The 115,343-nt window shown below is 39.2% G+C and carries 104 protein-coding genes and 1 pseudogene (1 of these 105 running past the window's edge); 35 read left to right on the top strand and 70 right to left on the bottom strand.

Translation table 11 applies throughout. The features are described from left to right. Window positions 1-1,277, top strand: partial view of a choice-of-anchor I family protein gene (locus tag AB6T38_RS06160; RefSeq protein WP_372546467.1) — the 3' portion only. Its footprint begins 601 nt before the window's first position; the window shows 1,277 of its 1,878 coding nt (coding positions 602-1,878); the start codon falls outside the window, past its left edge; it ends in the stop codon at window positions 1,275-1,277. Window positions 1,278-1,371: 94 nt separating this feature from the next. Here AB6T38_RS06160 and fdx read toward each other — a convergent pair whose 3' ends face one another. The 10 genes from fdx to serB form a co-directional block, all read right to left on the bottom strand. After that, entirely contained in the window at window positions 1,372-1,710 is a 339-nt protein-coding gene (gene fdx, locus AB6T38_RS06165; RefSeq protein ID WP_348490844.1) for an ISC system 2Fe-2S type ferredoxin, read from the bottom strand. A gap of 9 nt (window positions 1,711-1,719) precedes the next feature. Next, entirely contained in the window at window positions 1,720-3,585 is a 1,866-nt protein-coding gene (gene hscA / locus AB6T38_RS06170) for a Fe-S protein assembly chaperone HscA (protein WP_372546468.1), read from the bottom strand. 46 nt (window positions 3,586-3,631) lie between these two features. Continuing rightward, entirely contained in the window at window positions 3,632-4,159 is a 528-nt protein-coding gene (gene hscB / locus AB6T38_RS06175) for a co-chaperone HscB (RefSeq protein ID WP_372546469.1), read from the bottom strand. A 53-nt stretch (window positions 4,160-4,212) separates the two neighbouring features. Beyond that, window positions 4,213-4,536 carry an iron-sulfur cluster assembly protein IscA gene (gene iscA, locus AB6T38_RS06180; RefSeq protein WP_348490839.1) on the bottom strand — a complete coding sequence of 108 codons (324 nt, stop codon included), beginning with the start codon at window positions 4,534-4,536 and terminating at the stop codon, window positions 4,213-4,215. Between the two features lie 24 nt (window positions 4,537-4,560). After that, the gene (gene iscU / locus AB6T38_RS06185) at window positions 4,561-4,947 is read right to left on the bottom strand and encodes a Fe-S cluster assembly scaffold IscU (protein ID WP_216048147.1); all 387 of its coding nucleotides are present in this window, start codon (window positions 4,945-4,947) and stop codon (window positions 4,561-4,563) included. A gap of 60 nt (window positions 4,948-5,007) precedes the next feature. Continuing rightward, entirely contained in the window at window positions 5,008-6,231 is a 1,224-nt protein-coding gene (locus AB6T38_RS06190; RefSeq protein WP_348490837.1) for an IscS subfamily cysteine desulfurase, read from the bottom strand. A 12-nt stretch (window positions 6,232-6,243) separates the two neighbouring features. After that, window positions 6,244-6,732: a Fe-S cluster assembly transcriptional regulator IscR gene (gene iscR / locus AB6T38_RS06195; RefSeq protein ID WP_372546470.1), complete on the bottom strand. Its 489-nt coding sequence runs from the start codon at window positions 6,730-6,732 to the stop codon at window positions 6,244-6,246. Window positions 6,733-6,838: 106 nt separating this feature from the next. After that, the gene (gene cysE / locus AB6T38_RS06200) at window positions 6,839-7,648 is read right to left on the bottom strand and encodes a serine O-acetyltransferase (protein ID WP_372546471.1); all 810 of its coding nucleotides are present in this window, start codon (window positions 7,646-7,648) and stop codon (window positions 6,839-6,841) included. 19 nt (window positions 7,649-7,667) lie between these two features. Continuing rightward, the gene (trmJ, locus tag AB6T38_RS06205; protein ID WP_372546472.1) at window positions 7,668-8,432 is read right to left on the bottom strand and encodes a tRNA (cytosine(32)/uridine(32)-2'-O)-methyltransferase TrmJ; all 765 of its coding nucleotides are present in this window, start codon (window positions 8,430-8,432) and stop codon (window positions 7,668-7,670) included. A gap of 99 nt (window positions 8,433-8,531) precedes the next feature. Continuing rightward, the gene (serB, locus tag AB6T38_RS06210) at window positions 8,532-9,536 is read right to left on the bottom strand and encodes a phosphoserine phosphatase SerB (protein WP_372546473.1); all 1,005 of its coding nucleotides are present in this window, start codon (window positions 9,534-9,536) and stop codon (window positions 8,532-8,534) included. 173 nt (window positions 9,537-9,709) lie between these two features. On the opposite strand from serB, the gene AB6T38_RS06215 reads away from it, so the two are divergent. Beyond that, complete coding sequence (locus AB6T38_RS06215; RefSeq protein ID WP_372546474.1) at window positions 9,710-10,324, top strand: AhpA/YtjB family protein; 615 nt, start codon at window positions 9,710-9,712, stop codon at window positions 10,322-10,324. Between the two features lie 41 nt (window positions 10,325-10,365). Here AB6T38_RS06215 and AB6T38_RS06220 read toward each other — a convergent pair whose 3' ends face one another. The 10 genes from AB6T38_RS06220 to rpoE all read right to left on the bottom strand — a co-directional run bounded on the left by AB6T38_RS06220 (window position 10,366) and on the right by rpoE (window position 19,142). Further along, a complete protein-coding gene (locus AB6T38_RS06220; RefSeq protein ID WP_372546475.1) occupies window positions 10,366-11,136 on the bottom strand; it encodes a TatD family hydrolase in 771 nt (256 codons plus the stop codon). Between the two features lie 16 nt (window positions 11,137-11,152). Continuing rightward, window positions 11,153-11,818, bottom strand: coding sequence for a pyridoxamine 5'-phosphate oxidase (gene pdxH / locus AB6T38_RS06225; RefSeq protein WP_372546476.1), 666 nt, complete (start codon window positions 11,816-11,818; stop codon window positions 11,153-11,155). 47 nt (window positions 11,819-11,865) lie between these two features. Further along, window positions 11,866-12,747, bottom strand: a complete 882-nt coding sequence (gene era / locus AB6T38_RS06230; protein ID WP_372546627.1) for a GTPase Era — start codon at window positions 12,745-12,747, stop codon at window positions 11,866-11,868. 23 nt (window positions 12,748-12,770) lie between these two features. Beyond that, window positions 12,771-13,448 carry a ribonuclease III gene (gene rnc, locus AB6T38_RS06235; RefSeq protein ID WP_348490822.1) on the bottom strand — a complete coding sequence of 226 codons (678 nt, stop codon included), beginning with the start codon at window positions 13,446-13,448 and terminating at the stop codon, window positions 12,771-12,773. Beyond that, entirely contained in the window at window positions 13,449-14,345 is an 897-nt protein-coding gene (lepB, locus tag AB6T38_RS06240) for a signal peptidase I (RefSeq protein ID WP_372546477.1), read from the bottom strand. It lies immediately after the preceding gene. Next, window positions 14,346-16,142, bottom strand: coding sequence for a translation elongation factor 4 (lepA, locus tag AB6T38_RS06245; RefSeq protein WP_372546478.1), 1,797 nt, complete (start codon window positions 16,140-16,142; stop codon window positions 14,346-14,348). A gap of 284 nt (window positions 16,143-16,426) precedes the next feature. Further along, window positions 16,427-16,903: a SoxR reducing system RseC family protein gene (locus tag AB6T38_RS06250; protein ID WP_372546479.1), complete on the bottom strand. Its 477-nt coding sequence runs from the start codon at window positions 16,901-16,903 to the stop codon at window positions 16,427-16,429. A gap of 1 nt (window position 16,904) precedes the next feature. Then, a complete protein-coding gene (locus AB6T38_RS06255; protein ID WP_372546480.1) occupies window positions 16,905-17,825 on the bottom strand; it encodes a MucB/RseB C-terminal domain-containing protein in 921 nt (306 codons plus the stop codon). 58 nt (window positions 17,826-17,883) lie between these two features. Continuing rightward, window positions 17,884-18,507, bottom strand: coding sequence for an RseA family anti-sigma factor (locus AB6T38_RS06260; RefSeq protein WP_348490813.1), 624 nt, complete (start codon window positions 18,505-18,507; stop codon window positions 17,884-17,886). Window positions 18,508-18,563: 56 nt separating this feature from the next. Beyond that, window positions 18,564-19,142 carry an RNA polymerase sigma factor RpoE gene (gene rpoE / locus AB6T38_RS06265; protein WP_372546481.1) on the bottom strand — a complete coding sequence of 193 codons (579 nt, stop codon included), beginning with the start codon at window positions 19,140-19,142 and terminating at the stop codon, window positions 18,564-18,566. Between the two features lie 183 nt (window positions 19,143-19,325). Between rpoE and nadB the strand changes: the two genes are divergently transcribed. Continuing rightward, window positions 19,326-20,948: an L-aspartate oxidase gene (nadB, locus tag AB6T38_RS06270; protein WP_372546482.1), complete on the top strand. Its 1,623-nt coding sequence runs from the start codon at window positions 19,326-19,328 to the stop codon at window positions 20,946-20,948. 71 nt (window positions 20,949-21,019) lie between these two features. Here nadB and AB6T38_RS06275 read toward each other — a convergent pair whose 3' ends face one another. From AB6T38_RS06275 to AB6T38_RS06285, 3 genes are all read right to left on the bottom strand, one after another. Then, window positions 21,020-21,859, bottom strand: a complete 840-nt coding sequence (locus tag AB6T38_RS06275; RefSeq protein WP_372546483.1) for a MaoC family dehydratase — start codon at window positions 21,857-21,859, stop codon at window positions 21,020-21,022. 86 nt (window positions 21,860-21,945) lie between these two features. Next, window positions 21,946-22,389: a protein YgfX gene (locus tag AB6T38_RS06280; protein ID WP_372546484.1), complete on the bottom strand. Its 444-nt coding sequence runs from the start codon at window positions 22,387-22,389 to the stop codon at window positions 21,946-21,948. Continuing rightward, on the bottom strand, window positions 22,376-22,627 hold the full coding sequence (locus AB6T38_RS06285; RefSeq protein WP_348490805.1) for a succinate dehydrogenase assembly factor 2: 252 nt from the start codon (window positions 22,625-22,627) through the stop codon (window positions 22,376-22,378). The genes AB6T38_RS06280 and AB6T38_RS06285 overlap by 14 nt, the downstream gene beginning before the upstream one ends. A 194-nt stretch (window positions 22,628-22,821) precedes the next feature. Between AB6T38_RS06285 and ygfZ the strand changes: the two genes are divergently transcribed. The 4 genes from ygfZ (at window position 22,822) to AB6T38_RS06305 (ending at window position 27,025) form a co-directional block, all read left to right on the top strand. Then, on the top strand, window positions 22,822-23,769 hold the full coding sequence (gene ygfZ / locus AB6T38_RS06290) for a tRNA-modifying protein YgfZ (RefSeq protein WP_372546485.1): 948 nt from the start codon (window positions 22,822-22,824) through the stop codon (window positions 23,767-23,769). Window positions 23,770-23,813: 44 nt separating this feature from the next. Continuing rightward, on the top strand, window positions 23,814-24,299 hold the full coding sequence (locus tag AB6T38_RS06295) for a peptidylprolyl isomerase (RefSeq protein ID WP_348490802.1): 486 nt from the start codon (window positions 23,814-23,816) through the stop codon (window positions 24,297-24,299). Between the two features lie 225 nt (window positions 24,300-24,524). Beyond that, window positions 24,525-25,592, top strand: coding sequence for a hypothetical protein (locus AB6T38_RS06300; RefSeq protein WP_372546486.1), 1,068 nt, complete (start codon window positions 24,525-24,527; stop codon window positions 25,590-25,592). Between the two features lie 95 nt (window positions 25,593-25,687). Beyond that, window positions 25,688-27,025 carry an MBOAT family protein gene (locus tag AB6T38_RS06305; RefSeq protein ID WP_372546487.1) on the top strand — a complete coding sequence of 446 codons (1,338 nt, stop codon included), beginning with the start codon at window positions 25,688-25,690 and terminating at the stop codon, window positions 27,023-27,025. A 33-nt stretch (window positions 27,026-27,058) separates the two neighbouring features. On the opposite strand, the gene AB6T38_RS06310 is transcribed toward AB6T38_RS06305, so the two are convergent. Then, the gene (locus tag AB6T38_RS06310) at window positions 27,059-27,397 is read right to left on the bottom strand and encodes a P-II family nitrogen regulator (RefSeq protein WP_372546488.1); all 339 of its coding nucleotides are present in this window, start codon (window positions 27,395-27,397) and stop codon (window positions 27,059-27,061) included. A gap of 229 nt (window positions 27,398-27,626) precedes the next feature. Then, window positions 27,627-28,457, bottom strand: a complete 831-nt coding sequence (nadE, locus tag AB6T38_RS06315; protein WP_348490799.1) for an ammonia-dependent NAD(+) synthetase — start codon at window positions 28,455-28,457, stop codon at window positions 27,627-27,629. Between the two features lie 227 nt (window positions 28,458-28,684). Here nadE and AB6T38_RS06320 point away from each other — a divergent pair, with 227 nt between their 5' ends. Then, window positions 28,685-29,260, top strand: coding sequence for a GspH/FimT family pseudopilin (locus AB6T38_RS06320; RefSeq protein WP_372546489.1), 576 nt, complete (start codon window positions 28,685-28,687; stop codon window positions 29,258-29,260). A 35-nt stretch (window positions 29,261-29,295) separates the two neighbouring features. Here AB6T38_RS06320 and AB6T38_RS06325 read toward each other — a convergent pair whose 3' ends face one another. Together AB6T38_RS06325 and AB6T38_RS06330 are read right to left on the bottom strand one after the other, a co-directional pair. Beyond that, a complete protein-coding gene (locus tag AB6T38_RS06325) occupies window positions 29,296-29,553 on the bottom strand; it encodes a DUF3081 domain-containing protein (RefSeq protein WP_372546490.1) in 258 nt (85 codons plus the stop codon). 88 nt (window positions 29,554-29,641) lie between these two features. Beyond that, complete coding sequence (locus tag AB6T38_RS06330; protein WP_372546491.1) at window positions 29,642-30,259, bottom strand: hypothetical protein; 618 nt, start codon at window positions 30,257-30,259, stop codon at window positions 29,642-29,644. Window positions 30,260-30,666: 407 nt separating this feature from the next. On the opposite strand from AB6T38_RS06330, the gene AB6T38_RS06335 reads away from it, so the two are divergent. The 3 genes from AB6T38_RS06335 to fghA are packed head-to-tail and all read left to right on the top strand — an operon-like array spanning window position 30,667 to window position 33,050. Then, window positions 30,667-31,038 (top strand): hypothetical protein, encoded by a 372-nt coding sequence (locus AB6T38_RS06335; RefSeq protein WP_372546492.1) that lies wholly within the window; start codon window positions 30,667-30,669, stop codon window positions 31,036-31,038. A gap of 39 nt (window positions 31,039-31,077) precedes the next feature. Next, window positions 31,078-32,196 (top strand): S-(hydroxymethyl)glutathione dehydrogenase/class III alcohol dehydrogenase, encoded by a 1,119-nt coding sequence (locus AB6T38_RS06340; RefSeq protein WP_372546493.1) that lies wholly within the window; start codon window positions 31,078-31,080, stop codon window positions 32,194-32,196. Next, complete coding sequence (gene fghA / locus AB6T38_RS06345) at window positions 32,196-33,050, top strand: S-formylglutathione hydrolase (protein ID WP_372546494.1); 855 nt, start codon at window positions 32,196-32,198, stop codon at window positions 33,048-33,050. Before AB6T38_RS06340 ends, fghA begins: the two co-directional genes overlap by 1 nt. 85 nt (window positions 33,051-33,135) lie before the next feature. On the opposite strand, the gene AB6T38_RS06350 is transcribed toward fghA, so the two are convergent. The 3 genes from AB6T38_RS06350 to AB6T38_RS06360 all read right to left on the bottom strand — a co-directional run bounded on the left by AB6T38_RS06350 (window position 33,136) and on the right by AB6T38_RS06360 (window position 36,986). Next, entirely contained in the window at window positions 33,136-35,253 is a 2,118-nt protein-coding gene (locus AB6T38_RS06350) for a PQQ-dependent sugar dehydrogenase (protein WP_372546495.1), read from the bottom strand. Between the two features lie 90 nt (window positions 35,254-35,343). Further along, entirely contained in the window at window positions 35,344-36,198 is an 855-nt protein-coding gene (locus AB6T38_RS06355) for a hydrolase 1, exosortase A system-associated (protein WP_372546496.1), read from the bottom strand. Then, window positions 36,195-36,986, bottom strand: coding sequence for a hypothetical protein (locus AB6T38_RS06360; protein ID WP_372546497.1), 792 nt, complete (start codon window positions 36,984-36,986; stop codon window positions 36,195-36,197). The genes AB6T38_RS06355 and AB6T38_RS06360 overlap by 4 nt, the downstream gene beginning before the upstream one ends. A gap of 251 nt (window positions 36,987-37,237) precedes the next feature. Here AB6T38_RS06360 and AB6T38_RS06365 point away from each other — a divergent pair, with 251 nt between their 5' ends. From AB6T38_RS06365 to AB6T38_RS06375, 3 genes are all read left to right on the top strand, one after another. After that, window positions 37,238-38,383, top strand: a complete 1,146-nt coding sequence (locus AB6T38_RS06365) for a DegT/DnrJ/EryC1/StrS family aminotransferase (RefSeq protein WP_372546498.1) — start codon at window positions 37,238-37,240, stop codon at window positions 38,381-38,383. Between the two features lie 9 nt (window positions 38,384-38,392). Beyond that, window positions 38,393-39,412, top strand: a complete 1,020-nt coding sequence (locus tag AB6T38_RS06370; protein ID WP_372546499.1) for a GNAT family N-acetyltransferase — start codon at window positions 38,393-38,395, stop codon at window positions 39,410-39,412. A 72-nt stretch (window positions 39,413-39,484) separates the two neighbouring features. Beyond that, window positions 39,485-40,165, top strand: a complete 681-nt coding sequence (locus tag AB6T38_RS06375; protein ID WP_372546500.1) for a tetratricopeptide repeat protein — start codon at window positions 39,485-39,487, stop codon at window positions 40,163-40,165. Window positions 40,166-40,234: 69 nt separating this feature from the next. Here the strand turns inward: AB6T38_RS06375 and AB6T38_RS06380 are convergent, their stop codons facing one another. Next, the gene (locus AB6T38_RS06380) at window positions 40,235-41,155 is read right to left on the bottom strand and encodes a polysaccharide deacetylase family protein (protein WP_372546501.1); all 921 of its coding nucleotides are present in this window, start codon (window positions 41,153-41,155) and stop codon (window positions 40,235-40,237) included. Window positions 41,156-41,299: 144 nt separating this feature from the next. Between AB6T38_RS06380 and AB6T38_RS06385 the strand changes: the two genes are divergently transcribed. Then, the gene (locus AB6T38_RS06385; protein WP_372546502.1) at window positions 41,300-42,577 is read left to right on the top strand and encodes a 3-deoxy-D-manno-octulosonic acid transferase; all 1,278 of its coding nucleotides are present in this window, start codon (window positions 41,300-41,302) and stop codon (window positions 42,575-42,577) included. Between the two features lie 6 nt (window positions 42,578-42,583). Further along, the gene (locus AB6T38_RS06390; protein ID WP_372546503.1) at window positions 42,584-43,645 is read left to right on the top strand and encodes a glycosyltransferase family 4 protein; all 1,062 of its coding nucleotides are present in this window, start codon (window positions 42,584-42,586) and stop codon (window positions 43,643-43,645) included. 13 nt (window positions 43,646-43,658) lie between these two features. On the opposite strand, the gene AB6T38_RS06395 is transcribed toward AB6T38_RS06390, so the two are convergent. From AB6T38_RS06395 to AB6T38_RS06410, 4 genes are read right to left on the bottom strand one after another with little or no spacing between them, the layout of a single operon-like run. Next, entirely contained in the window at window positions 43,659-44,723 is a 1,065-nt protein-coding gene (locus AB6T38_RS06395; RefSeq protein ID WP_372546504.1) for a glycosyltransferase, read from the bottom strand. A gap of 50 nt (window positions 44,724-44,773) precedes the next feature. Further along, window positions 44,774-45,805 carry a glycosyltransferase gene (locus AB6T38_RS06400; protein ID WP_372546505.1) on the bottom strand — a complete coding sequence of 344 codons (1,032 nt, stop codon included), beginning with the start codon at window positions 45,803-45,805 and terminating at the stop codon, window positions 44,774-44,776. 23 nt (window positions 45,806-45,828) lie between these two features. Further along, window positions 45,829-46,674 carry a polysaccharide pyruvyl transferase family protein gene (locus AB6T38_RS06405; protein WP_372546506.1) on the bottom strand — a complete coding sequence of 282 codons (846 nt, stop codon included), beginning with the start codon at window positions 46,672-46,674 and terminating at the stop codon, window positions 45,829-45,831. Between the two features lie 2 nt (window positions 46,675-46,676). After that, complete coding sequence (locus tag AB6T38_RS06410) at window positions 46,677-48,140, bottom strand: oligosaccharide flippase family protein (protein ID WP_372546507.1); 1,464 nt, start codon at window positions 48,138-48,140, stop codon at window positions 46,677-46,679. A 251-nt stretch (window positions 48,141-48,391) separates the two neighbouring features. Here AB6T38_RS06410 and AB6T38_RS06415 point away from each other — a divergent pair, with 251 nt between their 5' ends. After that, on the top strand, window positions 48,392-49,336 hold the full coding sequence (locus AB6T38_RS06415) for a glycosyltransferase family 2 protein (protein ID WP_372546508.1): 945 nt from the start codon (window positions 48,392-48,394) through the stop codon (window positions 49,334-49,336). 3 nt (window positions 49,337-49,339) lie between these two features. On the opposite strand, the gene AB6T38_RS06420 is transcribed toward AB6T38_RS06415, so the two are convergent. From AB6T38_RS06420 to AB6T38_RS06485, 14 genes are all read right to left on the bottom strand, one after another. Beyond that, window positions 49,340-51,079 (bottom strand): asparagine synthetase B, encoded by a 1,740-nt coding sequence (locus AB6T38_RS06420; protein ID WP_372546509.1) that lies wholly within the window; start codon window positions 51,077-51,079, stop codon window positions 49,340-49,342. 19 nt (window positions 51,080-51,098) lie between these two features. Further along, window positions 51,099-52,577, bottom strand: coding sequence for an oligosaccharide flippase family protein (locus tag AB6T38_RS06425; protein WP_372546510.1), 1,479 nt, complete (start codon window positions 52,575-52,577; stop codon window positions 51,099-51,101). Then, window positions 52,570-53,571, bottom strand: coding sequence for a hypothetical protein (locus AB6T38_RS06430; RefSeq protein WP_372546511.1), 1,002 nt, complete (start codon window positions 53,569-53,571; stop codon window positions 52,570-52,572). The genes AB6T38_RS06425 and AB6T38_RS06430 overlap by 8 nt, the downstream gene beginning before the upstream one ends. Window positions 53,572-53,619: 48 nt before the next feature. Further along, window positions 53,620-54,960, bottom strand: coding sequence for a putative O-glycosylation ligase, exosortase A system-associated (locus tag AB6T38_RS06435; RefSeq protein WP_372546512.1), 1,341 nt, complete (start codon window positions 54,958-54,960; stop codon window positions 53,620-53,622). Window positions 54,961-55,039: 79 nt separating this feature from the next. Continuing rightward, window positions 55,040-56,398 (bottom strand): phenylacetate--CoA ligase family protein, encoded by a 1,359-nt coding sequence (locus AB6T38_RS06440; RefSeq protein WP_372546513.1) that lies wholly within the window; start codon window positions 56,396-56,398, stop codon window positions 55,040-55,042. 3 nt (window positions 56,399-56,401) lie between these two features. After that, window positions 56,402-57,610 carry a glycosyltransferase gene (locus AB6T38_RS06445; protein WP_372546514.1) on the bottom strand — a complete coding sequence of 403 codons (1,209 nt, stop codon included), beginning with the start codon at window positions 57,608-57,610 and terminating at the stop codon, window positions 56,402-56,404. 2 nt (window positions 57,611-57,612) lie between these two features. Further along, window positions 57,613-58,809, bottom strand: a complete 1,197-nt coding sequence (locus AB6T38_RS06450; protein WP_372546628.1) for a TIGR04063 family PEP-CTERM/XrtA system glycosyltransferase — start codon at window positions 58,807-58,809, stop codon at window positions 57,613-57,615. A 12-nt stretch (window positions 58,810-58,821) separates the two neighbouring features. Beyond that, a complete protein-coding gene (locus AB6T38_RS06455; protein WP_372546515.1) occupies window positions 58,822-60,720 on the bottom strand; it encodes an XrtA/PEP-CTERM system amidotransferase in 1,899 nt (632 codons plus the stop codon). Window positions 60,721-60,730: 10 nt separating this feature from the next. Next, window positions 60,731-61,873 (bottom strand): TIGR03088 family PEP-CTERM/XrtA system glycosyltransferase, encoded by a 1,143-nt coding sequence (locus AB6T38_RS06460; protein WP_372546516.1) that lies wholly within the window; start codon window positions 61,871-61,873, stop codon window positions 60,731-60,733. Window positions 61,874-61,938: 65 nt separating this feature from the next. After that, complete coding sequence (gene xrtA / locus AB6T38_RS06465) at window positions 61,939-63,393, bottom strand: exosortase A (protein WP_372546517.1); 1,455 nt, start codon at window positions 63,391-63,393, stop codon at window positions 61,939-61,941. 2 nt (window positions 63,394-63,395) lie between these two features. After that, window positions 63,396-64,583 (bottom strand): TIGR03087 family PEP-CTERM/XrtA system glycosyltransferase, encoded by a 1,188-nt coding sequence (locus AB6T38_RS06470; RefSeq protein WP_372546518.1) that lies wholly within the window; start codon window positions 64,581-64,583, stop codon window positions 63,396-63,398. 6 nt (window positions 64,584-64,589) lie between these two features. Beyond that, complete coding sequence (locus AB6T38_RS06475) at window positions 64,590-65,636, bottom strand: FemAB family XrtA/PEP-CTERM system-associated protein (RefSeq protein ID WP_372546519.1); 1,047 nt, start codon at window positions 65,634-65,636, stop codon at window positions 64,590-64,592. Continuing rightward, complete coding sequence (locus tag AB6T38_RS06480; RefSeq protein ID WP_372546629.1) at window positions 65,637-66,449, bottom strand: XrtA system polysaccharide deacetylase; 813 nt, start codon at window positions 66,447-66,449, stop codon at window positions 65,637-65,639. 28 nt (window positions 66,450-66,477) lie between these two features. Beyond that, a complete protein-coding gene (locus AB6T38_RS06485) occupies window positions 66,478-67,887 on the bottom strand; it encodes a TIGR03013 family XrtA/PEP-CTERM system glycosyltransferase (protein WP_372546520.1) in 1,410 nt (469 codons plus the stop codon). Between the two features lie 158 nt (window positions 67,888-68,045). Between AB6T38_RS06485 and AB6T38_RS06490 the strand changes: the two genes are divergently transcribed. The 4 genes from AB6T38_RS06490 to AB6T38_RS06505 are packed head-to-tail and all read left to right on the top strand — an operon-like array spanning window position 68,046 to window position 72,986. Further along, complete coding sequence (locus AB6T38_RS06490; protein WP_372546521.1) at window positions 68,046-68,681, top strand: XrtA/PEP-CTERM system exopolysaccharide export protein; 636 nt, start codon at window positions 68,046-68,048, stop codon at window positions 68,679-68,681. 52 nt (window positions 68,682-68,733) lie between these two features. Beyond that, window positions 68,734-70,338, top strand: coding sequence for an XrtA system polysaccharide chain length determinant (locus AB6T38_RS06495; protein WP_372546522.1), 1,605 nt, complete (start codon window positions 68,734-68,736; stop codon window positions 70,336-70,338). Next, window positions 70,335-71,345 carry an XrtA-associated tyrosine autokinase gene (locus AB6T38_RS06500; RefSeq protein ID WP_372546523.1) on the top strand — a complete coding sequence of 337 codons (1,011 nt, stop codon included), beginning with the start codon at window positions 70,335-70,337 and terminating at the stop codon, window positions 71,343-71,345. Before AB6T38_RS06495 ends, AB6T38_RS06500 begins: the two co-directional genes overlap by 4 nt. Before the next feature lie 24 nt (window positions 71,346-71,369). Beyond that, the gene (locus AB6T38_RS06505) at window positions 71,370-72,986 is read left to right on the top strand and encodes a hypothetical protein (protein ID WP_372546524.1); all 1,617 of its coding nucleotides are present in this window, start codon (window positions 71,370-71,372) and stop codon (window positions 72,984-72,986) included. 328 nt (window positions 72,987-73,314) lie between these two features. Here the strand turns inward: AB6T38_RS06505 and AB6T38_RS06510 are convergent, their stop codons facing one another. After that, window positions 73,315-74,406, bottom strand: a complete 1,092-nt coding sequence (locus AB6T38_RS06510; RefSeq protein ID WP_372546525.1) for an XrtA/PEP-CTERM system-associated ATPase — start codon at window positions 74,404-74,406, stop codon at window positions 73,315-73,317. A 201-nt stretch (window positions 74,407-74,607) separates the two neighbouring features. Here AB6T38_RS06510 and AB6T38_RS06515 point away from each other — a divergent pair, with 201 nt between their 5' ends. After that, entirely contained in the window at window positions 74,608-75,450 is an 843-nt protein-coding gene (locus AB6T38_RS06515) for a mechanosensitive ion channel domain-containing protein (RefSeq protein WP_348490735.1), read from the top strand. 56 nt (window positions 75,451-75,506) lie between these two features. On the opposite strand, the gene hldE is transcribed toward AB6T38_RS06515, so the two are convergent. Beyond that, on the bottom strand, window positions 75,507-76,934 hold the full coding sequence (gene hldE / locus AB6T38_RS06520; RefSeq protein ID WP_372546527.1) for a bifunctional D-glycero-beta-D-manno-heptose-7-phosphate kinase/D-glycero-beta-D-manno-heptose 1-phosphate adenylyltransferase HldE: 1,428 nt from the start codon (window positions 76,932-76,934) through the stop codon (window positions 75,507-75,509). A 65-nt stretch (window positions 76,935-76,999) separates the two neighbouring features. Next, a complete protein-coding gene (locus AB6T38_RS06525) occupies window positions 77,000-77,650 on the bottom strand; it encodes a hemolysin III family protein (RefSeq protein ID WP_372546528.1) in 651 nt (216 codons plus the stop codon). A gap of 85 nt (window positions 77,651-77,735) precedes the next feature. On the opposite strand from AB6T38_RS06525, the gene AB6T38_RS06530 reads away from it, so the two are divergent. Then, window positions 77,736-78,080 carry a GIY-YIG nuclease family protein gene (locus AB6T38_RS06530; protein ID WP_372546529.1) on the top strand — a complete coding sequence of 115 codons (345 nt, stop codon included), beginning with the start codon at window positions 77,736-77,738 and terminating at the stop codon, window positions 78,078-78,080. 33 nt (window positions 78,081-78,113) lie between these two features. Here AB6T38_RS06530 and AB6T38_RS06535 read toward each other — a convergent pair whose 3' ends face one another. Then, window positions 78,114-79,016, bottom strand: coding sequence for a DUF350 domain-containing protein (locus AB6T38_RS06535; RefSeq protein ID WP_372546530.1), 903 nt, complete (start codon window positions 79,014-79,016; stop codon window positions 78,114-78,116). 177 nt (window positions 79,017-79,193) lie between these two features. Between AB6T38_RS06535 and glnE the strand changes: the two genes are divergently transcribed. After that, a complete protein-coding gene (gene glnE, locus AB6T38_RS06540; protein ID WP_372546531.1) occupies window positions 79,194-82,070 on the top strand; it encodes a bifunctional [glutamate--ammonia ligase]-adenylyl-L-tyrosine phosphorylase/[glutamate--ammonia-ligase] adenylyltransferase in 2,877 nt (958 codons plus the stop codon). A gap of 52 nt (window positions 82,071-82,122) precedes the next feature. On the opposite strand, the gene AB6T38_RS06545 is transcribed toward glnE, so the two are convergent. The 3 genes and pseudogenes from AB6T38_RS06545 to AB6T38_RS06555 form a co-directional block, all read right to left on the bottom strand. Continuing rightward, window positions 82,123-82,734, bottom strand: a complete 612-nt coding sequence (locus AB6T38_RS06545; protein ID WP_372546532.1) for a toxin co-regulated pilus biosynthesis Q family protein — start codon at window positions 82,732-82,734, stop codon at window positions 82,123-82,125. Between the two features lie 29 nt (window positions 82,735-82,763). After that, a complete protein-coding gene (gene lpxL / locus AB6T38_RS06550) occupies window positions 82,764-83,696 on the bottom strand; it encodes an LpxL/LpxP family Kdo(2)-lipid IV(A) lauroyl/palmitoleoyl acyltransferase (RefSeq protein ID WP_372546533.1) in 933 nt (310 codons plus the stop codon). Between the two features lie 338 nt (window positions 83,697-84,034). Beyond that, a pseudogene (locus tag AB6T38_RS06555) lies at window positions 84,035-84,151 on the bottom strand (hypothetical protein); the annotation flags it as partial. 320 nt (window positions 84,152-84,471) lie between these two features. On the opposite strand from AB6T38_RS06555, the gene AB6T38_RS06560 reads away from it, so the two are divergent. Further along, window positions 84,472-88,041, top strand: coding sequence for a response regulator (locus AB6T38_RS06560; protein WP_372546534.1), 3,570 nt, complete (start codon window positions 84,472-84,474; stop codon window positions 88,039-88,041). 767 nt (window positions 88,042-88,808) lie between these two features. On the opposite strand, the gene AB6T38_RS06565 is transcribed toward AB6T38_RS06560, so the two are convergent. Further along, window positions 88,809-89,453 carry a GNAT family N-acetyltransferase gene (locus AB6T38_RS06565; RefSeq protein WP_372546535.1) on the bottom strand — a complete coding sequence of 215 codons (645 nt, stop codon included), beginning with the start codon at window positions 89,451-89,453 and terminating at the stop codon, window positions 88,809-88,811. 278 nt (window positions 89,454-89,731) lie between these two features. Here AB6T38_RS06565 and AB6T38_RS06570 point away from each other — a divergent pair, with 278 nt between their 5' ends. Then, window positions 89,732-89,962 (top strand): DUF2789 family protein, encoded by a 231-nt coding sequence (locus tag AB6T38_RS06570; RefSeq protein WP_348489343.1) that lies wholly within the window; start codon window positions 89,732-89,734, stop codon window positions 89,960-89,962. 49 nt (window positions 89,963-90,011) lie between these two features. Here AB6T38_RS06570 and AB6T38_RS06575 read toward each other — a convergent pair whose 3' ends face one another. Beyond that, a complete protein-coding gene (locus AB6T38_RS06575) occupies window positions 90,012-90,374 on the bottom strand; it encodes a DUF3192 domain-containing protein (RefSeq protein WP_372546536.1) in 363 nt (120 codons plus the stop codon). A 161-nt stretch (window positions 90,375-90,535) separates the two neighbouring features. Between AB6T38_RS06575 and AB6T38_RS06580 the strand changes: the two genes are divergently transcribed. Continuing rightward, window positions 90,536-90,829, top strand: a complete 294-nt coding sequence (locus AB6T38_RS06580) for a hypothetical protein (protein ID WP_372546537.1) — start codon at window positions 90,536-90,538, stop codon at window positions 90,827-90,829. 23 nt (window positions 90,830-90,852) lie between these two features. Here AB6T38_RS06580 and AB6T38_RS06585 read toward each other — a convergent pair whose 3' ends face one another. Both AB6T38_RS06585 and syd read right to left on the bottom strand, forming a co-directional pair. After that, the gene (locus AB6T38_RS06585; protein WP_372546538.1) at window positions 90,853-91,056 is read right to left on the bottom strand and encodes a hypothetical protein; all 204 of its coding nucleotides are present in this window, start codon (window positions 91,054-91,056) and stop codon (window positions 90,853-90,855) included. Window positions 91,057-91,190: 134 nt separating this feature from the next. After that, a complete protein-coding gene (gene syd, locus AB6T38_RS06590) occupies window positions 91,191-91,733 on the bottom strand; it encodes a SecY-interacting protein (protein ID WP_372546539.1) in 543 nt (180 codons plus the stop codon). A 166-nt stretch (window positions 91,734-91,899) separates the two neighbouring features. Here syd and queF point away from each other — a divergent pair, with 166 nt between their 5' ends. The 7 genes from queF (at window position 91,900) to AB6T38_RS06625 (ending at window position 98,301) form a co-directional block, all read left to right on the top strand. Next, window positions 91,900-92,751 carry an NADPH-dependent 7-cyano-7-deazaguanine reductase QueF gene (queF, locus tag AB6T38_RS06595; RefSeq protein ID WP_372546540.1) on the top strand — a complete coding sequence of 284 codons (852 nt, stop codon included), beginning with the start codon at window positions 91,900-91,902 and terminating at the stop codon, window positions 92,749-92,751. A 20-nt stretch (window positions 92,752-92,771) separates the two neighbouring features. Beyond that, on the top strand, window positions 92,772-94,127 hold the full coding sequence (gene ppnN / locus AB6T38_RS06600; RefSeq protein ID WP_372546541.1) for a nucleotide 5'-monophosphate nucleosidase PpnN: 1,356 nt from the start codon (window positions 92,772-92,774) through the stop codon (window positions 94,125-94,127). Between the two features lie 88 nt (window positions 94,128-94,215). Further along, window positions 94,216-94,590, top strand: coding sequence for a DUF3192 domain-containing protein (locus tag AB6T38_RS06605; RefSeq protein ID WP_372546542.1), 375 nt, complete (start codon window positions 94,216-94,218; stop codon window positions 94,588-94,590). 34 nt (window positions 94,591-94,624) lie between these two features. Next, the gene (locus tag AB6T38_RS06610; protein WP_372546543.1) at window positions 94,625-96,337 is read left to right on the top strand and encodes a hypothetical protein; all 1,713 of its coding nucleotides are present in this window, start codon (window positions 94,625-94,627) and stop codon (window positions 96,335-96,337) included. A gap of 144 nt (window positions 96,338-96,481) precedes the next feature. After that, window positions 96,482-97,489, top strand: coding sequence for an isocitrate dehydrogenase (locus tag AB6T38_RS06615; RefSeq protein ID WP_348489335.1), 1,008 nt, complete (start codon window positions 96,482-96,484; stop codon window positions 97,487-97,489). 132 nt (window positions 97,490-97,621) lie between these two features. Further along, entirely contained in the window at window positions 97,622-97,741 is a 120-nt protein-coding gene (locus tag AB6T38_RS06620; protein WP_348489334.1) for a PEP-CTERM sorting domain-containing protein, read from the top strand. A 236-nt stretch (window positions 97,742-97,977) separates the two neighbouring features. Continuing rightward, a complete protein-coding gene (locus AB6T38_RS06625) occupies window positions 97,978-98,301 on the top strand; it encodes a ComEA family DNA-binding protein (RefSeq protein WP_372546544.1) in 324 nt (107 codons plus the stop codon). 48 nt (window positions 98,302-98,349) lie between these two features. On the opposite strand, the gene galU is transcribed toward AB6T38_RS06625, so the two are convergent. From galU to AB6T38_RS06670, 9 genes are all read right to left on the bottom strand, one after another. Continuing rightward, window positions 98,350-99,243 carry a UTP--glucose-1-phosphate uridylyltransferase GalU gene (galU, locus tag AB6T38_RS06630; RefSeq protein ID WP_348489332.1) on the bottom strand — a complete coding sequence of 298 codons (894 nt, stop codon included), beginning with the start codon at window positions 99,241-99,243 and terminating at the stop codon, window positions 98,350-98,352. A 1-nt stretch (window position 99,244) separates the two neighbouring features. Beyond that, window positions 99,245-100,585, bottom strand: coding sequence for a UDP-glucose/GDP-mannose dehydrogenase family protein (locus AB6T38_RS06635; RefSeq protein ID WP_372546545.1), 1,341 nt, complete (start codon window positions 100,583-100,585; stop codon window positions 99,245-99,247). A 169-nt stretch (window positions 100,586-100,754) separates the two neighbouring features. After that, window positions 100,755-101,621 (bottom strand): glycosyltransferase family 2 protein, encoded by an 867-nt coding sequence (locus AB6T38_RS06640; RefSeq protein WP_372546546.1) that lies wholly within the window; start codon window positions 101,619-101,621, stop codon window positions 100,755-100,757. Next, complete coding sequence (locus AB6T38_RS06645) at window positions 101,618-102,448, bottom strand: glycosyltransferase (RefSeq protein ID WP_372546547.1); 831 nt, start codon at window positions 102,446-102,448, stop codon at window positions 101,618-101,620. The genes AB6T38_RS06640 and AB6T38_RS06645 overlap by 4 nt, the downstream gene beginning before the upstream one ends. Window positions 102,449-102,698: 250 nt before the next feature. Then, window positions 102,699-103,391, bottom strand: a complete 693-nt coding sequence (locus tag AB6T38_RS06650; protein ID WP_372546548.1) for a hypothetical protein — start codon at window positions 103,389-103,391, stop codon at window positions 102,699-102,701. 117 nt (window positions 103,392-103,508) lie between these two features. Beyond that, window positions 103,509-104,642 (bottom strand): glycosyltransferase family 2 protein, encoded by a 1,134-nt coding sequence (locus AB6T38_RS06655; RefSeq protein WP_372546549.1) that lies wholly within the window; start codon window positions 104,640-104,642, stop codon window positions 103,509-103,511. A 4-nt stretch (window positions 104,643-104,646) separates the two neighbouring features. Further along, a complete protein-coding gene (locus AB6T38_RS06660; protein ID WP_372546550.1) occupies window positions 104,647-106,350 on the bottom strand; it encodes a glycosyltransferase in 1,704 nt (567 codons plus the stop codon). Between the two features lie 116 nt (window positions 106,351-106,466). Next, window positions 106,467-109,265: a glycosyltransferase gene (locus AB6T38_RS06665; protein ID WP_372546551.1), complete on the bottom strand. Its 2,799-nt coding sequence runs from the start codon at window positions 109,263-109,265 to the stop codon at window positions 106,467-106,469. A gap of 208 nt (window positions 109,266-109,473) precedes the next feature. After that, window positions 109,474-110,190 (bottom strand): polysaccharide lyase, encoded by a 717-nt coding sequence (locus AB6T38_RS06670; RefSeq protein WP_372546553.1) that lies wholly within the window; start codon window positions 110,188-110,190, stop codon window positions 109,474-109,476. A gap of 529 nt (window positions 110,191-110,719) precedes the next feature. Here AB6T38_RS06670 and AB6T38_RS06675 point away from each other — a divergent pair. Beyond that, window positions 110,720-113,413, top strand: coding sequence for a glycosyltransferase (locus AB6T38_RS06675; RefSeq protein ID WP_372546554.1), 2,694 nt, complete (start codon window positions 110,720-110,722; stop codon window positions 113,411-113,413). 596 nt (window positions 113,414-114,009) lie between these two features. Here AB6T38_RS06675 and AB6T38_RS06680 read toward each other — a convergent pair. Next, the gene (locus AB6T38_RS06680) at window positions 114,010-115,182 is read right to left on the bottom strand and encodes a glycosyltransferase (protein WP_372546555.1); all 1,173 of its coding nucleotides are present in this window, start codon (window positions 115,180-115,182) and stop codon (window positions 114,010-114,012) included. Between the last annotated feature and the right edge of the window lie 161 nt (window positions 115,183-115,343).

A 115,343-nucleotide genomic window follows, 5' to 3' on the forward strand; every position in this document is an offset into this window, starting at 1 on the left:
ACATGGTGACATTCAGTGAAGACGGCAGTCTAGTCCTCGTTGCCAACGAAGGAGAGCCAGACACGGATTATGCAGTAGATCCTGAAGGCAGTATCTCAGTGGTTAATATTACAGATGGAGTACCTGCAGATGTGGCTGGCGTCATCAATTTATCCACAGATATGGTGTTTTCAAATGATACCTTAGATGAAGAAGACTTCGATACCGATGCAAAACGCAGGGCCCTACTTAGTGCTGAGGGCATCAAGTTCTCAAGCCCAGAAGGCACGACCGTGGCTCAAGATTTAGAGCCCGAGTACATAACCATAAGCGACGATGGCAAAACAGCTTATGTTTCCTTACAAGAAGCGAATGGAATTGGCATTATCGATATAGATGATATGACCATCGAAGTCAAAGCATTAGGGTATAAAGATTGGAGCCAATATGAATTAGACTTCACTAACAAAGATGAAATGCCAAGTTTCAGCAGCGTAGCGGGTTTATATGGCATGTACCAACCCGATACCATCGCCAGTTACCAATGGAATGGTGCGACTTTTATTTTATCGGCAAATGAAGGTGACTCACGGGATTGGGACGAATACTCTGAAGAAGTGCGTGTAGAAGATATCGTTGATCCTGATGAGATGAATATGTTGCTATCCGATGAGCTACAAGCAATCTATGACGCCAGTGGTGCAGATGATGGTTTAGGTCGTCTAAAAGTCACCACAGTATTGGGTGATGCAAACCAAGATGGTGTGTACGAAGCTCTTTATGCTTATGGTGGTCGTTCGTTTTCCATTTGGGACCAAAATGTCAATCAAGTCTTCGACTCAGGTGATGACTTTGAAAAAATCTCAGCGGCTATTTTAGGTGATGATTTTAATAGCGCCCATACGGAAAACAAAGGAGATAATCGCTCCGATGATAAAGGTGGTGAGCCTGAAGCTATAGCTGTAGGCGAAATAAATGGACGTACTTATGCGTTTATTGGTTTAGAGCGCTCCGGTGACTTATTCACCTACGATGTTACTAACCCATTCAACGTGGCGTTTGTTGCCCATTACAATAACCGTGATTTTGACACTGATTTTGAATTAGACGACGATTTGGATAATCCATGTGATACAGCCGAAGGCATGGACTGTTCTGAGGTAGCCGAATCTGGCGACCTTGGGCCAGAGAGCATCAAGTTTGTGTCCGCCGAACAAAGTCCAAATGGCAACGCCTTACTTATTATTGGCAATGAAGTCAGTGGAACAGTAACGGTTTACCAAGTCACTGAAATATAAAGCCCCTAAAAATAATGGCTGTCGTTGGCAGCCTTTAAAACGAAAAAACCCGGAATTGAATTCCGGGTTTTTGCTGTAAATCTAGCGAGTGAAATTAATGCCCTTCACTCACCTGATTAACTGTGTATTTAGGTATTTCTACAACCAAATCTTCATCTTGGATAACAGCCTGACAGCCTAAACGAGATTCAGGTTCAAGACCCCAAGCTTTATCTAACATATCTTCTTCTAGATCATCAGCTTCACCCAATGAATCTAATCCTTCTCGGATAAGCACATGGCAAGTGGTGCATGCACAAACTTTTTCACAAGCATGTTCGATTCCAATGCCATTTTTTAGGGCAACATCTAATACTGAGGTTCCTTTGTCGCCTTCTAAAACGGCGCCATCTGGACACAATTCTGCGTGGGGTAGAAATATAATTTGTGGCATTACTGCTCCTTAAATATCGTTAACTGAATGACCAGTCAGTGCTTGATTAATTGACTTGTCCATTCGTCTAGCGGCAAATGCTTGACTAATGCTGTCGACTTTTTCTATGGCCTGTTTAATGGCTTCAATATCTTCGCCTTGGGCCAGTTTGAGCATATTAGACAATGCACTATTAATTGCTGCGTTTTCTTCTTCACTTAGCAGCTCGTCACCGTCTTTTTGCAGTGCGCTATTCAGAGTTTCAGCAACCCTAGTCGCTTCCACTTGCTGCTCTTTCAGCATTCTAGCTTGCATGTCTTGTTTGGCATATTGCATTGAATCTTTGAGCATTTCTGCTACTTCTTCGTCTTTGAGACCGTATGAGGGTTTAACTTGAATCTCCGCTTTAACACCGGTGGACTTTTCCATGGCAGTTACATTTAGTAAACCATCGGCATCTACCTGGAAAGTTACCCGAATGTGCGCTGCACCAGCAGTCATTGGCGGAATGCCTGTTAGGTTAAATTTAGCCAAGGAGCGGCAATCTTTAACTAGCTCTCGCTCTCCTTGTAGTACATGTACCATCATCGCCGTTTGACCGTCTTTGAAGGTAGTAAATTCCTGCGCTTTGGCAACGGGTATAGTGGTATTCCTAGCAACGATTTTTTCCGTCAATCCACCCATAGTTTCTATCCCCAAGGAAAGGGGTAAAACATCTAATAACAACATTTCGCTATCAGGTTTGTTGCCAGCTAAAATATCTGCCTGAATAGCAGCACCTATGGCAACAACTTTGTCTGGATCGATGGAGGTTAAAGGCGTTTTACCAAAAAACTCACCCACTTTATGTCGAACCATAGGCACACGAGTTGAGCCTCCGACCATCACAACTTGCAGTACTTCATCGATGTCGATTTCTGCATCTTTGACTGCTCGCTTACAAGCACGCAATGACTTTTTAATCAATGGTTCAATTAATGCCTCGAACGTCATACAACTTATGACAACTTGATGGGACTCCCCATTATCATCACTAAATTCAATATCGACAGCAGAGTCGTTGCTAAGGGCTTCTTTCGCTTGTTTCGCATCATCAAGTAACCGACGTCTTAATCCTTTGGATATATCCTTAGGCAAGTTTGCTTGCTGACAAATATGTTCGAACAACAGTTGGTCAAAATCGTCACCACCTAATGCCGTGTCACCACCAGTGGCTAAAACCTCAAAGACACCTTTTGATAAACGCAAAATAGAAATGTCAAAGGTACCGCCACCTAAATCATAGATGGCAATCACACCTTCTTGCCCGGAATCTAAACCATAGGCGATTGCGGCAGCGGTAGGTTCATTTAATAATCGTAATACGTGTAAGCCAGCCAATTGTGCAGCGTCTTTTGTGCCTTGCCTTTGGGCATCATCAAAATAAGCGGGCACGGTTACCACTGCCCCTGTTAGCTCATCACCTAAGGAGTCTTCGGCACGGGCTTTTAAATTGGCTAATATTTGCGCTGAAACTTGGATAGGATTGACTGTCGCGCCAGTTACTTGGATAGATACCTGATCATTATTAGGGACAAATTCATAGGGTAAATTTGCATACTGACTTTGAATATCTTGTAAGCTTCTTCCCATCAAACGCTTGATGGATATTATTGTGTTGGCTGGGTCTAAGTTTGCTGAAAGCTTGGCTTGCTCACCGACAACAATTCCATCGTTAGTATACTGAACAACCGAAGGTAAAATGTGTTGTCCTAATTGATCTGGTAATGTTTCGGCAGAACCACTACGTACAGTAGCAACTAAAGAATTGGTGGTCCCCAGATCAATTCCAACGGCTAGTTTACGTTGATGTGGTGCAGCCGCCTGACCCGGCTCAGCAATTTGCAATAATGCCATAATTGATTCTAACTCGCTTTTTAATGTTTAGTGAATCGCAGTCGCGCTAATCGTCAAACAACGCATCTTCTTTCAGTTCAATTTCTTTATGTAACTTATTCAAAAACTTTAGTTTTCTGACTTCAGCTGCGGCTAGATTATTCGCGTCGTCTGTTTGTTGCTCGAGTAATTCTTGTAACGCCTTAAAATGCTGCTTGGTATGTATCGCAACGTCTTCATCCAAAGCTTCTAAAACTTGCTCGGGGTCGCCGGCGGTTTCGATTTCGGATAATTGTTCACGCCATTCCATTTGTTGCATTAAAAATGCTGAATCTTGCATTGTTTGGGTTTCATGTTGCAGCGAAATCCCTCGAAGTTCCAACATATGTTCAGCGCGAGATAGAGGATTTTTGAGAATTTGATAGCCGTCATTGACCTGTGCATTCTTTTGCACGGCCATGAGTTTTTCTTGACCACCCGCATTGGAAAATCTATCTGGGTGGGTCACTTTAGCCAACGATTGATAAACGTTGGCTAATTTAACGGTATCAATATGATATGTTTCTGGAAGACCAAAAAGCGTAAAGAAATTCATAGCTTTATTTTCTTTCTATCAATTGATTGGTACAAAAGTTGAGAATAAACGCTCTAAACATTAAAGCTTTCGCCGCAACCACATTCACCGTTCGCATTCGGGTTATTGAATAAAAATCCTTCATTAAGCCCTTCTTTCGCGAAGTCTAGTTCTGTACCGTCAAGATAAACCAAGCTTTTTCCATCAATGATAATTTTAACACCATTGTCTTCAAATACTTCATCATCAGCATTTAGTTCGTCGACAAACTCCAAAACATAAGCGAGGCCGGAACAACCTGTCGTTTTTACACCAAGGCGCAAACCAACTCCTTTTCCACGGCTTTCTAAGAATGTTCTAGCTCGCTTTGCAGCGGCGTCTGACACTTTAATTCCCAAAACTGGCTCCTATCACTTCGTGTATTAAGCTTTAGAATGCTTAGACTTGTAATCTTCCACAGCGGCTTTAATTGCATCTTCCGCTAAAATAGAACAGTGGATTTTTACCGGCGGTAAAGCAAGCTCTTCAGCGATGTCTGTATTCTTAATGGTTACAGCTTCATCTAAGGTCTTACCTTTAACCCATTCTGTTACCAATGAGCTTGATGCGATAGCAGAACCACAACCGTAAGTTTTAAATTTGGCGTCTTCGATTAAACCGTTTTCACCTACTTTAAGTTGCAATTTCATCACATCACCACAAGCAGGCGCGCCCACCATTCCAGTGGCAATAGTTGGGTCGTTTTTATCAAATCCACCAACGTTGCGTGGATTTTCGTAATGATCGATTACTTTTTCACTGTAAGCCATGTTACTTACCTCTTAAATTACGATTTCTCGCGTTAATTCCAATTTAAACGGTTTCACCAACTAGTGGTGAACCCATTCAACTTTAGTCAGATCCACACCGTCTTTAAACATATCCCAAAGCGGTGACATTTCACGTAGTTTATCAATGGCGTTTTGCACTACACTAACAACGTGATCAATTTCTTCTTCAGTGGTAAATCTACCAATGCTGAATCGAATAGAGCTGTGAGCTAACTCATCGTTCAGTCCCAATGCTCGAAGCACATAAGACGGCTCTAAACTTGCTGATGTACAAGCTGAACCTGAAGACACGGCCATATCTTTAAGAGCCATAATCAATGACTCACCTTCAACATAGGCAAAACTCACATTTAAGTTACCTGTAATACGCTGTTCAAGGTCACCGTTTAAATACACTTCTTCGATGTCTTTTAAACCATTCCATAAACGGTCACGAAGTTTCAAAATACGCGCATTTTCTTCAACCATTTCTTCTTTAGCAATTCGGAAAGCTTCACCCATACCCACGATTTGATGAGTCGCCAACGTACCTGAACGCATACCACGTTCGTGTCCACCGCCATGCATTTGGGCTTCAATTCTTACCCGTGGTTTACGACGAACATACAAAGCGCCTATGCCTTTTGGACCATATATCTTGTGAGCGGAAAACGACATTAAATCGACTTTCAATGCCTGTAAATCAATTTCAATTTTACCTGCACTTTGGGCCGCATCAACATGAAACAAGGTTTTGTTTTCTCTACAAATTTCACCAATTTGTTGAATATCCTGAATCACCCCGATTTCATTATTCACGTGCATAACACTGACCAATACAGTATCAGGACGTAAATTTGCTTTAAATTCTTCTAAATCCAACAAACCATTTGGTTTTGGATCCATATAGGTTACTTCAAACCCTTCACGCTCTAACTGACGACAGGTATCTAACACTGCTTTATGTTCAGTTTTAAGGGTAATAATGTGCTTACCTTTTTTACTGTAAAAGTGAGCTGCACCTTTGATAGCTAGGTTATTTGACTCTGTAGCACCCGAAGTGAATACAATTTCGCGCGGATCAGCATTCACCAATTCAGCAATTTGGTTTCTAGCCAGATCGATGGCTTCTTCAGCAATCCATCCATATTTATGGGACCGAGAGGCCGGGTTACCGAAATTCCCTTCAAGGGTTAAACATTCCATCATTTTCTGGGCTACACGAGGGTCAACCGGAGTGGTTGCCGAATAATCCAAGTAGATAGGTAAATTAATATTGCTCATTTTTGGCTCCACTTATGGTTGCAAGCTAATTTCAATTTCATTTGCAACAACAGTATTAAGTTGTTTAGTTCTGTCTTGTCTTCCTGCAACCGTTTTTACGTCTTGTTTATCCATAAGTTCACCTAACGTAATATTGTTCAGGAATTGACTGATTCGCTCACTCAAATCATGCCACAGGCTATGAGTAAGGCATCGCTCTCCGCCTTGGCAATCTGAATTTCCTTGGCATCGTGTTGCATCCACTGATTCGTCTACAGCACGAATAACTTCACCTACTGCGATATCTTCAGGTACACGACCTAATTTGTAGCCACCACCTGGTCCACGAACACTTTGTACAAGATTTTCTTTTCTTAGGCGCGAAAACAATTGCTCTAAATATGACAATGAAATTTCCTGACGCTCCGAAATATCGGCTAACGAGACCGGCCCTCTACGAGAATGTAATGCAACATCTAACATAGCAGTTACGGCATATCGGCCTTTGGAAGTTAGTTTCATAGAAAATACCAGTTAACAAGATACTGTGAATTTTCACATACCCGACTAATTTAGTCAAGTATTAGACCTAGTAATTTAGTCAGGTATTACTTAGAAAAAGTAATGTTTAGATGGATGGATCAAATGCATCCTTTTCTTTTTGAAAATCATCAACAAGATCAGAGTCTTGAAAGTTATCTAAATTAATAGAAGGTAAAGAATCTCCACACACAGTGCCGCCCATTTTATTAATTTCTTTACACATTTCTTCTACTTTGGTATCAATCAAATGCACATGTTCTAACATAACTCCAATGGCATTCGCCACGGGATCTGGGTTATCTGGGGCGACCGCGTACGCATCAAATCCATATTTACGCGCGATTTTATCACGGTGCTGATGTTTATCCTGATCTTTTTGCTGTTTTTGCACGACTATTCTGCCAGGAATACCGATTACTGTGGCATTTTCAGGTACATCTTTAACCACCACTGAGTTAGAGCCAACTTTTGCGCCTTTGTGCATAGTAATAGGTCCAAGCACTTTAGCGCCCGCTCCCACCACGACATTATCTTCTAAGGTAGGATGACGTTTTCCCCCGTTCCAGCTTGTTCCGCCTAAAGTAACACTATGATATAGGGTGACATCATTACCAATCTCTGCCGTCTCACCAATGACCACTCCCATACCGTGATCAATAAAAAAGCGACGTCCTAGTGTGGCTCCTGGATGTATTTCTATGCCCGTCAACCAGCGTGAAAATGTTGAAATGCTGCGAGCAAGCCACAACCAGTTAGATTTCCATAATTTATGAGCGAGACGATGTAACCAGATTGCGTGCAAACCGGGATAGTTAGTCAGTACTTCAAAGGTTGTTCGTGCTGCTGGATCGCGATGAAATACACTTTGAATATCTTCTTTTATTCGCTCAAACATAGTTTTACTTAGAGATTTCCTAATCTTTGGCTTTAATCGATTTATCCACTGAAGCTAAAATACCCCTTAAAATATTCAGTTCTTGGGTTTCGGGACGGGCTCGATTAAACAAACGTCTTAATTTGGTCATCACCATACCGGGATGTTGGGGAATGATGAAATTCGTTTTTGAAAGGGTTTGTTCCAAATGACTATAAAAACGCTCTAGATCATCAGCCAAAGGGTATTCATTTGGTTCACTTTTGATACGTGACTGATTTAAAAAAGCCATTCTAATTTCGTAACACAGTGTTTGCACTGCCGCGGCTAAGTTGAGAGAGCTATATTCTGGATTGGCAGGAATACATACATGGAAGTGACATTGCTGCAACTCCTCATTACTTAAGCCATTATTTTCACGTCCAAAAACCAAAGCTACTGGATATTTCTGCACTTCGCCAATGAGCTTTTCACCGCATTCTCTTGGCTCAAGCATTGGCCAAGGTAAGGTTCTTGAACGGGCACTTGTACCCACAACTAAGCCACAATCTTGCACCGCTTCTTCTAAGGTCGAAACTATTTTTGCATTGGCTAATACATCACCCGCCCCTGCTGCAAGGGCGCTCGCTTTGCCATCAGGCTTATCAATAGGATCAACTAAAACTAATTGGCTTAACCCCATAGTTTTCATAGCTCTTGCGGTAGAACCGATATTGCCAGTATGAGATGTATTCACCAACACAATACGCACATTCGCTAGTAGCGAAGTGTCAAGGTTAGCGGCGGTATTTTCAGAGTTAGGCATAATTATTTTCTTTTGTTGGTCACGATGTATTAAACGGATCAAAGTAAGTTCTAAACGTCTGTTAATTTAATGGATTAACAGACCACTTTATTTTCAAGGCTAACTCTTCAACAAGGCTAACAGCCCATCAGCAGCACAAAATCTAAGAGCTGCATCAGCTTGCTGACGAACAACGGGTTTAGCATGATAAGCCACACCCAACGCAGCCTGCTCCATCATTACCAAATCATTAGCACCATCACCTAAAGCAATGGTTTGTGAAGCATCAATTTGATAACGCTGTGCCAATAAGTTCAAGGTATCAGCTTTACTTTGAGCACCAATAATTTCCCCTACTACCTTGCCCGTTAACTTACCGTCAACGATTTCGAGTTGATTGGAAATGGCATAATCTAAATTCAAACGTTCGGCCAAATAATCAGCAAAGAAGGTGAAGCCTCCTGACGCTATAGCGAGCTTCCAATTAGCTTTTTTAAGTTTAGCCAACAAACGGCTGATCCCTGGGTTAATTGGAACTCCATCGCGTACCTGTTTGAGAATAGATTCATTGGCTCCCTCTAAACAAGCTACACGGCTATTCAAGCTTTGCGCAAAATCAAGCTTACCTTGCATGGCTAATTCAGTCACTTCTGTTACTTGCTTGCCTACACCTGCCAACTTTGCAATTTCATCAATGCACTCAATACCGATGACAGTGCTATCCATATCCATCAATAACAAGCCTGGCTTAGCTAGCGTGGGGCGTTGTTTCAAGAAACTAATATCCACTTGAAACTTCACAGCAGCGGATTCAATAACAGCCGCTAAGTCAGCAGAACTGGTAACTTCCACTTCTGCTTCAAAAACGCAACCGCTATTGCCTTCGTAGCCTGGTTTAAATACCAATATATTAATTACATCCGCTAATACAGTTTGTACTTGATACAATTTTTCCAAATTCAAACTTTCTGAAAAAAGGATCAGTTGTTGTGTACAGGTCTCGCTGCTCTCAGCTAATTCAATTTGCTGATCGTCAGGTAAGGTGAAACTCACATTTTTATGATGAAGATTGGTCAAATATTTGGCCGATAGCCATTCTTCTTTTGATAATTTGGTCGAAAGCACAATTAACCCACCGGATTATTAATTAGGACAGGGATTTTACCGATTTCAATAGGTGACGCAATAAGATATCCCTATGACTTAGAACAATTAACCAACTGAGTTTAATTTAATAAATAAAACAACAACTAATATTGGCAAACGTGGCAAATTGTCTTATTGTCTAGGCCATGGATATGACAAAATTCGGATTGGCTGATTCAGCTCAAAAAGTCCCCAGTAATTACTCAATTTTCAAACGAGTAGCAAATCTCACATTATTAGTGGTAGCGGCAGCTATTTGTGTGAACATCTGGTTATTAAATACCGAACAGTCGCAAAATTGGCATAACAATCAATCGTCACAACTGGGTCGCAGTTTGGCCAAATTCACAGCCGATATTATTGCTCCCCATTTACAAAAACGACAAGATGAACAAATTCTTCAGTATATCAACTTATTAACTCAAGACCAGCATGTCGCAGGGGTTTCAATTTATGATCGTTCAGGTAAAGTGGTTGAAAGCAATGAACAAAATGCTTCTGTACTAGCAAGTTATTTAATTGAAGATGAATTTCCTTTAGTGTTTGTCGAAGAAGTTTTTTTGGAAGATAAATTATTGGGTTATGTGAGATTGTTGCTAGATAAACAACAAGTAATGCTCTACCACTTAGAATATCAGAATCAAATTTATAAACAGCTTCTAATGCTGATGTTGGTAGCGGGTTTGGTGGGGCTATTACTCACTCGAGCTTACTATAAATTGCGCTTTCGGCATTATGAAAAAGTAAGTAAATCCAGTAGAATCTAAGGGAATCAAAAACTCACAAAACTAGGCCCTAGTGTTTTTGTCTAGTCATTCAAAGCAAAGAGCTCGCAACTGTTAGCGCTAGTCTGTTCAATCACCTCTTCAACGCCAACATCCTTAATAACGGCAATATGCTGCGCTATTTCAGGTAAATACTCAGGGCTATTCCGTTGTCCTTGCTTGCCACAAATAGGCATGTCCGGCGCATCAGTTTCCAATACAATTGCACTCAGTGGTAGCTGTTTTAGGACATCTCTGGTCTTGCGAGCTCTAGAGTAGGTAATAACACCACCAAACCCCAGTTTAAAGCCCAAATCTAAATAACTTTTAGCTTGCTGATAACTGCCAGAAAAAGCGTGGATCACCCCTGATTGCTGAAACTTTTGCTGCTTCAAGGTACGAATAATTTCATTGTGTGAACGGCGGTGATGGATAATAACAGGTAGTTTGTAATGCTTGGCTATAGTGAGTTGCTGAGTAAAGAAGTCTTGTTGTTTGTTTTCGCTGTGCTGGTCAGTATCATGAAAGTCGAGACCAATCTCCCCAACCGCTCTGACCATTGAATGCTGCTCAATTAAAGTAATTAGATTATCTATATGGGCGTGTTCACTTTGGTTAATAAAATATGGATGTATGCCTAATCCATACTCTAACATTGATGATCTTTCGCACAGCTCGATTAGGGACTGCCAGCGACTAGATTGAGTCCCTGGGATGATAATTTTTTTAATACCCAGTTGTGAACAACGATTTAGCACCTCATTTCTATCTATATCAAAGGCATCAAAATCTAAATGACAGTGGCTATCAATCATTACAGCCAGTCTTCCATTAAGGCATTAAACGTTGTATTTGCCAGTTCTGACTATTCGAGTCTGCTGTTTGCTGTGTATCCCCTAAGGTATAAACAAAGCGATTGTGCAGACGATGCTCTCCTCCCTGCCAAAACTCGATTTCATGGGGAACAACACGGTAGCCACCCCAAAACTTAGGAAGAGGGATTTCCCCTGCAGAGAATTTCTTTTTCACTTCATCAAATTTACTCATTAACATTTGACGAGTAGAGATGGGTTGGCTTTGTTTCGATGCCCATGCCGCTAACTGACTTTCCTTCGGCCGAGAAAGAAAGTACTTGGCCACTTCGGCGGTACTAAGAGGCTGAGCAGTACCACACACTTTGACTTGTCGCTCCATAAAATACCATGGAAAATGCAGGGATACTTTAGGGTTATGGGCCAACTCTGTTGCTTTTCGACTACCTAAGTTTGTATAGAATACAAACCCTCTGTCATCCACATCTTTGAGCAACACAATACGTTGAGACGGCTGACCATCAGGAGAAACTGTGGCCACAGTCATGGCCGTTGGATCTGGTGAGTCCGAATCAATAACCTGTTTGAGCCAATGGTTAAATTGGTTAATTGGGTTTGAATCGAGATCCTCTTGACGTAGCTCACCCAGGTTGTAATTTCTTCGAAGACCATGGATATTTGCCATCTCACTCACCTTTGTTAATTCACTCACGCTTCTAATGATAAGCGGGCTTAATAATTGTTATCTCCGTAACCCAAGCTTCTAAGGGCACGCTCGTCATCTGCCCAGCCTGACTTAACTTTAACCCAAAGCTCCAAAAACACTTTGTTTTCGAACAAACTTTCTAGATCTTTTCTTGCCTCTGCGCCAATAGTTTTTAGCCGTTGCCCACCCTTACCTATCACCATGCGCTTTTGCGTCTCACGCTCAACTAAAATCAAGCCATTGATTCGATAGACACCATTTTCAGCAAGCAAAAATTGTTCTATTTCTACGGTCACAGAATAAGGTAATTCGTCACCGGTAAAGCGCATGAGCTTTTCACGTACAATTTCAGCTGCCATAAACCGACTTGATCTATCGGTTATGTAATCCTCAGGAAAATAAAACTCACTTTCTGGCAAGGTGTAATGGACCATTTCCCGAAGCTCTTCGACATTGCGCCCTAACTTAGCGGAAACCGGCATGATTTTTTCAAAATCATGTTGCTCCTGAAGCCATTGCATATGTGTCATCAATTGGGTTTTATCTTTTACATTGTCACTTTTGTTGATTAACAACCAACAGGGCAATCCGGATTGCTTAATCTTATTAAGCACCATTTGATCATCATCGGTCCACTTTGTGCCTTCAACTAAGAACAAGACCAGTCCGACTTCTGCTAGAGAACTTGATGCAGCACGGTTCATTAGTTTATTGATTGCACGCTTTTCTTCCACGTGTAGTCCCGGCGTATCAACAAAAATAGCTTGGTGATGACCTTCTGTATCGATTCCCATGATTCGGTGACGTGTGGTCTGGGGCTTTCTAGACGTGATACTCACTTTTTGCCCTAACAGCTTATTCAGTAGCGTCGATTTTCCAACATTAGGACGCCCCACGATGGCGACCATGCCACAAAATGTTTTTGCCTCTATCACGTTAACTTCTCCAATACCTGTTTGGCCGCTTCTTGCTCTGCTTTTCGACGTGAACTACCTCGACCCGACACTTTTTCAGATAAGCCCTCAACCGAACAGTTAACCACAAATATTTGGTCGTGATCTTTACCAAGCACTTCTACTACTTCGTATTCTGGCAAAGGCAACTTGCGGCCTTGGAGAAATTCCTGCAATTGAGTTTTATTGTCTTTGGGGTGAGCTGTGGGATCTAAATCATTAAATCGCGATGCGAACCAATTCAAAATCAACTGCTTACAGCAATCTAAACCTGATTCTAAATAAATTGCACCAATGATCGCTTCAACGGCATCAGCAAGTATTGAGCTGCGTCGATAACCGCCACTTTTTAGCTCTCCTGAGCCAAGCAATAGAATGTCCCCTAGCTCAAACTCTCTACCGACTTCAGCTAAGGTTTCCCCTTTTACTAAGGTCGCTCGCATTCTAGTGAGTTTACCTTCGGGTTGCATTGGAAAACGTTTGAACAATTCTTCCGCAACCACCAGCCCTAAAACAGCATCACCTAAATATTCCAAGCGTTCATTGTGAACATTTTTATAACTGCGATGAGTCAAAGCCAAAGTAAGATTATCTGCATCTAAAAATTGGTAACCAATGCGTTTATATAATTTTTTGTAGGATGGGTTTAGCGCCATTTATTCAATGCCACCCACACGCTCAAATCGCACACCCGTAGGTATCCACGTTGGCAATATATCTTCAGGAGCACGTTCAAATTCAAAACTAATCCAAATAGCAACCGCTTTACCGACTAAATGATCGTCTGAAACAAATCCCCAAAAGCGGCCATCTTCACTATTGTCACGGTTATCTCCCATAACAAAATAATGTCCTTGTGGCACAACCCATTCGCCAATTTTGGTACCTGGTTGCTCATGGTAACGACTAATATCATCTAACCTTCTTGGGAAAATAAGGATCTCATGATTCACATCACCCAATTTTTCACTAAATTTATTAATCTGATAACCTTGATAGTTATACTGTCCCAAAAAGTCTCGTTGTACTTTGTACTCTGGCAAACAATCTTGCCCTGAAGGACATGCAGGTTTGATGTACAAATCTTTAGACGAATAACTAATTGTATCGCCTGGTAACCCAACGACTCGTTTAATATAATCTAACTTGGTATTTTCTGGATATTTAAAAACAACGACATCGCCACGTTCTGGCTCACCCGTTTCAAAAAACTTAGTACGAGTGACAGGATCTTTTAAACCATAAGAAAACTTTTCTACCAGAATAAAATCGCCCACTAATAAAGTTGGCATCATTGAACCAGATGGGATCTGAAAAGGTTCATATAAAAAAGACCGCAAAACCAACACAAATGCAATTACCGGAAAAATTTGCTGTGCAGTATCCACTAAATAAGGAATAGGTAGCTCGGTACCTTCAGGTAAAGCGTTGCCGCCGTTAGCAGCAATGACTTTTTGCCGACGTTTTGGCGCGAACACCTTGGCATCTATTAACCAAATCAAGCCTGATGCAACTGTTATAAAAACTAGAAATAATGAAAAGTAATTGGCCATTTATTTTCCTACCTTGAGTACGGCTAAAAATGCATCCTGCGGTAACTCAACATTACCCACTTGTTTCATACGTTTTTTACCTTCTTTTTGCTTCTGTAGCAGTTTTTTCTTGCGACTCACGTCACCACCATAACATTTTGCAATTACGTTTTTACGAAGCTGCTTTATGGTACTTCTGGCTATAACATGATTTCCAATAGCGGCCTGAATCGCAATATCGAACATTTGTCTGGGGATTAATTCCCGCAATTTTTCAACTAAGTCCCGACCACGCCCCTGAGCGTTATCCTTATGGGTAATAACCGCAAGGGCATCTACTCGCTCTCCATTAATTAAGATATCTAAACGCACCATGTCAGCAGCATTAAACTTAATAAAGTTATAATCCAGAGACGCAAAACCGCGGCTAGTTGATTTCAAACGGTCGAAAAAGTCCATTACCACTTCAGCCATTGGTAATTCATAAACCACTGCAACCTGCTTACCGTGGTAGGTCATATTAGTTTGTACACCACGTTTTTCGATACATAGTGTTATTACATTACCTAAATAATCTTGTGGTACCAAGATATGAGCTTCGACAATAGGCTCACGAATTTCAGCAATGTCATTTATTGGAGGTAATTTAGACGGGTTGTCTACTTTGAGTAATTCACCTTTAGTGGTTTCTACTTCATACACTACGGTTGGCGCAGTAGTGATCAAATCTAAGTCGTATTCTCTTTCCAGACGCTCTTGAATGATTTCCATGTGCAACATACCCAAGAATCCAATTCGGAATCCAAAGCCAAGTGCAGAAGAACTTTCAGGCTCATAAAACAACGATGCATCGTTTAGGGTAAGTTTCGCTAACGCATCGCGGAAATCTTCATATTCATCAGAGCTGACGGGAAATAAGCCTGCATACACTTGCGGTTTAATTTTTTGAAAACCAGGAAGAGCAGCTTCAGCCGGCGCTTTTGCTAACGTAATAGTATCGCCAACCGGCGCCCCTTGAATATCTTTAATACCGGCAATGACATAACCCACTTCACCAGTTTTAAGCTCGCCGGTTTTGGTTTGTTTAGGTGTAAAGATCCCCACATTATCAGCTTGGTGTACTGCACCATTTGACATGATTTGTATTTTATCTTTGGCGTTGAGAGTTCCTTCCATCACTCGTACTAAAGAAACCACACCTTGGTAGTTGTCAAACCAAGAGTCGACAATAAGTGCTTTTAATGGTGCGTCAGGATCGCCTTCTGGAGGTGGAACTTGACGAACAATCACTTCTAAAACATCTTCAATTCCAATTCCGGTTTTAGCAGAACAACGTACCGCATCAATTGCATCGATACCGACTATATCTTCAATTTCTTCGGCAACACGGTCGGGTTCGGCTTGTGGAAGATCAATTTTATTCAAAACTGGAACCACTTCCATATCTAAATCAATGGCGGTATAACAGTTTGCTAAGGTTTGTGCTTCAACACCTTGTCCTGCATCAACGACTAACAATGCCCCTTCACATGCAGCTAAGGAGCGTGACACTTCATAGGTAAAGTCAACATGCCCTGGTGTATCAATGAAATTCAACTGATAAGTTTCACCATCTATGGCAGTGTAGTTTAGGGTGACACTTTGGGCTTTAATCGTAATCCCGCGCTCACGCTCAATGTCCATCGAGTCTAATACTTGCTCAGACATCTCACGTTGGGTCAAACCGCCACAATGTTGAATAAGTCGATCTGAAAGAGTCGATTTACCATGATCAATATGGGCTATTATGGAAAAGTTACGAATGTGCTTATGTTGCATAGTTTAAGACTGTTACCTACAGCTAGTGCCCTTGCTATCAAAAGTGATGAAGCAGGAACGAATAAAAAATAATTTGGCGGGGATTTTACAGTGTTCTGGAGCACATTGCGATAATGTTCTGACGAATACTAGGACAATTGATTTAATACTTGGTAATAAAACGATATTTAGGGATAGATACTCACTTATCGTGGTGCACGTTTAGTAGTGACAGGGGTCACAGGCATGATTGCAAAAACATCCCCCGATCGGCAAGTTGGATAGCATCCTGATATTTGAACAGATTATTTGGCGTTAACGACTAAAGCATCATCTTGGGCAGGTAAAATAGCCAATAACTTAGGTTGGAATCGATTCTTATTCGGTTGATTCGCGTACTTTTTAAGAAATTTGAACGTGATAAATGTGCTAAAAAAAGCAGCTCCAACAATCCAGAGTTCATGTTGTAAATCAATTAAAGGTAACAAATATTGTGCACTTAACGCGGTAACAATCATCACCAACAGTGGCAATAAATAGATCATTGCAGAAGCCGTCAACAGCTGATTTTCTGCAACCCCAAGCTTAACTTTTTGACCAACTTTGGCGCTGTGATGACAGCGTAAAATCAATTGCTCTTTTTTCGGGGTAAACGCTTTAGCAACCACGCCGGTGCCGCAGTTATCTTGCGCCTGACAACCACCGCATGTAGATTTAATTTCGGTTTCAACCCAAATATGATCTTTATCCACTGCGGTAATAACCCCAATCTCTTCAATCACGTTATTGCACCTTAATTACTGAAGCGGCGATAGAGTTTGCAGTGTTAGCGGGAATTTTTCCAATTACCGTGACCAGAACTGGCCCTTGCTTTCTTGAAAAATAAATATCAGAACCAAAGCGAGCGACTATATCGCTTTCTGCTGCAGACGCAGTGGCTTGTTGCATATACACAGAAATATCAACTAGGCCATCACTTAACATGAAATATTCTAGTGGGCCTGCATTGTCTGGAAGTTGACGGACACTATGTTTTATCTGTTTCATACCCACAGGGACATAATCAACTTGCCATAACTTATCTACTTCCTCAGTTGCTTCAAACTGAATAACAGCTGGCATTGTTGCCGCTTCTAATTTAGCAAAATAAGGGTCTGGTTGTTCCGTTACGTTTAATTCAGTAACTTGAATCTGTTCTACTTTTTGACCGTTCAATTCCATTACGTTAATTTTTAACGGCAAGCCAGTTTCCTGATCTAACCAAAGGTTATATCCGTAACGGCTTTTATCTTTACTTATCATCCGAATTTGTTGAGCAACTTTACCAGAGATCCGGCTCTTTCCGATGATTACAAAGTCGTAGGAACTCAGAAGTGATTTAGGATCTGTTAGCAATACATTCGGCATAGGTCCAATAATGTAACCTGAAGCTAAACTATAGGGTGCACGGTGAGACTCAAAATAACTGACTTTATCCCCGACCCTCACAACTTCGCGTCCTGGACCATTTAGTTGATCGAGTTGCTCCATTTCAATGCCATGTTCATTCACGCCATGACGCCAAAGGTAAGGCTGAGGATCCGATCCGGGTTTGGATAAAACAAATGAAACAGTATAATTGAGATGAGTTTTAGCGTTGGCCATTTTGTCTAGCCACATTAACACGTTTGGATCTTGGATTAATCCAACCTGCGCACTAGCCAATTTGACACAACTAAAAAAGAGTATTGCAGCCCAAAGATAATTGAGCTGCAGAAAGTATTTATTCAGGAAGTTTCTCACGTTCTTGGTTTACTTCTGGTTGATTAGCTTCAGATTTAACTTCATCTACCAAAGCACTTTCGTCTTCAAGATAACGTTGGCTATCTTTTAGCAAGACTTGCTCCATATGGTCGTTAATAAACGCGTTGATACGACGTTGATGATCACGAACACTTACCGCTGGTGTCACCTGTGTTTGCTCTAGGCTAACTGGCGATAATCCACCTTGGATACCAGGGTATGAAGCTGGAGCGGGGTTGAACACCTGCTGCTCATCTTGATTCAATTGTTGAACACCAACAACTACTGCAACGGCAACAGAGGCGGCTATCGCTAATTGACCACCAGAGCGAACTAAAGGTACCACATTACTGATAACCGGTAGATCACGCCAAGTACGCTTAGGAGCTAATATAGCAGGTTCAGACTCCAATGCAGCCGCAATAGATGCGCTTACATCAAAATCCGCGCTTATTGGCATTTCTTTACGCATAGATTGGCGAATAATGTGATAACGCTGCCACTTAGCGGCCATTTCATCATCATTGAGGATATCAGAGACAAAGTTATCGTCCTGACTCTCACCGTCAACAAATGCGGACAAATTTTCATGCTTATGCGTCATAAAAGGTTCCTGAATTAACGCTTCATTCTTCAACATTTTTTCACAAATGTCATTTTTTATCTTTCTAAGAGCGGGTTTAAGACTCTATCTATCGCCTCTCTCGCTCTAAAAATTCTTGAACGCACTGTCCCAACAGGGCAGTCCATCACATTCGCTATATCTTCATAGCTCAACCCTTCCAATTCACGTAATGTAATAGCCATGCGTAAATCTTCGGGCAATTTATCAAGTGCATCAAATAACACTTTTTCAAGTTCTTCTGACATCAGACTACGTTCAGGGGAGTTTTGTTCCTTTAACGCGTCACTTCCGTCATAATAATCCGCTTCTTCTGCATCCACATCACTGGCAGGAGGCTTTCTCCCCTGCGAAACTAAATAATTTTTTGCACTATTAACCGCAATTCTGTATAGCCAAGTGTAAAAGGCACTGTCACCGCGAAAATTAGGTAAAGCCTTATAAGCTTTAATAAAAGCTTCTTGGGTCACATCAGCTACATCACCTGAATTTTTCACATAACGTGACACCAAATGCGCCACTTTGTGTTGATACTTAGTTACCAACAAACCAAACGCGTTTTTATCTCCGCGTTGTACTTTTTCAACAATTTGTTGATCCGTTATCTGCTCGCTCATTCGAGCCATCACTCCTAATACAAATACTACCACGGCTCTCGCAAGCACAAATATAGACTGTACGTATTGCGAAAAGTTCGATTTAAATTAAATTATTACAAACTTTCTATTAAAAGGCTTATTTTCACAAGCTGCCAATTCTGATAGGGTCTGCAAATTCATTCCAATTGGCTATTATACTATATGAGCTCTACTGTTGAACATCGTTGTGACGTTTTGATTATTGGAAGTGGCGCAGCAGGTCTTTCATTAGCATTGAAGTTAGCTGAAAAATATAACGTTATCGTGCTAAGTAAAAGTGCGCTATCAGAGGGATCCACTCGATATGCTCAGGGTGGGATCGCTGCGGTTTTTGATGAACAAGACTCTATTGAGTCACATGTTAAAGATACCCTTGAAGCCGGCGCAGGCCTGTGCGAAGAGCAAGCCGTTCGCTTTACGGCTAACCAAGCAAAATCCTGTATGGAGTGGCTTATCAATTATGGCGTCCCCTTTGATCAAGAAAAAGATGAACAAGGTAATTCCCGCTACCACCTAACCAGAGAAGGCGGACACAGTCACCGCAGAATTTTACATGCAGCCGATGCCACAGGCTTCGCAGTTCAAACCTCTTTACAAGAAGCGGTGATGCAACATCCTAATATTCACCTATTTGAACGATATAATGCCATTGATTTAGTGCGTCACGAAGATGCTCCAAATCAATGTTTAGGTGCCTATGTTTGGAACCGCAAAAAAGAACAGGTGGAACTTATTCGCAGTCGATTTACTGCTTTGGCTACTGGCGGAGCAAGCAAAGTTTATCAGTACACCTCAAATCCGGATGTTTCCAGTGGAGATGGAATAGCAATGGCGTGGCGCGCAGGTTGTTCAGTAGCGAATATGGAGTTTAATCAATTTCACCCAACCTGCCTGTTTCATCCAGAAGCCAAAAACTTCCTAATCACCGAAGCATTGCGAGGAGAAGGTGCATTTTTATGCCATGCTGATGGCAGTAAATTTATGCATAAATTTGACCCTAGAGGTGATTTAGCGCCGCGAGATATTGTTGCCCGCGCAATCGATTTTGAAATGAAGCGTCTTGGAAAAGACTGTATGTATTTGGACATTAGTCATAAATCAGCCGATTTCATTGTTAAACATTTTCCAAATATTTATCGTAAATGTCGCTCCCTTGGCATTGATATTACACGCCACCCTATTCCCGTAGTGCCTGCTGCCCACTATAGTTGTGGTGGAGTAAAAACCGATTTTAATGCTAAAACAGATTTAGATAACTTGTATGCCATAGGTGAAGTAGCGTACACAGGGTTGCATGGTGCTAACCGCATGGCCAGTAATTCATTGTTGGAGTGTGTTGTGTTTGCCCATGCAGCAGCTAATGATATTTTAGCCAAATCTGACAGACCGACTTTTAACCAATCAATTCCCCCTTGGGATGAAAGCCAAGTGGGTGATTCAGATGAAGAAGTCGTGATACAGCATAACTGGCATGAGCTACGCCTATTTATGTGGGATTATGTTGGCATAGTGCGCACTAATAAACGGTTAGAAAGAGCGTTGCGCAGGATAGAGTTATTGCAACAGGAAATCCACGAGTACTATGCTAACTTTCGGGTTTGCAATAACATATTGGAATTAAGGAACTTAGTTACAGTGGCTGAACTCATCGTACGTTGTGCAATGAAACGTAAAGAAAGTCGTGGTTTACATTATAATCTTGATTATCCAGATACCCTTGATAAAGCTGAAGTCACAGTGCTTAGTGGTCGCAGCAGTTTACCATCTCAACGGCTTGACTCGTAAACACCCGAGGTTATTTTTGAGAGGGGGAGATTTCCATCTCCCCCTACTTTAAACTTCTATGCGAAGTAATACTAAAACATTATCTGTCCCTCGCAGTGACAAATTTGTTTATCTTCGCTGGTAAGCACAAATTGTGATTTAGACGCCGTGTTAGACGCCTTCGACAAAATTACATCCGATGGCAAAAATAAAGGCTTCAAAAAGTTAACCTTCACAAAAAACGTATCAGAAATTTGCTGTTGGAACTCAGACACAATTCTTGCCTTACTCCACATTCCGTGTGCAATAGCAGATTTAAAACCGAATAATTTGGCACTAATTTGACTCAAGTGTATGGGATTAAAATCACCTGATACTTTACCGTAACGACGACCTATACCAATATCACAATGCCATTGGCTCATAAAATCTAGGTTAGTATCTAATTGATAGGGTGTAGATTGGGACTTGCCAACAAAACACGACTTATTAACAGCTAATAGCTCACTTACAGACTGCCATATCACTTGCTGATGCTGATAAAAAGTAGACTCAATTTTAAAACTTATACCTTTTACATGTCGCTTGAAACTAACAAGCTTACTTTCAAGTTCTAATTCACTGGAACGATCTAACGGCATTAACACTTCGATTTGATTACTTAAATGCACAATGCCTAACAATGCAAACGGAAACTGCTCATTGAGCATTAATTGCATATGTTGTTTGAAAGCATATAAATGTAAAAAGCATGGATGGATGTCTTCGTGCTGGGTCTCGTACCATTGAACTACATTGTGGTATGCCTTGATTTTAGCCCCATCGACTCTATTAATTTTTTGTCGAATATTCTGGTCCAACCTAGGCAGCAATGCTGAATCAAACACTAAAGGGTGATTTCTTTTTAGACCTGCTTTTAAAAAATCCAGCATAAATACCTTAATCCTTACCGACCAAAACCGGGCCAATAATAGCTTAACGGCCATTATCCAAAAGGGAGTACAAATATACGAGCCCGTTAACAATCCATTGGCTGCTGGCATCGCAATATAATTCGACAAAGACGCCTGAAATCTTGTTCAGAAACTTGATCTTTTGCCAACCACAATAAGCGCGGTTGGTTATCAAACACGGTTTTTTCGAAGAACAGACAGATAAAAGCACCACAAATTTTACTTTGATGGCTGAGTTTACAATATCCGTGATGAGCACCTTGCAACCAATTGACTTCCCCTGTGGGGGTTAAGCTCATTACACTTGGAGAACACTTTTGCTTCCGTTTGAATATCCAGCCAAGACCGAATATCAAGGTGAGAAGACTGCAACCACTTTGTAATAGCAATTGGGCTGGAATAACGGACTCTTTCCACAGCCAAAAGGTCATTATTAAAAAGCTAATCCAACTGATTTGTAAGCAAACCATTAGACGGCTTTTTGCAATGCTGATCCTATACTTTGACACGGCTCAAAATATACTCGACCATTTGCGCAAGCTCGGGATCTTCGCATTCTTGATGCCCCATAAACCAAGCAAACAGGTCGGGATCATCACTGGTTAGTAAACGTTCAAAGACCAATTGTTGAGATTCATCCAAATCCTCAAACGCTTCATCAACAAACGGCATAAAAAGGACGTCAAGTTCAAGCATGCCTCGTCGACACGCCCACTTCAATCTAGACAATCTTTTTTTATCAAACATCCTGGCTCCAGGTAAAAATATTAAACATTGTGGGATAGCTATTTTAGTCAACGTATTATTGAATAATTAGCCGAAGCTAATTGTATTCTGATTATGCTAAAAAATCTCAGACAAATTCACGAGACACTTGCATCTGAGTCCTAAAACCCCATTATAGTGGTCATGATAGATAGATTAACAAGGTATTAGCGAATATGCAGTCTAGTTTTTCAACACCAGAGAGTTTTTATGGTGAATTAACTAACCTAGGGATTATTTCCGTTGAAGGGGAAGAAGCAGTCAGTTATCTGCAAGGAAAAGTCACCAACGACATGGATTCATTAGGCGAAGAAAGGATACAACTTGGTTGCCATTGTGATTTTAAAGGCAAAACCTGGAATATTTTTCACGCCATCAAAACTCCTGAGGGAGTAGATTTACTGTGTCATCGCGAAAGTATCCCTGCATCATTGGCTGAGCTAAAAAAATATGGCGTGTTTTCTAAAGTCGAATTCAACGACACAACAGCTAACTGGCAGTATTTTGCGTTAAGTGGCGCAGAGTCAGAACAGTCATTAAAAGGTATCTTCGAACAACTTCCAACTGAACATTTGCAGGTTAACTCAAATGAAGATGGTAAAGTTATTCGCTTCGATGCGCCTTTTACACGTTATCTAGTGTTAGCTAAACCCGCTCTAGCGCAGCAATTGAATCAACAACTAACAACATCAAAAATGGCAGAAGCGTATTGGGAAGCTGCGGATATATTAAGTGGTTTAGCAAACATTCAAGGGGCCACCTCAGAGCAATTTGTCCCGCAAATGATGAATTTGCAAGCACTTCAGGCCATCAGCTTTGATAAAGGTTGTTACATGGGGCAAGAAGTTGTCGCCCGCACTAAATATCTAGGTAAAAACAAAAGAGCCGCCTTCATTCTAACATCAGACAATAGCTCTTCCTTACTTGCAGGTGATATTTTAGAGGCTAAAATTGGAGATAACTGGCGACGAAGTGGTACTGTATTGCGTAGCGCCTCGTTAGAAACTGGCACCTGCGTATTAGCGATACTGCCAAATGATACAACAGCAGAGCAAATATTTAGATCCAAAGAGAACCCAGAGCAACTATTTACGGTAGCGCCTTTACCCTACAGCCTTGATTAATTTATCCGGTGTGATTAACCAAACAATATAGAGAATAACGTTTTATGCTAATTTCAGAAAATGCCATTGTGACAATGCACTTTACCGTAAAAACCCAAGATGGAACACAAATTGATTCGTCCCGAGACGGTGAGCCAATGATCTACATGCAAGGTAGCCAATACCTTATTAAAGGCTTAGAAGATGCCTTAGAAGGTCGCCAAAAAGGCGATAAGTTTGCTCTCGATGTGCCGCCTGAACTGGCTTATGGTGAACGTCATGATGAACTTGTACAAATGGTACCAAAAACCATGTTTGAAGGAATGGAAGTTGAAGTTGGTATGACGTTTAGAGCGACAACGGACAATGGTGAGCAATCCGTCATGGTAATTGATGAAACTGATGATGAGGTTGTGATCGATGGCAATCACCCTCTTTCTGGTGTGCCACTGAATTTTGACGTTGAAATTCTAGAAGTAAGAGAAGCAACGGATGATGAAATAGCCCATGGCCATCCGCATGCCGAAGGCGGTTGTGGTCATCATCATTGATATTTTATCTAAAATGATTGAATGAAAAGGCGACCGAATTAGTCGGTAACCTTTTTGGTTTTAACAGGGGAATAAGTTTATGGTTGGTTTAAGCTGGACATATTAATCTGAAAACATTTTGAAAAACCGTTGTCTATTTTATCTTCATCTATAAACTAATAGTATGTAGTAAACGTTGATAATATTGAAATTATCTGCAAGTTCTTAACTCAGCGGAATAACATTTTGCAGAATCCAGTAACGAAAACATTCAAAACAATAGCTATAACGATTATTTTATTTATTGTTTTAGAGATAGCGTTGCAAGTTCGCTCACATATTCGTTTCGGTAAAAGTGTCTTCAACGCAATATCAGAAACAACTACCTTTGTCGTAGATCCTAAAACGGGATTATTACTTTTGCGCCCTAATGCAATCATTGAAGGTTCTCAGGCAACTATTCAATCCAATAGTTTAGGATTAAGAGATGACGAAATAGGAGAAAAAGAAGATGATGAGTTTAGAATAGCTATACTTGGTGCTTCGTCAGTAATGGGGACTTACACCAAAAAAAACAGTGATACGATTTCAGCTAAATTAAACAACACATTATCAAGCCATTTTCCTGAGAAAAATTTCAAGGTGATTAATGCAGGTATTGCAGGCTTAGTAGTTTATGAACAAATAAAATTATTAGATGAAATTATTCAGCCTTTGAACATTGATTTGTTGGTTTGGTATCCTGGGTTCAACGATATGACGGGGTACTGCCTTCAGCAAACTGAAGCTAAAGCAAGTCAAAAGGTTAATTTTGATTTACCGAAAATACAATTACCTAGCTGGTTACTTTCCATAGACTTGCTAATTAAAAATACAATAGGATTACGCACAACTGAGATTCAAAATACTGAGCAACTTGATCCTTCAACATTAGATACGTCTCGATATTCAAAAAAAATAAATCAATTATTAGACACAGCAGAGAAATTAAACGTTCCTACTTTAGTCGTTACTAACGCTAGAGCTTTCAGAACGGATATGCCCGAAAAAGAGCAATATCGACTTTCAGAAACGTCTCGATATTATAACAACTGTTTCGATTTAAAAGGAATCAACCAACTTTTCGACGATCACAATTTAATTATAAAAAGCGTAGCTGAATCCCGAGGATACCCTGTATTGGAGTTAAATGAATATATTCCCGGTGGAGATACTTATTTTGGAGATGCAACCCATTTTACAGTTAAAGGTAGCCAAAAAGTTGCTGAAATTTTTGAGCAAAAATTAATCACCAGTGGTTTAATTCCACAATGAGGGTTTGACAATTGAGCTTTCAATCTTTCCATTTCATTGTTTTTTTTCTAGTCACTCTTTTAATTGTTAGAGTACTTCTAGTTAAAAATAAAGACTTGAAAAAAACCTATTTACTTGCAGCTAGCTATTATTTTTACATGTGTTGGGATTGGCGATTTTCTGCATTAATTTTACTAATTACCCTAATTAACTATGTTGTTGGTCCTCAAATTCAGAAGGCTAAATCTCAAGCCCAAAAAAAGTTTTGGCTGACGTTGTCATTGGCATCTAGTCTGGGTATTTTAGCTTACTTTAAATATCTAAACTTCTTTATCGAAAGTGCCAACGAACTACTACAAGAGTTTGGATTTACAAGCGAACTACCTATCTTAAATATTGTTCTTCCCATTGGAATATCTTTCTATACTTTCCAAAGTATCAGTTACTCTTTGGATATATACCGGGAACGGGTTGAACCAGTCTCAAGCTTGAGAGACTTTGCATTGTTTGTATCCTTCTTCCCACAACTGGTTGCTGGGCCTATTGTTCGCTCATCTTACTTTCTTCCACAGTTAGATAATAATTATGAAAACACCGCCACATCTATTGAAGATGGGTTTGCATTAATCATTCGCGGCTTTATTAAAAAAATCATCATCGCTGATACCCTAGCTTTACATATAGTTGATCCTGCTTTTGCAGATCCTCAAGCATATTCGCCGTTATTTTTGCTGCTTGCTATCTATGCTTATAGCTATCAAATTTACATGGATTTTTCAGGATACACAGATATTGCTAGGGGAGTGGCTAAAACACTTGGCTATGAACTACAGATCAATTTTAATCGCCCCTATAAAGCGGTATCGATTTCAAATTTTTGGCAGAGATGGCATATTTCCATGTCTTCATTTTTTAGAGATTATCTGTATTTTGGCTTAGGCGGTTCCAAATCTGGCAATGTATATCGAAACCTCTTTATAACCTTCCTCATGATAGGTGTTTGGCACGGCGCAGGTTGGAACTTTGTCATTTATGGTTTTATACACGCTTCGTTTGTCTGTTTAGAAAGATGGCGACGAGAAAATCGCAGAAGACAGGGAATAGATGAGCAGTCTTTCAAAGGAAGTCGCCTTTTACTACAAATTTTTTGGATTTTTAACCTAGTTGCATTTTCACGCTTATTCTTTAGAGGTGGATCTTTAGAAGGAGCTGTTACATACGCACAATCTATGCTTCAATTTGATAATCAAAATACCCCTGTGAGTTTGGTTGGGTTGGGAATACTGGCTATTGCTATTACTGCACACTATTTACCTGACTCATGGACTTTCAGTTGGAAGAAAACCTACTCTTCTCTACCTTCTATCGTGCAATCAATACTGATTACAATTATCACCTTTTTGCTAATAGCATTTTCCTCAGGCGATGCACCTTTCGTATATTTTCAATTCTAATTTTAGTCTCCAAATTAAACATTAGTTTTGAGACTAAACGGCTTCTTCGTTTTCTTCACCTGTACGGATACGAATCGCTCGGTCGATAGTAGAAACAAAAATTTTGCCATCGCCAATTTTACCCGTTCGGGCGTTCTCCATTATCACTTCAATCACCCGATCAACCACGTCATCGGCAACGATAACTTCTATTTTATGTTTTGGCAGAAAACCGATGTGATATTCTGCGCCGCGATATAACTCTGAATGTCCTTTTTGTCGCCCAAAGCCTTTGACTTCGGTGACAGTCATACCCGAAACCCCTATGCTTGAAAGCGCTGATCGCACATCTTCCATTTTGAAAGGTTTAATAATTGCTTCGACTTTTTTCATCAAATATCCTTAGGGACTAGATTACTTCATGGCTATTTCAGAGCATTTACGTTGTTACTTTTAGTCGCAGTAACAAGCTTACATTCTAGCTGCCACCCATATTCACATTTAATTTACAACAGGTTAATAAAATATACCATCTGCAATTACCCTATCCGGACAAAGATCCCTAAGTTTTTTAAAACGTCGTACGCATTGTTTTTTTACTTCATTAACTAGCAAATCATCCTTAATCATAAAGCGTCGGTATAGGTACCCTTTTGTGTTGAGTCTTGGTGAATATTTCGATGAGTTTTAGCTCTACATCTTGTGAAACCTCTTTACCTTCCAGAAAGTCATCTATCTGGTCATAGGTCATGCCTAAAGCTTGTTCATCTGCCTTTTGAGGTGACAATGTTTCTAAATCAGCGGTTGGTGCTTTATAAACAATTTTATCAGGCGCACCAAGGTGAGCGGCGATTTGTCTAACTTGACGTTTGTTTAAACCAAATAAAGGAACTAGGTCACATGCACCATCACCGTATTTGGTGTAAAACCCCGTAATGTTTTCAGCAGAATGGTCGGTGCCAAGCACTAACCCATCCATCATTCCGGCAATCTCATACTGCACAACCATCCGTGAGCGTGCTTTTACATTCCCTTTTACAAAATCTTGTTTGTGGGCATCATCGGGCAGTAATCCAGCTGCGGCTAATGAACCACATGTTTGATCGTGAATTGCATCTGCGCCTGGTTGAATATTTACACTAACCGCATGACTTGGCTGTATAAAATCGATACTGATTTGCGCGTCTTCTTCGTCGGCCTGAACACTGTATGGCAAACGCACAGCAACAAACTGATATCCACCGTTAGACTGTTTATTCAAGCCATCAACAGCCAACTGGGCTAATCGACCTAAAGTGCAAGAATCAATCCCCCCACTGATCCCCAACACTAACGTTTTCATTCCAGAAAGCGTAAGTTGGTTCTGAATAAATGCGACTCGTCTTTCTACTTCTTTTTGCGGATTAATTTCTGGAAGTACGTGCATTTCTTCTAAAATGGCTTTTTTGTGCATCTCAGTTCTCGTTTTTTGGGTTGTTAAGCTGGGTACAACGTTCAGTAACGAACGGTTAAACTTATCTTGGCAATCGTTTTTGAAATAAACGTTATGCCTTTAAATTAAATATTTTCAAATACTTTGATGTGTAATTGTATACCTAAAAGTAGTTTAAATACGTTATTGTAACGTCTCATCAGGTTATTTTCAGTTCAGTAAATAAGCTAATAACATTTGGAGTATCTTTGAAAAGCGTAAACATCTCTTTGATGTCCAATACTTTACAAAAAGGCGTTACACTTGTCGAATTAATGATTGGCATTGCCTTAGTTGGCATAGTGTTAACTATAGCCGTTCCTTCTGCTCAAGGGATCATTATCAAAAACCGTATTGTATCAGAAGTGAATGAAATCAGCGGGGTAATTCAATTTGCTAGGGCTAACGCAGTGGGTGAACAACTTACCACAATCGTTTGCCCTACTTCTGATTTTTCGACCTGTACGACCAATTGGAGTCAAGTAAAAATGGTGTTTGGCGATGAAGATGGTAATGGCTCTAGGGGGGATGATGAAGATATTTTGGTGGCCACCTCACTTACTTCCAATAATAATTATGTTACCGGCCCGACCCAAGCCATTCAATTTAACCCCAATGGCTCGGCTAATGCACTATCTACAATACTCATTTGTCATGATGATAAAGAGGCTACTTACGCACGGCAACTGGTGGTTACCCCACAGGGTAGAGTTAAAATAAGTCAAGACTCAGACAAAAACGGCGTTCATGAAAGTATCACTGGTAGCGCGCTAAGTTGTAGCTAAGCTTTAACTGCGCTGAATGTTTATTTCGGCGCTAATCACTCTATTTCGCTTATCGCTTTTAATTTTTTTTCAAACTGCTCTAGGTGTTCCACTTTTTCATAATCAAAATGGTATTGATTGTGGAAACCAAAACGTAAACTAACCAATGCATCCTCTAAAAAGACCGTATAACCATCATGATCTGTATAGGCTTTAACCCCCTGAAAAAGATACCCACCTTTTACTGCCTCGCCTTTATCACGGATTTTTTCAAACACATTTAAAATAAAACGACTGTCTAATTCATTTTTCATGTAAACCTCCGAATTCTGCAAATAGGTTTATAAACATACCCATAGTGCTAGCTGGAAACTGCACCTAAACGCTTTAACGTACCTTAACTTAATTAAAATTGTAACGTAAGCCGATATAAACCCCATTATGTTCGAAACCGTGCTCGCCACGAATATGCTCAACTTCCGTGCGTAATAATAAGTTAACCCCAAGATAAAAATCGAAGCCTATACCAATTTGCCCAGCAGCTATACCTTCATCATACTCACACAAGGTGAAACTTTCTCCACTATTTAAACTAAATGGGGTTGCCGCGCCAAATTCGCACCCCTCCCCTGAAGATAGATTTTGACCTTCAATATCCACGTTCAAAATCCCTAATCGATAATAGAGTTCACCATAATTGTTAGTCGCTTTTCCAAGTACAGAAATACCCAACGCTTCAGCATTGAGCCCAAACTCAGTCAAATTAAGGCCATCAATGGTGGTCGGTATTTGCTCAACTTGAGACTGGTCTGAAAGCTGATGGTATCCAAATTCTGCATACCATTGTTCAGCAAACTGGTAGCCCACGGCTAATTTGTAACTGATTGTACTGGCGCTAGTGGATTCTAGGTCGGTTTTGCCGTATCCCAAGGTCGTAACGCCATACATATTGTCTGTTGCAACAGCATGACCGCTTAGAATTAAAGAAGAGATAATAAAAAGACAACGAGAGATATTCACACATAATCCTTCAAATTGAGCTAAAAACACAGTGAGACTGTATACATTAATTTAGCTTGAATAGTAAAAATTCAAGCTAATTTGAAATCTTATGTTACCCCAATTTATTAAGGATGTGCTTATTTTTTCAGGCAAAATCGACTCAATCTAAGTTTTAATCTATCCAACAAATAAAGTAAAATTAGCAGTCACATGCTGTATATTCTAGATAAGTAAATATTTTTCTGCATTACGAAAGAGGCGATGTAAAGAGCTAACTTCCATCTCCTTATTAGATAAGACTATAGAATGTAGTTGATTTACCAAAGGGCAAATCGACACGTTCGTTATGAAAAATGTGAAATAAGATATTGATTGGCGGGTTTACACTTTTGAAATTAGTTTTTTCGACACTGAGATGCATAATATTGATTGCTATTGCCTGCGTAACAGGCTGCGTTGCCAATGACGATTCGCAACTTCAAATTCGTCACGTTTTCGACAAACAAATGACACCTGATAGTACTGGCTTCGAGTTTGTGTTGATTTGGTATTTACCACCTTCGGAGCTGGTTCGTCGCCAACAGAACCGTTTGATTGCAAATACCGGAGTTACATCGAAAACGACTCAAGTTTCGCGATTCTCTATAAACAATGAGACTCGACTTAAATTAGAAGAAATTGCAATTCAACGATTAGAAACTGAGCTTGAATCTAATAAAATGTGCCCGCATGGATATACAATTGAACAAATTAAATGGCTTGAACGTTCCATTGGATTTATTGGAGAATGCCAATAATGCAAAATAAAGCCACTAGCCCAAATAAAGGATATAAATATGCAAACCATTAAGACACGCGCCGCCGTAGCTTGGGAAGCAGGCAAACCGCTTAGCATCGAAGAAGTTGATTTAATGCCCCCGCAAAAAGGGGAAGTGCTAGTGAAAATAGTTGCCACAGGTGTTTGTCACACTGACGCATACACATTGTCAGGAGATGATCCTGAAGGTCTTTTTCCAGCGATTTTAGGTCATGAAGGTGCAGGAATTGTTGAAGCTGTGGGTGAAGGTGTGACCTTAGTAGAAGTAGGCGATCATGTTATTCCTTTGTATACCGCTGAATGTGGCAAATGCAAATATTGCCTTTCTGGTAAAACCAATTTATGTCAGGCTATACGGGCAACCCAAGGCCAAGGCTTAATGCCTGATGGCAGTACACGTTTTTCTAAAGACGGTAAGCCAATTTATCATTATATGGGCACTTCCACTTTTGCTGAACACACAGTGGTCCCCGAAATTGCGCTGGCTAAAATCCCTAAAGAAGCACCTTTGGAAAAAGTGTGTTTATTAGGGTGTGGAGTCACTACAGGTATGGGAGCGGTTACAAATGCAGCCAAAGTGCAAGAAGGCGACACCGTTGCAGTGTTCGGATTAGGCGGGATTGGCCTGTCGGTTCTAATTGGCGCCAGAATGGCCAAAGCCGGTCGCATTATTGCCATTGATATTAATGAAGATAAATTTGAAATAGCCAAACAACTTGGCGCAACAGACGTGATTAATCCAAAAGATTACGATAAGCCTATTCAAGAGGTCATCGTAGACATGACTGACGGTGGTGTTGAATATTCATTTGAATGTATCGGTAACGTCAATGTTATGCGCTCCGCATTAGAGTGTTGCCACAAAGGTTGGGGAGAGTCGGTGATAATTGGTGTAGCGGGTGCTGGCCAAGAAATCTCCACACGTCCTTTTCAACTTGTTACTGGCAGAGTTTGGCGTGGCACCGCCTTTGGTGGTGTGAAAGGTCGCAGCCAATTACCAGATTATGTGCAAAGGTACTTGGATGGTGAATTCGAACTCGACACCTTCATTACCCATACTATGGGCTTGGAAGATATTAATCAGGCCTTCGACCTAATGCATGAAGGTAAATCCATCAGATCGGTAGTACATTACTAATGTCTATCTTGGAACTTACCTCTTCAGTTAAAAGCTTTGGTGGTCAGCAACAGCGCTTCAAACACCAATCAAAGGTGCTTAATTGTGAAATGAACGTCAGTGTTTTTGTCCCACCACAAGTTGAGCAAAACAAACCGCTTCCAGTGGTATATTGGTTAAGCGGGCTGACTTGTACGGATGAAAACTTCGTCACCAAAGCCGGCGCGGCAAGAGTTGCAGCTGAACTAGGTCTCATTATTGTATGCCCTGATACTAGCCCCAGAGGAGACAATGTTGCTGATGACGACGGTTACGATTTAGGTCAAGGAGCTGGGTTTTATGTCAATGCAACTCAGCCACCCTGGAATACCCATTATCATATGTATGATTACATTGTTGATGAGTTGCCCGACCTAATAAACCAATCGTTTAATTGCATCCCTAAAGTCGCACTTGCTGGACATTCTATGGGGGGCCACGGCGCACTAACAATAGGTTTATCAAATATCCAGAAATACACTTCTATTTCTGCATTTGCACCTATTGTAAACCCGTTAGATTGTCCTTGGGGTAAAAAAGCATTGCACGCCTATTTAGGGGATGATGTGAGTGAATGGGAACAATATGACGCTTGTAAATTGCTGCAGCAGCAAGGCCAATTTTTGCAAATTCCCATATTAATTGACCAAGGGTTGAACGATGATTTTTATCAAAGTCAGAAATTGACCAAACCATTTGACGAACTCGCTCAAAAACTAAAGTACCCCGCCATAGTAAATTACCATTCTGGGTATGATCATAGTTACTTTTTTATTGCTAGTTTTATAGAAGAACATTTGCGTTTTCACCATAAATTTTTGACCGCAACAGATTAAGTCTAAAGCACAAGGTCTTTAGCTTTCCATAAAAAATCCCCTGTTTTACAGGGGATTTTTGTTTTTGAAAGTGCATATGTAATGGCTAATGCTGATGGTGTTGATCTGGCAAAGATTCTAAATAAGTCACCAGGTGATCTATTTCTTTTGGTTTTAAGAATCCTCCCCACGGCGGCATAAGCGGACTTTTACCAACCGCTCCACCACCTTCAACAATAATAGATTTTATTGCTGAGGTATCAGTATTGTGATGATACAAAGGGGATGTGAAATCTGGCATTGGAACACCTAACAGCGCTGCGTCAGGTCCTTTTCCATCCCCTTTCACTCCATGACAACGGGCGCAGTTAACCGCAAACAAGCTGGCAGTTGCTGTTTGGTCATAACCCTCTGGAGTGTTATCTACTTCTTCTCGAAAAACATTCGCTTGATCAGCGTGAACTAATTGCAATACTTCTCCGCTAGGTTCAGATGCTGCTCCTAACGTTGTAACCAGTATTTCTCCACCGCTCAATTGCACCACTGAACTGATTCCTCGTTGCGCATATTGATTGGCTCTGGCTATCAATTTAACGCTTTCCACTTGAGCTTTATCCGAGTCCATCACAAATACTTTGGCTGAATAATTATCCGCAAAAACATACTTATCTTTTAATTCTGGATACATATCAGAACGATTGACAATGCCGCCAATTACCGCTCTGTCGTAGGCATTATGTTCATAGGTATAAACAGGACCTTGTTGAGGAATATCTAATTCTTCCCATGCATCTACACCACTTTTGCTGCGCCCCTCTATCACTGGAAACTGGTAATGTTTACCGGCTTCAATTTTGTTTACTTCTTCCCAAATAGTAGAGCCTACATCACCTAACCAGAGATCGTTTGTAAGAGAATCGAATTTGAATCGAAAGGGATTGCGTAAACCTAACGCATAATATTCATTACGTATGTCGTCATTATCTAAAAACGGGTTATCGTTAGGAATATAGTAATTTTGTACTACACCATATTCCATAGGTTGGTTAATAGGCTGACTTTTTTGCGGATCCATATCTACATCAATACGCAAAATCCCAGAGCGTAAAACCTGCGAAGAGGTTTTTGCTTCAGGCGGATGCACACCTTCTCCCAATCCAATATATAGAAACCCATCAGCTCCAAACTCTAAAGCACCACCATTGTGAAACCCTGAATCATTGCGAATTAAATCAAATAAAATAGTTTCTGAAGCCGTGTTTACCAAAGCGTCCGGTGACGTAATTTCAAACCGAGAAATTCTATTGTGTTGAATATTTTCTTCCCGTGTATCTGTGTAATACAGGTATAAATAAGGTTTCGGTTCGTTCTGGTTAGCAAAATTAGGATGAAAATCGAAACCAATAGCGCCATTTTCCATTTCCACTTCACCCATGAATTCTGACACATTCACCACTACCTGCGCATTATCAGAAGTCAGTGGGGATATCTTTTTGATTTTACCGCCTCGCTCTAACACATAAACCGTGCCGTCATTTTCAGGTCCCTCGCGCACTAAAACAGGCTGCGCAAACTTGAACTTAGGTAAGTAATTTTTGAACCCCCAATCGGAGGTCTCAACAGGGTTGAACCAAATACGGACTTGGGTAATTGCATTGGCAATATCTCGGTCGGAAGTGAATGCTTTTCCCATCGCAAGGGGGACCAAAAAGTATATTACCGCTAAGATCCCTGTAACACTGAACACTCGTTTGAAGGTGGCAGCAATCCCTGTTCCTAAACTACCTAAAATTGTCCCGCCAAATAGCAGGCTATTAATCAACATAAATGCGATAAGATAGAAAACAGTTGCAAACAAACCGATAGCTGCAATTAGTTGAGGATCATAATTGATAGTGGTAGCAAGAAATAAATACAGCGATGCAGTTGTATAAGCATATAAGAACCAAATGTATTCATTTGCAAATCGTTTAGCACTTGAAAAAGCACTACTGCCGTTTCGCCAGCACGCTAGACCTATCTGAATAGCATAGGTAATGACAAATATTTTCACTATTTGCAGCATGTCCCCATGACTTACATAGACATCGGGCAAATGTAAAATACTATCTGGAATTATTTCAAAGTGCTTAGTAAAGCTAAAACTTAACGATACGGTTAAGGCGACCAAAATAAGCTGTACGACTGTGCTTAAAATAAAATACTGACGACTAGTGTTTGACACATTCAATCCTATAAAATTTTTTAAATCTAAAAGGCGTTGTAGCAGGTAGTTAGGCTGCAGCAGCAATCTAACAATATTAAAAGCGCCCTTCTACCCAATTCCAGAAAATTCGTTGTTTTTGACGAATGCAATGGTGTATTTTTCGACTTCTTGTTTAAACGCTTTGCTTGAAAAAGTATGGTCTGCTTTAGCAATTCGGTGAACCGTACTATCACTACTTTTCAACTTTTTCCACGCTTTGTTATTCAGCGTTTGCTGTTCAAACTCTTTTGCGGTCAAATCGATGCCACTTAAGACTAAACAAACCTTGCCCGAAAATGTTTGCAAACCCGTTTGCATTTGAGCTTGATAACTTTGCTGTTGATTATCTTGGCTAGAAACACTATCGCTCACAAAACCTTTTGCATCACCGATGCTATTAGCCACATTCACTTTACCGCGAATTAATTTAGACCAAAACTCTTTAGAAAGTAAACGCTGCACATAATAGTATTTCAGCATGGTTTTCCCCATGGCTGCATCACTTCTCAACCAAGGGTTTAATAAAAATAAACCTTTAACTCGTTTGTCTTGTGGAACATATATCAGCGCAGCCGAGGCTGCATCACAAAGTCCCCAGATGACAATGGAATCTATACCGAGTTCATCACAGAGCAGATCACAAGCAGCATGAATATCATCACTAATGTTCTCAAAGGACTTTTTGTCGCCTTCGCTATCACCCATGCCGGTGTAATCAAAGCGCAATGAAGCTATATTTTCTTTAGCTAAAGCCCGAGAAAGCTGTACAAATTGACGATGACTGCCTACACGATATTGAGGCCCTCCAACAACAATAAGTACGGCAGTTTTAACGGTTTGTGGGGGACGGTGGAGTATCCCCATCAATTCAGCACCATTACTGTTAAACACCACTGCTGACTCAATAGGTTCGGGCATAATCATAATTCTCCCTGCAAGGCGTTCAGAGTAGGTGTATGCAACTGACTTTGTTCGAATATTTCTGGTATTTGCCAGAATGCAGAACCCTCAAAACAGGCTATTTTGAGAAGCTGTGGATCCCAATTTTTAGTCTGTATCGATACCGCTGGCGTGATTGCTTCAGTTGCCAATTCAAACCAAGTTAATGGGCACGTCAGGACTAATGATTTAGAGACCTCTATGTCATCTATGGATGCCAGCAAGTCTGTAGTAATTTCGTAACCTGCTACCTCAACGTTAGTGCCTGACAGAATTCGTTCACGCCAATTTACTTTTTGCTCTCCCTGCATCATTGAATTAGCCTGTTTTAAACGTAAAAACTGAGTCATAAACTGCTTACCCTTCATAACGGGTTTCCATAACAGAATATGCTTGATGGATAAGATTGTTTCGATGCTTGCCAATGATGTTAAAGCCATCAATCCGCCAAAACGTACCCCCCAGAGGTCAATGCTATCGATATCTTTAGATTTTAACCATTGAGCCACGGTAATAATATTATCGCGCCAAATAGAGGCACTGACGTGTTCAATATCTTTTTCACTGTCGCCGGTACCAAGATAATCTAATGCAAATACGCAATATCCCTGTTTAGCTAAAAATAACGCTTGTTTTGTGATTATCGCTCGACTCAGGTTTAGCTCTTCGAAAATAGATGGAAGCAGTAAAACTGTTTTTTGTGGATTCGTTTGTCCGTATTGACTAACAAACAAGCTACCTTCGGCACTAGGTAGGAAATAACCTTTGATCACTTTTGCTTCCTGTAGGTACATGTTTTTTAACAAAGATAATGATATCTTACTCCATATGAAAAGGCATCTAGATGATAAAAAAACACCAATGAACAGCCCAAACACATCTTCAAGAATAATACTTTTTTATCACTTTCCCCATACTTTAATCAACAATATAGCAATTTTGCCAAACATACCTTAGCATAAGCTTAGGAATTCTCTGTTTTTCATGAAGAAAAACGATATCAGGCATAGTTTAGCGGAATCACATGGCAGTAAAATTTTTAAACCCCCTTGCCGATGCAAGTCAATTTCCAACTCCAAGCGTCACAGCGACTCCTAAATTTAGGTTACGTGATTTGGATTTAGCTCAACATGCGAAGGGGGACGTGAGGGAAACAATTTTCACTCGTAACGGTCGCGGTGCCATAGGTATCGCAGGGACGGCGCTAAGAAAAGAAAATCGTAAAAATGTCATATTGATTCCAGCTTATCATTGCCCAGCATTAGTTGAACCTTTTATTTGGTTAGACTACGAAATTCGCTTCTATCCTGTAAAAGCAGACTTAACCGTCGATACCAGTCTATTAAAAAAAGCAATTTGTGCAGGCGATGTGACTCACTGCGTGGTTGTCAGGTATTTTGGATTTGGTCAAAATAACGATGAGGTTATTCAATTTTTACATAGCCAGCCGGTAGAAATTATTGAAGATTGTGCTCACTCGTTGTTTCGATTTGTAGATCATTTTGCAGACTCAGGCAAACAAGTTCCAGATGTTAGCGCGAGCATATGTAGTATCAACAAAATACTGCCCACCATTGACGGTGGTGCACTCTATTTAAAAAATAAATACGAAGCTAAGCTAACTCATGTTGGCTGGCTAGAAGAGGCTAAGGCCTGTGCTTTTATAGTTGGTATTCCGCAGTTTGTTGGCAGATTAAAAGCACGGTTTAAAAAAAGTAAAAATGAAACCGCTGGAGTATGTGCAGAACTTTCAGAAGAAGATAGTCATTTACGTTATTTCCAACCAATTGATCTTGTTTCTGCTAGTTACAGAAATACCAAAAGTATTTTTTGCCACAGTAACCTCAAACTGATTCGGAAAAAAAGACGTAGAAATTTCGAATATATCGTCAACAACATCAATAACCCAAAAGTTGGCGCACCTCTATTCAATTGCCTTAAGGATGAAGACATACCTTACGTCATACCATTTCTGCTTACAGACGAATGTTATTTTTATCAAATTCGCAAAAAAGGCATTCAAATTCTTCGATGGGAAGAAGTTGCGGTTAGTGACTGCAGTATAAGTCAAGATTACCGTTCTCGACTGATTCAGATACCATGCCACCAGCAACTTTCTTCTAGTCAGTTAAATTTTATTGTCGACACTTTTAATCAATTACGCCCCTAGGATAGTTTAATGAATTGGTCAGTTTTAAGTTGTTCTGAATTTTCTACCCATCAAAAAGCTTGGGCAGATCTCAATTGTAAAACCATGAATCTAGCGTTTTTTGAGCCTGAATTCGTACAAGGTCTCATTGCTCACTTTTTTGATGGAAATGAAAAATTAGTTGTAGCTTATACAAACGATGAATTGCAATTCGCTGGCTTCTTTAAGCCTCATGGTAAAGGTCGTTGGGCAACAGCAATGCCTTCGCAATGTCCGCTTGGATTATTCTTACATCGCGAACCACAAATCAGTAGTAGCGTGATGAAGTCTTTATGCAACGCCCTTCCCGGTAATGTAACAATGTTAGATATGCTGCAAATGGATTCAAAATATAGCCAGTTTACCCCAGCAGACGAATTTGAAATCATGCCCTACATTACTTCTGGGAACCGTCCCATTCCTGAAGATTTTGACAAGTATTTTCAATCTCTGGGCAAAAATATGCGACAAAATTACAACAAAGTAATTAATCGCGCCGCCCGAGCTGAAGATACATTGTCTTGGCAGAAAGTCACTAAGCCTGCAGAGGTTAAACAAGCAATTATTAAATACGGTGAATTAGAGAGTAGTGGCTGGAAAGGTGAAGAAGGCACCGCCATATCCCCTGACAACACCCAAGGAAAATTTTATCAACAAGCCTTGGGCAGCTTAGCTGAGAAAGGCAAAGCATGTTGTTGGTACTATTTAATTAACGATGAAATAGTCGCAGTGGATTTGTGTATACAACAAGATGATTGCTTAATTATTTTAAAAACCACCTACAACGAGCAATTTAATAAACAATCTCCGGCGTTAATGCTTAAAATTGAAATGATTAAACACTATTCTCAACAACGAGAACTTGAAGGCATTAACAATATCGAGTTTTACGGAAAAGCGATGGAATGGCACAAGCGGTTAGATTCGACGTTAAGAGAAATAGAGCATGTTACGTTTTACTCGAATACATTGTTTAAATTCGCAATCAAGCTTGCTAAAAAGCTAAAATAGTTCAAAAATACATCTTCAAATGATTCTTTTTGAGCATAGAAAACATATAAATCAGAGGCTACTATGGTGTTAATGCGTAAATTCAAGCAGTCGAAATATTGCTTGTTGTTAATTCTTTGGCTCGTCACCCCACTTTCCTTGGCTACTGAAACGAAAATACCACCTGACTTTAGGGATAGCGCATTCAATTGTGGGAAAACGGTTAAGGGAACTGACTACCGTAGAACGGATTACAAAACAAATGAACTTCGTAGAAAAGTTGAAGGTGCTCACTTTACCAAAGGGGTTCAACGAGGAGAGTACGGGAATGCAGGTTCACTTGAAGGTGACTTAAATTACGTATTGAATAAATTTCCAAATCATCCTAAAGCGTTGCTTGTAGCAGCAAAAAATCAAATGAGACCAGATTACACATCGCAACATAAACTGCGTAAAGATAGGTTCTGGCCTAAAAAAGAATGTTACTTTCAACACGCATTGAATCGAGCCCCAGATGACGGCTTAGTTCATTTGGTGATTGCTATTTTTTATCATCAATATAAAAACTACGAAGTTGCGGCTAGACACTATCAAGAAGCAGTGAAGTTTGCACCTGAAAATCCTGAGGCCCATTATAATTTTGGGTTATTCTTAATGCAGGTCGGAGAAGAATCTAAAGCATTGGAACATGCTAAAAAAGCATACTCAATGGGGTATCCTTTACCTGGATTGAAAAATATGCTTATCGCTGTAAATAAATGGGAAGAAAAGTAGACTCTTTCAGTACCGTTCATTTTTCACGCTTCAAGTTGCATATATAAAAATACTATCTTTGGATAATTGCTAGAAATAATTTTTTGCCAACAATACAAGAAAACCCAGTTTGTCTTGTTTCCATGGTGAAAAACGTAGTAACTGATACTTGTCAGTTGTTTTGGTCGATACCCCATTGGCTGTAGAGACGGCACATTTGTACCCAACCTGCTCTACCAATTTAACATCACGTAGCAAATAATCTTGTTGTGGCTTCCCATTGGGGTAGGCAAAGCTAAATAATTGTTCATCCAATAAGTTTTCTAGGTAATCTTTGTTGTTTTTAATTTGCTTTTTGGCTGAGTCGTCATCTAGTTTAGCTAAAATGGGATGACTACATGTGTGCCCTCCAATCTCCATTCCTGCTTGATGCAACTCAATGACTTGTTCATCACTCATCATTAACCCATCTGGAGCAGCTAAGGGTTGCAACCTTTGTATAATCCTACTTCTCTCAACAAATGGTAAATACTTTAATCTTAATAAGATTTTTTCCGCGGTCTGATGTTTTTCCTGCAAATCAGACGTGATGTAATATTCGTTAGGAAATTCATCTAATGCTAGTTGTTTGTGCGGCCAGTTACGTACATATTCAATAACAATATCGTTCCACATAGTGCCACCGTTTAAGAAATCTGAAGCAATAAAAAAAGTCGCCACAGTGTTATGTTTGGCTAAAATCGGTAACGCAACACTAGCATTATTTTCATATCCATCATCAAATGTAATCACAGCCGCATTTTTAGGTAAGTTACCTTCTTCCAGAAGAGTGGCAGCTTGTTTTAAGGAAAGCAGTGTGAAGTTCTGCTTTAACCAAGTAAGTTGCTGCTCAAACAGATCCGCATGCATTTCGTATGGCCGCATTGGGTCAAACTGTGGCAGCACTTGATGGTAAATCAAAATACTTAGTTTTTTTCCTCTTCCTAGAAACTTAAATAGCACCTTGAACATGAACTCTCCGTCGTAGGTTGTACGTGAACTTTAAAGTAGCGTTAACAATTGATCATCAATCTTTGATATAAAATATTCTTCCCTATATTAATTGTTCATTAAACTCTTTACACTATTAAAAAAAAAGAAATCAATTATTTATCTATGGAATTAATAAAATGGTGGTTCTATTCGCTAATTTTAAGCGTAATAGGTGAAAAGCAGAAACCTCTTATCTATACAACAAAAAATAACCTTTCAAGGGATAGTAAAAAGCCATTTATTTGGATTTTTTGCTCGACTATTGGCGAACTGAATGGCTGTAAACCAATTATTGAATCCCTTTCAAAGTTTTATTCTCTAGTGCTGATCTCTGATCGAGACTGTTATGCCGATGCTTATAGAGTGCAATTTCCTGACGCACAAGTAGTTCAATTGACTGGCTGGAAAAACGAAGCAAAGTCGTTATACAAGTTGTTTCCAACCCATCACTTTATTTTATGCGAAATTCCCTGTAAGCCAAATGATGCTCCTTGCCGCCTATCATATGCTTTTTTACGTTACCTAAAAAAGCAAAAAGCAACCCTAGTTGCGGTAAACAGTTGGCTTTACGAGTATGCGCCTTCTTGCAAACAGGATGTTATTGAAAGGCGCTTATTTTCAAAGGAATATGTAAGACTTTTCGACTCTTTTATGGTTCAAACAGATGCCGTTAAAGAGAAGCTAAACAAAGCCGGCGCGCTAAAATCAAATATACATGTCACAGGGAATTTAAAATTTGATGCCGTGAGTGATCTAAAAGTACATTTCAAAGACGACAATGCGAAGTCTCTATTTTCACAGCTCCATATGTTGGATAAATCCATTTTTGTTGCAGGATCCTTATCCGATAAATATGAATATATGGCTTTGATTGATGCCTTCGTTACTTTAAAAAATAGTTCCCCAAATACTTTAATGATAATGGCTCCCCGCCATCCTGAGAAACAGCAACAACTTGATGTGATTGCAGAGTTACTGACCAAGAAAAACTTAAAATTTCAATTTAGATCACAAGTTGAAAAACCACTAGATTCAACTTTAGACGTATTGGTACTAGATACGTTTGGGGAGCTAAGAGGTTTATATTCAGTCTCAAACTTCTCTTACATTGGAAAAAATCACAATGTTTTAGAACCCCTCGCCTTTGGCAAACCCGTCGTTATTACTAGCGGCTGGGAATCCACCTATCCGAGCTATCCGGTTTATGAAATTTCCAAGCAAAACGGCTTACTGTTCGAAATTGAAAACCCAGCTGATTTAGGAGAAGAGCTGATTAAGTTAAGTGCGCTAAGCAGTGAACAATTTAAGTTGAAAACGATGAGGACTTTGCAGGATCTAGCCACCACATTGGCAAAAAATATCCGTATTCTGCAGAAACTAAAAATCATGAAACAGGTGTAATTATCGATGACGGAAAATGTCGATTTAACAAAATTAAATGTGTCGATAGTGCACAGGCGCATAAAACATCATGCCCAACACTCCGGATATAATACGGTTTTTGAATACATGAAAATTCCTCATGCAGAAGGTGGAATAAGATCTTATATTGCGGGCCATATGCCAGCAGGCTTAAAATGGAGGTTGCATTCACTTCGGCCACAAGCTGTTGGAGATGAGGGACTAATTCCTGAATTAAAAGCCCTATCCACAGTTGCCTCTTCAAAGCCTGGTATTTGCCATTTTATTTATGGAGAGGACACGTATTTTTACACCCCTCTTTGGCAACATAAAAATAAAAAAGTTATTGCTACCTACCACTACCCCCCAGTCCGCCTAGATGAAAGAGTAAATCGAGCCATAATTTCACGTTTAAGCGCCGTCATACTTATGTCAAACAGTCAACGAAGTTGGTTTGAGAGATATATTCCAAAACAAAATATCCATGTAATACATCATCATGTGGATACCGACTTTTTTAAGCCCGATGTGAATAGCGTTAGAGCTGACGGGAAGCTTCGGATAGTCAGCCTTGGCGGAATACTACGAAATATGGATTTACTCGAGAAAGTGGTGGTGCTGTTAACAGACACATTAGGCAGCGAAGCGGTTAAGTTTGATTTTCTGATTCCAAAGAGTGAATGGCCACGTTTTGATAAGATGGTCAATGTTAACCTACTCTCCGGCATTTCAGATGAACAATTAAGAGATGTATATCGAAACGCGAGCATCGGATTTATGCCTTTAATTGATTGTACGGCGAATAACGCAGTATTAGAGATGATGTCAACAGGCAAGGCAATTGTATGCTCCAATGTAGGAGGGATAAGTGATTATCTAAACAATGAAGGCGCGGTGCTATTCGAACCTTCAAGTTCAGCAGAAGCCATCACAGCAGCAATATTGGATGTTTTTAACGACAAACAAAAAATGGAAAAAATGCAAAATGCAAATAGGCAGCGAGCAATAAAACATTTTTCATTGGCCGCTACAGCAGAAAAGCTGGCGCATTTATATTCTCAGCTTTAATTCTCATTTAGGTTTATTCTTGTTCGATTAATTTAATAAACTGACGCGTTAAATGATCAACGGAAATTACCTCTCTTTGAGAGTATTCCAGTGCATTTTGACTAATTTCTCTATAATAAGATGGCTCACTAAAAAGCTTATTGATTTTTTCACTCCAATCAAATGCCGTCGCGTCGGGAGCCATCAAAATACCTCCTTTTCCAACGGATTCCTTAAGTCCACCGATAGCCCTAGCAATGACAGGAATACCGCTAACTTGAGCTTCACTTGCAACCCTTCCCCACGCTTCCTCCCATAAGCTTGGCATTATGACTATTTTGGCTTGCGAATATATATTGACCATATCCAATTGTTTAGGCGTTAATTTAACATTTTTTAACGGTTCCACATTTTCAACTAAATATCGCTTAACCTCATCCGTATACGACCATGATTCTACAAATAGAAAGGGTAAGTGAGGATTGTTTTTCGCTATCTCTGTAGCTAAGTGAACTCCTTTTTCAGGAAAAGGACAAATAAAAACGATCTGTGTTCCTGTTAAAGGAACCTTGTATTTCGAATAATCAACCATGGGTGGTATAGCGGTAGATTTTAATTGGAAGCATTTCAATAGTTTTTGTGATGTAAAATCAGAATTTGCGATATAACTTAACTTTTCATCAGCAAAATATTCACCACCGTGCTTCGCAAACTCTACATCTCTCACATAAATGGACACCTTATGCGTTCCATTTGTTTGTAAAGCAATTTTAGCGAGTTTTATACATTCCCCCGCTTGCATAATAACCCAGTCTGGTTTTAATGAATTTATTACTTTAGGTAACTTTTCATGTAAATCCCATACTCGGAATACTGGATATTTCATTACGTAGTCACATACTGTGTCGGTCCTGTGCAACTTCATTTTCAGTCGTGTTTTAAATGAAATAAAATCCCCGGAATCCAATGTTGAAAGAACTGACACTGGATAACCGTTTTTAAGCATTTCTATACATAACTGATGAGTAGAAGCTTCGGCACCACCTATTTTTTGTGGCAAGTAACTGTGGCTTGTGACAAACAAAATCGACGGTTTCATTAATACTAGGTGCCTTTTAAACTTCATATTTCACATAGACTTGTTACTTTTCAACTCAGATTAGCAACTTTTCGTTTCACTGGTAATATACATTCTTTCCAATTAAATTTCTGCATTTCCATTGCGATGTCAGAAGTGGGAATTGCCTTTAAATTATCGAGTGTGTTAACAATTGCACTATCTAAAGATCCATCGATAGTATAAGTCAGGCCCGAAATATGGTATTCATTTAGCGAAGCAATTTGGGGCACCAATACTGGTTTATTAAAACTATAAGCTAAAAGTAAACTTCCAGAAGTCAAAGAATTATTGAAAGGTAATACAACCAAATCACATGCATTAAAATATAATTGCAACTCCTCATCATCAATAAATTTGTTATGTAAAATAATTCTTTCATCTGAACTTATTTGCAGTTCTAATTGATTGGCATAAGAAGATTCTTTTAGTTTACCCGCTATTATTAATTTTAGATTGGAAGTCTTTAACTTTTTAAATGCTAAGACAAGTTCACTTACACCTTTGTAAGGTCTGATTGCACCAACAAATAAAATTACTTTTTCTTCAGCTGTTATATTTAATTTATTCCTAGCCTGCTCTCTAGAAATCAAGTTTAAGTAGTTATTTTTGTAATGTCCGTGGCGCATAACAACTACATTACTAAATTTCCCAAATAGATACCTTAATTGCCTTTTTGCACTGTAGGAGTGCACAATCACACATTCACAAATATGTAAAATAGCTACTCTAACCAACCAATCAATCAATCGGCTTCTGGATTCGTGTGGAAATGTATTGTGAAGTGTGAAAATGACTTTCTTGCGGGATTTTTTTAAAAATAATAACATCTGAATAAATTTAATGGCATGGCTAAAACAAATTTTCCAGCTACTGTTATTATAAAATTCAATTAACCAATGAAAATGCACTATATCGTATTCGTCTAGGTTGTTTTTCAGCCAAGCATAAGCCGAACCATTGGATGCAACCAATTTCACACTTTCATCACATAACGCGGAATAAAAGTTATTAATATAAGGGTTATTTTTGTCTTCGGCGGGGAAAGCGGCAATCCTAACCATCGAACACTCCTTCCAATAAAGTTTTAGAGATCATAGCGTGTTTTCAATGTATTAATTTCAATTTCCATGGCTGACAACGCATCCTTGAAAACATTTTCAGAGCTTAAAAAAGAATGGTTTTGTGCAACAGCTTTACGTAAATCGGTTGTAATAAGGTACTTTTTGAGCTCTCTTTTGAGTTTTCCTTTAAGGCTATTCAACTCCTCTTGCCAAAATCGTTTTAACACTATCTCTTGATGTTCGAGTTCCATTGATTGACACCAATCAACCCACTTAAAGTGGTGTGTTTCGCCCTCATAGGCCGAAGTGAAAGAGGTGTAAGGGATCCAAGGGATTCTTAGCGTATCAGCCAAAATTGCACCATGCATGGCTTCTGTTATGACAAGTTTACAACTACTTAATGCATTCATAAAGTTATCAACAGACGTACACGGTGAAATCAATTGATATCCCAATTTATCTGCAATTTCATGCCAAGGAGTTTGCTCAGTTCTGAAATAGGGGATTAAACCAATTTCTTTAGCTTGATTAGATTTTTTAAAGTAGTTGGCTGCTAAAATTGCGGGATCTGTAATGTATTTTACTTTAACTCCCTGCTTCGCCAAGGCTTTTTGAGTATTTGGCCCACGAACAAATCTTATATCCCAGCTTTCGTCGATTTTCGGTACCGAATCAATTGTTCTAGCGCCAGTCCCAAACACAACTTTATGTTTGTAATCATCAAACCTGTTATCTAAAACAGAGCCTATTGCAATTAAAACAGAATCTTTATTGGCATTAGTTAAATTTGGAAAAAATTTATGCCACAAATATGGGTTTAGATCATCACCTACATTTTTAGTGGCCGTTTCAAAAAATCCTAGTCTCAAATTTATTCTCTCCTTAATTTTAATTTACTTTTTACATTATTAAAAAAAGCAACTCTTGCCAATTCACTTAATATTTCGTGTTTCGTTAACAACAGCATAAATAACCAAGTTGTAAACGTTACTGCAAGTATGGCTAACATGATTAAAGGGTTATATAAATTCAATTGTAGGTAGTGAATAATCACAAAAAATTCAATCCCCAAAACCAAAGAGATAAACGAGTTATTCAAGACTATCTGTGAGTAACTGCTAAAATTGACACCAAATATCTTAATAATTTTAGGTAACAAAATAATCAATCGCAAAATAGAAAGTGTCAAAAACAAATAGAGTAGTTCCAATAGTTCGAAATCATACATAACAAAAATAGCAATATAAATTAACCTTATTAGGAACATACCGATAGCGAGCCAAAGCACGAACTTTTCTTGTCCCATTACATTAAGCATTTGCTCAACTGATGGTAAAAGTGAAATCACTATCATGGAAAGGCAAATCACTTCCAAAAGAGGGGGAACACTTTGCCATTGTTCACCATATAAAAGCGTTACAATGGGATCAGAAAAAGAGAATACAAATACATAAAATGGAATAGAAAAAATTTGAATATAGTTAAAAATTTTTAGCACTGGTTGAGCTAAGTTAGAATCTGAATTGTTAAGTTTCGCTAAAAATGGCTGAATGGTAGGCGATACGGCTTGTAAGATTAACTTTGAAAAAATACCCGACGTTGCTGACGCTTTTGAATAAAAAGCTACCCCTTCAATAGAATGATATTTGCCAATTACGAATTCTGGAATGATTTGTCTGAACTCACTAATTAAGTTGGACAAACTGATAACAGAACTGAATCCAATAATCTTTTTTACATCAGTTAAGTTAATTCTGTAATAAATAAATTTCGAATATCTAAGTAAAAAAGCCACACTGGCCAACGTTCCCACCACTGAGCCAATTGCTAGGGCATACACCCCCTCCCCTTGGAAGGCTAATGTTAAGGTTACAATCACCCTCAAAATAGTGCTAAAAATGTCGGACTTCATTATTTTATCAAAGAATAAATCCCGTTTAAGTAAGGACAATGATAAAGTACCAAATGGAATAATAATAAAGTTGATGGAAAGTACTTGGATGAGTAGTTCCACCTCAACCCTACCAAAAAATTTAGCCGCGAATGGTGACATTACATAGTAAAAAAGAGTGATAGCCCAACATATAGCTAAGGAGATCGTAAAACAGGTTTGAATTTTTTCGGTGCTGAGATCTTTTTCTTTAACCAGATAAAGGGATAATCCAAAATCACGCAATACCTGACCGATTACGATGCTTGCTGCTGCAATCGAATACAATCCGATCTCTTCTGGTGTTAAAATCCTCGAAATTAACATTACAGCTAGGAAATCTATGGTCAAAACCGAATACTTTCCAGCAAAAGAATAGACAAGGGCTCGTCGCAAAGAAGACATATATTAGGCTATTACCAATTTGAAATTACATACTAATTAACATGTAATTTGACGTGTTATGCGGTTTGAAAGATTACTCCGTGAAATTACAGCATTTCTTGACTTAAGTCATTCTTTAAAAACGTCTAAAGTCTCTTTTCAATCTATAATCTACTATTGTTTTGGATACAAAGCCAGTGGTTAATTAATACTGGATAATTGTTTGGAAATATTTTATTTTGATCGAGGTATAATACATATTGATTAATTTAATGACTTTAAAAACAACAGTAACGAAACCTTACTCACACCAAGTAAGCGTAATCATTCCAGCTTATAATGCATCAGCACTTATTAAACCAACTTTAGAATCAGTGGTTAATTCCACTCTGACCGACTTTGAGGTAATTGTAATAGATGATGGCTCATCAGATAATACCTTTGAAGTTGCATCAAATATTGATCCTCGAATTCAGGTCATACGACAGAAAAATGCGGGTATGTCTGCCTCAAGAAACAAAGGAATAGAATTAAGTAAAGGGGAGTTTATAGCGTTATTAGACGCTGATGATATTTGGCACCCACAAAAGCTCGAGTTTCAAGTTAATGCACTAAACAGCAATTCCCAATTTGACTTTTGCTTTACCGAATTTACCAGTTGGCATGGTGAAAATAATCAAGATTTTTCGGTATCGAAAAGAAGTGCCAGCATAGAACCCTCATTGACAGGCTGGATTTATCACAAAATGCTGTTAACTAACTGGGCTCTTCCCTCTTCAGTTATGTTTAGAAAAACCGCTTGGGATAAGCTTGGCTCCTTCATATGCGAGGATCACCAAACTGATGATTGGGAATATTTTGTTCGAGCTAGCAAAACTTGCCAATTTGTGAAATTAAAGGAATCTTTTGTACTCTACAGGCAAATTTCTAGTTCACTCTCGAGAAGAGTACCAGAAAAAAATGCCACCGAAATTATGCGCTCAACACTCATTAAACGCTTTGGATACACTTCTCCAGATGGCGCCGAAGTAGATCATAAAGAGCTTTCAAGGAGAAGTTACAATGGGCATAGTCATTTTGCAGATGCCCATGTCGCAAGAGGAAAGTTATCAATTGGACTCAAAGCATTTTTCCAATTGCTAATAAAAGGGCCTAATCGCACAAAAACCATGCTCACCCTTTTAAAATCAATATTCAAAAGAATTAAGCCAGTTTAACAATTACCCGACTTTAAATTCTGGCTCTTCTTTTTGTAACCACAATTCAAGTACAACCATAATCCAAATCAACTCACCGTAATAGCCGGTATGTACCGAGTTGTGGGCATCTAATGCTTGGTCTATAAGCGAAGAATTTACAATATCACGCAGTTTAAAACGGTTTAATGCGTCAATAGTGATATCTTTAAGCTGCTGATTTTCCTTCATCCAGACACCAAAGGGTAAACCAAAACCGTGCTTACTTTTGCTCAAGGTTTCATCCGCTAAAAATCCTTTGCAGGTTTTTTTATAAAAATCACGTAACTCTCCCCCTGGAAGTTTAATATCCGCAGGAATTTTGCAACTAAAGTCGATTAACTTCTTATCCAGTAAAGGGAAACGGACTTCCACTCCTGCCAACTCACACATTTTAGTGACTTTAACTAAATCGTTATCAGCAAGGGTATTTTTCCAGTCTAAATACAACATTTGATCCACTGGGTGAGAACTCTTACATTCGTCAAATCGCTGATTAAGTTGTTGGATAGGTGCCTGTTGCTCTACAGTGTCGAGGAACTTTTTAGGAAAAATCCTCTCTGCACCCATTTGATTCACAAAGTTATGGGTTTGTAACCGCCCAGGCAATGGCACTCGCGCTTGTTGCAAGTAACTAGCACCCTTTTTAATTATTGGTATTTTTCGACCTAAAGAATTATTCACTGTCACATTTAACAAGCTTCCCACTGGCGCTGGAAGTTTATTGTACATTTCAAAAACTTTTTGTTTTGCATAGCGCTCATTACCCGCAAACAATTCATCACCGCCATCACCTGCTAACAAAACATCCACACCTTTGTTTTTGGCAAATTTAGCGCAGAAAAAAGCGGCCATTGCAGATGAGTTGCCAAAAGGTTCATCAAAATACTGGGCAACATTTACAAACTCTTCAACAACTTCTTGAGGCTCAAGATAAAGTACCTCATGCTCTGTGCCAAAGTGATTTGCAGTAATAAGGGCATACTCAGTTTCATCATACCCATCAACTTTGAATCCAATGGAAAAGGTTTTAGCATGCTCACTTGTTTTAGCCAACATTCCTGCAACAGTTGAGCTATCTAAACCACCGCTTAAGAAAGCACCTATATTTCCAAATTCAGCGTTTTTAACACATTCTTCAATTATTTCTAGACAATCTCTTTGGGCCTCTTCTGGATTATTTAATGAAGAGGCAAACATAGGCGAATATAACAACTGAGTATGGGTACCAGCGACTGAATCAAATATTACGGCCTTGCCAGGTTCAAGTTTAAATGTATTTTCATAAATTGAGGTGGGGGATGGTATGCAATGAAAGTAAATATAGTTATAAAGAGCCTGATTATTGATCTTAAGTTGCGTATCTTCGTGTGACTTTATATCTTTCAAATTACTAGAAAAATATAGTGCGGAATCACTCTCATGGTAGTAGCAATTTTTCGTCCCCATTTGATCATTAAACAAAATCGGGGCTTGTTGCTGATCGAAATACAACATCCAGAACTGGCCTGATAAGCGCTGATAAATGCTGGCAACATCAGTCAATTTGGTCATAACCATAAATAATTCATTTACATCGGTGGCTACACCATCTAAAAAAACATATCCAGAGAGACATAAGGCAGCTGAATCATCACTTTTACTATGAAATTGCTGATGCTTGCAAATGTGAACAACCTTTTGTTCATTAATCGGGAATGTTAACCACATTGAAGATTCTTGCACTTTTATCGCCTGCCTTGTTTTAGTTTGCCCTTGGTTTATTTGATATTCTATCGTCAATTAACTTGTTGTACAGCATAGATTCAACACTAGTGACAGGATCACCAAAAAGCTTGTATAAAATTGTTATAGTAAGTGTATAAACCACAAATCCACTTATCACTTTCAGTGCTAATATTAAAACTAATGGAAGCGCTAATACTGGAAAATAATCAATTGTAAAATACATGACCGCCACTGCACTTACAGGTCGTCCCCAACTGATCACGACCGTCAATATGGGAAGTGATAATGTTCTACATAAGACTGTCAATACAATTGGAAAAGATAAACAAACTGCTATAAATAAATGTTTAGGAAGGTTGTGAATATCATAAAAAGTTAAATTGACGATAACAGCAGCAAGTAGCATTACATTTCGAAACCACATTAATTTGTTAGATAAAGACTCTTTTTTTAAAATGACCAAAAACTGTTCACTGAAAAACATGAGTATACCGCCAATCATTGTGTATAAGCTAAACCAGGTCATTAGCGGAATGGCTGCAGTCCATTTAGTTCCTAAGAATACTAAAATGAACTCTTCTGAAACTAAACTTAATCCAAATCCAACTGGTAAAAAAATATAAACAGATAAAGCAAACACCGTTATTAAGCGTTGTTTAAAGTCAGATTCATGTTGTAAAAGAGCTAAATTTGGCAATAAACCTCGAATAACAGGTATCAACAATTCTTTGGAAAACATTGAAGCTAAGTTAATAGAAACATTGTAAATGCCGAGGAAATCTGCAGAAGCAACGCGACCTACCACTAAAGCATCGCCCTGATTATTTAAATACCGACCAATACTTAACGGTACCGTCGACTTTGAATACTGAAATATATCTCGCCAGCCTGATATTTGTAATCGAGGTCGATACTCATGCCAAATAAAACTAAGTATGACCATAGAAAGCGTAAAAACGAAATGCCCTACAACGATTGCCCAATATGACTCTAAATAGATAGCGAAGCTTATAGTAACTATCATATATATTATTCGTGAATAAAGAGTAACACTAAAATCCAATTTAAAATTAAGCTGCTTTTGCGCGATCAATAAACCCACGTTACTAAATGACTGCAATAACCTTATTGCAGCTAGACAGAAAATAACAGGTTGCAAGTTTTCTTGTTGATAAAAACTGGCAATCGTTGGCGCAAACACGATCAAGGGAATCGAAATAATTAACCCTTGTAAAACTCCCGCAGTCCATACCGTGTTATATAGGTAAGTCTGATGTTCTTTTATTCGTAATAAATACAAATTAAGACCTGCTTGGCTGATAGCATCAAGCAAGCCTAACGCCAGCATTGCCATGGCAATAACACCGAAATCAGAGGGAGATAATAACCTAGCAAGAATCACGGTGGTTATCATACCGATAAATTTAGAGCCCCAACGAGATAAAACTGACCAATATATACTCGCCAGCATGTTGGTTTTCGGGGGTTTAACCATCGAATGAACCGTTAAAGGGTAAAATGCCGTAAATAGCGTCTAACATGCCATTAGGCGTTTCAAAGGTGTCGATAACTTTACGAGTCCTCATATCAACCTTAACCACAAGGGCATTATTACCAGAGGCGTATTTGAAATTACGTTGACTAAGAAATTTTAATCTTGATTTCATACCAGTTTTACGTAATTTGGAAAAACCAACGTAAAACATATCACCTTCAATATACAAACCTCGGCACCAACCCAAGGGGCGGTTAGAAACGTTGAGAAAAGGGTCAATTATTTCAATCATCTTGCGTTCAATAGGATCACATAACAACAAAACCCCATCGACTTGCGTGAAGACTAATTTATCTTTCCACCACAAGCCATCATGCACACCTTTATCATTACCTAAATTAATATCGATGCGGTCTGACACCTGAGATAGATTTACTGCATCTTCCTGCGTACACCTTGTTACCCAAACCTGGTTGTCTAATTCAAAAACAAAATTAGGGTGGCTGTCGTGTGGTCTAGTAGAATGATATTTACGATAATCAATATTGTTATCAAAGCGGTGCCAAGGCGCCTTGCCCTCTGTATTAACAATGCGCGTGATAATTCCGCTATCTGGATCACAAAAAACGACGTTATCCAGCCCAGTTGATGTAATGACTAACTCTCCCTTAATCATTGTTACCGAGTGAATATTATGAAAACAAGGATGGGAAATGGTTTTAACTAATTTAAAATCAGGCAACTGATACAAATGGACCTCAGTATCAGTTGGTAACCATAACTTTTGGTCTACAATACAACCATTAGTAAATTGTAGATTAGGATGTTCTGAGGGGTAATTGCTGCCGCCTTCATCTTGTTGAATGATAATTCGACACAATTTAGTCTCAGTATCGAGTTCAACTAACCTAGCACTTTGATAGTACTTTCCTTCACCTAACTCAAACCCATTGGGCCTTAAGCAACCACCTGAAAGCAACAACTTGTTAGTCATTATTTACCATATCCAAACTATATAATGGCCTGAGGTGTAATATTCAAATTAGACACTTGGGGCATTTGATGGGGTTAAAAGCACACCATTTGCGGAGACTGAATCTTTCTTCCTTCTCACTATATGAATATTAATCGCGCAAACAAGTCCTGCCATGGCATAGAGTAAATCAAAATACGCTAAGCTAACGTTATTACCGGTAATTCCATATCCAACCATAGCTAGGGTAATATTACTGGATAGAGAAGCTAACCATTTTTCATTATTCGCAATAGCCCATTTCCTATTCTTAAAATTAACCATTAATGTTAACCAAAGAATCATCATAAAGGTAAACAATCCGACAAAACCGTGGTCACCTAAAACTTGCATATAAACATTGTGCGCAGCTTTAGGCCTTAGCTTAGGAGGAATCGGAGGGGTATCTATCGGCCCAAAACTTGCTGTCATCGGTGCATAATATCTCCAAAGACCAAGGTCTTTTACCGCGTGAAACCCGCCTCCAGTCAATGGATAATCCATTGCTATTAGGGTTGATATCTTCCATGCCCAGAGCCGTCCAATAAAAGAGCCATCCTCTTGGGCTGCCGAGCTCACTGTATTTTGCCGTTCCTTCCACTCCCCTGGTGCAAAAGCAAAAAATAGAGGTAAAGCAATACCTGCCAAAATGCCATACAAAACTTTACGTTTCGACGTCCACCAGAACGCAATCCCTAAGATCATCAGACCTATAAATCCACCTCGAGAATATGTTCCTATAATTGCTAAAATATTTAATACCAATAATATATTTAAACCGCGTTTTAGCGAAAAATCTTTGGTTATGCTAATTAGATATAAAATTAAAGGAATACACATATTTATGGCAACAGCTAGATCGTTTCGATCACGAATAATTCCCGCTTTACCTACAATTCTATGGCTACCACCAGATATCAAAAACTTTACAGACTCCATAGCTGCATAAGAGGAAATTGACAATACAATCGCCCATATTATTGTATTAACATGGAGTCGTTTAGTAATAGTTAAGGTAACAAAAAGGTATAGCAGTAGTACTTTTATAAATTGATTCCAATACTCCCAGACATACGCGGAATAAGACGTTTGATTAGCAATACTGGTAACCAAAGTCCAAAACCCGAAGAATAAAACCCAAAAAGTCAAACCGTTGAATTGCCATTTTTTATATTTTTGGACAAACATATAAGAAACAACAGTGATTAGTACTATGGTTAGATTCAAACGAAAGTGGCTGGAAAAGCCAAAGGCCCATTTTGCAGGCGCAGTTAACGCAATCCACACCCACGCAGCCGTGCCGATGTAAGGCCTCTTGAAACTATAATAAACAGCGACAAACAAAAAACCGACGAGTAGTAGATCACGCATTAATCTTCGTCCTGCATACTTGACCACCAAAAAACATAACAAATAGCAACGACATCTGCCAAAAGGTATAAACTGTCTATCATGTTATGCTCACTTTACTTATGACATATCGATATTTGCCCGATTTTTCCGGTGCAATTTCGGTTAATGATTCTACAGTAACAGATACCTCGTCTCCAAGTCTTGCTTGAATCCCAGTAACAATAATATTCTGTGTCTGCTCTTCAACTTCACCCGTTTTTGAGACGACTTGTACGTGTGTATGCTGCTTTGTTTCCTGAACGATTTTAAAAGCTTCAATACTTTTTATATCTCGTAAAATATAAATCAGTGAAAGCCCATGTAAAATCGTGCCATCTGCCGCGACGACAAAATCTGTGCTGCGCCCTTCAATAGATTCTAGCATTGGTAGGCCTCGACCACAGGCACATTTTTTATCCGACATAACAGCAATATCACCGGTACGATAACGGATAAATGGAAATTCAGATGTGCCCATATGTGTCACAACTATTTCACCAGATTGACCTGGCGGCAGAGGGTTACCATGGGTATCGATAATCTCCACCACTATGTCTTCGTAAGACAAGTGCATGCCCCCTTCTGGGCATTGATGAGCAATAAACCCTGCATCTCTGCCTCCGTAGCCATTAGCTACAGGGCAACCAAACACCTCTTCAATACTCTCTCGTTGGTATGGATACAATCTTTCTGAGGTAACAAAAGCCACCTTGATACCTAAATTGTTCATTTCCATACCGTGCTGTTTGGCAGTTTTAGCCAACAAATCGAATACAGATGGATAACCAAATAACATTTTAGGTTTAGTATCTCGAATGGTTTTCAAAAATGACAACAGCTTTTGTTCTGTCATATCAAATGCGGGAATTAATTCGGAACGAAACAGCCCATCGCGAATCAAGCGCACTTTATCTTGCGCTCCTAGCTCAATGGGAGAGCCCCAAGCGACGATTTCTTTATCACCGATATCGACATCCCACCAACGCGTAGCCCGCCATTTTTCAGCGACATCGTGAGACACACGTTCATTGCCTAATAGAAATATCAGCGGTTGGCCGCTTGAGCCGCCAGTATTAAACCGGGCTAACGGGCCAGCTACATCTGATTTTAGTTGGTCAAAATTAGCAGAAATCTTACTTTTGTCTAAAAACGGCAACTTAACTAAATCTTCAGCACAGGTGATGTCATTAGGGCTGATGTTCGCTGAATCAAACAATTGACGGTAATAAGGCACATTTTTGTAGACTGTCTCCATGAATTTTTGCAAACGAAGCGACTGCTGCTGCTTTAATGTTTCTGGATCCAACCATTGAGACTTTTCTAAAGACTTGCGAATTTTTACGGTATCGTGCTTCTTAAGCTTTTCATGTAAGGGAAAAAGTAATTTTGAGACGATTTGAGTATATAAACCAGACATCCACTAATGCTCCCTTGAACTTACTAAATTGTTATAAATATCCATAATTTTAGCCATTCTGGTGTCCCAATGATTTTGTTGGGCATAGTCAATTATAGCCTGACGCTCCCACTCTTTGTTTAAGCCTTTATTTAATGACGCGAACAATGCGGGATGGTCATCAAATGGTACAATCTCGCCAACATCGTCACTGTTTATCACTTCGCTATTACCGCCTACATCACTAGCAACAACAGGCGTTCCACAGGACATACTTTCAAGAATAACATTTGCCCATCCCTCATTGGCGGTTGAAAGTACGAACAGATCCGCAGACGATAATGGGGCACTGAGTTTACTTGGTGATAGAGAGCCTAAAAACCTAACATGCTCCTCTAAATTCAAGTTTTTAACTTGAGCACGCAGCTCAGCTTCAATATTACCCTCGGCACTCGCGCCGCCAACAATTAAATATACAAGCTTAGGATAGCGTTTTAATAATTCAGGAAGACAGTCAATGACACGGTGGAAGCCTTTTCGCCTAACTAAACCACCTACCGTAATCAGCACCTTGGCATCTTCATCAATTCCCATTTGTTGTCGAGCCTTATTAGGCGCAATAGCAGAAAACTTATGAGTATCAACGCCATTTCCCACTACAGTGAATTTATCTTCTTGCGCGCCTAATGAGACCGCAAGTTGCTTCAATGAATTAGCTACACAAATCATGTGATCGGCATCCTGCCAAGCTTGTAACATTAGCTTCAGTTTTTCTGGATCTTTACTATGCGACAACTCGGTGCCGCGTAGTGTAATAGTCACTTTTTTATTCAGGCGATGGGCAACTTTGGTGGCAGCTAAACCATCGGGATACGTAAAGTGACTATCAATAATATCAATTGCTTGCTGTTGCTCTAATTGCTTGGCGACTTTGTAAGCCGCTCGCGCCATCATCGCGCCGTCCAACTTTCGAAAAAATTTAGGAATAGATAAAAACCGAGGAAAATGAACAGTTATCCCTTGTTGAATCTCCTTTTTTGCAGGCATAGGACGATAATTAGGTTTGAATAACCGAATCAATCCTTGTCCAGGAAACCAAGGAACAGGACTTATCACTTCAATGTCAGCATACTCTGCTACGCGGAACATTCTTTCGCGGACAAACAAACCTGATTGTGCACGTACTGAGTTAGGAAATAATGAACTCAAGACAACAATTCTTGGGCGTTTCATTGTCACTTACTCAGTAAATTTTCGTAAATAGACTGATAATTGGCAACTGAGTTTTTCCAGTTCCTAATTTGCATCACAAAATTACGTCCATTCTCAACCATTGCAGGCCAAGAATCACGATTTGATAAAACCTTTATAGCTGTATTGGCCAGCGCATCAATATTGCCACTGTCAAACAACCAACCGGTTTTGCCGTCTTCAATCAATTCTTTGTGCCCCCCCACATCAGAAGCAAGAACAAGTTTCCCTTGCGCCATAGCTTCCAACGGTTTAAGCGGCGTCACCAATTCAGTTAAACGCATGGGTTTTCGTGGATAAACAAGTAAATCAACCAAACTATAATATTTATCTACTTCAGAATGAGGAACGCGGCCAGGCATAATCACATGCTCTTGCAAACCAAGTTGTTTAATCTGATTTTTTAAATTCTGTTCTTGAGGTCCGCCACCCACTAACAAAAATACAGCATTAGGAATAGTTTTAAGAATTTGTGGCAAAGCGGCAACGATTAAGTCTAATCCTTCGTAACCGTAAAAGGATCCAAGGAATCCCAGCACCACTTTGTTATTTAAATTGTACTGTTTTTCTAATGCTTGATTACGCTCAGTGATAATATTGAATTGTTCAATATTGACTGCATTGGGTATAACGGTAATCTTACTGTCTGCAATGCCCCGAGCAAGCAGATCTTGACGCAGGCCTTGGCAAATAGTGGTCACAGCATTTGCTTTATTAACCACGTGAGTTTCCATTTTTTGTGTCAAACGATAACGTAAGTCGCCTTCTTTACAGGTACCGTGGTCGACGGCAGCATCTTCCCAAAATGCGCGAATTTCATAGACTAAAGGTAAGCCGGTTTTTTTAGCCGCTTTGATGGCCGCCAAACCGTTTAAGGCCGGAGAATGAGCATGCAAAATATCAGGTTTTTCGATTTCAATCGCTTCTAAAATTCGATCCCGCAACGGGTTAACTAAGGACAATTGATTCAATACCGGCAATTTACTGGCAAGGCTATCAGGAGGAGTTGTACGATAAAACTTCAGACCCTCAACTTCCTCAATAGCGGCTTCACATACACCCTGTTTTGCACTCGTGACGTGACAGGTTTCCCAGCCTCGTGCACGCTGTTGATTCAAGATAGAGCGAGTACGAAAAGTATATCCGCTATGCAAGGGAATAGAATGATCCAAAATGTGCATTATTTTCACGACTTACTGCGCCTTTTGTTGACGTAAAAACGACTCAAACATCATTAATGTCCATAATGACGCACTATTGTCTCGTCGTCCTGAAATATGATCATTAATCAATCGTTGTAATTGAGATTTGTTGAAATAACCTGATTCTGTCATCTGTTTGGATAGCACCCCTTCATAGAGTCGCTCTTTTAGAGGCCCTCTGAACCAATTAGCTAAAGGCACAGCAAATCCCATTTTTTTACGGTATAGAACATCATGGGGGAGATGAGGTTCTAATGCCTTTTTAAACGACAGCTTCCCTACCCCATTGGCAAGGTTTTTATTGGTGGGAACATTAAACGCCCATTCAACAAATTTGTGATCGATAATAGGCACACGGACTTCTAAAGAATGGGCCATAGATGCCCTATCCACTTTAGTTAAAATATCCCCAACCAAATAGGTTTTCATATCAATATATTGGGCTATTTTGGTTTCATCCAAATGTTTAACTTTGTCACCGTATTTTCTAAAAATTTCCAGCGAGGTATAGCCGTTAAGACTGCGTTTATAATCTTCGGAGAATAACTTGGCTCTATCACCCGTACGCAGAATACTCATGGTGTTGTGATACCCTTCGACGGTATCCATTGCCATAGACTGGAAGGTAGTTTTAGCGCGCAAAAACTTAGGCGCCCAATCAGCTTTAGGGTACAACTTTCCTAAAGGACCAAAGATTGGCTTGCGTAATCCTAAGGGTAATAAATTACGGATTTTTTCTTCGCCCTGATGCATTCGGTAACGACTATAACCGGCAAAGAGTTCATCACCACCATCACCTGATAACGCTACAGTGACATGCTTTCTAGCAAGTTCACAGACTCGAAAAGTGGGAATGGCTGAACTATCTGCGTAGGGCTCATCGTATAAATGAGCTAACTGGTCCACCAAGTCGAAATCATCTTGCCCCACCACCTCAACACGATGGTTAGTTTGATAACGGTCTGCAACTGATTGTGCATATTCTGTTTCATTGAATTCTTTAACATCAAACCCGATGGCACAGGTATTAACAGGATCCGATTGCAACTGAGACATCATAGCAACCACGGCACTTGAATCTACGCCGCCGGACAAAAATGAACCTAAGGGCACATCGGCTACCATACGAATATCGACGGCTTCTTTTAAACGTTCAATAAGTTGTTCGTCTATTTCTTTTGGATCAATAGGCTGCTCATAATTAAGTGGCACATCCCAATATTCTTTTGGTTCAGGTAACCCTTTATCCCCTTTATGTAGCATGAGTGTGTGACCAGGGGATAACTTAAATGCATTTTGATAAATGGTATTCGGTTCAGGCACGTACCCTAAGCTGAAATAATCTTCAATAGTGGTGTTTCTAAGGTCACGATTGAAAGCAGGGTGAGCAGTAATGACTTTTAATTCTGAACCAAATATAAATTCGCCGCTGGGCAATAAACTATAGAAAAATGGCTTGATACCTAGACGATCACGGGCAATAAACAAACACTCTTTTTGTCGATCCCATATAGCAAAAGCAAACATCCCTCTTAATTTGTGCACACAGTCTTCACCCCACTCTAACCAAGCGTTTAGAATGGTTTCAGTATCGCCGTGAGTATTGAATGTATAACCTTTTGCAGAAAGCTCTTTATGCAACTCTTTAAAGTTATATATTTCACCGTTAAACACAACACAGGCTCGCTTGTCAGCGCTTAACATAGGCTGAGGGCTGCCTTCTAAATCAATAATTGAAAGGCGTCTATGTGCTAGAGCTACACCGGGGTCAAAAAAATAATCACCCGCATCGGGTCCTCGATGAATTTGACGATCATTCATCTTTGCAATCAAATCTGCATCAATACGGGATTGATCTGATAGGTGAAAAATACCGGCTATTCCGCACATTTGTTAATCCTTAATTACTAAAGGTTTGATAAAGCTCATTATATTTCTCTACCATTGTATCTATACTAAAGTTTTCCACGCAATGGTTTCTTACCAATAGGCTGTTTTTTTGCTTTAAGTCAGATGAAGTAACATATTGACTCATTGCCTTAACCAGTTCGTTGACGTTATTCACTTCAACTAAATGGGCGCTTTGTATCTGTATGGCGATCAACTCAGGGTTACCGCCCACATTAGTCGCAATCACAGGTAAGCCACTTGCCGATGCCTCAAGGATGGTGTTAGAAATCCCTTCAGCTAAAGATGGCAATACAAAGATATCCATACAGTTCATCAATTGCGCCACATCGGAACGATTTCCAGCAAACCAAACCTGTGCTGATAATTTGGCTTCATTTACCCTTGCTTGCATTTTGTCTAGTAACACACCATCGCCAACAATGATTAAACGAAGGCGCTCTTTGTGCTCGGGAAACTGCGTCGTTAAACGAATAAAGGCTTCAATTAAAAAGGGTTGATTTTTGACTTCAGCCAAACGCCCAACCGTACCAAAAACCAGCATATTATCGGTAACGAAATTATCAGGATATAAGCTAAAATCAGCTTGTTTAGGGCTAAACTTATCAATATCTACGCCGTTACAAATATGTTTGATGTCACCAACGTATACACCTATGGTGTCCCGCAGATAATCAAAGGCTTCAGTAGATAACGCTACATATTTATGAATATAGGTTTTCATAAAGCGTCTAAGCATCTGATATTTTTTGTTTTGACCATGCATATCATTCACATCCCAACCGTGTTCACCGTGTATACGGTAAGGCACACGGCACCACCATCCCACTAATTGATTTTCAATAGTTGCGGTATTACGGGTATGTAGGATATCTGGCTTGAGCTTTTTTAATAATTTACGCAATTTGAAAAAGATACTAATGTCATTACCATCTTTTTTGGCTAAATCAAAAAATTGAACGTTTTGGGCTTCAATACGCTGACAAAAAAGCTCTGAATAACCTTTTAAGGTCACAATAGTATGCTGATACTTTTGCGAATCTAAACGATTTATCAGATTTACCACGCCATTTTCTAATCCACCAGTATCAAACCGGTAAATGATATGCATGATGTGCGTTTTTTTGAAATCCATATCGACGTTATTCCCCACTAATGCTACTTACTTTCGGTCTATCTTGCTTAAAGTGAAAGTCTGTTTTAACCACCTTTACTTTCACTCAGTATTGATTGCAGCTCACCGCTAAAGATGTCTTTAGACATTTCTTCCAACGCTTGCTTAGTTTGTTCTTTTTTACTATCTGGCACTGACAATACAATTAAATAACCATTTTGTGCTTGTCCTAGTAATGCTTGGATAGCCTGTACCAATTTAATCTCTAAGGATTTATGTGTCACCCGCCACGGAGAAACATAGGTATAGGTTAACAAACGTTTATTTCCATAGTTATCAATTATCTGCAATGAACGATAAGTTGGATTACTATCTTCAGATACAATTGACCATTGCTCGATGTTATAGAGCTTATTGCGACCGTTAATCAGTTCTTGTCCCTGAATATTCGCATTGTAATAAGCTATATAAAACTCAACGCCATCTTTGCTCCCTCGGTAAACACTCGTTGGATTATGAAAAATTGGCAGCCAAGTGGCGTTGCTACTTGTTCCTTTTAGATTAAAAGCTTTTGCAAAGTCGGGATTAACAGGGCTCACAGGATTTTCGAAAGCTGACTTGTAAGTAATGCTCAGCGATAAAATAACAGCCAATACGCCTATTGGTTTGATAATTGAAGAAACCGGGTATTTGGGCCCAAATTCATTTTCTAGTTTTTCAGCTTTCGGCAAAGGATCCGCCCAGCGTCCACCAACCGTAAACATAATTAAAATCACCAAGCCAAAAAACAACCATCCGTAAATAAGATGGTCAACGCCTGTGGCGTACTCCATATCTGACAGGTGAGCAATCATAACTATACCGTAAGCTCTAATGCCATTAGCAATTAGTGGTAAGAAGATAGAAAACAAGATAAAAATAGCGCGTTTTTTAAGGCCGTTATAATTCAAATACGCAAACAACGTACCTAAAGTAAATGAGGCAATTAAATAACGAATTCCCGAGCAGGCTACGGCGACTTCAAATAATCCACCTGGAATAGCAATATAAAGGCCTTCGCGGAAAACCGGGATACCAGTAAGTTGAATCGCAAATACCGTTATATCGGCAGTTAATTCCTGTAATTGAGGAATTAAGAACTCGCCGGCTGGCACACTGAATAGCCAGAAAAATGATGTAAACAGCATTATTCGGGCGACTTGATTGCCCATAACGCACCAAATCATCATAGGCAACATTGCAAAACTGGCTAACTGCTCTATCACTAACACCTGGGCCATACTGCCAAACAGCCAAACAAACAGAGTCCCGACAACAAAGATTAACGATATATATGATGGTTGAAGACTAGCGTTATTTAATTTAGTCCATTTGAGTTTAATCAAGTAAATACAAATAGGTAGGATAATAAAACAATGGGTAAAAGTTTCAGAGCGAACCCAGATGGCAACGGTTGACCCTATGCTGTCGTAGAAAACAGCCCCCCAGACTAAAAATATCGATATTAAATATTTAAAGATGCTACTTTTCCAAAATGTCATAATTAAACCTTAAATAATGCAGGTAACTTGCTCATAGTGGCAGTCCACTGTAAATTGTCCATAATCCACTGACGGCTCTCAGGCACTTCAGTCGTCGACTCTAAGTAATAACAAACTGCTGAACAAAACTGCTCCGCATCATCAGTCACTTTTATATGCGTATTCTGAGCATCAATGCCTTCAATCGCCATATTTGTAGCAACAACAGGTTTTGCCATTGCTAACGCTTCTAAAACTTTATTTTGAATACCTCTGGCAATCTGTAATGGGGCCACAGAGACTTTAGCGTTATGAATATAAGGTCTAACATCTTTCACTCGCCCTGTAACCACGATTCCATCTATATTGTTTAAAGCTAGAACTTGGGCAGTTGGATTTCCCCCAACCACATAAAAATTGGCTTCAGGATATTGCGTTCGGATGCTAGGCCATACATGGTTAGCAAACCACATTACTGCATCTACATTGGCCCAATAATCCATTGCTCCAGTGAACACCACATCAATTTGCGTTGAGATTGTTTCCATCTCTGAGGTTGGTGAAAAGTAATCGACATCAACGCCATTTAACAAGCCCTGAACTTTTCTATATTGATTAGCAGGAAGCTGCTGTTTGAATAATTCAGCTTCCGGATCAGATACAAATAAAGCATGTTGCGAGCGCTCGCAAACCTGAGTTTCAAACGCTTGTAATTTATGATGTTCGCGATTGTAAACCCATCTGCCAATACCAGACTTATTTTCTGCGTATTGTCGCCATTTATCGGAGTCCACATCCACATAATCAACAACTTGATGAATGGTTTTGTGATGAGCAGAGGTGAACATTGCCATCACTGAAGAATATATAAATACCTGAGTAATGGTTTGTTGATGCAGGGTTTTATCAACCCATTGTTGCATTTTGGCATTAGCGTAATAGGGTTCAGAAATGGATTTCCCCGTTAAAAAAGCCGTTAGGCCTTTTACTTTTGACCACGTTTTATTTTGTCCGAGTAAAAACACTTGTTTGCAATATTTATCTAACTTAGACGTATACTGCCAATCATAGGGATCATCTACGAAACTGCCTAAGTAAATATCGAATCGTTGGCTTAATACCTTGAGCATATTGAACGATCGAATTTTGTCACCTTTGTTGGGCGGAAAAGGAATACGGTGACACAAAAACAGCAGTGGTGGTTTAGTCATTCACTTCTATCCCAAATATTTGGATAGAAAGGGACCGATACGTCGGCTTAACCAAACGGGTAGCTTTTGCCACATTTTGATAAAGAACTGATACTTAGGATTATTAGGACTTAAATTAGGTAGCGCTTCAGCTTTCACCAAATGGAATTGATAATGCAGGGCTACCGGCTCCATTCCCCATGTTCGTTTGTACTTGAATGCGCCAGAATCATCTTTACTTCGACCAAAGTCAAAATAAGTACATTTCTTGTTCTCCTGAGCATGACACATCAATTGATAATACATGAAGTCATTACTTTTTAACGCTCTAGCATCAAATAATCCGCCACCGTAAAAAGGTAGCACTTGATTCTTGTAATAAAAACTGAGAACCGATGAGACCGCTTTTTGATTTTTGTCCACGGTTAATACATCGCAATTATCACCAAACTCTTGTTTTAATGATGCAAAGTATTTTTTGGGAAAGACTGGCGTACCTAGATTTCGTACACTTTCAGAATAAACATCGTAGGCTGTTTTGGTATCTTCTTCGATCCGAAAGCTAAGCTCATTTTTCAAGGAGTGCCTAACCACCGCTCGCTGTTTCTTTTTAATACCAGCTAAAATTGCCTCTGGTGTGTCAGCAAGTTCCCACCCAAAGGAAGAATGAGCACATTTTTCAGTCAACTCTGGGTTATTGCGCGTAAATGGATAGCGCATCTCTAAATAATCAACGCCCAATTTGTGCGCAAGGGCGATAGCTTCATTTTCTAAAAACAAAGTAGCATCATCTGAGTTAGACGCGACACCACCGTAAACACAAAAGGGGGTAGAAATTAGCGCATGCCCAAAAAGTAAACTTTTCTGTTCAACTAAAGGAAGAACACCAACAATATTATTGTTCAATGTAGCATAAAGATAATGACAAGAATGACCGTAAACTGACTCGATCACCCGCTTCCAACCGGTTAAGTGGAAAAAAGTGCCGGTATCAATACTATCTACAAAGTCGTCCCATTTTTGCGACTCTTGCGCGTCATCACCTAATCTACAGAGTTGGTAGTTGTCCGTCACTTATGCTACTCCATATACATCTTTCATAGTTGACCAATTAAAATCAGCCAATAATCGCTCTAATTTTGCCTCAGTTTTATCTAAATTAATATAGTGTCTAAAACGCGACTTTAAGGGCGCGTTAGTCAACCGAGGCTGCTCACCATCAATTTCCCAAGGATGAAAATAAAAAGAATAAGGCTGTTTTTCCTGATTCAAATAACGGTTAACTAACATTCGCGTCATCTTATAAGGATATAAACGAAAATAACCACCGCCACCGATCGGAACCTGCTTTCCCATTAGTTTCAATGTTGGAATAGGAATCTCAATAATATTTTCTGGACGTTGATAGGCAAATCTCGGCCAGTCAGGGGTACCATACAAATCGTGTTTAACCGGATAAGTACTAGAACTATATTTAAACTTAAGCTCTGCCAGTACTTCAAATGCCCACTCGTTGTCGTAACCAATGGAAAAGCTTGGCGCACGATAACCAATAACAGGTTCACCAATTAAATCTTCTAAATGGGTTTTAGAGCGGATTATATCAGCCGTTAATTCTTCGCGAGTTTGCTGATAGGCTCTTCTATGCGCATATCCATGGCTGGCGATCTCATGACCTTGGGCATGAATATCTTTTATAAGTTGTGGATAAAGTTCAGCAACCCAACCAAGTACAAAAAATGTCGATTTCACATCCGCTTTAGCAAACACATCGAGCAATCTTCGGGTATTAGCATCGACACGCGGTTTGTATTGTTCCCAATCCTCTGGCTTGATAATTGAATCAAATGCAGAAACGTGAAAAAAATCTTCAACATCAACTGTCATAGCATTTAGAGCTGTATTTTTTACCACTTCATCGTCCCTTTCCGAACAAGACTACTTCAACTGTTCGGATAAAAATAAGCATATCCAACAACAAACTTTGATGTTTTACGTAATAAAGATCAAATTTCAATTTTTCCATTGAATCTTCGACACTTGCACCATAAGGGTAATTAAGTTGAGCCCACCCCGCTAAACCAGGTTTCACGTTGTGACGCTGATTGTAATAGGGTATTTCCCTGATTAATTGCTCAACAAACTGTGGTCTTTCTGGGCGCGGACCAATAAAAGCCATTTCACCTTTTAACACATTAATTAACTGAGGTAATTCATCAATACGATACTTACGTATAAAAGCACCAATACGGGTTACCCTGTTATCATTTGCCGACGCCCATTTAGCCCCGTCTTTCTCAGCATCAGGACGCATGCTACGAAACTTAATAATTTTAAACAGCTTGCCATTTAATCCTACACGTTCCTGTTTATAGAAAACCGAGGTGCCTGTTCGTCTTCCATCATCTAAATATATAATAACGGCAGTTAACAACATGAACGGCCAAGTAAACAGCATTACAAAAACAGCGACAAAAGCATTAATTCCGTATTCAAGAATATCTCTTAAATAGTTTTGAGAATTGAACCCGTTTGAATACACAACCCAGCTAGGATACATCAGGTTCACTACGATCTGGCCTGTTTCCCGCTCCATGAAATCAAGTAAATCGGTAATTTCTACTCCACGTAGCCTACAATCAAATAGCACTTCAATTGGCAGCGTACCTCTACGCTGATCACAAGCGATAATAATTTCATCTATTTCATTGTCGATGACATAGTTACGGAAATTATCGTCAATTTTTACGTGTACTAGGCGCTCATTACGTATACCGTCCTCGCGGTTATCTCCAGGAATTGGAATAAAGCCTAATAACTCGAAGCCTAATCTATCGACATCTCGGCGCATACGCTTCTCAATAATAGAAGCTCTTTCACCGGCACCAATTACCACAATTCGAGTCCGTCCTAGTCCTAACAGCCCCAATCGATTAGTGAAATAACGGAATGTCACCAAAGATAGAATTACCACACCTGAAGCGACTGGCAAGAAGTAAGGGTGCATCCTTAGTTCTTCCATAAAGGTACTGGTGATGACCTCGACCACGAAATACGTCAAGGCTAAACTGACAAAAATTCGTCTGATTATGCCACGGAAGGTTTCTCTTAATTTAGCTTCATACAATCCCACAGAAAGGGATGAAACCAAGACCAAAAAGGTCATGAGAGAGATATTGGCCGCTAGCTTCAATAAGCTTGGGGACTCCACTTCCAGAATACTTACAACTAAAAAGTTTGCTAAGTAAGCTGCGTATGAAACGATCACTGCTTCTGCTATAACAAGAGCATTGGACCTTTTATTTTGTTTGTTGGTCGCTGCCATTAGCTCTTACCTATGGATTTATTTGATAAATTTATCATATGCTAAACGAATTATTTGAGATAGACTAACTTTTCTGGTCAGCTATTATAGAGATTAAAACGCTCGGGTAAATGGCTGATTTGCTACATTTGTTTCTGTTTGGATAGGAAAGACATAATATGAAAGCAAGTAGAATAGCTCAGTTACTGATTGCAGCAGCTGCATTTACGGCAATAAATGCATGTACTAGCTCAGGCAGTTCGTTGCCTCAGGCAACAACAAGAGCATCTTTAACCACTAATATCGATGACTACAGCTATTTGATTGGTCCAGGAGATAACCTTTCAATCTTTGTATGGCGTAATCCTGATGTATCCGGATCGTTTTTAGTGCGTCCAGATGGCATGATTACCACATCTTTGGTTGAAGACATCCCCGTTTCCGGTAAAACTCCAACAGCTCTAGCGCGAGATTTAGAGCAAGAGTTAGGTAAATATATTCGTGATCCTATAGTAACCGTAAGTGTCAGTGGCTTTAACGGCCCCTTTAGTGAACAGGTTCGTGTAATTGGTGAGGCTTCTTCACCTAGAGCAATTAGTTACTCCGAAGACATGACATTATTAGACTTAATGATTCAAGTTGGTGGGCTAACCGAGTATGCTGATGGTGACGGTGCCAAATTAATTAGAGTAGTTAATGGCCAGCAAAGGGAATATTCAGTGAAGTTAGACTCACTGGTCAAAGAGGGAAATATATCCGACAATGTTGATATCCTTCCAGGTGACATATTAATTATTCCAGAAGCTTGGTTTTAAGCTTCATCTGGTTTCCAATAATTAATAATTTAAAGGTTAAAAAGACGTATCTATGTTAGGAATTCAGGAAACGATAGACCAAGTCCTTACCTATCTTAAAGGTGTTTGGGTCAAAAAGCGGTACATTATTATTTCAACTTGGTTAATTTGCCCAATTGGATGGGCGTATGTGGCTAGTCTACCAGACCAATATGCTTCTTCAGCAAGATTATTTGTTGATACAAGCAGTTTGCTTCGCCCTCTATTGCGAGGGCTGGCTGTATACAATAATCCCAGTGACCAAGTTAGTTTAGTCGCCAGAACTTTGCTAAGTCGTCCTAATCTGGAAAAGATTGCGCGAGAAGCGGATTTAGATATAACCGTCACCACGCAAGCAGAAATGGATGACCTAATCAACAATATGCGCAAAGAGATTAAGCTCAACAGTACTGCTGAGCAAAATATCTATAACATTAGCTATAATTCCCCGAGCCCAGAATTAGCTCAGAAAATTGTGCAAATTACCCTTAATGAATTTGTTGAAAACTCCCTAGGTAGTAACCGACAGAGTAGTGATTCTGCGGAAGAATTCATTAATCGACAAATTGAAGAATATGAACAACGTCTTGAAGAAGCAGAGCAACGGCTAGCAGAATTTAAAGTTAACCGCATCGACCGAGCACCTGGTACATCTAGAGATTACAATAGCCAGCTTCAGCGTCAAATAAGTGAACTTCAAGCAACTGAACTTCGAATATTAGAGTTAACTTCTCAATTGGAAGCCGCCAAAGCTCAAATGCAAGGTGAAGCGCCTATTTTTGGATTAACAGCGCCCGACTCAAGAGTAGCCCCTTCAATTAACACCAAATATGATGCTAGAATTGAAAATCTTGAAAATCAACTCAATAATTTATTGATTCAATATACTGAAAATCACCCGGAAGTTAAAAATACAGAAAAACTTTTAGAAAAATTGTATGACGAACGGGAAAGTCACATAAAAGGGTTGACAGATGTTGCAGAAGAAACAGGATCTTATAGTCAATTTGGTAACCTAAACCAAAACCCAGTTTATCAAGAGCTGAAGTTGTCGGTTGCACAATATGATGGGCAATTAGCGCAGTTGAACGTGAGAGCAGAGAACATTCGGCTGAAAATCAATGAACTAGAACAAATCGTTGATTTGGTACCTCAAATTGAAGCGGAGGCTCAAGGGTTAAACCGCGATTACCAAATAACTAAAGAAAAGTATCTAGAATTAATTAGTAGACGCGAGCAAGCTGAGTTATCTCGTAAAGCCGAGGCAACGTCTGATGATGTTCAGTTTAGAGTTATAGATCCACCCACTCTACCAACTAAACCATCCGGCCCCAATAGAATCATTTTTTATACAATGATATTAATCGTTGGATTTGGCTCTGGACTTGGTGTCGCATTTTTACTCAGCCAGATCAACCCTGTTGTTTTAAGCCCAAGTCAATTGGTAAGTAATTTTGGTATACCTGTTTTTGGAAAAGTATCTCATATAGACGCCAAAGAGTTAGCCAAAGTTGATAGGCGCAGAATGTTGGTATTTAGTGCGTCAAGTTTAGCTATCTTCATAATCTTCTTAGGGCTAGTTTATGCTGATATTGCTTATGGCAGACTACCTATTTATCTTTTGGAGAACTTAATATGAGTACAATAGAAAAAGCGCTGCAAAAGAACAAAAAACAAAAAGCCGAAAATAAAGAAAAATCTTTGATCGAGAGTGCGCAGGCAAAAGCGCAAGAAATGGCTAATCCAGATGAGGCGGCGACAACAAGTTCGGCAGCCAACATAGCTAATACGGTAGAAAAACATGATGATGAAACCGTTAGTCCTATGGATTCAAATATAGCTAGTCCTTCAACAGAAGATTCTAAGCTTGTTGACACTGCTAATACGGTGGTAGATCCAGAAGATACTACATCTAAAGAAAAGTTTATTCCTCTTACCCAAATTCAAAAAGATGGTTTTGTATCGAATATGGGTAGAAATACCATCAACGAGGAATACAGGGCGATAAAGCGCAAAGTACTAAGTAATGCATTTGGCCCTCTATCTAAAACTTTGACGAATGCCAATATAGTTATGGTTACTAGTCCAAATCCAAACGAAGGAAAAACCTTCACCGCTATTAATTTAGCCTTAAGTATCGCTCTGGAGCAAGATAAGACTGTTCTATTGGTTGATGCTGATGTATTAAGACCTAGTGTTATGAAAACCATTGACCAACCTTTCGAGAGTGGCCTAATGGAATATTTATTAGGTGAAGTGGATGATTTATCAGATGTAATTCATCACACTAGTTTAGATACCCTGAGGATAATCCCTGCGGGAAAATCCCACCATCTGTCAACAGAACTGTTAGCCAGTGAGAAAATGCTGGAGTCTGTCAGCGAGTTTGCTAACCGCTATCCAGACCGTGTTGTAATTATTGATAGCCCCCCTCTATTGGGTATTAATGAAACCGCTATTTTGGCTAACCTCGCCGGGCAAGCTGTTGTCGTAGTTCAAGAAGGAAAAACTTCGTTAAACAGAGTATCCCAAGCTGTTGAGCACCTAAATCCAGATATGGCAAAAGGTTTTATTATTAACAAAGCCAAGAAAAGTGCTTCAGATAGTACTGGATATTATGGATATTATTACGGCCACGACGAATAGACGTTATTTCGGGGAAAGGTTAGTTTGAAAAGCCAAATATTTACGATAATTTTATTGTTGAGCATTCCAGTAACTGTGAATGCTAAGCTGCGCTCAACTGCATCATTAGATACCTCGTATATAAATAACGAAGTTCAGGGTGATGATTTTGGAAAAAGAGATTCGTCTTCATTAGTTATTCAGCCAACGGTTGGATTGATATTGGAGTCAGAAATCATAGATGCGTCTTTTAATGTAGATCATCGTTTCATTAGAGACAGTTCCTCAATTGAAAACAGTGAAGATATTGGAACAAACGATAAAAGTAGTTTGACAAACTATAGCTATAGAGTAAAAGTCAATACCATACAAGATATACTGAGCTTAAATGCCAGCGGAAGTCAAACTTACCGTAATGTTGATGTAACTAACGTACTAATAAATAACGAAGACTTTGGAAACAAACAACTCGCCAAAACCAGAACGGATGCAGTAGGGTTTGATCTTACCTTGAACAAAAGTAAGCTCATGGGATTTGAGATGAGTGGTAACACCACAAGTGTAAATAGTGATGAATCTAGCTTTTTAGAAAACGGTTTAGATAGTACTAATGACACTTTAGGCGCTGTTTTCTATTCCGGTCCGAGCTTAAAAGCAATAAGCTGGAATTTCGTCGGTAATTATAATAAAACTCAAGGTAGAGGTTCGAATGACATAGAATCACGTACATTTAATGGAAATGTATACTTGGGACTTTTCAGTAACCTTCGCTTGGTAACAACAGCCCAATTAGAAAATAACATCCTCACCTCCACGCAAGATGCAGAGGGAACCCAAGAGTTAGAATACAATAGCTACGGTGCTGGATTGTCTTGGTATCGTTCAGCCGAACAATTTATAGACATAACATACAATGAATCTTCCAAGCAGGAAGGAGAAAAAGAGCATTTCATAGGAACAAATTTCAGCTGGCGTTTTTCCCCTCGAACAAAAATTTCTGGTGAATACGGACGCAGGTTTTACGGTGAAAGTGGACGTTTTTCTTTAAACTATGATTTGCGAAAATTACGTATTGAAGCAAGTTATACAGAAGAAGTCACCAGCTTTACGAGGTTAATTGCAGGAGATACTGTTGGGGGAATATTTGTCTGCCCTATTGGTTCGGTTTCATTTTTTGAATGTTTTATCCCCGAATCACTGGACTATGACTTGCAACCAGGAGAAGAGTTTACCGCATTAAATATCAACCTTGCAGAACTGAGCGAGGAGTCAACACTTAGAAAGTCGTTCCAATTAAGTGCGGGGTATAATTTTCGTCGATTCAGTGCCGCTTTCACGCTAGTAAGTAGTGACTTTGAATATGTGCAAACACTGAGAAAGCAACAGGAATTGAATTCATCGTTCACCCTAAATGTGAACCTAAGTAAACTTGCAACTTTAAGCTGGACGAATACTTATGGTAAAGCAAAAAGAAATATTTCAGAATTATCTGAGGGTTTAGACGACAGAACTATTTCCAGTACTTTGACCTACCGACATTCTTTGAGTAGAAATGCAGACATATATTTTAGCTATCAAATAACCAATAGAGCGTCACCAGTTGAAAATCGAGATTTTATTTCTCGAAGAAGCACAGTAAGGTATTCTTATAAGTTTAAGTAATATTGGCTCTGATAAAAACATAAAATATTAAGAGAAATAGCATGCAAATCATTAGCAACTCTTTGGTATATTTGCCGTGAAAATATGCTTTCCTTCTATTCCTGAATTGCTCATGAAATCTGCTTTCGCTACTACCTGAACTTTTTAACGGTCTCATAACTCCCCCTTAAACTCCGGTAAAATATATACTCTTGTGCTATTAGAGATCTATACACACAGTTAGTTCATTTTTCAACTAATTAATTTAACTGCTATTTCTAACATACTCTTAGTTTTAACTAATTTGTTAATTAATTCAATTAATTAGTGCTATTTTGAGGTTTAGTTTTTAATCATCAGATTTTAAGCGAACATAGGTTTTATATTTTTTCTTTAATAAATTGTCTATATAGCGAGTCAACTTTATTTTATGGCTAATAGCATCGTCTAATGCATCCGTTAATTCATTCAACATGGTTTTGTAATATTGCACATCTTTAACCCTGCCATCAGGCGTCAATTCTGACATGACATCTGCACCGCCATCGGTTTGCGGGTCAGTCGTATTAGCCTTAGGTTGAGGTTGTCCCGCTGCGGGTAAAGGTGTTACTCCAGTCCCCTCCTCTGGTCGAAACATTTCATCTGCGACTTCAGCGGTAACAGTGTCAACCGCGCTTTCATCTAATAAGGTTAACTCTTCTAAAAAACCGTACAGAAGGATGCGATCCATTAGGGTATTGATTCGTCGTGGCACACCATTGGTAAATTGGTAGATTTTGTCGAAAGCACCATCTGTGAATAACGACTTATTTTCCAACCCAGCATGCTCTAAGCGGTATTCGATATATTCTCTGCACTCACCTTCGTTTAAAGGTGCCAGATGACAAGAGGCTACTATACGTTGACGAAACTGCTCCATATTGGGAGCGCGTAATATTGGCTGTAATTCTTCTTGGCCAAGTAAAAAGCTCTGTAATAATGGTTTACCTTGCTGCTGAAAGTTCGAAAGCATGCGCAACTCTTCAATGGTTTCTAAAGGTAAGTTTTGTGCCTCGTCCACAATTAATAGTGCCCGTTTGCCCAACTTATGCAAATCAAACAGATACGCTTCCAAGTCTTTAAGAATATCAGCCTTGGTTTTATTTAGGGTGCCGACTTCAAATTTACTGGCAACCATTTTAACCAATTCATCTGGAGATAACTTTGGCGTAACAATTTGCGCTGCCACAATATCATCTTCAATGTTATCGAGAAGGCTATTCGCGATTGTCGTTTTACCTGTACCAATATCTCCGGTAATTACGATAAAACCTTCTGCCTGCGACAAGCCGTACTGAAGGTAAGACATCGCTCTTTTGTGCCATTTACTAGCAAAAAAGAAGCTTGGGTCTGGTGTCAGTTGGAAAGGCTTCGACGTGAGTCCATAATAATTTTCATACATTGTGCAAAATTACCTGAGATACTGATTATATTTGAGGTGAGTAGCTTAGCGGGGTGCGCAGCAAGTCGCAAATTTTTTATACAAATTAACAAGATTTCGAGTGTCGATAGGTCAATTTCAATATATAAAAATAAAACTTAAGCATTTGTTCATAAATTTTGCGATACTTTTGATTCGTTAAAATATCAAACGGTACAGAAAATGGACGAAACTATACAAAATGGCTCAGATACGATTGATATGATCACTGAGACAGGAATAGAGTTATCGATGACCTACGGTCCAAAGCTCATACTAGCCTTGGTGGTATTAGTTGTCGGTTTTTGGGTCATTGGCATCATTTTAAAAGGAATTGATAGAGCATTAGCTGGTGCTAAAGTTGATGAAACATTAAATAAGTTTTTACACAGCATAATAAGTGTCACTCTTAAATTAATGTTGATAATAGTATTTGCATCTATGATAGGGGTAGAAACAGCATCATTAATCGCTATGCTCGGCGCAGCTGGTCTAGCTATAGGACTTGCGCTTCAAGGCAGTTTAGCTAATTTCGCTGGCGGGGTGCTGATATTATTATTTAAACCTTTTAAGTCTGGAGATGTAATTGAAGCTCAGGGTTATTTAGGAACAGTTAAAGAGATACAAATTTTTAATACTATTATGCTGACGTTGGATAATAGAAGAGTGGTTATCCCTAATTCATTGCTGTCTAATGGTTGTGTCACAAACTTGTTTTGTGAAGAAAATCGCCGCGTAGATGTCACTTTTGGGATTAGCTACGATGATGATATTGGTAAAGTAAAACAGATACTAAAAGATGTAATAAGCTCGGACGAACGTATTTTAACTGATCCAGAAATGGAAATTTATGTATCTGCACATGCTGATAGCTCGATCAATATTTTGACCCGTTGTTGGGTTAAAAGTGAAGATTATTGGCCTGTACATTTCGGATTACATGAAAAAGTGAAATACGCGTTTGATGAGAACGATATCACCATTCCTTTCCCACAAAGGGACGTCCATTTATTCCAAGCCAAATAAAATAGTGAATACGATTTAAAACCTACACTAAACATTTGCAACCTACGGATACTTAACTAAGTATCCGTAGATTGTACAATGGTGTTAATAATACTTGTTGTCGATACACCATCTTCAAAATTAAGCACTTTCACTTCCCCACCGTTGGCAATAACTTGTTTACCACCAGCAATTTCAGAAACCTTGTAGTCGCCTCCTTTAACGAGTACATCAGGTAACAATTCACTAATCAATCGCTCCGGAGTATCTTCATTAAACTCGACCACCCAATATACCGAAGCTAAGCCGGCTAAAACTGACATACGACGATTAACATTGTTAACTGGTCTACCTGAGCCTTTTAAAGCGCGAACAGATTCATCGGAGTTTACGGCAACAATTAACTTATCACCGAGTGATGCTGCGTTTTCTAAATATGAAACATGACCTGCATGGAGAATATCAAAGCAGCCATTGGTCATAACGATTTTGTCGCCTCCCCGTTTGGCGCTTTGAACGGCAATAGATAACTGTTGCTGTGTCATTACGCCTCGACCATAATGCTCAACTTTCTCTACGGCCTGACGTAATTCGGAACTACTCACTGTGGACGTTCCTAACTTACCAACAACAATACTAGCAGCGGTATTGGCTAGAAAACTGGCTTCTGAAAAACTACAACCTGCAGCAATCGCTACTGACAAAGTTGAAATGACCGTATCGCCGGCACCAGTAACGTCATACACTTCTTTCGCCTTAGCGGGGAAGTGAGTTTCATCTTGAGCGGATTGCAGTAACGTCATGCCATTTTCTGAACGTGTCAGTAAAAACGCATCTAAGTCTAGATTAGCGATCAATTGCTGAGCTTTTTCCACTAACACACTTTCGTCATCACACGGGCCCACTATAGCTTCGAACTCCCCCATGTTTGGTGTTAATAAGGTTGCTCCAGAATACTTTTTGAAATCATCCCCTTTAGGATCAACAACTATTGGAACACTATGTTTTCTAGCCAGCTCTATGAGGGTTTTTACGTCGCTCAATGCTCCTTTGGCATAATCGGATAAGATAACCAGATCTGCGTTTTCAAGATGCTGAATAAAACGTTCTTGCAAGGGGGTTTTATCGACTTGAGCAAAGTTTTTTTCAAAATCCAGACGAATTAACTGTTGGTTTCTGCTTAAAACGCGAAGTTTAGTAATGGTATCAAATTCAGATATTTGGCAAAAATCACTCAGAACCCCCAATGAGTTTAGCGAGCGCTGCAGAATCTGTGCAGACTCATCCTGTCCTGTCATTCCCAGCAATGTCACCTTTGCGCCCAACGCTGCCACATTCATAGCAACGTTTGCAGCTCCGCCAGGTCTATCTTCGATATCGTGTATTGCCACTACAGGCACTGGTGCCTCAGGAGAAATCCGTCCTGTAGGACCAGTCCAATATCGGTCGAGCATGACATCGCCCACGACTAGGATGCGACATTGTGAAAAATCAGGTAACAGCATAAACCTATTCCGTACTTAAAATGAATTACCTGAATTATACTGAAGTTAGAAGGAATTGCTTTAATCTAAATAACAAAATAGTAAATTGCGAAATAATGACAAGCACAACCCGCGATGACAAATAAATGCCAAATTGCATGGGTGAACGCTAAGTGTTTTTTAACATAGAAAATCACCCCAATACTAAAAAACAGACCACCAGCAACCAACAACAATAAACCGTAGGCGGGCAAACTCTGATATAACGGGTAAATTAAAATAATCGACAACCAGCCCATTACCAAATAGGTGATCACAGATACTCTAGGGAAACGGTGACGTACAAAACACTTAAATACCACCCCAAATATTGCGATTGCCCAGATAACGCTTAAAGACACCCAACCGATCCAGCCACCAATACTTACTGCCAAAATAGGCGTATAAGTGCCCGCTATCAATAAATAGATAGCACTATGATCTAACAACTTAAAAAATTGTTTAGCTTGAGAACCTTTCACCCAATGATAAATGGTGGAAGACAAAAACATAATGGTTAAACTAGCGCCATAAACAGCAGTTGAAGTGATAGATGTAGCTGTGTCACTTCGTAAGACAAGATATACTAGGCCAATCACAGCGAAAATTAAGCCAAGACCGTGACTGACGACATTCATGACTTCTTCTTCAACGGAATAAGCCTGATTGGAAGTATTAACTTGTGGGACGGGTTTCACTTTAGATTCTGCACAAAATTTTTGGGTATTTAAGTCTACCCACTGAGCGTACACTTGTACACTGAAAAAGCTAATTAGAGGTTATATGGCTGACACAAAATGGTTTATTTATGTTCTCGAAAACCGCCTAGGAATGACGTATTGTGGAATTTGTACTGATTTAGCACGACGCTTTTATGAACATGCTAGCAACTCAAAACGGTGTGCTAAAGCACTTAGAGGAAAAGGCCCCCTAAAGTTAAAATTTGCTGCAATAATGGAAGATCAGTCATCGGCTCTAAAATCCGAATATTGGTTCAAAAAACAAACAAAAGCGACAAAGTTAAAGATTATCCAAGGTCAGCAAAACCTCCCCACAAACCCCATAAAAATTGAACCAACTCAACTTGATAACTTACAACTAGAAGTAACAGATAGAATCGCAAAATAGTCCAATCAGAAACGTAATATTGCTTCTATGGAATTAAGTAAATAAACCACTAACAATTAACGCGATACCTACGCTGAGCACCATTTCAATGCTAGCTACACCAATATTATGCTGCTGCTCTACCTCTTGGGCTAAATTTAATCCGGCTAAAATAATCTTCTTAGCCACAATAACCAAAACAAGCAACATTAAAGTTAGGCCCATTCCCACAATGAGCCAACCAGTTAAATTACTGACATAACCTTGAGGGCTATATATTAAAAGACTGCTACTAGCAGATACCACTATTGCCGTGGCAAGTAAATTTCCTGAATGTTGAATGGCAACTGCCAATTGGCCCTTGGCAATGGTTTGTTGGAATGTATTACTTTGGCTTAACGCTAAAAAGCGCCGTTCATAAATTCTTGTTCTCAATAATAAAATAGCTTGAGTGACAATAAACCCTGATATGACGGCAAATAGCGCATTCCAATCAGTACCTACCACCCACAACATAACATTGCTGACTATCAAAGCGGTAGAAACTGAACTGGCAGCGTCAACAATGGCAACACTGGTGTTACGGTCTTTAATCATCGCTTCTTTGTTAATACGATTAAGAATAATCTTATCGTGTAATATCCGGCCAATTTTTATCAAAAAGATACCAACTAAACCGTACAACAACATACTCATTGCGGCTTCTTCAAAGCCATTAGTATCCGAACTCGCTGCCGCTGCTGATAATACAAAGCAAAGCGCTAACATACGTCCAGCAACACTGATGCCAAAAGCGATATTATCCTGAGCCCCCAATTCTTCCGTAGTACTAACCGATGCCATTCGCCCTGACATTAAGCGCAATGCAAATAGCAAACAAATGGCAATGCAAATATCAATGCCAAGGTAAAACCAAGTTTCAGGTAACAACGGCACCAAATTCACCAAATCTTGCATAAATAAACCTTCCAAACTTCAGGTATTTTAAAGTTAATATTAACAGTTAAACGCTAAAAACAAATTAAAAGTTCAGATTTAACAACGAATTGATTTAACCTATTGATTGTACCTGCACATGATATAGCATTGTTGTTTAAGATAACGCAAGACGACTCAAATTTGGTTGATATCACTATGAATACTTCTTTTCCAATACTCAATAAAACGGCTGATAAATACTGGCTGCAATTATCTGAAATCTCATCAGTGGAAACCCAACCAGAAGGGATCAAAACCCAATTAAAACAGCTGTTAGGATTGAGTGACTTCATACGTGATACCTTACTATCAGATCCGTTAAAGCTTCCAGCTTTGCTAGATACCCTAGAAAATCCTACACTAACAATTAATTACCAAGCAGAGTTAAGTGAGCAACTTGAGAAAGTTTCAACAGAGGCTGAGTTGTTGGATTGTTTGCGGATATTTCGGAAACAACATATGGTCGCTATCGCAGCACTGGACTTATTAAACTTACAATCAATTGAGCGCTCGTTAAAGCACACTTCTGAATTAGCTGATGCACTTATAAACGGTGCCTACTTTTGGCTTTATGAAAACCTGTGTCAACGTTACGGTACGCCTATGGGTGAGTTCGGCCCCCAACCTCTGTTAATTTTAGGCATGGGCAAACTTGGCGGTAAAGAGCTTAACTTTTCTTCTGATATTGACCTCATTTTTTGCTACCCAAGCAAAGGCGAAATCGTAAACGCTAAAAAAACCTTAGAGCATCAACAATTTTTCAGCCGCTTGGCACAACGCCTAATCCACGCTTTACATCATACAAATCAACAAGGTCAGGTGTTTCGTGTTGATATGAGACTGCGCCCTTTAGGGGAAAGTGGCCCACTGGTAATGCATATGGCCGCCTTTGAAGATTATTACCAAGAGCAAGGTCGTGAGTGGGAACGTTATGCCATGGTCAAAGCACGTATTCTGAATGACCATTCTGAATATGCCGAAGAATTACATAACATACTCAAGCCATTTATTTACCGTCGTTACTTAGATTACAGTGCTATCGACTCCCTCCGAGAAATGAAATCCCTAATTAACCAAGAAGTCAGACGCCGAGGTTTAACCAATAATATAAAGCTAGGGTCAGGTGGGATCCGTGAAGTGGAATTCATTGCACAGAGTTTTCAATTAATAAAAGGTGGACGAGAACCACGTTTACAATTTCCCAGTATACTCTACACCCTTGAACAACTGACTGAGTTAGATTTACTGCCTGAGAACGAATACGTACACCTTAGACAAAGCTATTTGTTCTTACGAAAGGTCGAGCATTGCTTACAACAATTTGCAGATAAACAAACTCAAGTATTACCAGATACACCGTTAGATCAAGAGCGGTTAGCTAAAGTGATGAGCTGTGAAGACTACTCTTTGTTGCAACAACAGTTAAATGAACATAGCGCGTGGATAAATCAACAGTTTCAAATGTTAATTGGCGATAATCCGAATGAAAATGAGACCCAAGAAACCACTCATATCAGTGGCTTTGTAGATGCTTGGAAATTAGATCTAACACCTCAAGAAATTTCCGACTTATTTGCTCAAGTAGCCTCTCATGAAACCGCTGAATTGCTTGCCAAACACATCATTGAACTAAAAAGTCAGGTCGTTAAAAAACACCCATCGCCAAAAGCAATAGTGGCGTTGAACACACTAGTCCCGCAGTTGTTAGCCAATATTATTTCGTTAAATCAAACCAACTTGGACGGCAGTGAATTATCAATATTGCTAGAACGAATTGCGCATATTCTGTTAACCGTGATAAGAAGGACAACCTACTTACAGTTACTCGTTGAAAACCAGGGCGCTCAACACCAACTTGTAAGGTTATGTCACGCCAGTCCATGGATAGCAGAACAGATAGCCAAGTATCCCATTTTGTTAGATGAATTGCTCAATCCCGTATTGCTTTATCACCCTACTGAGTTAAACGATTATCCCGATGAATTACGTCAATCATTATTGCGTGTTGAGCCTGATGATCTAGAGCTACAAATGGAAACGCTCAGACAGTTTAAACAAATTCAGCAACTTAAAATTGCGGCAGCTGATGTAACCGGTGTTTTACCGATAATGAAAGTTAGTGATCACCTAACGTTTTTGGCCGAAGCAATTATCCGTGAAGTGGTGAATATGGCTTGGGACCAAATGAAGGAAAAATACGGTATTCCTGAAGGCAGTTCAGAGCAAGACAAAAAATTTGCCGTTATCGGCTATGGGAAACTAGGCGGAATAGAGCTCGGTTATGGTTCAGATCTAGATTTAGTATTTGTCCACGAATGTGATTCACAAACCATGACAAATGGAAAAAAATCCATTGAAGCAAACCAGTTTTACACCAAACTTGCGCAACGTATTATGCATTTATTTATGACCAAAACCCCATCAGGTCAATTGTATGAAATAGATATGCGCTTGCGCCCCTCGGGCAACGCGGGTCTATTAGTATGCCATGTAAATGGTTTTGAACAATATCAATTACAAGAAGCTTGGACCTGGGAGCATCAAGCTCTAGTGCGTGCAAGAGTGGTTATTGGAAGTCCAGATTTCACTCAACGCATTGAGGCCATCAGACGGGATATTTTGTGCCGCTCCAGAGATATCAATACCCTACAACAAGATGTCGCAAACATGCGGCAAAAAATGCGCGATCATTTAAACAAAGGAAACGAAAACTGGTTAGATGTTAAGCAAGATGCGGGAGCAATGGCGGATATAGAGTTTCTAGTGCAGTTTTGGGTACTGAAAAATGCTCAACATTTTCCTAAGATGGTCGATTGGTCAGATAATATACGACTACTGGAACACTTGTGTATTGCTAACTGCATTAGTGCTGATGATAAGACTCAACTAACAGAGGCTTATTTAGATTACAGGAACCGCTCACATCGATTAACCCTATTAGAAAAAGACAATTTAGTTGATAAAAGTCAGTATTCAGAGCACCAAAAAAACGTAAAAGCGATTTGGGACGCTACCTTTAATCAGCCCACTTAATCCCTGATTTAGGTTATAGATTTAAATCGCAACGCCTATTTATGTGAGATGGTTACTCAAGCAAATAACAATTTTTACGAACATAGTCATTGATCTCTTGAGTGACAATCATTGAACGTTGTTTAGGACATATATAGGCTTTCACTTCCCCCTCGAAACTGCCATTCACTGCACTGGCGATTTCCGCCACAGAACCTGTAATGGTATTGTCCAATTGAAACTGACTTTTGATAATAAAGTCTTTATCCAGCTCCCATAATACTTGCATTCCCTCTGATTGAGCATAATTTGTGATGGCTTCTCGAAGCGTACTGCCAGCCCGGAAGCTCCGGTATTTATGCTCTCCTACCCATCTAGAATTAATATTACTCTGAATACTTACCATTTTTCGCAAACGTTGTTCTAATGGCTCTTTGGGAGGGTTAACAGGTAGAACAAAATCACCGATGTCGTCTTCAAAGGGTTTAGAAGATGACATTCTATACGCAGCATAAAAATCCGTCATTCCCTGTGATACGCTTTTTTGTTCCAATTGCCCCTCAGGCTTTGGACTCGACATATTAAAACGTTGCAGGTTTAGGACGATGGCTGCAATAATAATCAACGCTATGGCTAACCCAATGTGCTTTGCCCAAAATAAAACGTTAGATGTTCTTTTGCTCATTTTAAGAGCCTCATTTCGCAATTGAATGGTTAATCATACAGTGATGGATCATCCTCATTAGGACGAGTTTTGAACCTCTTATGCATCCAAAGATATTGCTCTGGTGCGATATTAACTAACTCTTCAATTTTTTGATTTATTCTAGCTATATCTTGTTTATCGTCTCCAGAAGGAAAATGATTAAGACCCGGAACAAATTTAATTTTGTAACCTACTTTAGTGCGCACTGAAACAATAAACACCGTCTCACTATTAGAGTTCTTAGCAAACAACATGGTTCCTTTAGTTGAAGCCACTTCTTGTACTGCGAAAAAAGGTACAAATTCACTAAATTGACGACCATAGTCTTGATCCGGTAAATAGAAACAAACTTCCTTTTGATTTAATGCCTTGATTAACCCTTTAGCATTACGTTTATGGATCATGTATTTATTAGAACGAGCTCTACCGTGATACTGAATGTATTCCATCAACGCATTATTATGTTTACGATAAAATGCCACTGATGGGTTTTTTAGACCCACAATTCGACAGCCAAGTTCCAAATTCATATTATGAATGGCTAAACCAAAAACCCCTTTCCCTTTATCTAATATAGCTTGAACATGTTCATACCCCTCAATTTCTGAATGACGTCTAACTCGCCAATCTGGCCACCACCAGCCCATACTAGACTCAAGAATGGCTATTCCAGCATACTCAATATTTTTTGCTAATAACGCTTCCCGCTGCGCTTCAGTCTTTTCAGGGAAACACAGTTCTAAGTTACGCTTTGCCACCGCAACACGTTTCTTACCCAATACTTTTAATAAAAAACTAAGGCCTTTACCGATAACTAGCTGCAATCGGTAAGGTAGCCATGAAATGCTGTAAAGTAGACAGACACCCAACCAAACAGGCCAGTATTGAGGTAATAAGAAAGACATTTTAAATGATGGGGATTTAACCCGAGCGTTTGACAAGCGTTAACCTCTAATAAGAAATTTTCGCTATTGTAATTAACAAACGACGCAGTTACCAACAATGTCACTGTAAAAGTGCGTTAAATCTATGGTCAAACTCACCAAATAAATTAAAGAAAATTTGTAATGAGGCGACCTGAGCTCCTCATTTAATGCTAGAAAGTTGAGTTTAATAAAGACAATGAAATATGAATACCTTGGCGGGCACTACCGAGACGAATATTTTCATTTGGGCTGTGTTGGTTATTGTCCATATTCACCATAAGTACGATAACCGTTGGAATATTCTAAGCATTGATTGTCGGTACAATTGGCACTGTGCCTCACTAGGTTCTTTATCAAGAAGCTAATCCTTCTATGTGTTTTTTAATCATACCTAATTGCACTTTGGCGCTCGTTTCAGGCACGAATCGAACGTCTAGGTTTGCAGTCGCAAATTCTGGAATAACCGTTTTAAGGTCTTCGCCTTTTCATGAAGTGCCGATTGGACGCAATCCTACTTTTTTTAACTTATTTAACTAAATATAGGTTGATTGCAAACTTTCTGTTTTTTTAAGACGAACTTTAGGCCAATATACTTGCTGTAATTCGATTTGCCATAGTTCGGTGTTTTCAATAAATTAGCAGATCTAAGTACTAATGCAGTTTGAGCTAAACGTGTTTCGGCTTTTAGCTTATTTAGTGGTTTACGGAAGTTATAAAATTGACCGTATAAAAAGAGTTATTTATCTATACTTATAAGCGGTAGAGAACTCTATTATTAGGATATTTGATCGTGGCAAAACAAAACAATTGGAACCAAGCTGTTGCTCAATCGTTATATGAGCATAGTTCCATCGCAATGATAGTTTGTGATTTAGAAGGTAAGATCGCAAACTCAAACTTTGCTGCTGGGCAACTATTCGATGTTGATAGTCCCTCATTGATAGGAAAACAGATTTGCGATCTTTTCACCTTAAATCATAGTAAATCGAACTTTGATGAGTTTTTTGAGCAAGCAGCTAATACTCGCTTACCCAGCTTTCATGCTGAGTTAAATGCCGGCGAGCCAATTGCTATATCCACTCCCACATTTGCCATCCACTATGTCACTGCAGTAATCGATCAGTTACCAAAAGACCAATTTGAAGGATGGGTAATCTCTTTTAGTCCGGCAAAAAAATTAGTATCCGCACAAACCGTTGTAAACAATTTATTAGCAAGGTACGAGGTAGCCAAACAATCTGGTATTGGCGTTTGGCAATATGACTTTTCTTCGCAGGAAGTTATCTGGGACGAACAGATGTGCCGCTTGTATGGTGTGAGTGCAGAGCATTACTCTACCGATTTGCAAGATTGGTTTTCATTTATTCATCCCGAAGATCGTGAAATGGCAATCAACGAATTTCAGCAAACAGATATCTTAAATAGCAAATACGAAGCCGAGTTTAGGATCAAAACATCTTCGGGTATTAACAAATACATCCATAGTTTTGGGCAAGTTATTCAAACAGCTGATAATAACGCCTTGAAGTTTACCGGCATCAATATTGATCTGACGGAACAATATGAAACACAGCAAAAGTTAATAGAAAGTAAAGCGCAAAACGAATTTTTAGCGACTATTGTTCAAGAAGCTGAAAATGCAATCATGATGTGCGATGCTGACATGATTATTGAATGGGTAAATCCCGCTTTTGTAAAATTAAGTGGATACTCACTGGAAGAAATTAAAGGTCAATCACCAAAGAACTTTCTTTTTGGTCCTAAGACAGACACCTCAACAGTACAGGAAATCAAACTAGCGATTGCAGAAGGTAAAAGTTTTAGCTATGAGTTAATTCATTACAATAAGCAAAAACAGACGGTATGGTTACGCGCAAATATTAAACCCATAAAGGAAAATAATACAGTTGTACGAATTATTGTTGTTGCCACAGATATTTCAATACCCAAACAACAAGAGCTAGAGTTAATAAATTACAGCAATATGCAGGAAGCTATTTTAAATAGCGCCAACCTTATTGTTATGTCCACAGACTTATCTGGCCACATCATTACTTACAATAGTTTTGCAGAGAAAACGTTGAAGTACGATCGTCAAGAAGTAGTTTGCCGGTTGAGACCAGAGTTATTTTTCACCCCAGAAGCCCTGAATGACCACGCGAAGCAACTTAGTAAAAAAATAGGTACCGCAATTCCTCCTGGTATAGAGTCTATTACCTACTCAGCTAGACAAGGCATTGCCGATGAATATGAAACTCAATTTGTAAGCAAGAATGGCAAAACAATTCCAATCCAGTTAGCAGTAACAGCAGTAATGAATGCAGAAAAAGACGTTGAAGGATTTTTGCTAATTGGACGTGATATTTCTGAATTTAAACACATTGAAGGGGAAAAAGAGCGAAGCGCGTCGTTATTAAGGGCGACTGGAAGAGTTGCTAAGTTGGGTGCTTGGGAAGTAAATATGAGCACTAACGATGTATATTGGTCTGATGAGGTTTACCGTATCCACGAACTTCCTATTGGTAGCAAAGTTGATGTCGAAAATGCAATTAACTTTTACCTACCTGAACATCGACAAAAAGTTAAAGATGCGTTAAGCGAAGCGACCATAAGTAATATTCCATTCAATTTCCAGTTGCCATTTGTCACAGCAAAAAACAATAAAATATGGGTTAAATCATTTGGGTTTAGAGAACACACCCCAAATGGGGATGTGATACTACGTGGCGCTTTCCAAGACATAACAGAGCTTAAAGAGGCTGAAGAAAAGGCTAAAGTTGCCAGTCAGGCAAAAAGTGATTTCTTAGCAAACATGAGCCATGAAATTCGAACACCGATAAACGGCATTATTGGAATGAATGATCTTTTGCTAAACACGCCTTTGTCGGAACAACAGCTTAAATATGCAGAGCTTGCTCAAAACAGCGGACACATTTTACTGACCTTAATTAATGATATTTTAGATTTTTCAAAGATTGAAGCAGGCAAATTAGAAATTGAAGTTATAGAGTTTGATTTACATGAGATGCTAAATAAATTTGTTGAAAGCTTCTCCATTCGAGCTCAAGAAAAACAGTTAGAACTTATATTTTCTATGCACCCGAATGTACCAAGATGGATTCAAGGTGATCCTGGAAGAATAAGACAAATACTGACCAATCTTACAAGTAACGCTATCAAATTTACCCAAAAAGGCGAAATCGTCATTAAAGTAAACTTGCTTAACGAGAACAAGCTAATATTTTGTGTCATTGATTCTGGAATTGGAATTTCAAAAGAGAAGCAACAGCAGTTGTTCCATAAGTTTAGCCAAGTAGATGCATCTACCACCCGTAAATTTGGGGGGACAGGTTTAGGCTTATCCATCGCCAAAGAACTTGTTGAATTATTATCTGGAGAAATAGGCGTTAACAGCGAATGGCAAAAAGGTTCCGAGTTTTGGTTTACCCTTAAATTTGAGCCCGCTGAAAATGATCACAGCAACCAAAATTATGACATATCTAGTACTCATTTAGCTAACTTGAATGTATTAGTGGTAGACGATAATCAAACCAATAGAGAAGTTTTATCATCTATTTTAGTTTCTGAAAATATAACGGTGATGCAAGCAAAGAATTCTCCTGAAGCGTTAAAGTTGCTGCGTAAACACTGTGAAATGAAAAACAATATAGATATTGCGATTATCGATGCTGATATGCCAGGCATAAATGGTATGGAATTAGGAAAAGCAATCAAGAGTGACGAAAGATTCGCATATTTAAATATGATTTTGATGACATCTGTTGCAAGGCGGGGAGATGCTCAGAAATTTAAAAGTATCGGTTTCGATGCGTTTTTCCATAAACCCATTAAAAATGACGATTTATTCTCGGCAATAAGCCAAATAGCTAATCACAAAAGTGAAAAAGAACAAAGATCACATCAAGAGTATGAGCTTATAACACGCCACAATGCGAGACATAATTTGATTGGAAAGCCACGTATATTGTTAGTTGAGGACAATCAAATTAACCAGGCTGTAGCCAATGAAATGCTTAATAATTTAGAGTGTATAACAGAAGTAGCAAATAATGGATTAGAGGCTATAGAACAGCTAACACAAGCAACCACAGCCTTTGATATTATTTTGATGGACTGCCAAATGCCCGTTATGGATGGTTATGAAGCCAGCAGAATAATTCGCGCTCATAAAGGGGGCAAGTTTGATCCAAATATTCTAATTATTGCATTAACGGCAAATGCGATGAAGGGGGATAAAGAGCGATGTTTAGATGCTGGAATGGATGGCTACCTTAGTAAACCCATAGTCATTGAAGACTTAAAACAAGGTTTGCTTCAGTGGCAAAATAAACTACATTAAATCTTTGGGTTTAACACGCTACAAATAAAAAAGGTGTGTCTAATAAATTAGACACACCTTAGAAATTTTGAGAATCCCTCTCAGCTATCCTTCGCTATTAAACCATCCCGGTCAACATCCATATACACCCCTTTCCTTCCAATCTCGCTCATCCTTAAGTGAGGCACTCTCCCTGAGTGAGTCCCTTTCCATAAATCCTTAAATTACTGTACATCCTTACTTACAGTATTTCTCTTCCTTAAGATTGTCCCTATTCTTCCCTAACTATCCCTGTGTTTGTTGTCCTTTTCTTAATGTTCACCTTGAACATTTACTTTCATCCATTGAAAGTGTCCCTTTGGCTATCCTTAAGTCTTCCTGACCCATCGTATTTCCCTGTGACGAGTTATAAGATAAAGGAATTAAAAGTTTGTACCAGTGCCCCGAGCACGCTTTTTTTGCTAGCCATTATACTAAAGTCTAAATTTTTAAAATTAATTCAATATATTCATATAGTTAAATAATTAGTAAGCCTTACTCTAGGGGTTTATTCCGCTTAAGACTTACAGCCATGTACGAAATATCGTACAAATAAAATATCTTTTATCTTACCATTCAATTTAGGCTAATTAGTTTAAGGAGGAGGAATTTAAAATCTTGTCAATTTCAATTGTTACATGCTTAATAAAACAACAATATCGACATTGCAAATCTTAAGATAGAGGAGGGTTAAGAGAAGAAAAGTACCAGTTGCTGAGACTTTCTTCTCTTAAGAAATGAAGCGATATTCATGCTGAACGAGGTTTAAACATAATTTGGCCATTGATACGAGACACTTTGAGTTCTTCTAAGTATTGATATTTCCCGTCATCAAAAAACGACAAACATTTAGGTAGCGTTACATAAACACCCACACCTTCACTTTTCTCTTCTTCAAGAACAATACTATCAATAGCGCTCATTAGAAAATGTCCAAGACCCCGATGTTGATGATCAGGATGCACACCTATGAACGACAACATGTGATATTTTTCATGGGGAATACGCTCCCTCACACGCTGTTCTTTTTCAATCATTTGCTTTGTACCAATATAGCCCGCTGTAAGCAACATCTTCAAACGCCAATGCCAAAACCGATCAGGATTAAAAGCACTATCAGGTTTGATTAAACAAGCCACCGCCAATAATCGATCACTTTCAAACACGCCTATCATCGGCTGCTTAGCAGTCCAAAATGCATTCAACTCTTCTCGAATTGCTCCTCGTAAACGAGATTCATAACCTTCTTTATCAGAATCGAAGATGTCTAAAAATAGCGGATCATCATGATAAGCTTGGTACAAAATTGAAGCCGCGATCTTTAGATCTTCAGCAGCAAGGTAGACAGCTTTGATGGTATCCACTGGGTTTATGTCTTGTGCGGTATTTGACATAGTTCGACTCTCTTCAATTAGGAAACTTCACTTTACATAATTATTAACCATTTGTTAACAATTCATTAAACTCAATTGCAAACAATTTAGACTATTTTGTGCTGAATAGGTTGATTTATAGCCTATTCCCCCCAAGACTTAAAGAAACAACGGTAAAAGTATCCACGGCATAAAAGATAGCAACAAGGTGAAAAGCAACAACTCTAAGTTTCGAACCAATTAGCAAGGAACTGAATTGACGACCCGTTGAAAATAGAATTTCATATAGGAGACAGTACATGTTAACTGAAAATCTAGAATTGAAAGACTTGTTTTTACAACTAGGCTTAGCAAATGATGACGAGTCTATTGAGCGCTTTATTGCGGAACATAAAGGTTTAGATAAATCGATAAAACTTGAAGAAGCCACTTTTTGGACCCAGGCTCAGTCGACCTTTATTAGGCAGTCCTTTTTTGAAGATGCGGAATGGACAGAGTTAATCGATCAGCTAGACAATCGTTTACGATAAGCTAACTGGCTAGTTACAGCCCAACGATGCTGGGCTGTAGTTTGCAAACTTAAATGTTTTGGTAAGCGGAGTCGCCCCATCCGATTAGATTACCATTTTTGAATACCAATGGAGTACATTCATCTTTAGTGGTAACACCGTCACCTTCTCGACGCTGTGTGCGATAAAACAAAACGTTTATCTCGTCGTTATTTTGTTGGTATAACTCACTAAAATCTGGTGTACCGAGACGGCTTCTAATATCTGCAATCGCTGTATTTGACTCTAATCTTGCAATTGCCTTTCTATTCTTGCGCTCTTTTTGTTCCCAATCTGATTGATAAGAATAATCCCCTTCACCACCAACCGATATAACACAGCCAGATAAAGTAAGAGGTAAGATCAATGCTGCAGCAACAAGTGTTTTTTTCATTTTAAGTTCCTTGGAGTTTCAATTTTATTGTTTACATGCAGTCCACTATACAAAATTGAAGCCAAAAATTAACCCATTGATATATAACAAGATATATTAATGCATGTGATTCTCAATACAGTTAAAATAGCCACATTGGCTAATAATTAGTGTTTTTCATCATGTCAAATCAGCACCAGTACATTGCTTCACTGTGTAAAAATTTAAAATCTAAAGGAAAAGCGCCAAGTGTGGCGTTAATCAAAAAAGCATCTAACCGACCACTACCATTGCGGGAAGTTATTGATGTTTTAAGGCGCTGGCAAGACGAGCCAGAGCAATTTGCGGATCTAATTGAAGACGATGTTCCCATGCAGAAACCAACTGATTTAGCACAGCATGTAAATCAGTTAGAAAAACGCATCGCATTATTGGAACAGCAGGTGTTGAGCCTAACCCAAGCTTTGAAACAATAATCCCAAGCCTGTAGGCGGTGGCTTTAGCCCCGCAATGTGAATTGGATGTCCCCTACGCCATGGCCTAAAGGCCATACTACAGGTCCCGCGATGAGAATGGGGTGTTCATCTACCCCATGGCCTAAAGGCCATGCTACTGGCCCCGCGATGAGAATGGGATGTTCATCTATGCCATGGCCTAAAGGCCATGCTACAGGCCTCACAATATGAATGGGATGTTCCCCCACTCCATGGCCTAAAGGCCATGCTACAGGCCCCGCGATATGGATGGAATGTTCCCCTACTCCATGGCCTAAAGGCCATGCTACAGGCCCCGCAAAGTGAATGGGGTGTTCATTTATCCCATGGCCTGAAGGCCATGCTACAGGCGTGGGGTGAGCTGTTGGATAAATTCGATTAATGAATTCGCTAGGGTTTCTTGCGGCTCCAATCCTATCTGTTCCAACATGACTCGCCCTGTCTCATTATGCACACTCACAATAAAATCGTCTTCGTCGGTGATGGCAAAAAACAACGTGTCTTCTTGCCCTAAACGTCTTTTCATCAACACGTGGGCCACTAAATTTTGTTGTAATCGTTCAAAATCATCATCGTTCCAAGGCATCAATAATTGCAGATTCCCCCTTGGAGTTTGAGCATTTAGATTATCACTCCAAAAGCAGGTATAGTAATCCTTAAGTTGTTCATCCATTTTAATTTCAAGGGCTTTTTCAAAGTGTGCGAAGTGCCTGTCACTTGCTTGTTTAATCGGTAACCATGGGACCCACTCATCTTGCTCTCCTTTTTGCTGATAGCATTTTGATGGCCAGTTTTCATCGAACTGAATAACCAATGGATGTTGATTACGTTGATGACAATCGACATATTCAGAAACAAAATTTTGTAGTGCCGAATCAATGCTCACAGACTACACTTCCTTATATTTAAATTAAGATGACTTGAAACAAACGAAGTGAATACCAATTATCTGCGGTAATATGCGAATCGAATCTGATAGTGGCGTAATTGCGTAATAACAATCATCAAAAAGGTATTTACACTGCTCAAGTATTGTATAACGAGAAGACTAAATGACAAATAAAACCGATGAGATAAGTAATGCATCTCCGGCACTAGAAAAACTAACACTGGGTAAAACAGTTGAATATGTGCAAACCTATTCCCCAGAACTGTTGCAGGCAGTGCCCCGCAGTTTAAGTCGAGATACCATCGGATTAACTGGAAGCTTGCCATTTACTGGCGAAGATATCTGGAATGCATATGAGCTATCCTGGCTCAACATGCGAGGAAAACCGCAAGTTGCAATAATGCAATGTATTGTTCCGTTTGACTCGCCGCATTTAATTGAATCAAAAAGCTTTAAATTATATTTAAACAGCTTTAATCAATCTAAAATCGAATCCATACAAACATTAACAAACACCCTTACCTCAGATTTATCAAATTGCGCTGGAAAGTCAGTACAAGTAAAAATAATTTTGCCAAAGGATTTTGCTAGTCAAAAAATTGAAGATATGCCTGGTGAAAATATTGATGATCAAGACATAGAGTTTACTGATTACCAATTAGACGCCTCAGCATTAAAAATCACATCGAAGCAAGTGAGTGAAACACTTTGCAGTAACCTACTTAAATCCAATTGTCTGATCACTAACCAACCCGATTGGGGAAGTATTATGATCCGCTACTCAGGTGCTCAAATTGACCAAGAATCACTGCTGCGCTATCTAATTTCATTTCGCCTCCACAATGAATTCCATGAACAATGTGTAGAGCGAATTTTTCACGATATAAAGCATTACTGCAAACCATCAGAGTTAACCGTTTATGCACGCTACACTCGCCGCGGAGGACTTGATATCAATCCCTTCAGAAGTGATTTTGAATCTGCATACAACATTGCAAGACAGGCTCGTCAGTAAGTTCGGAAATAGGACAATCTATGCTATCAATTCAATTAAATCCAGTTGGCCCTTTAAGTCAATTGTCGCAGTACGAAGTAGATCGACTTAAACAATCAGTCAATAGTGATCTCTATAAATTATTCAGAAACTGTTGTTTAGCAGTATTAAATTCTGGCGTGGAAGAAGATGATTTCGAACAGCTTTTTACCCCCTATGAAGACTTCGAAGTTAATCTGATAAGACGTGAGCGTGGCGTTAAAATCGAACTAGTTAATCCGCCTGCTGTAGCATTCGTTGACGGGCAATTAATCAAAGGTGTGCACGAACACTTATTTGCCGTACTCAGAGATATTTTACATATGGGAGTAAAATACCGGCTCAATGAAGCCCATGTTACACAATCGAAAGATTTAACCGACATAGTGTTTGATATGTTACGTCACGCTGAAGTTATTAAAGTAGGTAGCGATCCGAATATGGTAGTTTGCTGGGGCGGTCACTCAATTGGCGAAGTAGAATATAAATACACCAAAGAAGTGGGTTACCAACTCGGCTTGAGAGAAATGAACATTTGTACCGGCTGTGGTCCAGGAGCGATGAAAGGCCCAATGAAAGGGGCTGCAATTGGACACGCAAAACAGCGCTACAAAACCGGCCGCTATTTAGGAATGACTGAACCATCAATTATTGCCGCCGAGCCGCCAAACGCTATTGTCAATGAACTGGTTATCATGCCAGATATTGAGAAACGGTTAGAAGCTTTTGTCCGTATTGCCCATGCAATTGTTATTTTTCCAGGAGGCGTAGGTACCGCTGAAGAGTTGTTATATTTGTTGGGTGTCATGTTAAATGAAGAAAACCGCGAACAAATCGTGCCGATTATTTTAACTGGGCCAGCTCAAACTAAAGACTACTTTGAATCTATTGATAAATTTGTGGGGGAAACCTTAGGTCCAGAAGCACAGTCGTTATATGAAATAGTAGTGGATGATGCGGTTAAAGTTGCGCAAAAAATAAAAAACCAGCAACTTGACGTGCGCACTCATCGACGCAACACCGGCGACTCCTATTTATTTAATTGGCTACTAAAAATTGAACCAGAATTTCAAAAACCCTTTGAGCCTACCCATCAAAGCATGCAAGAACTGAATTTGCATTTTTCGCAGCCTAAAGCCGAACTTGCAGCTGCGTTACGTAAAGCTTTTTCGGGAATAGTGGCTGGAAATGTGAAATCCGAAGGCATCACGCAAATACGAAAACATGGCCCTTTTAAAATCAATGGCGATCCTAAATTGATGAATATGCTCGACACTTTACTGCAATCATTTGTAAAACAACAACGAATGAAGCTTCCTGGTAGCGACTATAGCCCTTGTTATCAGGTAATAACCTAAGGCAGGATATAGGCTTTTCACGTTTAGTAGCCTTTATTCATCAGTGTGATTTGATTACCATAGGGATAATTAATCTTGAGAAATAATTATGAATAGTAAAGTAATACAACGTATCGGAATTGGCGTATTTATCTACGTATCTCTGGTTGTAGTACTGATATTGTTTAACCCAGACGACACCTCCAGTATGGGATGGGAAGATCGTCAGGAATATAATAAAGTTCAGTTAACTAAAATCAAAGTTGGTGATCTTCGTTCAAGTATTGTTGAACTATTGGGACCTCCAGATATTAGTGAAGCCAAACAAGTGGGTGACGCACAGTTACAAGTGATGTTTTACCGGACTACCTGGAATCAATCAGATGGTATAACCACCCAAGATGAGTGCACCCCACTGCTATTTCAAAATGATAAATTAATTGCCTGGGGTGATGGCACTTATCAAAGTTACTTAAAGCGCTAGTGACTCACTCCTGCTCCCCAGAGTTTATTGAAACATGCCAACCCAAGGTGTAATAAAAGCCTTTGGGCAGGTTTCCAGCGTACTTGATGAAGTGCGGCAAAACCCCGTTGGACCAGAACAGATCAAACGGATTGTTAAAGTTTCAGAACACTTTCTAGCGGCTTTTAAGCTCGCTCCTGATATCTTTGTTGCCCAACCTTTATTATATAAATCCAGAAGTAGTTTCTTACATAATTTCGTCTTCAATGGCATGGTCTACTGCGCACTTCTTTGCAACCGAGGGCGGGTTAATGACTTATGCTGCCAACAGTTATTAAGTTGTTTACTCTCACTATATTGCGAACGTCAGGAAGATCTAGAAAGCTTTTTTCAGCAAAACAAACGCCCCTCTAACCATCGTAAAAGTGTACGCCTACTACAAATTCTAGATAAAGCTAATCTGCAAACATGGATGGATGGCTATCAAATTTACAAATGGCTTTTTTCCAAGTTTGAAAATAACCGTTCTTGGCCTTTAACGTTAACCAAAAACCAGCAAATTATTTTATTAGCACACCAACTTGCATCACGGATCACCCCGAGTAAATTTAAAAAGCCCATGCATTTTTCCACGGCGTTACAAAAACTCGTGCAAAGCTCACCGGAACGTTATTTAACAGGGTTAGATGGCTTGTTAGAATACCCTGCTCTGCTTTGTCCTGGTTCATTAATTAAACTAAACAATCAAGATCCTGCAATAGTGCTAAGTGTTGCCGAAGACAAAGTACTAGTGGTTATGATTAAAGCCGATGACAGTGATTCCCCGCAATTTAAACGGGTATATAAGGACAATATTCAACACGTTTCAGCGACTCAAAAAGTATCAGGTTTTAGCCAGATTCAACGATGGTGGAATATAAATTGGCAATTGGAAAAGGCTGACTGTTCGGATCCAATAGGCAACAACTTTCCGTTAGACAAGCCACCCACATTGCTACTAGAGGTACAAAAGCATTTAAATAGTGATTCCATCGATATCGACAAATTGGCATTGCAAATCAATTCAGAACCGGCTTTTGCGGAATACTTAAAACAAACCGCGACAATATCAAATAGGAACAAGCTTCCCATTCAGCAAGTTAAACACGGAATCATGATGCACGGTTATGTGAAAGCAAACTCAATGCTTATTCAACAAGCCCTGTTATTGCGATTAAACCAAAGTTACTTCCCATTGCAACAGAACTTCACTCAGTTCATTCGTTTAGCCAGTCAAATTGCCGCTAATCTTACCAGCCAAAATGAACACCTAACGCCTGAAGAAGCGTCCACTTTATTGTGTTTTGCTTGTAGCGGATTATTTACCCAACCCGCCCTTAAAACTCGTACAAAATGGAACCTTAGTTTAGAACGACAGCAAGATATTTGCTGTCTATTCGATTTTCGACAGCCAGAAACATTACGCAGTCACAGTTTAAAATTGTGCCAAGCATGGCAACAACCCTCATTGTATACAGAAGCAATTGTGGCAAATGGCAAAAATTCAGATGAACTGCCTAAAAACCCGATTCTTAAAACCATGATCATGACACTCGGTTTGAGCCTTTTGCTAGCCAGAAAAATTTATTTTTGTGAACAGGTTTTAAATGAAGAGTCTCGCTATTTTTATACCCAAAGTTTAACGTTTTTTAAATTTAATGAACAAAACGTTAGTGAATTGTTAGCCAACTCTCTACATCACAGTCACAGCTATTGTGCATTACCTTAAAACCCAAGAATTCAGCAGCTATCACGTGGAAATCGTCGTAATACATGGAAAATTAGCTCCAAAAGTGGTATAAAACTGCCCCTTAAACTCAGTCTATACGCCGGCTAAATACACAGCCCCAAAAGTGTAAAATAGGAATACATAATGACACAACAACGCATTACCGTTATCAAAGGTGATGGTATCGGACCTGATATCGTCGATTCGGCCTTACAAATTTTAGAAAAAGTTGGCTGCGACTTTGAGTATGATTTTGCCGATGCAGGTTTGATGGCTTTAGAAAATCACGGCGAACTATTACCCCAAGAGACTTTAGATCTTATTGAAAAAAACAAAGTTGCGTTAAAAGGCCCACTTACCACACCAGTAGGTGAAGGCTTTACTTCCATTAACGTTAGCTTGCGTAAAAAGTTTCAAATGTACGCAAACGTCCGTCCTGTACTATCTTTTAAAGGGACTAAAGCTCGTTACGAAGACATTGATATCATTACCGTTCGAGAAAATACCGAAGGCATGTACTCAGGTTTAGGACAAGTTGTATCTGAGGACGGCAGTGAAGCGGAAGCAAAAAGTATCATTACTCGCGAAGGTGCTGAACGCATTATAACTTTCGCATATGAACTAGCGCGTCGCGAAGGACGTAAAAAAGTTACGGCAGTGCATAAAGCAAACATCTTAAAGTCTACTTCAGGTTTGTTTTTGAAAGTAGCCAGAGAAATAGCCGACAAATATCCTGACATCGAGTCAACCGAGATGATTGTTGATAATGCATGTATGCAATTAGTTATGAACCCCCATCAATTTGATGTAATGGTAACAACAAACTTATTTGGTGATATTCTTTCAGACCTTTGTGCTGGTCTAGTAGGCGGTTTAGGTATGGCACCAGGAGCTAACATAGGTTCAGACTGCGCTATTTTTGAAGCTGTTCATGGCTCTGCACCTGATATCGCTGGTAAAAACCTAGCCAACCCAACTTCCGTTATTTTAGCCTCAGTTCAAATGCTTGAATACCTACAGATGGGTGATAAAGCGGATAAAATCCGTAGTGCGCTTAAAGACGTTATCGAATCTGGTGACCGTACAACACGTGATTTAGGTGGTGAACACGGTACAACTGACTTCACCCAAGCAGTATTAGATAGACTTTAAACTACAGGTTTAGATCCTCTCTACACCAAGCCATTACATTTAATTATGTAATGGCTTTTTTCATTTTGAACTGTCGAAATATTTTGGGCTGAGAACTGCTGTAGCGGTAATAACTCAATCAGATTGACTGAAGTGAGCTCTGGGGATGTTCAAGCTTTATCACTTGCTTCTGTAGAAGCGGCCAGTGTACCTGAACCAGCAGGCATTTTATTGCTAGGTATGGGGTTATTAGCACTTCGTCGTAAAAAATAATCTAGAATAAAGCTACACTGAATTTTCTACTAAACGGTAGAGTCTAACTAAGGTCCTTTTAAGGGCCTTTTTTATTGCTCTGAAAAGTGATTATTTAAATACTTCCTCGACACTTATTATCTCACCGACAGTATTGACCTCCCAAAAACTAGACTTTACATATAAACCAAGCCGGACTAATTTTAAATCGTGCAAATGAAGCACTAACGAATTAAAAATGAATACGGAGATTCCATATGAAAAAGTTCTTACCCACTTTAATTGTGGCTTGTGCAGTTTTTACTGCCAGCAGCCCACTTTCTATACATGCAAAAAGCTTAAACCAGAAAATTGAAACCGCAAAAACTCAATTGCAGGCTGAAGCGACCCCCATCAATATCAATACGGCTACCGCTAATGATTTAGAAGCCTTACCCGGCATTGGAGCAAAAAAAGCCCAAGATATTGTGGCGTACCGAAAAGCCAATGGTAGCTTTAAACGTGTGGAAGACATTACCAACGTGAAGGGAATTGGTGACCGAATGTTAGCAAAATTGAAAACATCGGTTTCTGTTAAATAAAAAAATGGCGCCAATTGGCGCCATTTTTATACTGCTTTAAGGCTAACGTTATTTAATGGTTTCTTTTAAGAAATCAAGAAACTCGTCTTTAATTTCTTCGTGACGTAAACCGTATTCAATATTGGCTTTCATATAACCAAGCTTGCTTCCACAATCATGGCTTTTACCAGTCATATAGTAAGCATCAACCTGTTCTTTTTCCATCATTGTGTCTATGGCATCGGTTAATTGAATTTCATCACCCGCACCCGGCTGAGTTTTTTCCAACTCATCCCAAATACTTTCAGATAAAACGTAACGCCCTACTACGGCCAAGTTAGATGGTGCTTCTTCCACTGGCGGCTTTTCTACCATTTTATGGATCTTCGCCGACTCACCTTCGCCTAACTCTTTACCTTCTAAGTCAACCACACCGTATTTGTGAACTAAATCTTCAGGTACGGCTTCAACCATAATTTGGCTAACCTGACTGGTATTAAAGGTTGCTACCATGTCAGCCAAGTTATCTTTCTTAGGGTTACATGCAGCATCGTCAATGATAACGTCTGGCAGAACCACTGCAAAAGGGTTATCACCGATCATAGGACGGGCACACAAGATAGCGTGACCCAAACCTTTTGCCACACCTTGACGCACATGCATAATGGTTACATCTTTAGGGCAGATAGCTTGAACCGCTTCTAACAACTGACGCTTAACCCGTTTTTCTAGGGTAGCTTCTAATTCAAAGCTGGTATCAAAGTGATTTTCTATACTGTTCTTACTCGCGTGAGTAACCAGTATAATTTCTTTCAAACCAGCGGCTACACATTCCGCTACCACATACTGAATCAGTGGTTTATCGACTACTGGCAGCATTTCCTTTGGAATCGCTTTTGTTGCGGGTAACATTCTTGTCCCCAGTCCTGCAACTGGAATGACTGCTTTTTTAACCTGACTCATATTAACTTTCCTTTATTGATAATCCACGACCTATGGCGTAGTAATGCAATCCGTATTCCTGCATTAACGAAGGTTCAAATAAATTTCGTCCATCAAATAACAATGGCTCAGATAGCGACTGTTTTATTAACTCAAAATCAGGTGCTCTAAATGCCTGCCACTCAGTGCAGATGACTAAGAAATCAGCGCCTTTAAGGGCTGCTTCTTTGGTGCCAGTTAAACTCAAATCATCACGTACACCGTATATGCGCTGAGTCTCCTCCATGGCTTCAGGGTCGTAGGCTTGTACCTTAGCGCCTGCTTCCCACAAATGTTCCATTAACACGCGACTAGATGCCTCACGCATATCATCAGTATTAGGTTTAAACGATAAACCCCAAACAGCCGCAGTCTTGCCCTTCAGATCATTATTAAAATGCCCAGAGATATATTCAAACAGTTTTTCTTTCTGTTTGTAGTTCACGGCCTCTACAGATTCTAAGATCTTGGCGGTATACCCTGCCTCAGTTGCACTACGAGCGAGCGCCTGCACATCTTTGGGGAAACAAGATCCACCATAACCACAACCAGGATAAATAAACTGATAGCCAATTCGCGGATCTGAACCGATACCGAGTCTTACGTTTTCGATGTCAGCACCAAACACTTCAGCTAAATTAGCCATTTCATTCATAAAACTAATTTTAGTAGCCAACATGCAATTGGCTGCATATTTAGTTAATTCAGCACTGCGAATATCCATGACAATAATTTTGTCATGGTTGCGATTAAATGGTGCATAAAGCTCTCTTAGCTTCTTTTCTGCACCAACACTGTCAGTACCGATAATAATACGGTCAGGTCGCATGCAATCATTAACGGCTGCGCCCTCTTTTAAAAACTCAGGATTTGAAACCACATCGAAGGGTACTGATTTACCCAGAGACTCTTGTACTTCTGTAATTTTTGCTTTCACTTTATCCGCGGTGCCCACAGGAACCGTCGATTTGTTGATCACAATTTTATGCTGCTCCATAGCTTCAGATATGGTTTTAGCAACGGCAAGTACGTATTTAAGATCAGCAGAACCATCTTCATCTGGCGGTGTGCCTACGGCAATGAAAATTACTTCACCATGCTCAATCCCAGCCTTGGCATCAGTGGTAAATGTAACCCTACCGGCATCAAAATTAGATTTAACTAAAGGCGTTAAGCCCGGTTCGTAAATAGGAATAATACCTTTCTCAAGGTTGTCGACTTTGCTTTGGTCAACATCGACACAGACAACTTGATGACCTACTTCTGCCAATACAGCAGCTTGTACTAACCCCACATAACCAATACCAAACACGGTTACTTTCATTATTTTTAGTTCCTTTAATCAATTAGCTGTATCTTTGTCAGCAATTATCGTGCAAAAATTTTAAACTACATATGTTGCGATTCGTATTACAAACGGCAGTTAGTGTATAACTTCAAAAATAAAAAATATAGTTTGAAACTGAAGTGCACAGAGATTTGCTTTGAAGGTATTACCAGTTGTCGGAAAATGCACCATCTTTTTTACGGATTCCATCCCACAGGCCACATAACATAAACTTCAGACGCTCCAGTTTACGGTCTTGTAATAGACTATTGGCAAAAAACCGAATGGGTAAAACACACAAATTACGGGTTTTCCAGTATCGAGGTACATAACCTCTGCGCGACAACAACAATATATTACGGAACTGGTAATACAGTCTGACTGGACTCCCTACTTTATAGGTAATGCCTGCAAATTTACTGCGAGAGTCCCCTAAGCGGTGAATCATTTCAACTTTATCAGCAATGGCCACCATTAAATTTTGTTGTTTCGCTCGCCAACACCATTCGTGATCTACCCCGTCAATAAATAAGGCTTCATCTTTATAACCAATGGCATCCAACTGTGACAAATCGATCATCATTCCAGAGGATATAATTTGCGTAACACAAACTAATTCGTCATACACCAAAACTTCACGCTGCACTCTAGGTTTCACCGATTTTTCAGAAAAAGAGCAAATGATACGTGGCCCAATGGCTACAACAGGTCGTTTCTCCACCTTAGAAGCCACCAGCAGAGAAGATAGCCTAAATGCAAGTTCATCATCAATGGTACTGTCTTGATCGAGCAGCATGCCATATTCGCAGCCGGAAGAGCGTAAATCACGCAGCCCAACATTATGGGCAGCGGCAATGCCGATATTATTCGGAAAGTGATGGTAATGCATATTGGATTTATCGAACAGCAACTCAGTAGCAACCGGAGAATTATCGACAATGGAAACCACATCCACTTGCTTTAGGACGGTTTCAAGAAGATCTTGGGTGATCCCCATATCTGGCTTATATAAAATGACTGTCGCGCCTATCACTCGTGTCTAACCCGCTTATTCAAAAGGTAACGGTCTATTTTATACGCTAACTTCACAATTTTGGAAGGCATAAGCCGTAAAAAGAGCACCGCGCAAGCGTAAACAATATTGCCAATACTATAACGTTTTAATACTTTCATGGCATAAAAACGAGCTTTAAACTCATTAATTGACTTACTCAACCCCCGACGTTTGTAAAAATCGTTCACCCGTCTAAATTCCAGCAGAGGCTCAGGCAAGTTGGCAAATTTGAAACCGGCAGCACAAAGCTCTATCCACAAAAAATAATCTTGGGTGTTTTGTAGCAGGTCGTTGTATCGATGACCAGCTTTAAACACCTCCATTCTAACCACTACAGTAGGGTGATTGATTGCACAACGTTTCGGTAAAATTCGAAAAATATCACCGTGTTTTTTAGGCAGCTTTCGCTTACCCACTTTTTTCCCATTCTCGTTTATTTCAACCAAAGAAGTGCCCAATACTTGCGTTTTTTGATGCGTCTTCAGAAATTTGATTTGTTTTTCAAAACGATCCGAAAGGGAAATGTCATCAGCATCCATTCTGAAAAAGAACTCTGCAGATGGCATATTATTTAATGTCCAATCGATGACGTAGTTCATACAACTACTTAAACCAACATTCACCGAAGAATCAATTAACAGGATATTATTCCGCGTAGTGCTTAGTTGTTTGAGATAACTAAAAACATCTTTTTTAACTTCACCGTCTAACACGATTACCAGCAGAAACCCTTGGTAACTTTGACAAAGAACACTCTCAATCGATTGTTCAACCCAATTTAAGTGATCATCAATGTAAACACCCATGCCCACTACAGACTCAAAAGTTTGATGCTTCTCAAGCGATTGTAAAATTGTAAAAGAATGAGACTGATGGTTTGGTGACTTCAGAAACTTGCTCCAGCATTTCGATTTAAGTAGTTAGCGCCGCGAAGAGAGATAGGCGGCGAAGTATACCAGACTATTTGGTTAATTCACCGTTTAAACCATTGGAAATATTTCTACCATGGTTAAATTCAAATACTTCATGAAAATCCGATGACTATTCACACAAAAATTAAAGAAAGCCATCAACGATGTTGTATTCGTTTTCTAATAATTTTTGGTACTGCTCTCTATTTGCGGGCAATCCATGTCCTGACGCTCTAACATTTTTTTCAAGAAGTGGAATTTCAGTCCCCATGACTTGTGATAAGCGTTGTAAATCTTCAGCATAACAATGAGTCCGGCCAACAAAATGAAAATCGCTTATGGGTACTTTTGAAAAATGATTCTGATAGGGCCTATTTAATATTTGTAAACGGGGGTGCGTTAAAAAAAACTCAAAAACGTCTAATTTATTTTTTTCTATATTTTCACCAAATTCATTGTAAATGATTTGATATTCTTCTTTGTTTTTTTGCACTGCCAATAAATGCCCAAGAAGAGACCAAGCTCGCTCCACAGGATCCCTTACCCAAACAATTCGCTTCGCATTTGGGTATAGTTTAAGTTGCTCAGGGTGCGCATGAAAATGACCGTGTAAAATCTTAGTTCCGTAAGGTAAAAGTATTTTTCCACCATTGCCCACATGTTTTACTTCTTCTGGAGAATATAACTGTTTAATAGCACGGGTGCCGAAAGCTTCTGCATAACCTAGTTTTAACGACGTACCTGCCGTTTTAGGGATATGATGAGACAACCATAAAACAGTATCACTACCATCTGATTGAACTCGTAACATATTCAAAATATTTGATAATAAATTCATTAATACATTTCAATTAGTTTCAAGGACTAGAAAAAATTGATTTATTCAATTTTCCATCCCGACATTACAGACAAAACGCCCGTAATTATTGTTTATAAATAGTCTGAATGGTATTCGTTAATCATTAAGTTCACACTTAGATTTTTTCGTTTCCATTGCAGCAACAACATCAGGAAGCGTCACACGCGTAAAAATTTTCGATAGAATTGGAAAAACTTCAGGGGGGGAATCCAATATAACACGTGAAACCTGTTCCCTTTTTCCCATCACAAACTCCCTTCCTAACATAATCTCTTCATGTAACTTATAATTTGCAAAAAAGTTTTCTAAAAACCACTGATAATCAATCAATACTTCACTTTCAAAGGAAATAGACACTTTTGAAGTACGAGGTATATATCCACTTCTGTTCGTTTTGAATACATCGGCATAAGGTCTATTTTGGATCGGTCGACCTCTTAGTAACAATGCTACATATTCCTCTTGGCTTCTAAACATTCGATGTAAAATAAAAATCTCCTTTAAAGGAGACTTCACTTCTTCTCGGCTTATTTTTGCGAAATTATTTTTATCCACATGATATATGCTGCCATCCGCCAATTGGTGCTTAATTTTATAGCCTAAAATGCTATGGGGATTAACATCCTCAACTAAAACATTAGTGCTAACCAGTGATTTTACATGATTTCCTTTGATACCTACTATTTTCTTGTCTATTGATGGTAAAAAAGGGTGATTTTCATTGGTCCGATTGAGCCATTCAAAACAGACCACATCTGTAGTCTTTTGTTTCAAGAAGTCATGAATGGTGGTTTTGAGATCTTTGGGAGTCCAAAATTCATCAATATCTAAAAACATGACATGGGAGTACCCCTGCTTTTTACTGCGATTTAATTCATGCTTGTAAACCTGAGTCTGCGGTACATTTATATCCGGTTGAAAATACTCATCCCCATCACAAAACTCAATATGCTTTACTGAGCTTAATTTCCGAACGATATTACTGGTATTGTCAGTGGTGTTATTTACATAAACTGAAATATGATCAAATCCGAAGTATTGATGATGAGCTAACCATTCAGGTAAATAGCAAGCTTCATTTTTTGCAATTGCAACTAGCTTTACACGATAAGGCTTTCTCTTCCTAATGGACTTGTTAATTAAAATCCATAACCAAAGTAAATATTTAGAGGCTTTGCGGTAAGAGAGATAAACACTGAACCTAAATCTGAATAATTTTTTTAAATTCAATTTATCAACACTCTTTTATCGAGAAGTTTTCTCTTCTCAATGTTAAATTGGGGCTGTAGGCGGGATCATGTTCAATGATGCTTGCCCAGCTTTTTTGTAAATAATTTAGTTCTTTTTCAAATCTATCACGTTTTTCAACCGTGTCGTCGAAACCTCTGGATACTGACTCATAATGAAATAAAACAGCTTCTGCACAATAGAGATTTCGCCTTCCTAAACTCAATACTTTAAGACAAAAATCAACGTCATTAAAAGCCACTTCCAAATTAATTTCATCCAAACCATTTACAGCTAAATAATCACTCTTTTTAACCAACAGGCACGCTGCAGTCACAGCACTAAAACAATTTGTAGCGGCTAGTCGATTTAAATACCCACTATGCTCTCGGGGAAAATACTTGTGAGCATGCCCTGCACCTCCGCCGTAGCCCATAACGACACCTGCATGTTGAATTCTGCCATCTGGATAAAGTAGTTTAGCGCCCACACAGCCGATTTCTTTTCGATTGACTTGATTTACCATATAGGACAGCCACTCAGGCTCTATCACTTCTATATCATTGTTAATTAACCCTATAATTTCCCCCGAAGCATGAGTGACCGCGAAATTATTTATTGCAGAGTAATTAAACTTTTGATCATATTTAAGCACTTTTATTTGTGGATGTTTATTTAACTCATTGAAGTAATCAAGACTTTCTTGTTCGTCTGATTGATTATCAACCAATAATATTTCAAAGTTTCGATAAGTGGTCTTCGTCAATATAGACTCAACACATACTTTAACAAGTTGACGTGAATTTCTAGTCGGAATAATTAAACTCACTAAGGGGCTTGTTTCTGTATGCCAAAGCAATTTTAAAATAGGGTATTGAGCATGCTTAGTGACCTTTGCATATTTAGCGACTTTATTAATGGTTGTTGACCCCAGAGGGAAGCTATTTTTATCAGCGGCAGCTTGTGAATGAACGACTACGTAAGGTAGGTGCCCTACTATCATATCTAACTCATCTAGATAAATACTAGCTAGGAAGTCAGCAATACTAGTCTGACTAACCTCTAAACGCGCTTGTTTAGCAAATACTCTGTTCGAGCGGAACCAAAGCCCAGTATTGATATAGCCCGTACTTAACAATAAATCGGGATTCCAGTCGCTATGTAGTTTGGGTGAGTGCCTTTTTCCTGAAGAAGTGATGCTGTCACTGTCAAAATAGCCAATTGAAGAGCTAGAATTTAAAAACGCTGAAACTGCTCCTTCAATTAAAGGGTGCAAAGCGTCACCGGCGTTTATTGCTAAGAAGTTATTAATTTCTCTTTCGGCATCACAAGAAAAATCAAGTGAACTTTCCGACACAACTTCAAGATTAGCAGTCAAGTTATTAAGGTTATAATTGACGTTTTCTTCATCTTTTACCAAAAGAAAAACAGTTTCTATTGTGTTTATATCCGCCAAGTATTCCAAGGTAAAATTAAGTAAACTTGAATTTCCGTTAACTACCACTACAACATTAAAAGGAGTACCTAATGTCATATCTTTCAATGAAATATTTTGCTTAGATATAAGCCCTTCATATAGCTTAGCGGTCTTTTTCTTTGATGGAATACCGTATGATAAGCCGCTTTTTTGGAGGTTGCGACTATACAAAGAAGTTAACCATGGCCAGCGCTTAACCTTATTTCGAATTGATTCAGGAATGCATCCAACCATGGACTTCACTCCTATCATTATATATTTTTTAACCACACAACCTCTTAACTGAATACGATTACAAACATCTAACTGATATATTTTCAATTATGGAAATATAAATTGATGTTTTGATACTATTTTAAAATTTGCTGAATAGCACTTAACATGCTTGGTTTAACTTTTTGATAACTATAGCCTTCTACTGCTTTACTTCTGCCATTCACACCAAGTTTTACAATCAGGCTTGGCTCTTTTATCAGCAAGCCCAGAGCGTTGACGACACCTTCAATATCTTTAAAGGGAACTAAAATACCATTTTTTTCATCAACTAGTTCAGGAATAGCCCCCCATTCATATGCAACAACGGCACAACCGCTCGCCATACCTTCTATCACCGTGCGACCAAAAGACTCCTGGAAGTGGGACAAATTTAGTAAGATATCGGTATCTTTAAGTGCTTCAAAGGAGCTCTGGCAATAACCTTTCCATTTTAAATTTTGTAAGCTCGTCTGTTTTTTCCAATTCGCTGTATGTTCATTTTCAGGCCCATAAATATGAAACTCAATAGGAAACTGTTTAGCCTCACACAACTCCGCAACTTTAAGTAGATCTTCAATACCTTTTTTAGGCAGATTACTGCTGAGTAAAGAAGCAATAACAGGAAGTTTAACGCTAGGTAGTTTTGACGTAGTAACATCAATGTCAATAACATTTGGAATTAGAAAAGCTCGACTTTTGAAATCAATGAAATTCAATACTGCCAAAGAGTTAGCAATAAAATAGTCACTACTTTTTAAACAATGATTCCTAACAGTTTCAGCATCTGCCCCCAATGCTTCACACAAATCCGGATCATTGAGGGGTAACTCACGAATATGCATAACCGTCTTTCGGTTGTTTCTAGTCGCTGCGTTCAATGGCTCTGACAAAACAAGGGTATTTGCATAAACAAGTGCAATATTCAGCTGTTCAATAATTTGACTGAAAGCATCAACTACCTTTTCATCTGTGTCTCTATTTGCGTTCCACCACTGCATGGGTTGAAAAATAACTTTGCTACATAATGCAGAGACTTTTTCTACATAATCGAGGTTTTCGGCATTAGGCAAAACAACAACAATATTAAAATCACTTTGCGAAAACATCTTAAGTGTGTCCAAAAAACTCCTCTCAGCACCAAAAGTATGTTCTGACACCATATGGCCGACACATAAAATTGTGGGCTTATCGTCATGGAAAAGGATTTCGCCGTCAAGTTCAGTGCACTCTGGCAGATGACTTTCGTTCAGCAGATGTTCAATAACCGCTAATTTATTAGTTTTATGGAGGTAGGCCTGCCCACTAATACTTATCACAGGGTTGCAGTCTCTGGCCTCGTGAATACCATTATTAATAAAATGTGCAACGGGCTCGACTCCCGCCTTGGCAATATCTGGATATCGCGTCAAATACCATGTTCGGTCAAACAGTTCGCTGCTTTGCAAAAGTAGCGTTAAGTTATGCTTTCTTTGGGCATCATTACCTCTCAGCATTGTCGGAGGAACAGCGAAAGGTCGCTGATTAGGTAAGCGAGTAAGATACAGCTTTTTATGAGTCTTATGCCAAGTAATGGCTGCGTCATGATAGTCCTTTCGCAACCCTTTAAATTGAGTTCTTAAATGACTCGCTTTGCTTTGAGATAAGGATTCATTTGTTGCCCGCCCGAAAGAAAGCGGTATACCAGGGAAAACCTCGACAATGGAATTAACACCATAAGATGCCAAAATACGATGATAATATTCAGTATCAGCGTTCACCGAAACGTTGTCCCAATATCCCAAACGGCGAAATACCGAACGCTTCAACATTAGTGAAGATACATTGCGATAAATCCAGCCATCTTCCATCCGCCAACGTTGAAAACGCAATTCCTCATCGGCTCTAACCCAATGTGAAACGGATGCGATAGCATTGCGCTTTTGTCGTAGCCCATTAACTTGGCATTCAACTTTTTGCGGATGTGACCAATCATCAATATCGTGTACAGTAATATACTTACCTCTGGCCATACTAAGTCCATAATTTCGCGCTCGGTATGCACCTAAATTGACGTCGTGACGCAATAACTTAATTCTTTGGTCTTGCGTCGATAGAGATTGCAAAACTTGCCATGAGTCATCACAGGAAGCATCATCAATTATGATGATTTCGAGGTTTTTCCAAGTCTGATTTAGCAAACTCGTTACTGCTGTTTTTATAGTATCTTGCGCATTAAAGCATGGAATGATAATGCTAACTAATGGCTGCAAAATATCTTTTAACGTTTTGTTGCGAGGTACATTCAGCCCAATTAAATTATCTAATCCTAGTGGCTTTTCTGGGTGTTTAACACTAACACCCAAAAGTTGGTTATTTGCAAATAGTTCAGTTAAATCATCAGCTCTACTCTCATTATCAAGCAGCATATTTTGAGCTAGTAACTTATTGTTAGATGTTGGCCAGGTATTATTGTTAAGTAACGCTTGCGCCGCGCTCAATTTGCCCTGCCAATAATATGCATCAAACAACAACAGATATGGACCTTGATGTGCGATTAAATATAACGCCATTGGATCTTTCAAGGCTTCGGGTAAATATTGTTCTACTAGATCCCATTTTCCATAACTGCCATACCAGCGACCAAGCACCCACCCAGCTAAACACCGACTAAAGTCACTAGAGTTACTGAACAATGTGATTAGTTTTTTCTCAATTTCGTCAGTGTTATCGGTCGTCCATAACTCTTTTTCTAATTCAAATGCTTCAATTTTGCAGGGGAACCGCCCCTCGCCACGACCACAATTGATATAGTGCTCTAATGGTTCGACTCCTGCCTCTGCCACGTCAGGGTAAGTATCTAAATACCAATTGGCATCAAAATATTTTCCAAGCTTTATGTTTTGTTCAATAACCATTTTTAATTACAATTTCTTTCAATAATAAAAATACACTAGCACTTAATAAAACATTCGTTTTATTTTAAATTAAGTCGCGTCTTTGATTCCAATTAGCTCTGAGTAAATTTCTACAACCACCTTTTGGGGATAGAGTAAGCATTTGCTATTTTAAATAGACCCCTTTCTAAAATTATGAAGTAAAGGAAACTTATTGGCAGCTGCTAAACTATTCTGACAATAGCAATCCTCGAGTTACTTTAAAATTATCATAATAAACGAAAGTATCAGTAGAAGGGCTCCAACTCGGATCGTTTCCACCATAAAATGAGTTATACAAAAAATAATCAATCTTATTTTCCATATTTCCAGTAAAATTTAAATTGTTACGCTCTATCAGTTTTTTTCCATTAATGAAAAGTGCAGCTATGCCATCACTGCTGCCGACTTCGCTGTTTAACTTTACATATAGTGCAATTTTGTACCAGGTATCTTTAACAAACGTAAACCCTAGAGGGTCTGCTACATCATCCCCACAACGTTTTTTACGATCTTGATGGTATAAATATAAAACGGGTTGTCCGTTTTGCCTCCACATCATTCGGACAGACCAACCATTCGGATCGATAGTTTTACAGCCAGTGGTAGCCGTACCGCCTCCCAAGCCGTGCATTTTACCGCCTCTTACAAATTCAAATTGACTATCTAATTTCATATCAAAACTGAGAGTGGCTTCAGAAACACTCTCTACTAATTGAAAACGTTTACCAATATAGGGTGTTCCTGTTTTGCTAGGGGTGTAAGTTTGTCGAATAATCTGTCCGTATTCTAGCTCTTCACTGCTCCCCTTTACCGATAACTCAGGTTTAAACCAATTTTGGTTTAAAGCCATGCCTTCAAAGTCTTGATAATACAAGTAATCAGTTGATTGCTGCGCTGAAGACATATGCCCTCTTAGCGCAAACAACGATAATAACGATAATAACAGCAGTAATATGAGTCTTAGCAATTTACTCTTATGCTCCTTTTTAAGTTATTGGTATATAGTCTTAAACTCACTACTCAAATTGTTACAGCAATCGGCCTTCAAAACGTCCATTTTAAAATCCTGTACAAAAGCACCAACTCCAGAGGCTACAACACTTTGGTTGGTGCCTAGAGCCCACTACTCATCAACTAAACTTTCTATAGCTCTTTGTCTAAAACAAGTCTCAAATTTAACCTAGCTCAAACGTTTTTCAACAAGCTAGAAAGCAAGAGTAAAACTGAAAACAATGACAATACCAGATTCTATCAATTAAAGGTCATTTGGTTTAATACAACTTAACTGACTGCATAAGAATCCAACAACCATGTTAATAGTTGCCGCTAGTCTATTGCATAGATCAACCACGACGTTTATCCTTTCCGATTGGTTTATTATTGTCACAAGAATCTCTTTTGACCGACTACTCAGTTACAATTGGAAGCTATACATGTTCAGATTTTTACCTTCGGCCTCACTTTTTAAAAAACACTCTATTCGTCGGCAAGCCAAACTAATTAAAGAATCAGGTTTATTTGACTCAAAATGGTACTTAGAACAAAACATAGATGTGAAAGAGTCGGGTCAAGATCCAATTAAACATTACATTCAATTTGGTGTTACTGAAGGTCGCGCACCCAGCCCCAAATTCGACCAAACATGGTACCTATCACAATACCAAGATGTAGCTATAGCCGGTTTAAATCCTCTAGTACACTATATTGAGCATGGAATGGCAGAAGGCCGCTCTATTCAAGCCAATGATTCTAGAGCTCAGTCGATAAAACCATCAACTCCAGCGGGCGAGTTAAACAAAAAATTATGGGGTGGATTTAGTGAGCATGCGGTAAATGATTTAGAGAAATTTGCTTACGACGATAATGGCAAAAAATCAGAGCGCGCCCATGCCCTATTAAGTTTGAGTCGGTGGTACAGTACAACGAAGGATTGGTCTAACGCATATCGTTGTTTGAAAGATATTAGACCTTTAGATATCAAACTTTATCGAGCCAAACGAACAAAGTTATTACTTATAGATAGCCTTCTTCAACTTGGGCTTTTAGATAAAGCAACAGAGTTTCTTGAACCCACACTAGCGCAAAGGTTTGATAGTGATTTTTTATGCGCCTTGTGTAACCGCCTAGAATCAAATGAAGAAAGGCTCATAGTATTAAACAAGATATACTCACACTTCGGTTTGAGTGAAGTTTCCTTTATAGACCAATCTGAAGGTATGAAATTTGGCAATTTAACAATTGCGACCCCACCAAAAACAATTAGCGGCGGTTCTAAAATAAGTATTTTAGTCCCTGTGTATAACGCAGAAGACTTTATTTCAGTAGCGATGCAATCTTTACTTAGCCAAAGTTGGAGTAACATTGAAATTATTGCGGTAGATGATTGCAGTACAGATAACTCGCTTGCTTTACTTGAAGAAATGGCGGCATTAGATAGCCGCTTGAAGGTAGCCAAAAATACCGTGAACCAAGGTGCTTATGGTACAAGAAACAAAGCCCTCAGCTTGGCCACTGGTGATTTTATAACAGTTCATGATAGTGATGATTGGTCACATCCACAAATGTTAGAAATTCAAATGGGAGCGATGTTAAGTAATCCGCGTTTAAAAATCACCTGTTCGATGATGGCTCGAGTGCATTCTAATATGGAGTTTATGCTAAGACCGCAAAGAAATAATCTCGATTATGTACATCGAAGCTACCCATCAGTTCTTATTAGAAAGCAAGACTTGGAAGCATTAGGAGAATGGGACGGCGTTTCGGCTAATGCGGATGATGAGTTTGTGCAAAGAGCCCGAATGCTTTGGGGTAACGATTCGGTTAAAGATATATTAACTGGCGTGCCTTTATCTTTCTTTTTAGTACATGAAAACTCGTTAACTCAAAATAAAAAAACTAGCCTAAACAGTTTAACCTTTGGTATACGTCAGGAATACTCTAGACAAGCTAATTATTGGAAATCTAAAAAGGTAGAAGCGAACTCTGAAAAAATTGTTACAAATAGAAAGAGCTTAAAAGACCCCTTTCCTATCCCTGCGGGTTTAGCGCCCAATAATTGGCCGTTAAATCGCCACTACGACTTGGTTATTATATCTGACTTGAGCTTACTTGGTGGGACTAGGCGTTGTAATGAGGGATATGTAGCAGCAGCTCTAGATTCAGGTCTTAGAGTCGGTTTGTTTCATTGGCCCAGATACGATCTAAAAGTTGCAGAAATTGCCGACGAATATATGGAATTATCGTACAACGAAAATGTTGATATTTTAGTTCCTGAAGATGATATTAACGCTGATTTAGTTGTTATCCATCATCCTCCTATTTTGAAATATGAAATTGATGCTGTTCCTACTATAGATTGTAAAAAAGTAGCTATTTTAGTTAACCAATCTCCAATGCAGTTGTGGAGTGAAAAACCTCATTATTATGCAGAAAAAGATGTGAATGAGTTGACTCAAAAGTTATTTGGGAAACTACCGGTTTGGATTCCCATTTCTTCTATTGTGGAAAAAACACTGACACTTGCTGGAGGAGGTAATAATTTACTAAATGAAACTTGGTTCCCTCCTTATAGCCATGATTTACCAAAAACAGTCCCTAATCCTCCTAATGGCTTAGGTTCTAATAGACCCATAGTTCTCGGACGCCATAGTCGAGATCACTGGACTAAGTGGCCTGAATCTCATTCCGATATCTTCAATGCATATTGCGGCAACAAGAAAAATGTAAAGGTACAGCTGTTAGGCGGTGCAAAAACACCTCAAAAAGTACTTGGCAAATTGCCGAGTAATTGGGAAGTGTTTAAGTTCGATTCCATCGAAATTACAGAGTTCATTGAAAGTTTAGACTTCTTCCTTCACTTTACCCATGAAGATTATATTGAAGAGTTTGGTAGAAATATTATGGAAGCGATGGCGTCTGGCAGAGTTGTAATTTTGCCGGAAAGTTATGAACCAGTATTCGGTGGAGCTGCAGTGTATTGTAAACCTTCAAAAGTTGAAGATACTATTCGTGAGCTATGGAACGACAAAGAAAAATACACAATTCAAACTCAACGTGGTTTTGCATTCGTAGTTGATAATTGTAGCCGTCCTGTGGTCGCAAGAAAAATACTTAATCTGCTCAAATAGGAATGAACAAACCTATGATATTTCTGATTAACCTCAGACCTGCTTAAACAACGACCATCGCATTACGCTTAAGGTCTATAATATCAATGGATGGCTTATCTTTTTTAAGCAATAAGTCACTAATTTCGCGAGTAAATTGAGCATAAAGCCATCGCAGACTGCGATGGCTTGAGTATTTGATCAACGAAATCTTATTTAACGGTTCATTGATTGTCTTAATGATAAAGCATTTTGAGAGCATTGCCCTATCTCATAAAGACAGGGCTTTTGCTTTCAGGTTTTTACTAAAAGTAGTGATAAGTGTAATGTGACATCTGAAAACAATCACAATTGTCATGATTTCGCTGGGTGTCATATTGCCTTATCATTGCCGTTTGCTGTTACCGTCTTCAAGTAATTGTTTTTGACATTGTGGAGTAACTACTTTTCAAAAGTAACCAACATCGCAATACCACTCAAATAAATTATTCATGCCTGTTCCTTGTGAGTGAATATTTCTTGGTCGAAAGACCCGAGCACGGAACATGTAATTAGGTCACGGTCTTAAACAAGGTTAAGGTTAATTAACGCTAAGTATATAAATTATACTTACGACCTTATACAGCAATACCTAGAACAGACACATAAAGGTTAGCAACGCTCTTTACATGTCTTTCGGGCGAAAAACGCCACGACATACTATCTGCCACATCATCCCTAACTCCCACATAAAGCGATGATAGCTCATCAATCTTATCAAACTCATTTTTGAATTTATTGGCATCAGCTCTTTCTACAAGACAAAAAGGTGAAAGCTGTTGAAGTAACTCTTTATGTCCTCCCTCAGAGGAAATAATCATCGGAGTTCCTAACATACCGGCTTCAACTATAGTACGTCCCAGAGGCTCATTTTTAGCAGTAGAAACTAACGCGTCCGTTCCTGAAACAAACCGCAAAGCATCGTAACGATATCCAGCAATGATAACATTACTTGCGACATCAGATGATATGTACTTATGCTTTAAATCATTGATCTCACTACGTACAGTTAACCCAACAGAAATAAAATAATGTCGTTTGTTAGATTTTATAGACTTTGCAGCTGCCTCAAAAAACATATCCCAACGCTTTCTTTTATTGCCATTCGCAATCATCGTAAAGACTTTGGCATCCAATGGAATGTCAAACTCATTCTTTAACCAATAACTATCTTGCTTGCGATCATAAACCCTGTCGATTGTAATTGGGTTGTCAACTACTATAACTTTATCTCTAATACTTACTGGTGCGCGATCTCTAACAAACATCGAAATTGTCAGTACCATTTCGGCCGCTAGTAAAAACTCTTCAGCTTTGGCAGGGTGCTGGAACAATCCTCGTTCATGCCATACGTGAATAAATTCAATTTTTTGTTTCAAGGCACCCCATATTCTGTGCATACCCGCATCATTTGTATGGATGATTCCAATAGACTCTTTTGTTAAATGTCTCTCGACATCAGCAGAGTGTTTAACAATACTTTGAATCACAGAGTCGTCAAAAGGCGCTCTCTTATCTATACTGGGTAAATTAATAACGACGTAATCTAAACCTAGACGTATTATATAATCAACGGTTGGGCCATCTTGATCTAAAATCACGACGATCTGGAAGCCCATTTGTGACATTTTCACGGCCAAATTTAACGCTGACAAATCGGCCCCACCAGGTCTAGCTCCTTGCCAATTTCCGCGTTCTCCCTTCCTACCAGAAATTGGAAAGCCAATTTTTTTCGTCGATGTATTGTTCACAATATTAAAATCCTACTAATTAAAAATACAGGTACATGATACCGTGATAAACAAAAATATATAAATATAGATTTACATTTTAAGTAAATTCAAAGTATCGGCCTTTTAACATTTTACGCTCTTTTCATAGGCGATTATTTTCTTTCCCAAATCTATTAAAC

The sequence above is a fragment of the Aliiglaciecola sp. SL4 genome, from assembly GCF_041538045.1.
In the GTDB taxonomy this organism is placed as follows: Bacteria; Pseudomonadota; Gammaproteobacteria; order Enterobacterales; family Alteromonadaceae; genus Aliiglaciecola.

What these genes read in the sequence shown, in the direction of transcription:
- AB6T38_RS06375 (WP_372546500.1), top strand. Translation starts at nt 39,485, where the DNA reads ATGCGTAAATTCAAGCAGTCGAAATATTGCTTGTTGTTAATTCTTTGG.
- ygfZ (WP_372546485.1), top strand. Translation starts at nt 22,822, where the DNA reads ATGCAGTCTAGTTTTTCAACACCAGAGAGTTTTTATGGTGAATTAACT.
- AB6T38_RS06400 (WP_372546505.1), bottom strand. Translation starts at nt 45,805, where the DNA reads ATGGTTAGGATTGCCGCTTTCCCCGCCGAAGACAAAAATAACCCTTAT.
- nadB (WP_372546482.1), top strand. Translation starts at nt 19,326, where the DNA reads ATGAGCTCTACTGTTGAACATCGTTGTGACGTTTTGATTATTGGAAGT.
- AB6T38_RS06480 (WP_372546629.1), bottom strand. Translation starts at nt 66,449, where the DNA reads ATGACAGTTGATGTTGAAGATTTTTTTCACGTTTCTGCATTTGATTCA.
- AB6T38_RS06275 (WP_372546483.1), bottom strand. Translation starts at nt 21,859, where the DNA reads ATGCTGGATTTTTTAAAAGCAGGTCTAAAAAGAAATCACCCTTTAGTG.
- AB6T38_RS06215 (WP_372546474.1), top strand. Translation starts at nt 9,710, where the DNA reads ATGACAAAATTCGGATTGGCTGATTCAGCTCAAAAAGTCCCCAGTAAT.
- AB6T38_RS06495 (WP_372546522.1), top strand. Translation starts at nt 68,734, where the DNA reads ATGTTAGGAATTCAGGAAACGATAGACCAAGTCCTTACCTATCTTAAA.
- nadE (WP_348490799.1), bottom strand. Translation starts at nt 28,457, where the DNA reads ATGCACAAAAAAGCCATTTTAGAAGAAATGCACGTACTTCCAGAAATT.
- AB6T38_RS06390 (WP_372546503.1), top strand. Translation starts at nt 42,584, where the DNA reads ATGACGGAAAATGTCGATTTAACAAAATTAAATGTGTCGATAGTGCAC.
- AB6T38_RS06605 (WP_372546542.1), top strand. Translation starts at nt 94,216, where the DNA reads ATGAATAGTAAAGTAATACAACGTATCGGAATTGGCGTATTTATCTAC.
- era (WP_372546627.1), bottom strand. Translation starts at nt 12,747, where the DNA reads ATGGTCGCCATCGTGGGGCGTCCTAATGTTGGAAAATCGACGCTACTG.
- AB6T38_RS06645 (WP_372546547.1), bottom strand. Translation starts at nt 102,448, where the DNA reads ATGGGTGTTTACATTGATGATCACTTAAATTGGGTTGAACAATCGATT.
- AB6T38_RS06635 (WP_372546545.1), bottom strand. Translation starts at nt 100,585, where the DNA reads ATGAAAGTAACCGTGTTTGGTATTGGTTATGTGGGGTTAGTACAAGCT.
- AB6T38_RS06565 (WP_372546535.1), bottom strand. Translation starts at nt 89,453, where the DNA reads ATGTCAAATACCGCACAAGACATAAACCCAGTGGATACCATCAAAGCT.
- fghA (WP_372546494.1), top strand. Translation starts at nt 32,196, where the DNA reads ATGTCTATCTTGGAACTTACCTCTTCAGTTAAAAGCTTTGGTGGTCAG.
- queF (WP_372546540.1), top strand. Translation starts at nt 91,900, where the DNA reads ATGACAAATAAAACCGATGAGATAAGTAATGCATCTCCGGCACTAGAA.
- hldE (WP_372546527.1), bottom strand. Translation starts at nt 76,934, where the DNA reads ATGCTGTTACCTGATTTTTCACAATGTCGCATCCTAGTCGTGGGCGAT.
- ppnN (WP_372546541.1), top strand. Translation starts at nt 92,772, where the DNA reads ATGCTATCAATTCAATTAAATCCAGTTGGCCCTTTAAGTCAATTGTCG.
- iscU (WP_216048147.1), bottom strand. Translation starts at nt 4,947, where the DNA reads ATGGCTTACAGTGAAAAAGTAATCGATCATTACGAAAATCCACGCAAC.
- AB6T38_RS06610 (WP_372546543.1), top strand. Translation starts at nt 94,625, where the DNA reads ATGCCAACCCAAGGTGTAATAAAAGCCTTTGGGCAGGTTTCCAGCGTA.
- AB6T38_RS06365 (WP_372546498.1), top strand. Translation starts at nt 37,238, where the DNA reads ATGGCAGTAAAATTTTTAAACCCCCTTGCCGATGCAAGTCAATTTCCA.
- AB6T38_RS06660 (WP_372546550.1), bottom strand. Translation starts at nt 106,350, where the DNA reads ATGGTTGGATGCATTCCTGAATCAATTCGAAATAAGGTTAAGCGCTGG.
- AB6T38_RS06395 (WP_372546504.1), bottom strand. Translation starts at nt 44,723, where the DNA reads ATGAAACCGTCGATTTTGTTTGTCACAAGCCACAGTTACTTGCCACAA.
- AB6T38_RS06435 (WP_372546512.1), bottom strand. Translation starts at nt 54,960, where the DNA reads ATGCGTGATCTACTACTCGTCGGTTTTTTGTTTGTCGCTGTTTATTAT.
- AB6T38_RS06380 (WP_372546501.1), bottom strand. Translation starts at nt 41,155, where the DNA reads ATGTTCAAGGTGCTATTTAAGTTTCTAGGAAGAGGAAAAAAACTAAGT.
- AB6T38_RS06190 (WP_348490837.1), bottom strand. Translation starts at nt 6,231, where the DNA reads ATGAGCAATATTAATTTACCTATCTACTTGGATTATTCGGCAACCACT.
- AB6T38_RS06515 (WP_348490735.1), top strand. Translation starts at nt 74,608, where the DNA reads ATGGACGAAACTATACAAAATGGCTCAGATACGATTGATATGATCACT.
- hscB (WP_372546469.1), bottom strand. Translation starts at nt 4,159, where the DNA reads ATGAATTTCTTTACGCTTTTTGGTCTTCCAGAAACATATCATATTGAT.
- lepA (WP_372546478.1), bottom strand. Translation starts at nt 16,142, where the DNA reads ATGCAACATAAGCACATTCGTAACTTTTCCATAATAGCCCATATTGAT.
- cysE (WP_372546471.1), bottom strand. Translation starts at nt 7,648, where the DNA reads ATGTTTGAGCGAATAAAAGAAGATATTCAAAGTGTATTTCATCGCGAT.
- AB6T38_RS06675 (WP_372546554.1), top strand. Translation starts at nt 110,720, where the DNA reads ATGTTCAGATTTTTACCTTCGGCCTCACTTTTTAAAAAACACTCTATT.
- AB6T38_RS06445 (WP_372546514.1), bottom strand. Translation starts at nt 57,610, where the DNA reads ATGAAACGCCCAAGAATTGTTGTCTTGAGTTCATTATTTCCTAACTCA.
- AB6T38_RS06575 (WP_372546536.1), bottom strand. Translation starts at nt 90,374, where the DNA reads ATGAAAAAAACACTTGTTGCTGCAGCATTGATCTTACCTCTTACTTTA.
- AB6T38_RS06425 (WP_372546510.1), bottom strand. Translation starts at nt 52,577, where the DNA reads ATGGTTAAACCCCCGAAAACCAACATGCTGGCGAGTATATATTGGTCA.
- AB6T38_RS06460 (WP_372546516.1), bottom strand. Translation starts at nt 61,873, where the DNA reads ATGGATTTCAAAAAAACGCACATCATGCATATCATTTACCGGTTTGAT.
- AB6T38_RS06665 (WP_372546551.1), bottom strand. Translation starts at nt 109,265, where the DNA reads ATGGTTATTGAACAAAACATAAAGCTTGGAAAATATTTTGATGCCAAT.
- lepB (WP_372546477.1), bottom strand. Translation starts at nt 14,345, where the DNA reads ATGGCCAATTACTTTTCATTATTTCTAGTTTTTATAACAGTTGCATCA.
- AB6T38_RS06415 (WP_372546508.1), top strand. Translation starts at nt 48,392, where the DNA reads ATGACTTTAAAAACAACAGTAACGAAACCTTACTCACACCAAGTAAGC.
- AB6T38_RS06455 (WP_372546515.1), bottom strand. Translation starts at nt 60,720, where the DNA reads ATGTGCGGAATAGCCGGTATTTTTCACCTATCAGATCAATCCCGTATT.
- AB6T38_RS06580 (WP_372546537.1), top strand. Translation starts at nt 90,536, where the DNA reads ATGTCAAATCAGCACCAGTACATTGCTTCACTGTGTAAAAATTTAAAA.
- AB6T38_RS06450 (WP_372546628.1), bottom strand. Translation starts at nt 58,809, where the DNA reads ATGCACATTTTGGATCATTCTATTCCCTTGCATAGCGGATATACTTTT.
- AB6T38_RS06535 (WP_372546530.1), bottom strand. Translation starts at nt 79,016, where the DNA reads ATGCAAGATTTGGTGAATTTGGTGCCGTTGTTACCTGAAACTTGGTTT.
- AB6T38_RS06500 (WP_372546523.1), top strand. Translation starts at nt 70,335, where the DNA reads ATGAGTACAATAGAAAAAGCGCTGCAAAAGAACAAAAAACAAAAAGCC.
- glnE (WP_372546531.1), top strand. Translation starts at nt 79,194, where the DNA reads ATGAATACTTCTTTTCCAATACTCAATAAAACGGCTGATAAATACTGG.
- xrtA (WP_372546517.1), bottom strand. Translation starts at nt 63,393, where the DNA reads ATGACATTTTGGAAAAGTAGCATCTTTAAATATTTAATATCGATATTT.
- AB6T38_RS06310 (WP_372546488.1), bottom strand. Translation starts at nt 27,397, where the DNA reads ATGAAAAAAGTCGAAGCAATTATTAAACCTTTCAAAATGGAAGATGTG.
- AB6T38_RS06510 (WP_372546525.1), bottom strand. Translation starts at nt 74,406, where the DNA reads ATGTATGAAAATTATTATGGACTCACGTCGAAGCCTTTCCAACTGACA.
- AB6T38_RS06470 (WP_372546518.1), bottom strand. Translation starts at nt 64,583, where the DNA reads ATGACTAAACCACCACTGCTGTTTTTGTGTCACCGTATTCCTTTTCCG.
- fdx (WP_348490844.1), bottom strand. Translation starts at nt 1,710, where the DNA reads ATGCCACAAATTATATTTCTACCCCACGCAGAATTGTGTCCAGATGGC.
- AB6T38_RS06355 (WP_372546496.1), bottom strand. Translation starts at nt 36,198, where the DNA reads ATGATTATGCCCGAACCTATTGAGTCAGCAGTGGTGTTTAACAGTAAT.
- AB6T38_RS06260 (WP_348490813.1), bottom strand. Translation starts at nt 18,507, where the DNA reads ATGACGCATAAGCATGAAAATTTGTCCGCATTTGTTGACGGTGAGAGT.
- AB6T38_RS06530 (WP_372546529.1), top strand. Translation starts at nt 77,736, where the DNA reads ATGGCTGACACAAAATGGTTTATTTATGTTCTCGAAAACCGCCTAGGA.
- AB6T38_RS06340 (WP_372546493.1), top strand. Translation starts at nt 31,078, where the DNA reads ATGCAAACCATTAAGACACGCGCCGCCGTAGCTTGGGAAGCAGGCAAA.
- AB6T38_RS06625 (WP_372546544.1), top strand. Translation starts at nt 97,978, where the DNA reads ATGAAAAAGTTCTTACCCACTTTAATTGTGGCTTGTGCAGTTTTTACT.
- AB6T38_RS06430 (WP_372546511.1), bottom strand. Translation starts at nt 53,571, where the DNA reads ATGACTAACAAGTTGTTGCTTTCAGGTGGTTGCTTAAGGCCCAATGGG.
- AB6T38_RS06295 (WP_348490802.1), top strand. Translation starts at nt 23,814, where the DNA reads ATGCTAATTTCAGAAAATGCCATTGTGACAATGCACTTTACCGTAAAA.
- AB6T38_RS06385 (WP_372546502.1), top strand. Translation starts at nt 41,300, where the DNA reads ATGGAATTAATAAAATGGTGGTTCTATTCGCTAATTTTAAGCGTAATA.
- AB6T38_RS06325 (WP_372546490.1), bottom strand. Translation starts at nt 29,553, where the DNA reads ATGAAAAATGAATTAGACAGTCGTTTTATTTTAAATGTGTTTGAAAAA.
- AB6T38_RS06410 (WP_372546507.1), bottom strand. Translation starts at nt 48,140, where the DNA reads ATGTCTTCTTTGCGACGAGCCCTTGTCTATTCTTTTGCTGGAAAGTAT.
- rpoE (WP_372546481.1), bottom strand. Translation starts at nt 19,142, where the DNA reads ATGAGCGAGCAGATAACGGATCAACAAATTGTTGAAAAAGTACAACGC.
- AB6T38_RS06440 (WP_372546513.1), bottom strand. Translation starts at nt 56,398, where the DNA reads ATGTCTGGTTTATATACTCAAATCGTCTCAAAATTACTTTTTCCCTTA.
- AB6T38_RS06615 (WP_348489335.1), top strand. Translation starts at nt 96,482, where the DNA reads ATGACACAACAACGCATTACCGTTATCAAAGGTGATGGTATCGGACCT.
- iscR (WP_372546470.1), bottom strand. Translation starts at nt 6,732, where the DNA reads ATGAAACTAACTTCCAAAGGCCGATATGCCGTAACTGCTATGTTAGAT.
- rnc (WP_348490822.1), bottom strand. Translation starts at nt 13,448, where the DNA reads ATGGCGCTAAACCCATCCTACAAAAAATTATATAAACGCATTGGTTAC.
- galU (WP_348489332.1), bottom strand. Translation starts at nt 99,243, where the DNA reads ATGAGTCAGGTTAAAAAAGCAGTCATTCCAGTTGCAGGACTGGGGACA.
- AB6T38_RS06570 (WP_348489343.1), top strand. Translation starts at nt 89,732, where the DNA reads ATGTTAACTGAAAATCTAGAATTGAAAGACTTGTTTTTACAACTAGGC.
- AB6T38_RS06285 (WP_348490805.1), bottom strand. Translation starts at nt 22,627, where the DNA reads ATGTTTGATAAAAAAAGATTGTCTAGATTGAAGTGGGCGTGTCGACGA.
- pdxH (WP_372546476.1), bottom strand. Translation starts at nt 11,818, where the DNA reads ATGGCAAATATCCATGGTCTTCGAAGAAATTACAACCTGGGTGAGCTA.
- AB6T38_RS06490 (WP_372546521.1), top strand. Translation starts at nt 68,046, where the DNA reads ATGAAAGCAAGTAGAATAGCTCAGTTACTGATTGCAGCAGCTGCATTT.
- trmJ (WP_372546472.1), bottom strand. Translation starts at nt 8,432, where the DNA reads ATGCCTAACTCTGAAAATACCGCCGCTAACCTTGACACTTCGCTACTA.
- AB6T38_RS06370 (WP_372546499.1), top strand. Translation starts at nt 38,393, where the DNA reads ATGAATTGGTCAGTTTTAAGTTGTTCTGAATTTTCTACCCATCAAAAA.
- AB6T38_RS06670 (WP_372546553.1), bottom strand. Translation starts at nt 110,190, where the DNA reads ATGTCTTCAGCGCAGCAATCAACTGATTACTTGTATTATCAAGACTTT.
- AB6T38_RS06650 (WP_372546548.1), bottom strand. Translation starts at nt 103,391, where the DNA reads ATGAATTTATTATCAAATATTTTGAATATGTTACGAGTTCAATCAGAT.
- AB6T38_RS06485 (WP_372546520.1), bottom strand. Translation starts at nt 67,887, where the DNA reads ATGGCAGCGACCAACAAACAAAATAAAAGGTCCAATGCTCTTGTTATA.
- hscA (WP_372546468.1), bottom strand. Translation starts at nt 3,585, where the DNA reads ATGGCATTATTGCAAATTGCTGAGCCGGGTCAGGCGGCTGCACCACAT.
- AB6T38_RS06220 (WP_372546475.1), bottom strand. Translation starts at nt 11,136, where the DNA reads ATGATTGATAGCCACTGTCATTTAGATTTTGATGCCTTTGATATAGAT.
- AB6T38_RS06545 (WP_372546532.1), bottom strand. Translation starts at nt 82,734, where the DNA reads ATGAGCAAAAGAACATCTAACGTTTTATTTTGGGCAAAGCACATTGGG.